Genomic DNA, 115,343 nt, shown 5'->3' on the forward strand with positions numbered 1-115,343 from the left:
ACCAATAAAGGATGTCCTTGTACCGCTTGAAATAAACGACGCTTAACGCCGGAGAAGCAACTGGGTCTATCGCCTTGAAGATTGTCGTATTCCTCGCAAATAGGCTTGCCTTGTTTATCAAGTTTGCTGCGGGTGTCATCCCAATTATGCGCGCGGCCAATTAGCGCCAGTTCATCAATAAAATGGGTGAGCCTGGTTTCCAAGGTATAACCATCGCTAGCGGCAGTCTCATGGTCAATGGCTGCCAAATACAAGACCGCGATTAAGGGTTGGTATTCCTCAAAAGTTGACCATTTTTCCTGAGGATTTTGCTCGTCCACATAAACATAGCTTGCCCGCTCATGCATCCAGGGATTGGGTTTTAATAAATAACGCCAAGCACTGTGTGCCTTATGCGCATAATAAGCTTTGAGTGCAGCACTGTAATAAGGCTCGGCCAGTTTCAGGTCTTGGAAAGCAGACCATTGCATGGGGAGAACCAGCGCCTTACTTTGGCCGGCTGTCTCGCCAGGAACCAAGACTGTCGCCGGATGGGCTTCATAACGAGACACTAATTCCTCGCGTAAGTCCTGCATACAATTTATAATGCCTGCGGCAGTAAGTAAGGGTTGATAACGGGTTAAGATGCCCTGTAAGCGTTGCTGCTCGCCTTGGCTTAGCGCCGTCATTGATGATTCGCGGTCGCGCGCCAATTGTCCTAAGTCCAACGCACCTTGTTGCTCGTCACGATAATAGTTGTGGGCTTCGGCTTCTTGGCGTACGGCAGGGATGGCCAATAACAACTCGGCTGCCATCTGATTACCCACACTTAAGGCCAGCCGCAATAATTCATTAGGGACACCACCGCGAATTGCGCGATGCGCCCGGACTTTAACCCCGGGAAGCTCTAGTAATAATAACAGTGCATCGCGTAAGGCAGGGTCATTACGGCGAATTAATTGCCGTGCGTAGTAAAACAATAAATCCCCTTCCTCGTCACTGCCTACATCAAAAACCGCATTGGGGTGGGCTTGTTCAAAGGCCTGCTTGCGGGTACGTAAATTCAAAATCTGTTGTTCTAGATAAGGAATAACAATAGCCCCATATTCTCGTTGGTGCGCCTCAGCATAGGCAAATACCGAAGTAAAACCTAATAAGTGCTGGAGTACATCAACCTGATTGTTGTTTACGGCCAATCTAAAAGCTCGAAACTCATAAGCAGCAACCATTTCTTGTACTTTATCAAGTGACACTTTTGATGCCAAATAACGAAGTACTTCGAGATGACCATTTTCTGCTGCCCATCTAAAAGCCGCAAAATTACCAGCAGCAATGATCGCTTGCACTTTATCTGGAGCCTTTGATTCCAAATAACGAAGTACTTCTAGATGACCATTTTCTGCTGCCCACATAAAAGCCCAATAATCATCAGCAGCAATCATCGCTTGTAATTTCTCGGGCGACGCTTTTGATGCCAAATCAGTGAGCATGCCAAGACATCCATAGCCAGCCGCCAAACCAAAGAAAGCTCTTACCTGCTGCTCAATGACTTCTGCATAACCTGGCAGGTCTATCACATACGCTAAATTATCCTGGCGGTTAAGCATGATGCTCACCTCAAGATGCGCCTTGGGCGATAAGCCTATCTGCTTGGCAAGTGCCACCAATTGTTCTTTGCTCAGATGAGGATGACTGTACACCCCAGCAAGCCATAAACATTTTCGTTTTCTCTGTTCTTGAGGCATGACAAAATCACGTAAACAAGCAAATAATTGCGCGTTTGTCTGGGTTTGCATCAGTGGAATGAAATCATCCAACAGCTCATTCCTAAAGACGCTCTCATCATTCATTAGCGATTTAGGAATTAATCGAGCTTGAGGATGGGCTAGACGTTGTGCCTCAGTCTGAATACGCATAGATGAAGTCTTACAAAGTTACATTGGTGCAAATTATGATCAGCAATTAATTCTGGAACAATAGGGTCAGGATTAAGACACGAATTAAATAAGGCTTATTCGTTCAGCTAGTTAATTGATTTAAAATGAATTATTTCGGAGATAATGATAAAAAAACACAAATACGGCCGTATTTACGACAGGCGCTACGCCTGCTGGCAGTCAAAAGTAGCCTGGGTGAAGGCTACAATTTTGCAGGTGAAAGATAGGGAAAAATTTATAAACTGTGCGAAAAAAGTGATAATCCCTCGGGTTTTCCCCTAATGAATTCTTAAAGCCAACTGATTTAACGCATTTACATACGCTAAAAAGCCCCTTAAATCATTATCTGACACCTGGGAAAATGTCATTTTTTTATCAATTTCAGATAATAAATCCTGTAATTGATGACTTAATGTCAATCCATATGGCTCATCGTGCTGGCTAAACGCAACCCACACTTCGTGCTCATAAAAAGGCAAATCACATCCTAATGCTCGAGCTGTTTCCGCAACTTTTTCACGATTAATAGCACCCAAAATATGACTCATAGTTGCCTGTATCATGACCAAAGAATCAAAACGTTTTTGTAATTCAGCTAAAATATTTTGCTTTTTAGCACTTAAGGGTTCATCAACAAGTGATTCAAGCAATCCTCGAGAAGCCCAAAACAAGTTTGCCAAATCATGTAGTTTTTTTTGATTTCCTGATGTTAAGAGTATTTGCTTTAAATTTTGTCCCATATAAAGGTACAGTTTATTGAGATAACGATTCAACATAGTCCAAACGTCAGAACGCCAGATAAGATTTGCCACAATAAAACTGGCGACAATGCCAATAACAATTCCACCCAAACGTTGCAATGGAGGCCCCAAATAAACAGGAGGCCCTCCTTCTTGAGCAAGAGAAATAATTAAAGCAATGTTTGCCTGTAAGCCAATATAAGCGTATTTAGGCAGCTTGAACATAAAATAAGAAAAACCCCAAACCGAAAAAAAGAATATTAAAATAAAATCATAAAGTGTCATCTCAATAAGAAATAAGGAGAATAAAGCAATGCCCCCACCCAAAATACAGCCAAGTAAGCGATGAATGCTGACATTTTTCATTTCAAAAAGATTTTTACGAATAGAAATCACAAGACTGCTGATAATTCCATTTAAACCACCAGGCCAATTACTTGCCATCCAAAAACCCAAAGCCAAAATAACCGAAAATCCAGCTTTAATACTGCGCTTAATGACATCTATATCGGTACGGATTCGATCCTGAGTTTTTAAGACTTGAAATTTTTTGGTCAAGCCATGAGGAATGCGGCTTAATAACGAATGCATCAAAAGAAGACTTTGATTCACCTGATGCAGGAAATGAAGAAAAGCATAGACAAAATTACTTTTAACAGCAGGTTCTTGTGCTTCTATGTCAATGTTCGTTTTTGGATTCAAATAAGAGAAAACGCCCTCTCCCCCTTTTTGTATCTGCTGCACATGCTGTTCCATTTCAGCTATTGCCGCCTCTGTTTTTAATTCCAGTAGCGCATCTTGATGAGAAAAAGTCATCTGCAAATGCACCAGATCCTCTTGCATCGCATTCAGCACGGGTTGTATCGATAATGATTGGACAATCGACAAATCGCCATGCTGGGGAGATATTAGAATCAAATATTGTGACTGTCGTGACAAATCATAAAAAATATCCAACAATGCCCGAACTTGATCAGTTCGCGCTTTGGTAACCCCCAATTCATGGTTCATTGCACCGACAAGTTCGACTGCTTTACGTAGTTTCTTTTTTATCTTTAAATTGTTTTGTGCTAACACATCAAAATCAAACTGACCATCACGCAACATATTAAGCAATTGGCCTAACTCAACTGAGAAATCAGTAAAAATATCATGCAGTTGTATGGCAATATTGTCTTTTAAATGATTTGGAAAAATAAGATACGCACTAATTGCCGATACCAAAACGCCAATCCCAATCTCCACCGGCCTCCAAATCGCTACGAAAAAAGCGTTTTGTGGATTCATAGCAACTTGAGAAATAATAAGAAAGGCACAAAGTGCACCTAATAAATAAGCATAGCCATTGGCACTGAAACTATAATAATAGGAACCAATGCACACGATTAAAAAGCACGAAAGAAAATAGAGTAAAAAACTGTTGGCCACTAGTCCTGCAGCATAAAAGCCCAAAAACGCTCCAGCGACAGTACCAATAATACGCAACATGGCTTTATCAATAATATTGCCGGTATATAAATTGGACACAACAACAACGCTCATTCCAGACCAAAAAGGTGTTTCTAAATGAAATTTAAATGAAATCAACACCGCAGCTAATGCAGCAACTGCAGTTCTTATGGCGGCTCTGTTTTCAACAGTTTGAGGCCAGAAAAACACAAATCACCTGTAGGTAATGGTCGTCGCATTGGCTCCAATGCGCATGGGGTATTCATCCGTTAAATCATCAATATAAATTCGCACCGGAAAACGTTGTGCAATGCGAATCCAATCTTCAGTTGCTTCTAAATAAAGTAAGGTCGAAGGAACAACATCACCACGCTGTACTCGATTAATTCCCCAGCCAATGCTGTCTACATGCCCATGAAAGACTTTTCCTGGATACATATCAATCATAATTTCTGCCTTGTCTCCAGGTTGAATCAGTCGGATTGCTGTTTCTCGATAACGTGTAACGACCCACCATTGCTTGGTTTCTATAAATGCAAATAATCCTTCGCCGGTTTTAATGTATTGACCTACCCGCGTATTAAAATTAGTGATATAACCATCCTCAGGTGCTACAAGAGTAGTATGATTTAGAAGATAATTTGCCTCGCCCAGCTCCGCCTGTGCTGCTAAAATCTGACTGTCATCCAAATTGGTTTGTGCAATTTTAAGTTGCTCTTCCGCCTCTTTAATTGCTGCCGTTTGTTCTTTCATTTTATCGGTCAAATTAACTAAAGTGATTTTGGCCATATCACCTTTCAATAGTAACTTTGAATAGCGGTTGTAGTGATCTTGGCTTAAACTCAATTGGACTTGGCTTTCTTTTAATCGTTGTTCGGCTTTAATCACATTTGCTTTTTCATTTTCATAATTCAATTTGGCAATATTTAACTTAGCCTTAGCGCGTTGTACGGCATAAGTATATGGAAGAGAATCAATTTCAAGAAGTTTATCGCCTTTTTTAACCTTCTGGTTTTCTCTAACATAAATTTGCGTCACAGGGCCAGAAACTAAAGAGATCATATTGACCATATGTGCTGAGACATAGGCATCATTCGAACGCGTGTCATAAAAAGCAAAATAACGATATGCAGCATACCCTGCCAATAACAGCACAATCACCGCAATTTGCGGCCAATACTTGTATTCAAAAATCTTTTGTAGTCGCACCAAAAAGGGCCTCTCTATTTATCCTAACCATTACAATACAACTAGGTTCTAGATAGCTCAAGAGAATATTGGGATCTGTGGCCAACTCCTTTTCAATCCCAAATGATTTCATTTACGTAAACGTATGCCGGCCAACCTAAACTGTAGCCTGGATGAAACGAAGTGGAACCCGGAATCGGAGCCGGATGGTACTTAGTAAAAATAAAATGTTGCGTTGATGCATTATCCATAACAATCCAAATTTCTTTCTCTATCAATGGAAATCATTGAGCAATAGCTATATGTAGCAAATTCTAAATTTGAGTTTTATAATTCGCCGCACATAGACAGTGCTTTAGATGATTTAGGATTTAGGATTTAGGATTTAGGATTTAGGATTTAGGATTTAGGATTTAGGATTTAGGATTTAGGATTTAGTGAATCTTAATGCGAGCAATGAAATAAATTTTTTTAAGGAGTTACGATGCGCTATATTTCTTTTCTTTTGCTTTTTAGTATTCATCTAATTACCAATACTCTTTCAGCGGCTACTCTTGAACTGGATATGACCAATATTCTCCCGCAGCAAAATTTAATTAAGACTGTGCGAATCGAAGCCCAGAGCCTACAGGCAGAAATAGCACTAAACAATGGACAAGTCCTTGATCCTTTAGTGACGCAACAATGGCCATCATTTTCTGATATTGCTCTAATTTTAGTACAAGGGCCAGAGGTACAGTTCAAAGTGATTACTCAAAACGGTAGTGAATGGACGCGCTCTTTAGGTGCTTTTGATTTACAAATTACCAATGTTGTTCATGCTAACCGAAGAGAAATAGCCGTAGATTTGCATGGCAGGCCGCTTCATAAAATATTTAAACAAGTAAATGGTAAAACTGTATCCAATTTTGGTTATTATCTTTTCAAAACATTGATGTTACTCGCAGATGGAAACATCCATTTTTATTTATCAACTTCTATGGACTTAGAGAATAATGCTCATCCGGCAATGAAAACAACATTTGAACTAGATAGTCAAAGCCTAACCTTTGAATTGCAGGAAAAACAAGATGCCGTAAAGGAAGGGTTCTGGAAAATTAATGGTAATGGATTTGGGAAAGGATCTTTGGCAGATCTGGTCATATCGGCACTACGTACCATGAGCGAGGAATACCGAAATTTGGAAGAAAAGACAGAATATGATCAACTGCTGCAACAAGCTTTATATGGCGTTGACTTATTTTTGGATTTTACCGCACCGCTTTCTAAATGGACAGGTATAAGCGTAACGTTGCAAGGTTCTTTTGATTATTTGTTTAAAGACGCTATTTTTTTCACCCACATTAATAACTACTTCCAACTTGATGCTTACGATGGCAGTTGGAGTACCTCATTAGGCAGTAAAAGTTATTTTTCTAATGGTGTAGCTGATTCTCCAGTATGGAGCCAGGAATTCAACCTCAAAAATCCAGCCCATGACCTGCAAAAAGCAGCTGAGTGGATTCAACTTAATTGGGCTAACCAGCTTGCGGACTTAATGAATATGCCTTCCATAAAATATTATGCAAATTATTTTCCTAAGTATTTTATACAAGGATTAACACTTGCTATGTCAAGTTTAGGCGAAATTCAAGAAGATGGGACTATTTCGTTTAAATTCAGTGGTAATGCTGATGGATCTTTTGTCGTAGGTGGCTTAAATAGTTCAGAAATAGCATCTTTAATTATTGCTAAAATCAAGGAAAAAATGGGGTGGTTCCAATAGCCAAGTAACAGGCGCCTTGTTCCAAGTCATCTCTAACGCCTAAGATTGTTTGATTTTTTTTCACGTAGATTCCTAGCACGACCGGTGTCCATGGCGGTGGATCGTAATCCCCGACCATGCGGCACCTGCCCTAATATGAATAAGCCGCAAAATCAAAACCGAAACCCGAATCACTTAACAAAGGAAAAAACATCCACCGTTATCCAACTTAAGTGTTCTTCTAAACGTAGAATAGAAAACTAACTATCAATGAAATGACATTAGCCACAGACCTAAATAGAGATACGATCCTCAGTGACTTTAAAATTTACCTTATAGTGAAGGCAAATACCGCCAACTACTCACGCCAAGAGAAACTGAATGTTCCTTTGCAAGACACGGCATAACCTTGCCTCTACGGATAAATCGTATTTGTAGTATCGATCCCGGAACCCCATCTTCAATGAGCATAATAGTAAGTCGCAGGTGGTGTGTCGCCGATTTTTGCCCCCTATACCACACACTTAAACAAGGAAACTCACCTAAGTCTTCAAGGTAATATTTGTACAAGACATTATCACTATCCAAAGAGCAGCCCTTGTTGCGAAGAAGCTGATGCATCACCTGATTTGCAGCGTCGGTGTGCACCACACAATCCTGATTAAATGTTGTGTGCTGATGCAGCAATTGCAATGCGACATCTTCTAATTGATAAAAACTCTGATGTGCTACTTCTTGTTTATTAATTGCCTTGTAATACAGTAAAGTATGCTGCATTGCAGTCATTATAAGTAAACCAATCACCCCCATAATTAGCATGGTCACGAGTAAAACAAATCCTTTATCTTTTTTACTCATGAACCACGTACCGCTACTCTGAGTTTATGTATTTTGTTTTCATCCAAGCCCAAAATGATTTCAAGCAACTGTTTTTCTTTGACACGTCGATTGCGGGTATGCATAAAATGAATTAAAGAGGTTACTTCTTCTGTCTGCACTAAATGATAATGCAGTGTCGCCTCATCATTTGCATTGTTTTTAATGAACCATTTTTCCTCAAGATACTCACCTATATATGCCGAACTATCGTAGGAAAAAACCAATGGTTTGTTCAAAGTAATAAGCGAATTCTCAGCATGATGTTCTATATCAAATAACTCTTGTACCTCCGCATGCTCACAATCAGCGACAAGTACAGGCCGCCTTTTATGAAAGCTCACTGGATTTTGCACCAATATCCTTGTTGCACCTTCAACTTTGACTATTTTTGTAAAGTGCTCATTCATACGATTTACTTGGATAAATTGATTGGGCTGATTACTAATTTGCAGCGCATGAATCTTATTTTGCCGATTTCTGCGATCAATAACTTGCAAGCGCTCAATGCCCAAACAAGGAGTAAAACCTGCACGTCGAATGCTATCACTCAGCAAATCACTTACCCATTGCACATCAAAACGCGCTGTCAAAATTTTTTCAATTTCAAGATATTGGCGTTTGCAGCCTAAATAAAGCTGGCATAAAGTCGTTACAATCACACTCGTTAGAAAAAGACTTATCAAAACCTCAGTTAGGCTGATTCCTGCTTGTGTTTTCATTTGAAACGGCTTATGGAACTGTGTTTACGGGTAAGCGTTCCTAGTTGTTTGAACCAGGCAAGTTGAATCCGTAAGTATTGATTTTTATGGTGTATTTCCAAATGATAAGGTGTAGGAGCTGATGGTAATTTTGGCACTTTAGCCACCAACGTTTCTTCTATTTCATCAAGAAATTGGGAGGCTTGCATTCTTAAGACCAACTGATTAACCAGTTGTTTATTCTGCCATTGCTGCTGCAACAAAGTTAAAGCCAAAGTACTTACGAGAAATAAAGATACCAATACTTCAGTAAGGGAAAATCCCTTTTGCCAATTCATATTCCATGTCCTGTGGTTGGTTTGCCATCCACAGGTTAGCGCCGTAAAAATAAAAATGCAAGAACCTGCATTGGTCCAATACTACAAAATAGATTAAATTTAATTCATTGTGAATCATATAAAACCCGTTGGATTGTTATTAAACTTTTATGTGTTTAAAATGCGCCGGGAACAACGTACAATCCGCAAAAATATTTAAGAACATAAGAGGGAGAGAAGTGATGTATGCTTATTTCGCTAAAGGTATGACCGTAGGTCATGTATTGACGCGCATGGTATTAAGAGAAATTACAAGTATCCCTGGCATAATTCTTGACCTTATTTTAGCCATGTTCTGGATTCCCGATTATACCTCATATTGGAAAGAGAACAGTGCATACATAGACTATGCTGATGGCACACGTCATTATGGAGTCATGCGTGGAATATTTGGCTGGATAGGAGAGGCTTTAGGATTTGCAATTGGCGCTCCTATTGGCGCTCTTATTGGTACTGCTTTATTTATTCCTGACTTATTGCTTCAAGGACTTATTGCTCTTAAAAAGAAGATATATAGCTCGATTGATGATTTCGCTGTTTTTATTGGTAAAACAACTTTTTTCGAATCACTTGGTGCCTATGATGTACCAACAACTTATTTTCAAAAAGCCTGGAATATAGGAACTGCGACTGTAGGTATAGCATTTGCTGCCATTCCTTTTGTCATTGCCAAAACACTTGATTTTTTCTTGCCTTTTTTAAACTTGTCTCAACCTGTAGCTGTCTTTTGCTCTGCAATTGGTGGTCTTGCTGGCTGGGGTCTTGGACTTCTTCTCTCTCCACCTGCCCATTTTATAAGCAAATGCACCGAGTTACTCGAGCGATTTCGTGCTGCAGTACTTCAGGGTGTTGCACTCGTTTATGCAAAATCGGGACAAGCTCCTGTAACCCCCGATCGCCACAACCGTGAATGTTGTATCCCTGCACAAGCAATCCACTCCGATGAATTTTATCAACAAGTGAACTATTACAAACGCACATCATGGGCACAACTTCTTTTGGGTCCATTAAAGGGCGATGCATCATCTACCAAAGAAGAACCTAAGAATCAACTCGTCGATCCGATTACACATGAGCCTTTAGGAATTAAGGGAGTTCCTACCTTGATGGATACACATGGCCATACCTTTAATGATGATAATAAAACTGAAACACGAGGCATTCGATTTTGGATACGACAAAAACATGAGTGCCCTCTTGATCGTCAACCTTTAAATGAATCCGATTTGATCCCAAATCGCGCCTTTGATGACTTAATTGCCCAAAATCCCCCTTCTTACCAATAATCTCAATGCCGGGGCTCTTCAATCCCCGGTCATACTACTACACTATAAGTGTCCTAAAATCATTTCTTTGTTGCAACAAGCTCGTGACAGAAGACTAAAGCTTGGATAATATGAGAAAAATTTTAAATAGGGAGCATTTTATGGCAGTTAACTTTCAACAATTACCGCATCCAGGCATACGCTCTTTAGTCCCCTATAAACCAGGTAAATCCATAGAAGAATTAGCACGTGAAAAAGGGATTAATGACAGCGACATCATTAAAATGGCCAGTAATGAAAACCCTCTGGGCTGCAGTCCCTTGGCACTGGAGGCATTTCGAAAAATGTCACCCCATGTCTTAGCAATGTACCCCTCACCACTCAATCATCCTTTAATGCCTAAATTGGCAAATAAACTTAAAATCAATACCAATCAGCTTTTTTTAAGTAATGGTTCGGATTATATCTATACTATTCTACTCAACTGTTTCGCACTGCATCATGACAAACACATTATCACCCATGACCATGCATTTAGCACTTATGCGATCCAAGCACACACGTTGAACATTCCCGTGCATTCCGTTGCGGTGAATTCAGATTGGCAAGTTAATATAGATAACCTGATCCAAGCATGCAACTCAAAAACAGGGATCATTTTTCTTGCAAATCCCAATAATCCCACTGGCATCTTAATCAGTCAAAAAGAAATAAAACGTTTGTTAGAACATATTCCTGAAAGTACGCTCTTGGTCCTTGATGAAGCTTATTACGAGTACGCCGCCTCCCAATTAAGTTGCAACAGCATCGAATGGTTAGCACAACACCCTAATTTAGTGATTACGCGCACCTTTTCCAAAATATATGGATTAGCGGGAGTGCGTTTGGGTTATGCGATGGCCAACCCTTCAATCATTGAGCTGATGCAACGGATACAGTTGCCATTTACGGTCAACCAGGTTGCATTGACCACCGCTCATGCGGCCCTTGATGATGAGCAGTTTCTTCAATTAAGCTTGCAAACCAATACGGAAGGCATGCTGCAAATGAAGCAAGGGTTTGAGCAACTCAATATCAATTACTTACCCTCTGCATGTAATTTCTTGACCTTTGACTGCAAGGAAGACAGTATGTTGCTCTATAACTATCTTTTAGATAGGGGTATCATAGTGAGACCTCTGCATCCCTATAAAATGAACAATTACCTACGCGTAACTGTTGGAACTAAAGAGCAGAATAATCGATTTCTTGATACGTTGAGTAATTACTACAAGTAAGGAAATAAAATGACCAGTGATTTAAGCAGCAAACATTGTGAATCATGTGAAGGTATCGGAGCCGCATTAAACGCAGAACAAATTAAAAATTTAATGCCTCAATTAAATAAACATTGGGAAGTCAGTGCTGATCACCGCATCATCAAACGCAGTTTATCTTTTAAAGATTTTTATGAAACAATGGCGTTTGTCAATGCACTGGCCTGGATAGCAAATACTGAAAACCATCACCCTGATTTAGAGGTTGGCTATAATTATTGTCGTGTCAGTTTCATGACTCATGCACTCAACGGTTTGAGTCAGAATGATTTCATTTGCGCCGCCAAAATGGATAAACTGTTACTTGGTTAAAAGACCCTATTTAAAATGTAGCCTGACTGCTTGCAGCATTAAAACTCCCAGTTGCAAGTTACCAGGGGCTGTTTAACAGCCCCTAGTACCGCATCAAAACCTGCTCATCACCCAAAAGATTGGTCAAAAGTCCAAGTAATTCATCACTAGGAATAACCTGCCATTGTGGTGACAAACTTAGCAGTGCCCGTGCATGGTCATTGCTGTATAACAATTGAACGGAGCAACGCCCAACGTGCGCTTTTAACAATGCCTGAATTGAGGCTAAAATTCCCCGATTTCCAGCATGCAAACGTAATTCAAGACATCGAGCAAATCTGGTGCGAGCTGTTGGCACATCATAAAGATTATTTGCAGTCATTTTTACACCGCCATTATAATCATCATGTGCTACCTCACCTTCAATAACGAGCATATCGCCAGTGGCTAAGGTAGAACCAGAGGCCTCAAAAAGTTCACCGAACACAACAACATCCAATCGAGACGTGGAATCATCCATACCCAGAATCACAAGTTTCTTACCACGTTTGGTTATAATCTTGCGAATTCCAACTATTTGTGCACAAATCAGTGCTTTTTTATGCATGGATGGGTTTAATTGGCTGATTGAAACGATAAAATCACCAAACTCACGTCGATATTGATCTGCTGGATGTCCTGTTAGATAAAAGCCTAGAACCTCTCGCTCACCCTCTAGGCGTTGTGCCTCAGACCAAGGTTTACATGGAACATATTCTTGCTCCTTGTTCCCATCATCCAATAAGGAAAACAAATCAAATTGACCACTGGACTGATTTTGGTGCTCCTTTTCTGCTACTTTTAATGCTTTTTCCAAAGAAGCAGTCAATATTGCCCGTTCTACACCCCAATCATCAAAAGCACCACTTTTAATCAGTGCTTCTAAAACGCGTCGATTCACCTTACGCAGATCAAGACGTTGGCAAAAACCAAATAAATCCACATAGCTTCCTCCAATGCCTCGAGCCTCGGTAATGCAATCAATCGCAGACTCCCCTACTCCTTTTATGGCTCCCAGACCATAAATAATGGTGGTCTCATCAGTGACTGTAAACGGATACATAGAATGATTGATGGAGGGTGGTAAAACCTTCAATTTCATATGCGCACATTCATCAATAAAAGTAACTACTTTATCGGTATTATCCATATCCGAAGACATAACCGCGGCCATAAATGCTGCTGGATAATGTGCTTTAAGCCATGCCGTTTGATAGGCAACGAGTGCATAAGCTGCCGAATGCGATTTATTAAATCCATAACCTGCAAATTTTTCCATCAAATCAAAAATATGGGTTGCGACCTTTTCATCGACTCCGCGAGCGGTTGCTCCTTCGGTAAAAATCTCCCGTTGTTTCGCCATTTCTTCAGGCTTTTTCTTTCCCATAGCGCGTCGTAATAAATCCGCAGCGCCCAAAGTATAATTCGCTAATACCTGCGCAATCTGCATGACTTGCTCTTGATACAAGATAACGCCGTATGTTGGCTTTAAAATAGGCTCCAAATCAGGATGCGGGTAATCAACCGCCGCACGTCCATGCTTGCGATCGATAAAGTCGTCCACCATCCCAGATTGCAAAGGACCTGGTCTGAATAAGGCCACTAAAGCGATGATGTCTTCAAAGCAATCCGGTTGCAGGCGGTTAATCAACTCTTTCATTCCGCGGGATTCCAGCTGGAATACCGCAGTTGTTTTACAAGCCTTTAATAAATCAAATGTTGCCACATCGTCTGTAGGTATTTGGCTGATATCAACCAGAGGCAATCCTTCCAGAGCTCGTTTTTTATTTACGGTAGCCAATGCCCAATCAATGATTGTCAGCGTTCTTAAACCCAAGAAGTCAAATTTGACTAAGCCTGCTGCTTCAACATCATCTTTATCAAACTGGCTCACAATCTGAGTGGAGCCCTCTTCACAATAAATTGCAGTGAAATCAGTGAGCTGGGATGGGGCAATGACAACCCCTCCGGCATGTTTTCCTGCATTTCGAGTTATCCCCTCGAGTTTTAATGCCAAATCAATGAGCTCTTTCACTTCCTCTTCTTCGGAATAACGACGTTTGAGCTCCTCTTCCTGCTCCATAGCTTTGTTTAAGGTGATGCCTATCTCAAAAGGAATTAATTTTGCTAATTTATCAACGAAGCCATAAGGATGCCCTAACACACGCCCCACATCTCGTACGACTGCTTTTGCAGCCATAGTACCAAAGGTAATAATCTGTGAAACACTTTGTCTGCCGTATTTCTCTGCTACATAATCAATGACCCGATCGCGACCTTCCATACAAAAATCGATATCAAAGTCAGGCATTGATACCCGTTCTGGATTCAAAAAACGCTCAAAAAGTAACTCATACTCTAAGGGATCTAAATCGGTAATTTTTAATGCATAAGCGACCAATGAGCCAGCACCCGAGCCCCGACCAGGTCCAACAGGAACGCCATTTTTTTTAGCCCATTGAATAAAGTCCGCGACAATGAGGAAGTATCCAGCAAATCCCATGTTATTGATAACATCCAGCTCAATTTGCAAGCGCTTGTCATATTCTTCTCGAGATGCCTGCAATTCTTCCGGGGATTTGTTTTTAAATATTTGCAGCAAGCGCTCTTCCAAACCGACTTGTGATAAATGGGATAAATATCCTTCAACTGTAGATCCCTCTGGAATGGGGAAATTGGGCAGGTAATTATTACCTAGATCCAGTTTCACGGTGCATCGCTTACTGATTTCGAGTGTATTTTCTATTGCAGAAGGCAAATCAGAAAATAAGGCAACCATTTCATCTGCTGAGCGTAAATACTGTTGTGCACTGTACTTTTGTACTCTTCGAGGATCCGCTAACGTATAGCCCTCATGGATACACACACGCGCTTCATGTGCCTCAAAATCATCTTGATCCAGAAAACGCACATCATTGGTTGCAACTAAAGGTAATTGCAGTTCATCAGCTAAAGCAATCAGTTTTTCATTATAGCGTGTTTCATCCGGTCGACCTGTACGTTGAATTTCCAAATAGAAACGATTGGGAAAAAGGCTCTGCCAATATAAAGCACGACTTTTGGCTAAAGCATCATCATTGGCCAATAAAGCTTGGCCGATGTCACCAAATCGTCCTCCAGATAAAGCGATAAGTCCTGATGAATATTCTTCAATCCATTGATTTTGTACTCTTGGTTGCCCTTGATATTGTCCTTCTTGATACGCTTTGGAAACAAGACAAGTTAAATTTTTATAGCCTTCCGAATTAAGGCATAAAAGAACTAGAGAAGATACGCGTTCGGGTTGTTCTGGATCATGACAAGGTAAGTCACTGCCAATAATTGGTTTAATTCCGGCATCAACAGCACTTTTGTAATGCTTCACCGCTGCAAATAAATTGCAATGATCGGTTACTGCAACAGCACACATTCCACGAGATGGTAAAATCTTCATTAATGGTTTAACCCGTACCAAACCATCAACTAAAGAATATTCTGTGTGAACACGTAAATGAACAAAACGTTGTTGCATAAGGGACTGAACTCATTAAGCTTAATTGATGAACTTTAACCTAAATCAGGAGTTTTGCCTACGGCTAAATAAGCGCTTCCACGTAAAACAACGCACCATTTTCGTAAACGTATGTGCACCACTGCGTAGGCAGGGATCCATTTACAATGTACAACCTAGGCAAATGTAAGCTGGGCTGTTAAGCCCAGCATGTCACAATCCCAAACATTTCTTCGAGAGCAAAAATTAACTCAACAAAACGCTGGGCTTAACAGCCCAGCCTTGCTCACAGGCATAAGTTTATGTAGATACTCAATTAAACTTGAGATTGATGCGGATCAAAAGCATCCCTAACCGCATCTGCAAATAAATTGATTGCTAATACCAACAAAAACATAAAAACAAATGCAGCCAGCATCGGCCACCAGATTACGGGGTTACGCGCCAACTCAAGTCGTGCACTATTAATCATATTTCCCCAACTAATGGTCATGGGTGAAACACCTACTCCCACATATGAAAGCAATGCCTCAGCCATAACCAAAAAACTAAAATCGAGAACTAGAGTGATCACCACAATATGCATCACATTAGGTAATAAATGCTTGCGAATGATAGTAAACCAGTTCGAGCCCAAAGCACGCGCCGCCAGAACATAGTCAACTTCTCGTAATTTTAGGGTTTCAGCACGTAAAAGCCGGCATAAATTAGTCCAACTGGTTACTCCTAGAATAAAACAAAGTGCTAATAAACGGGCGTCCGCACTTTGAGCCAAAGTTGTAAACTGTTCAGGATGATTGGAGATATAAACTTGTAAAGATAGAACAGAAGCAGTAATCAATAAAACTCCTGGAATGGAACTTAAGGTCGTGTATGCATACTGAATCAGATCATCTGCCAAACCACCAAAATATCCTGCAGCAACGCCTAGAAATAAAGCCAAAGGTAACATAAATAAAGTAGTTAAAAGACCAATAACCAAGCCTGTGCGTATACTTTTAATCGTAAAATAAAAAATATCTTGTCCAATTTGTCCAGTACCCAACACATGAAATGTTCTTGAAAGCTCATACCCAAGCACAATAAAAAATGTAAGCAGACTCAAAGTAATTAAAGTACTTAAGCTAGTAGGACTTAAGGAAAACAACGGTTTTATCCGCTGGCAATAACGAATGAATACGCAACACGCCGCTACAAAAAATGCGACTAATATACAATATTTTAAAGCATCCCAAATGACACTGTGGATAACCTCTTTTCTGTCTGCCTTAGATTTTATTCGTTTGCTTGGGTACACAAGTAATGGGTGAATTTGTTTGACTACACCATTAACTAAGATTGTTTCGCTGATAAACTGTCTTAAAGCCAAAGGAGCCGAATAGGTTTTTTCAGTAATTTCATCTATAGGGGCCAAAATCCTATCCAATACAGTGGTCGGTGTTTCAGCCTCATTATTTGCTGATGCTAAATGAATGGAGTCCAGCACGCCAATAGTAATAAAAAACAACAGAATAATACCCGCACTTACTGCGATGGGCCGGTGCAATATTAGGTTAAAAGATCGCCTTATATGTTGTTTGCGCGAACTGAATAAAATAACCAGCACACTTAATGCTAATAACGTAAGGAAGCATTTATCAGTCCATAGAAATTCAAAAGTCATTTTATTCTAACGTAGCCTTATTTTTTTAAGATAATTTCACGCGCGGATCGACCAACATATAAGATAAATCTGTTAGTACTAAACCGACAATGTAAAGAATTGAACCCAAAAATACCATGGCCCTTACAATCGCAAAATCTTGTTGCTGAATTGCATCAATTGTATAACTCCCTAAGCCCGGTACACCAAAAAAAGATTCTAGGATTAAGCTTCCCATAAACAAAGAAGGAATAATGACTACAACTCCAGTTAAGATAGGGAGCATCGCATTTTTTAATACGTGTTGGAACATCACCCTTTGTTCAGATAATCCCTTTGCTCTCGCTGTTTTAACATAATCTTTATGCATTTCTTCTAAAAATAAAGTCCGATACCAACGTGCGCCTGAACCCAGTCCACTCAGTACGGCTACGGTAATGGGTAAAATAACAAATTTCACCGCTTCAAAACCACCGTCATAACCAGAGATAGGGACAAGGCGCAATACTTTCCCGAAAAGATATTGCCCACCAATAATATAAAACAAACTGGAAATCGACATTAAAATAATACAGATCACCACGCCAGATAAATCAAGATAAGTTGCACGAAAAAATGCCATTGCCATCGCAACAATAATGTTAGTAATTACATCTAAAAGCAGAACAGGTAATGCGATAGAAAGGCTAGGCCACATCCTGTACGTAATATCCTCACTTATATCTCGTCCTGCATCAGAGACACCAAAGTCAAAAGTAAACAGTTTCATCGACTTTTGAAAAAATAAAGTCGATTCTATTTTCTGCAGCCCATTTTTTTCTGCATTAAAAAACAGGGGAAAATTATAGCCATGGGCAACCTTCCAATCATCAATAACCTGTTGTTCAACGTGTTTTTGTCCTAGGTGCATACGAGCAATATCATCTGGCGTATTCACCATAAAAAACAAAATAAAAGTAAGAAAATTTATTCCAAAAAGAATAGGAATCGAGTAGATAACTCGTCGCAGCAAATACTTTATCATGATATATAAGTCCTTTCTGCCGGTTTTTTTTCTTTCTTGTAATATGCAATTATCAAAGGAAAAATCAGCATTAGAATAAGCAAAAGCAATAACCCTAAAGGCCAAAAAATCGGTTGATTCCAAGCCTGTCTCAATGTGTTTCGTTTAGGTACATTGATCGCAGTGTATTTTAGTGTTGCAAAAGACATTGTGTTCGGTTTAACGCGTGAAACCCAGCTTTGCGATAAAAGAAACTCTTCAGGATGTATACCCCATATCCAGGGCGCGTCATACTGAACAATACGCGTCATAGTATCAATAATCTGCTGTCTTTGGGCATCATTTCCTCTATTTTTCATTAAATTAAAGAGGCGATCAAATTCAGGGTTTTGGTAATTAGCCGTGTTTTCACCACCAAATTTTACTTTGCCATTGCCGCCATATAATTGGAATAGAAAGTTTTCAGGATCTGGATAATCCGCTACCCACCCCCAACTAAATATTTGGGTATCTCCTGTACGCATTTTTTCTTGAAAACGGTTATACAAAGTGGCCCGTACATTCAAATCTATCCCTATTTGCGCAAATTGTTTGCGCATCCAATCAAATAAGGCTTTGTCCTCAGGCCCACCTGTTGTTGTCACATCATAATGCAAAATTAAATGATTTCCTGTAGCCGGATCAACACCATTAGGATATCCGGCTTCAGACATAAGCTTTTGAGCATCCTTAATTGGCCGTCGTTCTGCTTCACCATCTATCCATTGATACACATAGGGATTGATTCCTTCTTTGCCCTCTTTAAAACCAAAAATACCCGGCGGAATCGGCCCTTGTGCAGCCATGCCACGCCCATTATAGAAAATAGCTATGTTTTCATCATAATTTACCGCGATTGAAATAGCCTGTCGTAACTTGCGCGCACGCTCACTAGAGCCTCCAACAACATTATCGAGCATATTAAAGCCCATGTAGTAAGTACTGGGTTGAAACGTTTGAGTCAGGTATATCTGCTTTTTTTTCATTTCCGATGTGAGTTCTGCCGTGCCATGTTTATTGATGTGAATGGCTTGATCAAAACTGTCATTACCAATTGCAGAGTTATCATAATAGCCTTGCAAAAATTTATTCCAACGAGGAATTGACTCTTTTTCCAAGGTATAAATTGCTTTTTCGATTAAAGGTAAACGTTTTCCTGCATTATCCAAATATCCTAACTCTCTGTCCTTATCTGAACCAATACTAGGATAATAATCTTCACGAAAATTAGGGCTTTTTTGCAACACCATCCTGCGATTTGGATTGTTTTTAACTAACATAAATGGTCCTGTTCCTACAGGATACCAACCCAAAGTAATATTCTTATCTGCCATGCCTGGTTGAGAATAAAAGAGATCGGCTTCCCAAGGAACAGGTGCAAAAAAACTCATGGCCAGCCAAAATAAAAATTGGGCATATTCACCTTTTAAAGTAATCTCAAAAGAATAATCATCCAATTTTTTAATCCCTTGCAAGGGATATTTGCGTAAATCAACATATTGTGTGCCACCAGGAAGTGTTTTGCCATATTCTTTAAAGCCAACAATATAGTCACTCATTAACCCATAAATGGATGAGCTAACTCTAGGATTAGCCAAACGTTTTATTTGATAAATATAATCATCCACAATTAATTCGCGCGTACCCGTATATTTGAAATCAGATAATTGATTAATGCCTTCATCCTCTAAATAGTCTGAGGACAATTGATGATAAAGGTATGATCCGTTTTTATCTTTGGCAAATGCTGGATGAGGCTGATAATAAATTCCCTTTTTAATTGTTAGGGTATAAACAGTAAAAGCCGCATCCTTACTCTTTTCTGGCAATGGATTTCCTTGAGCATCAAGGTATCGCAATTGTGGCATTTGTGCAGCAGTCAACGGAGTTAATTGGTATGGCCTTTGTAAGTAATCGTACGTCAACAAAGGCTCATAAATTTGAGCAATGAAAAGGTACTCATTTAAGGAGTAAGAAAGTGCGGGATCCAAGGTTTTGGGCTGCTCAGAAAATGATGAATAATAAATATTTTCATTTGCCTGACTTTTAGGATATGGGTTATTTAAAACCCAAGGCCATGCATATGCAAAACTAACACTCTTAAAAAGAAGCACAATCAGAGCGATACGTTGTATACGATTCAAAAAAATATCCTTATCCAAAGTCATCATAGGGAGGTAAAGAAAAATGCCGACCTCATCCGCCCTAACGGGCACCTTCTCCCCTCAGGGAGAAGGGAAACTACACGAACCCCAATTGCCCCCTCCGGTCATCAGGAGAGGGGTTGGGCTGAGGGCAACTTAACTGCTAGCTCGCTAGCAATTTTATAAACTGTTCTTCATCCAAAACAGTAACACCTAAATCATTTGCTTTATCCAGTTTAGATCCTGCCTCAGCTCCAGCAATTACATAATCTGTTTTTGCGGAGACACTGCCACTGACTTTAGCTCCTGCAGTCAATAATTTTGCTTTGGCTTCTTCACGTCCCATAGTATTTAAAGTTCCAGTTAAAACAACTGTTTTTGCAAATAAAGGATGCTCTTTATTTACTTTCTTTTTCTCAACTTTGGGCCAATGAATTCCGAGAGCTAATAAACGCTCAATAACTTGGCGATTATGATCTTGGGCAAAAAAATGAACAACATTAAAAGCACCTACAGGTCCCATATCTTGCAAATTCATCAACTCGTCTTCTGTGGCCATGGAAATCGCCTCAATATCACCAAAATGTTCTGCCAGCATACGAGCGCTGGACTCGCCAATTTCAGGAATTCCAAGAGCATAAAGAAAACGACTAAATGTTGTATTTTTGCTTTGTTCCAATGCATCCAATAAATTTTTTGCTGATTTTTCTCCCATACGAGGAAGATTTGCCAAAGTAGAAACATCCAGCGTATAAAGATCAGGTAAATGACGAATAAATCCTTCATCGACCAATTGTTCGATAAGCACGGATCCCAAGCCCTCAATATACATGGCCTTGCGTGAAGCAAAATGCCACATCATTCTTTTGAGTTGCGCTTTGCAAAATAAACCACCCACACAACGAGCAACCGCCGCCCCTTCTTCACGCACTACATCAGAACCACAAACCGGGCATTTTTCAGGTAAGTGGATCTCCTTGGTATTTGCAGGTCGTTGCTCCAAAACTACTGAAACGACCTCAGGAATCACATCACCAGCACGACGAATAATCACTTTATCGCCTATACGGATGTCTTTCCTGGTGATTTCATCCATATTATGTAAAGTAGCATTACTTACAGTAACTCCTGCAACGCTAACCGGTGCCAAACGTGCTACTGGAGTTAAAGCACCTGTTCTTCCTACCTGAAAATCAACTGCTAAAAGCTCTGTCATCTCTTCAGTGGCAGGAAATTTATGGGCACAGGCAAAACGCGGTGCTCTTGAAATAAAACCAAGTTGCTGCTGCAAAGGAATACTGTCAACCTTATAAACAACACCATCAACCTCGAAAGGAAGTTGATCGCGTTTGGCTAACATATCATAGTAATAATCCAAACAGCCTTGCATTCCCTCTTCTCGCTTAATGTCAGAAGACACTCTAAAACCAAACTTTTTGAGAAGTTGCAATTGCTCCCAATGTGTGTCGGGTAAAGCGTACCCTTCACAAGCGCCTATGCTATAGCAATAAATTGCCAAAGGCCTATTCGCAGTCACGGAGGGATTCAATTGCCGTAAACTTCCTGCTGCAGCATTACGTGGGTTCGCAAAAATTTTTTCACCCGCTTCCTTGGCTTTTTTATTGTACGCTTCAAAACCCTCTTTGGGCATGTAGACTTCACCACGAACTTCAATAAAACGAGGTGGTTTCTCTACTCTTAAAACTAAAGGGATTGCAGCGATTGTTTTAATATTGGCAGTAATATTTTCACCCGTAGTCCCATCACCGCGAGTTGCGGCAGAAACCAGGGTGCCATTCTCATAGGTGAGATTAACAGCAAGCCCATCCAGTTTAGGTTCACATGTAAAAACCAAGTTCTGGACCGGCTCATCCAGTTTATCTGTTACGCGTTTAATAAATGCTTTTAATTCATCTTCAGTAAACACGTTCGATAAAGACAACATCGATTGCCGATGTGTTGCTGGCATAAACGCATCTGCAGGGGTACCGCCAATGCGTTGAGTTGGCGAATCTGCAGTTAATAATTCAGGATACTTCGTTTCTAAATCCTGTAATGCTCGAAAACAACGATCGTATTCAGCATCAGGAACTATTGGTTCATCCAGAACATAATAGTGATAATCATACTGCCTTATTTTTTCTTTTAGCTCAGCAAGTGTTCCTTTTATTTCATCAATACTCATTCATCTCATCCGTATAATCTCAAACCACAGGAGTCATTGCTTTTGAATGCATTGTAGCCTGGGTGCAGGCAAAGCCGTAACCCGGGTTTCGCTGCGCTGCACCCAGGCTACAATACTCAATAAACTTATAACCAATCAGAGGGTAAGCAATTATCCTAAAACATTAGTTTATCATTAAAAAATATGCTATAGATACATGTCGATTTAACATGAATTGGGGCGTGATAAAAATGGATTTTAAACGTATCTTAATAACAGTGTTTTTGTTTCTATTCTCCACATTGATTTACTCTCTTCCTCAACCAAATGAACATAGCAATTTGGGCATCGCATTCGTTCATGGAACAAATGACCATCGTGAGGATGCGGATGGTGGTTATTGGAAAACTGATTTTATGGAAAGTATTGCCCAAGCACTCCCTAATCCTAGAAATTACTATGTAGTTCATTGTGATTACAGTAAGTATATGTGGGAAGAAGATGCTGCAGGATGTACAGTGAATCAATTATTAGCATTCATAGAGCATAAAAAAATTGACTCTTTAATTCTTTACACGCACTCCAATGGCGGCAATGTAATGCGTTGGATCCTGTCAAATCCAACTTATGACAGCCGATACCTGCGATTAAAAAGCAAAATCAAGCACATAGTCGCCCTAGCTCCTTCAAGTGGAGGAACGCCACTTGCGGACATACTTCTCAATGGAGGTATTTTTGAAGCCAGTCTGAGCTGGATATTAGGTTATACGGGTGATGCCATTAAGCAACAACGCGTTGGTGACATGAACATCTATAATGAAGAGCTTTTATTTGGTACTAAAAATCGACCTTCCCTGCCCGTAGCGTTTAATACCGTTGTGGGGACCGATGTAACCGCCTCACCTTTTTCTTCAGCCAGCTATTGTAATGGTTATTTACTCAATAGTGGCTTAAAAATTTCCAAAGTCTATTTAGACTCTTGTGCCGATGGCTTTTTAAATTGCAGTTCCCAAGCAGTTGCTGGTACTGTTTGGTTTTACGATAAGGAAAAAACAGAAGATGAAACGATACTAAGTCACAATCAAAGTCGCCATTCATGTTTTGGGTTAGATAAAATACTAATTTCTGCCTTAGCTTTAGAAGGAGCTTCAAAATGAGAACTACACTAACCTTATTGTCTTTGTTTTGTTGCTCACAAATCAATGCATTTACGCTCCCCCAAAACCAAATCAAGTCTTATGATTGTGATGTTTGCAGTACTTTGCCTCATGAAAGTTTGCAAGATAGCTGGAAGATTTCCGAAAACCTTTTAATTAAAACTGAAAAAAATGTGCAAAAAAGTTATAGTTACAGTCAAAAAATAACGGCAGCTCAATTACAACAAGGCATAAACTTACCCATTCATTCGCCAGAAGCTGTGCTACGCATCATCCCGCTACAAAAAGACAAAGCTATTCCTGCATTAGAAATAAAAAGTACTGCCAGTAAATTCATGAGTCTCAAAGATGCCTCTTCTTTGTATAGTCAGGATGAAGCAATCGATGAGTCACTCAGACTGGGTGCACATCAAACCATGCTACAAATCAAACCTGAGTTAGGCTCTGGTAATTTCGTAATCCAAAGCAAACACATAAATCCATCAAGTGATGCTGATCAATATCTAATTCATGTTTTTGAAAAATACTCCTTAATCTATTTGCAGGTCGAACCCTCTGAATTGCAATATCAATATGGCGATCAATTTAATGCACTCATTCTCCTAAAAGATAATATTACGTCCTATCCAGTGGATGATATTCACGCCTCATTGATAGGTCCTGATAACCAAATAGTTCCTCTCGAAATCAAACAAGTAAAACGTAATCAATTCCAAGCCAGTACCCAGTTATCTTCTGACGATAATACTCATGGCGGCAATTGGTATATTGATGTAGAGGTATCGAGTGAACTGGATGAAAACACACCTACACATCGTAGCGCACGTGCCGCTTTTTCCTATTCGGTGCCTTCTGCCAGCTTAATGAGCATTAAGAAAGTCTCTTCTAAGCCTTTGACCTTAGCTGCCACTGTGAATGTGGCTACTGCAAGTCGGTATGCCTTACAATGCATTTTATACAAGAAAAACGCTAAAGGTGAGGATATTCCGGTTGAAACATCACAAAGTGCGCAATGGCTTGATCCAGGAAAGCAAACAATTCAATTTAGTTTTGACAATTCGGCACATTTAGCAGAGGATCAGCTCTCAATTGGTTACCTACATCTTACTGATTACGGGCAACTAAAAACGGTTTATCAATATGATCAGCCAATTAGACTCAGTCAACTTTTGGACTAATGAATGCAATTTTTATCTTCAATCTCTTTGCTTGAGGGCATCGCTTGTGCCTTAGCCCTCCAATTTTCATTCTTCATTTGGTTTTTGCTAAAACAAAATCAACAAAAAAAACTAAGTAAGCAACTACACGAAAAGACTCTTGAGGCATTTACCACGCAATTGCATCAAGTACACGTGAATGTAAATGAGAAAATCAGCCAAGGACAATTGATAACACAACAAATGATTCATGACACGGTCCAAAAACAAATGACTGATGTTCGAGAACAAATCAACCATAGCTTTAAACAACACGCCAGCGCGCTCACCTCTCATCTACAATTGCTTACTGAAGAGATTCGTAATCATCTCCATGGACTAACGCAACAAGTCAATCATAAATTAGCGGAAGGCTTTGAAAAAACGTCCACTACATTTATTGACGTTGTAAAACGCCTCACGATCATTGATGAGGCACAAAAGAAAATTACTGAATTATCGAATCATGTGGTCAGTCTACAAGATGTGTTGGTTGATAAAAAGGCGCGCGGCGCATTTGGTGAAGTGCAGCTCGAAACCTTAATCAGCAATATGATTCCCCCCAATCATTTTCAAATGCAATATACATTAAGCAATCAAAAACGCGCTGATTGCATTTTATTCCTGCCTGAGCCTACAGGTGATGTGGTTATTGACGCCAAGTTTCCTCTAGAAACCTATCAACGGCTTATCAATATTGATGCAGGTTCAGTCGAAAAGAAATCTCTGCAACAGCAATTTCGTCAAGACATTCAAAAACATATTAAAGATATTGCCGAAAAATACATCATCCCTGGCGAAACTACTGATGGTGCCATGATGTTTATTCCTGCAGAATCCATTTTTGCTGAAATTCATGCCAATTATCCAGATTTAATTTCTCTTTCTCAAAGATTAAAAGTATGGATTGTCTCACCCAGTACATTAATGGCAGTCCTAACTACTGCTAAAGCAGTACTTAAAGATGATGCCACCCGTAAACAAGTGCACATCATTCAAAAACACTTACAATCTCTGGCAGATGACTTCCAACGCTTTGAAAAAAGAATGGACAAACTATCTAAACACATTGATCAGGCGCATCAAGATGTCAATGAAGTAAATACCTCTGCTAAAAAAATTACCTCTCGTTTTCAAAAAATCGAATCCGTGGATATCGAGTTAGAGCAGTTAGAGCTCATAGAGACCGATACATCATTGAATGAAAACTAAGATATTGTCTTGAAGTTGTGTAGCCTGGGTATTGATTTAAAGAAAATAGCGAAAGATTATGATGTCCCCATTTAATAAAAATACTTATACTAATCAAACATTCACGCAATTAACCATTGAAAAAGAACGAATCGAACGCATTGATTTTGAAAATTGTCAATTTAAACAATGTAAATTCATTGATGTTATATTCCATCATACAAAATTCACTGATTGCGATTTTGAATCCTGTGATTTGGCTCTGACAAAATTTCCGAGTTGTAAATTCTCAGAAGTCTCTTTTAAAAATTCAAAGCTCATTGGGATAAACTGGACGGAATTGAGTTGGCCCTTGGTCAAGCTAACAAGCCCCCTCTATTTTTATAGCAGTAATCTGAGCCACTCCAGTTTTTACGGATTAGAACTCTCTAACTTAATTATTGAAGAATGCAAGGCTCATGATATTGATTTTCGAGAAGCAAATTTAAGTCATGCGAGCTTTATAGACTCCGATTTACTAAATAGCTTGTTTCTCCATACCAATTTAAGTGCTGCAGATTTTACAAACGCCATCAACTACACCATTGATCCGAATGAAAATAGAATCAAGCATGCACGTTTTTCTTTCCCAGACGTCATCGCCTTGTTACATCATTTTGATATCAAAATTCAAGGCTTGCCTGGTAGTGATTCGTAATGCCATCCCTGTATGTGTTATGACTAAAATAACTCAAAGTGAGGGATCTGCACTCTGTAGTATGGTGTTACAATGAGAAATCCTCGTCGGACCCGGGATGAAAGCACTAAAAATAAATAATCCGCAATTTTAAGATGAACCAAGACAACACATCAGGTATAATAGCCAATTTTTAAACCCGAATGTCTAAGCTATGCCCATAAATACCTTACTCTATCAATCGACGCAGGCCAAACAAATATGGGGACAACTCCATGGAAGCAGCTTAGCACTAGCACTTGCTGAATATTGCCAACAGACTTCTGGAATTAAATTATTGATTGCGAAAGACAATCTCAGTGCAAATCAGTTGCAAGCAGAATTGAATTTCTTTCTCAATCCAAATTCCCCTCAAGAATTATTGTTTTTTCCCGATTGGGAAACACTCCCTTATGACCAATTCTCCCCCCACCAGGATATTATTTCCGAACGATTATATACATTAAGTCGCATCCAACAAGTAACAGATGCCATTGTCATCACTTCAGCAAGTACTTTAATGCATAGGCTTTGTCCACCTGAATTTTTGAATCAATATGCTTTAATGCTAAAAGAAGGACAAAAACTGGATTTAACTGCTTTTCGTAACCAGCTACAGCAATCCGGTTATCATTGTGTGAATAAGGTACTTGAGCACGGCGAATTTGCTTTACGCGGCTCCATTATTGATGTGTATCCTATGGGGTCTGGTTTGCCATTTCGTATTGAGCTTTTCGACGATGAAATCGAAAGTCTCCGCGAATTTGATACAGAAACCCAACGTACTATAGAAAAAATAAAAGAAATCAATGTATTGCCTGCACGAGAGTTCCCTTTAAATGAACAAAGCCAGCTCCTGTTTCGACGTGCTTTTAGGGAACTATTTCCAGGGAATCCAAGTCAATGCCCTATTTATGAGGCAATCAGTGAAGGCCAGTTTCCTTCTGGAATCGAATATTATCTGCCTTTGTTTTTTGAAAAAACGGTCACTTTTTTCGATTATCTGCCAGAAAATGCCAAGATTTGCCTGATTGAAGACATCCAAAATAATGCAGAACAATTCTGGCAAGAGTTGAACGAGCGTTATGAGCAAAGACGATATGATGTCAGTAGGCCAATTTTATCACCTCCAGCATGTTTTATTAATCCGACGGAATTATTAACTCAAGCCAATACGTACGAACAACTTCGCTTGTTCCAAAATACTTCAGATAAAAAAGGGGCTGTGGTTAATTTTGACATTATTTCGGGCCCACAATTACCCATAGATAGGAAAACACAAGAGCCTCTAAGCCAGCTGCGTGAATATTGTGCTGATTCTTCACGCCGCTATTTACTGGTAGTCGAAAGTGCTGGACGGCGTGAAGTGTTGCTTGATTTGCTTAAGCCAAGCGGCATTAGCGCTAAAGTCCAAACCTCATGGCATGATTTTATTAATGATACTGCGCCAATCAACATCAGTACTGGGAGTCTCATTTACGGATGTGAGCTAAAACAGAGTAATCTCGTTATTATTGTTGAATCACAATTATTTGGAGAACAAAGTACCCCCCAAAGACGGAGTGCACAAAAAACTGTTGACCCCGACTTAATTATCCGTGATATGGCCGAACTACGTGTTGGTGCTCCAGTAGTACATCTCCAATTTGGTGTAGGGCGTTATCAGGGATTACAGCATATTGAATCCAATGGGATTGCCAGTGAATTTTTAGTTCTTACCTATGCAGGCGAAGACAAGATTTATGTACCGGTAACTTCACTGCACATGATTAGTCGCTACACTGGCGTTGATAGTGATCATGCACCCTTACATAAACTGGGTTCGGATCAATGGCAAAAAGAAAAGAAAAAAGCCGCTGAAAAAATCCATGATATTGCTATCGAATTACTTGATCTTTATGCCAAAAGAGAAGCACAGCCTGGGCAGCAATATCAAGTAGATCACAATGAATATGTAAAATTTGCTAGTGCTTTTCCATTTACAGAAACACCAGATCAATTAAACGCTATCGAACAAATCATAAAAGATATGGAATCGCCAAGACCTATGGATCGTTTAATTTGTGGGGATGTAGGTTTTGGTAAAACCGAAGTAGCCATGCGCGCTGCTTTTGTTGCGGTACAAAACAATAAGCAAGTCTGCATTCTAGTCCCAACCACTCTGCTGGCAGGGCAACATTTTGAATCATTCCGAGATCGATTTGCCGACTTCCCCATCAATATTGAGTTGCTCTCACGTTTTCGTTCAGCCAAAGAAACTGAAACAGTTCTTGCATCCTTAAAATCAGGAGCCGTTGATATAGTCATAGGAACACATAAACTATTTCAAAGTAAGATTGCTTTTAAAAATCTTGGATTACTTATTATTGATGAAGAACATCGGTTTGGGGTGAAACAAAAAGAACACATCAAAGCCTTACGTACCTATGTCGATATTCTATCCATGACTGCGACCCCAATTCCTAGAACATTAAACATGGCAATGGCTGGAATCAGAGATATCTCGCTCATGACCACACCACCTGCCAAACGTCTCGCAATTAAAACATTCTGGCAAGAGAAAAAAGATTCCACCGTACGCGAAGCCATCCTTAGGGAAATCCTTCGAGGTGGCCAAGTCTTTTTCCTGTATAATAATGTGGAAACGATCGAGCACATGTGTCAGGAATTGCAAGCTCTAGTTCCGGAGGCAAAAATCCGTACGGCTCATGGGCAAATGCGTGAACGTGAGCTAGAACGAGTCATGTCTGATTTTTATCATCATCGCTTTAATGTCTTAGTCTGCACCACGATCATTGAAACCGGTATCGACATTCCCACCGCCAATACAATTATTATTGACCGTGCAGATAAATTTGGTTTAGCACAACTGCATCAGTTACGTGGACGTGTAGGTCGTTCTCATCATCAAGCCTATGCGTATTTATTGACGCCTAATGAAAAATTACTCACCTCCGATGCCACCAAGCGTTTAGAGGCTATTGTCTCCTTGGAGGATCTGGGCGCAGGCTTCACTCTAGCAACCCACGATCTAGAAATTCGTGGAGCAGGTGAGCTTTTAGGAGAGGACCAAAGTGGGAACATGCAGGCGATTGGCTTTAACTTGTTTATGGAAATGCTCGATAGAGCGGTTCATGATTTAAAAGCTGGAAAAATTCCTGAGTTATCTGCCCCCATGCATCAAGGTCCCGAGATTGATTTACGAATCAGTGCAATTATTCCTGATGAATATATTCCAGATATCCATAACCGACTCATTATGTACAAACGCATTGCCAATGCAAAAACTAAAGAGCAATTGCATGACTTACAAGTTGAGTTAATTGATCGATTTGGTTTGTTACCACACCAAGTCAAACATTTATTATTGATTACTGAATTAAAATTGAAGGCTGAAACAATGGGAATTCAAAAGATCAGTGCTGGTGCACAGCAAGGCAAGCTGGAATTTAGTGAAAAACCCAATATTGATCCGGCCATTTTAATTAATTTGATTCAAGTACACGCCAAAAGGTATCAAATGGAAGGACCGCAACGCTTGCGTTTTACTCTTGACAGTACCTCCTCAGAAGAGCGTATTTTTGAAATAAGTGCCCTGCTTAATAAATTAAATGGATAAAATGATCTGGAACAGGGTAACCCAGGATAGGTGTAGGATTATTGAATGATAAAGTATGATTTTTAAATACAGTCGAATAAGCCCAGAAATTGGCTTTGCTATTTCGGGAATACTTTGTGCCTTTATTTCGTTCTATCTGAATCAAAACACAGGTATAGACCTATCACATACCAGTTTTATTGTCATTTTAGGCGCCGCGTTCATTATGTGGACTTTTCGTCTTGTGCCTGAGTATCTCCCAGCTGCATTGATTATTCTTAGTGCACTTTTATTCAATATAGCGCCACAGAATGTCATCCTCTCCGGTTTTACCTCTCGGAGTTTTTTTATTGCGGTAAGTGTTTTTGGTGTTGGCGCGATCATGAGTAAATCAAGGCTATTTTATCGTTTGGCCTTAATTTTATTAATTCATCTGCCATCAAAATCTTCTTTATTGCAAAAATTCCTGTTTTTTATAGGTGCCTTAATTACACCGATTATGAGTGTACAAAGCTCGCGTATCGCTTTAATTGCGCCTTTATTAGATGATATTCTTGAGAGCAGTACCATTCATCCACGCAGTGATACAGCCAATGCATTAGCCAATGCAGCCTTTAATGGGTGTATTTTACTTTCAACTATTTTTCTTACGGGAAAATCGAGTAACTTTATTCTCTTTAGTCTCTTATCCGAACAAAATCAATGGCAAGGCAATTGGCTACATTGGCTTTGGGCGGCATCTTTTCCAGGCTTATTACTAATTGCTTTGTTTTTTATATTGCATTCAATCACGTTTAAATCACCTAATACCTTAAAAATAAATCATTCTAAATTAAAAAAAGAGCTGTGCTCACTGGGGCAACTCTCTTTTGCGGAGTATATTGCGATTATAAGCCTACTGCTTTTTGCAATCGGAACTATTATTTCTACCTGGAAAGATATTTCTACATTTTGGACCTGTATTACGATTTTCACATTGCTGTTATGGACTAATGTGCTGGATAAAAAGGAATTACTCAAAAAAATTAACTGGAGTTTTTTATTTTATTTCGGTGCCATAATAGGCGTAATGCATGCATTGCAAAACATTGGATTTGAACCTTGGCTACTAGCCCATCTTCAATGGCTTAGTCATTTAGCCCATGCAAACCCCTTTTATTTTATTGTTATCATTTATGTTATCAGCTGGCTTGGGGGCTTGCTTTTAGGAACAATGATTGCGCCTGCGCTCCTTTTCACCGTGATTATACCTCTAGCCAATCAGGGTACAGTAAGCAACTGGGTTGTTGCTTTCGTTATTTTAATGGCAACTGAAGCCTGGATTTTTCCTTATCAGTCGAGCTATTTTTTGTGTTTTGAAGAGTTACTCAAAACAAACAATAACTTCCATCTTAATCCACTACTAAGATTAAATGCCTGGTTTTCCCTATTAAAACTAGGCATTGTGATCGCGTCGATCCCTTTTTGGTATTTTTTTGGAATTTAATATAAAGACAACATAGATGTAGCCTGGTTGCGTACAACCAGGCTACGATATATTTAACTAGTTCCGCCAACGGTTAACGCATCTATTTTCAAAGTAGGTTGACCTACACCAACTGGAACTGATTGCCCTTCTTTACCACAAACACCTATTCCTCGATCCAACCCTAGATCATTGCCAATCATGCTGATTTTTTTCATCACATCAGGCCCATTGCCAATGAGTGTTGCTCCTTTGACTGGCGCAGTAACCTTCCCATTCTCAATAAGATAAGCTTCGCTGGCAGAGAAAACGAATTGGCCCGAAGTGATATCAACCTGTCCTCCTCCAAAATTAACAGCATACAAGCCGCGTTGCACAGAACGAATAATTTCTTCTGGATCATGTTGGCCCGCTAACATATAGGTGTTCGTCATCCTAGGCATTGGTACATGTGCATACGATTCACGTCGGCAATTACCGGTAGATTGCATTCCCATCAATTTAGCATTCAACTTATCTTGCATGTAATTCACCAAAACACCATTGTCAATCAATGTAGTGCACTGGGATGGAGTTCCTTCGTCATCAATGGTGATAGAACCACGTCTGTCTTTTAAAGTACCATCATCAACTACCGTAACACCTGGTGCTGCGACTTGCTGGCCGATACGTCCTGAGAATGCAGATAACCCTTTGCGATTAAAATCACCCTCCAAACCATGTCCTACTGCTTCATGCAATAAAACTCCTGGCCAACCTGGCCCTAAAACTACAGGCATTGTTCCTGCAGGTGCAGGTTGTGCTTCTAAATTAATCAATGCTTCGCGCACCGCTTCACGCGCGTAACTTAACGCATTCTCTTTTTCAAGGAAGTAGGAATAAGCCACACGGCCACCTCCTCCAGAGCGAGCAGATTCCCGTTTACCATATTTGTCTTCTACAATAACACTCACATTGATACTGACTAAAGGCCTAACATCTGCAATCATTTGTCCCTGCATCCCAGCAACCATCACCACTTCATAACAACCACTTAATGAGGCATTAACTTGGATTACGCGAGGATCAATGCGGCGTGCTTCTTGATCAATTGCCTCTAATAAAGCTATTTTTTCTTGCTTGCTCATGCCCTCAATAGGATTTAGTCCTTGATAGCGATTTATCGCAGCACTTTGAACCTGGATGGATTGCACTGGTTTGGAGCCCGTTAGTGCAATAGAACGAGCCGCATCAGCTGCTCGCAACATTGAAGGCAATAAAATGTCATCACAATAAGCAAAACCTGTTTTATCGCCACTGACCGCTCGAATACCTACACCTCTATCCAAAGAAAAGCTACCACTTTTCACTACGGAATCTTCTAAATACCAAGATTCATAGCTGCAACTTTGGAAATAAAGATCCGCATCGTCAATATGGTGACTCATCATGGTTTTAAATAATTTTTCTATACCCGTTTCATCTAGTGCCGCAGGAGCTAGTAAGATTTTTTTTGCGGTGGTAAGCGCTTCTGTCATTTAATAAGTACCTTTCAATAAATAAAAATAAATTATGTTAGTAGAATAGGATATCAACCATTCAGTTTTCTACTACCGTGCACTTGTACTCTATTTTATAAGTTTAATACATGATGTTCTAAACAGGGGAAATTTCGACGTAGCTCCTGCTGACTTTGTAAATCAATGTCTGTTGTTACTACACCAGGTCCTGTTTCTTTCTGTGTCAGCACTTTTCCCCAAGGATCAACGATCATGCTATGACCAAAAGTAGTACGTCCATTTTCATGTCGACCACCTTGATTTGCTGCCAAAACATAGCAAAGATTTTCAATCGCTCGTGCTCGCAACAATACTTCCCAATGTGCAAGACCGGTTACCGCTGTAAATGCAGAAGGAACCGTAAACAACTGCGCCCCCTCCAACATAAGTAGTTGATAAAGCTCAGGAAAACGTAAATCATAACAAACGGTAAGCCCTATTTTTCCAACTGGGGTATCTACCAAAGCCAAATCATGCCCCCGCTCAATAGACATCGACTCTTGATATGACTCTTGTGATGAGACATGCACATCAAATAAATGGATTTTGTCGTAACGTGCAGCACACTTGCCGTGAGCATCATAAACCAAGCAACTGGCACGTACCTTTGAACCAGAGCTTTTCAGAGGAATAGTTCCAGCAATGACCCACAAACCTAAGTTTTTTGCCAATTGACTGATTTTTTCTTGTATTGGCCCAACACCATAAACTTCACCAATCTGCAATTTATCTGTTTCATGAAGTCCCATGAACGCGAAATTCTCAGGTAAAAGTACGAGATCCGCCTGCTCGTCACGGGCTTGTTTCATGAGATGTTCGACATGTTGTAAGTTCTCAGCAACATGTGCTGAGGAAACCATTTGTACTAGTGCTGCCCGTGCCATAATAAATCCTAAAATTTAGACTTAAAAAACGTCGAAACTTCAATCTGTTGTAGCCTGGGTGCGGTGCAACGAAACCCGGGATTAAAAAACTCAGACATGTCTCAACCACTGCGCAGCACCTAGGCTATATCTTCTTTCATAATACTACTATAGTACTATAGAACCTCAAAACAAAAATACTTTGTTTTAAAACTTGAAATATAGGAAACTGACCCATAGATATGCTAGACTAAATATAAACATAGAGGAGCTCTAAACAATGAACCGAAATGATGTCACCATACTTACGCGACGTAATGAGTCAGTACTTTCGAGTAATAAGGTACTGCGAAATACTTATTTATTACTAGGTCTGACATTCCTGTTCAGCGGATTCATGGCTGTCTTATCACTTACAAGCGGCGCACGTCCAATGAACCCCCTTCTTATGATAGTTGGCGTTTATGGTTTAATGTTTTTGACCCAAGCTTTAAGAAACAGCGTCTGGGGATTAGTCAGTGTTTTTGCCTTTACCGGATTCCTGGGATATACCTTAGGTCCAGTACTTAATTTCTACATTAGTCACTTTTCTAATGGCCCACAATTAATTGCAACTGCATTAGGCGGTACTGGTATTATTTTCTTTGCATTATCTGCTTATGCCTTAACAACGAAAAAAGATTTTAGCTTCTTAGGCGGATTTCTTTTTGTTGGTATTATGGTCGTCTTATTGGCAATGATTGCAGGAATTTTCATTCACATACCTGCATTACAATTAGCGATTTCAGCTGCTTTCATACTTATTTCTTCAGGATTAATTCTCATGCAAACCAGTGCGATTATTCATGAAGGTGAAACCAATTACATTTCAGCCACAGTTGGTCTTTTTGTATCGATTTATAACTTGTTTGTCAGTTTGCTTAACATATTAAGCGCATTTTCTGGCCGCGACTAGTTACCCGTCTCCTCTACCTGAATCCCGGTTGATTTATGCCGGGATTTTTTTTGTCAGTGTTCACACTGTGGAACTTGGACTCAAATCTGACTTTCCAACAAGAATCAAATTTAGAATGCTGGACTTAACAGCCCAGCCTACAGTTACTTTCCACTTAGATTCTATATATAAATGTCCCTTCTCCCCATGGGAAGAAGGTGCCAGTCACTGCAGATGAGGGATGCCCTCCTCTACAAGTGAGAGAAGAAGTTCATTTTAGTATGATTACATAATTGTCGCTGGGTGCAGCCTAGCGGAACCCGGGAATGACATCTTCTTTAAACCTGGGTTCCACTAGGCTGCACCCAGGCTACTCATTTTGTTGCCAAGTGGCTTTTGCTCTAAACAGTTCAGGCAAATCCTTTATTATTTTCAGTCTACCACCATCAGATATTGCCATAAAGTCTGGCTTCCTGCATGAGTTGACGCATGTGTCGCACTGCCTCTTTCATACCACAGAATAAAGCCCGAGCAATAATCGCATGGCCAATGTTAAGTTCGTGTAATTCTTTTATAGCTGCTATAGGTTGCACATTATGATAATGAAGGCCATGACCTGCATTAACAATCAAATTTAAGCTGGCTGCATATTCTGCAGCATGTTTTATCCGTTCTAACTCACGCTGTTGCTGCTCAACATCGGTCGCATCCGCATAGCAACCTGTATGCAATTCAATTACTGGTGCACCAACATCTGCCGCTGCAGTAATTTGATCACGCTCTGGATCAATAAATAAAGAGACTTCACTGCCTATAGTCTGCAAACGTCGTACGGCATGCTCTACCGATTTTCGGTGTGTCAGTACGTCCAAGCCACCTTCCGTGGTTATCTCTTCACGTTTTTCTGGAACCAAACAAGCATGCTCAGGCGCTATTTCTTCTGCAAAATCCAGCATTGCATCAGTTACTGCCAATTCAAGGTTCATTCGCGTTTGTAATACTTGTTTCATCAAACGTACATCACGAGCCTGGATATGTCGCAAATCCTCTCTCATATGTAACGTAATACCATCTGCACCAGCTTCTTCTGCATCCATCGCAGCTTGTACCGGATCAGGATACCGAGTACCACGTGCCTGGCGTACAGTAGCTATATGATCAATATTGACACCCAATAAGATTGGCTTATTCATTCTACACCCTACAAATAAAATAAAGAGTATAAGGTCCATCTTGGACCAGAGCAAGAACCCTATTTGTTTAGATCACGTCATCCTGAGCTGATACATCCCCACGAATGTGTTGTCGTTCCTGCGCAGGAATAACAATTTAATCTAAAATTAAGCATTAGGATGATAATAAATTCAAATAAGCAGGCGTAGGCTGGGCTGTTAAGCCCAGCCTACGCCTGGTTCTTTCGTACTCCCCATAATTCTATTATGAAGCCCAATTAACACGTATCTTTCTAAAAAAATACTTCAGCACAATTGCTGGGCTTAACAGCCCAGCCTACGGTTATTGAGCTTTTTTGGGCAACGAATTACCTAACACCGCACTTTAATCACACCCATTTATTTTACTTCTGAAAAATACAAGGCCCGGGTCTTAATCTCGCGTCCCCCGAGAAGATGATCGATTGCTTGACGCATAATTATTTTTGCTGATTTGAGATAAGGAGCCTCATTTAAATTATCCTGTGCTAAAGCAAGAATATGCGTACCTGGAATTCCTCTACTGTTTACAACGAAGCCTTCACCTGCAACAAATTGATAGCATAAGTCGTCAACAATCACATGAGCTGTTCTTGCTTCTTGTGTTAGCGAAAAGGAATAACCACATGCATGCAGCAACGTCCATTCAAAACGTCTTAATAGCGCTTCAATAACAAATCGCTCTTTTGCAAAGGTAAGGCCATTTAAAGTAAATAAATACGCGTCAAATAATGTTGAATCAGAATAATTGGGGCTTAGTGCATGATAAAGGATTTCATTGATGTATAAACCCGCAAAAAGCGAGCTGCCTGTCAGGTGCAGTGTTGGAGAAATACTTTCAACAGTTTGAGCATAATATCGCTCATGACGTTCAGCAAGACTAAGCCATAAAGGAGTAAACGGTTGTAAAAGGGCTTGCTTTTTAGGTGTGCGCCCCCCTTTACAAAGGCACTGAATCAATCCTGACTCACGCGTAAAAAAACTCACATGAGCACTCGTATCTCCAGACCATTTCTTATGTAAAACCCAAGCCTCTATTGTCTTAGTGGTCATAGCCTAATTGTTTTAATATACGCTCGTCATCCGACCAGCCTGATTTGACCTTGCACCAGCACTGTAAGAATACTTTTTTACCTAATAATTTTTCCATGTCCATCCGTGCACTTGTTGCCATTTCCTTTAATTTTTGTCCCTTATCACCAATGATCATACGTTTATGATTGTCTTTATCCACAAGAATCAATGCATGAATACGCACTAGCGCGCCTTCATCTTTAAATGATTCAATGTCTACAGTAACAGCATAAGGTAATTCTTGCCCACAAAAGCGGAAAATTTTTTCACGCAATAATTCAGCACATAAGAATTTAATCGAACGGTCAGTCAGCTGATCGTCAGGAAACAAATGAGGTCCCTCAGGCAAATAATTCTGTAACTTATCCTGCAATTCATCGACTTGAACCCCTGTTTTCGCAGATATGGGAATAATTGCCGCAAACTCATGTTTTTGACTCATTTGTTCTATCCACGGTAACAACTGAGTTTTATCATCAATTTTATCTACTTTATTTACCACTAAAACACAAGGTACCTTAGCCTGCTTTACCAAACTTAAAACGTATTCATCTTCTTCTTGCCAATGAGTTCCATCAACTAGAAAAGCAATCACATCCACATCACGCAATACACTAATCGCCGTTTTGTTCATCATGCGATTCATTGCTTTTTTACTTCCTTGATGAATTCCAGGTGTATCTACATAAACAAATTGATAATCACCTTCCGTACGAATTCCCAAGATACTATGTCGTGTTGTTTGTGGCTTTCTTGAAGTAATGCTCACTTTTTGTTGCAAAATACAATTGAGAAGTGTTGATTTACCTACATTAGGTCTACCAACTAAAGCGATATAACCGCAATAACTAGTCATTAAAATGGATTCCTGTTTATTTTTAAAACATTTTATCAGTGACAGTATAAAATTTCTAGGTTTGTCACCGCTTCTACTTGATATTTCATTAAAAAACCAAGTATCCTGTGCAGTATGTGAACAGCGGATAGTTCCAATGCCTGATTTTGTAACGACGAATGGCCACACACAAATTATTGTTCCTTTAACTATCACTCCCTTTAGTCACCAAGCCCTACCTACGGTGACAGGAAGCCCATTCAGTGATGAAGCAGGAACAGTACTCTATGGACATTATGATATGGAATACCTCCTCCCAAGAGGCGATAGGCTGCGTTTAATAGCCAACCATGATAAAAAAACCGTGCAACTTATGTTGTTCACTCATCAGGCAGATCTCATACAACTTCTTCCAGGTGAGCGACCTTCCTCATTGGTATCTAACATTATAAGTAAAGTTCATCGTTATCGAATACGCTCAGCAAGTTACAACCAACCACTCACCTCAGCACAAGAACAAAAATTGCAACTCGCAAATGAATGCATTGATTCATTAAAAGGGTTATTGAAAAGAGAGCGCAAATTAGCCAGTCAGGATCATGAGGGGCACGAAGAACTAAGAAAACAAGTGATTGACATCATAGGGCATTGTTCTAATCAAAATCGCATAATAGCAACTGCCCCTCTCATCTCTGAGGGTACTTTTGGAGACATTCTTTATGAGTCTCATAAAACAGCACAGCATTATTCTTTTAACCGTGTTTATTCCATATCACGGCAAGACCAAATGGATTTTAGTCGTATCGTAAAAAACCATGAGGCTGGGCACCCTTGCCTTATTTGGGATAGTGAACTCCATATAGGACATAACAGCAAGGATTTGGACGATGCCTTAAGAGTTATTTGTGGCTATTATAAGCTACCCCTTGCGGCAAATTTAAGTGATGTTCCTGCAAATAGACTGGCACAACTGGCTGCTTTTTTTAGTAAGTTATGGCGAGATGGCCACGATTGGATCAATTATTTGGCCATGAATGCCAAACCTGAACATAAAACCGAAGTACTAAAACGTTTAGATGGGCTTACGATAACCAAAATAACCCCATACTACAAACTGCAAGGAGTTCCACAAAAGGGTTATCCTGATTTAAAAAGCTTAATCACCCAACTGACAAACAGCCCTAGCGAACCAATATCAGCAGGTAATACAAGAAAAGCGAAAAAAGCGCTCAACCAACTACCCTATGGCAGCTGGGCAATTATTGCTCACAAGCAACTCCTCCTGATAAGACAAGAAAGCAAAATCATACAATTACGTTATTTTATGCATGAAGAACTTTTCTACCCCTTGCCAGAAGGACAAGACTTATACACTTTAGGGCAAGTCAGTAAACGTCATCTTTATTTACCCGAGCGTGTTAGCCTTAAACTGAATGCGTTTATTTCGCGAATTCCTCGATTTTTCTATAAGTTCTATAAAAGCATGTATCGTTTTATTCATCACTTACATGACGATTTTTTCAATTATATTCATGACACACACCTCCCGCCAAAAGACTCCTCTGAATTAAACAAACAACAAACGCAACGCGCTAAAGCAAGAAACTCATTGATTTTAGCTTTAGAAAATAAAGGGCTTTTAGCTACTGGCCAAACCATAGAAGAATTCATTAAAGAGCAAATTAGTAACAGCCCTTACATCATTGCACGTCCCAATCATCCACCAAGCCCACATGCTTATGACAATCCCTTTCATCGAGCGTTAGAAGTAATACGCCATATCGCCAGTTTTTTCATCGACGTCAGTGAAAAAAATCCCTTGATTGGTAGTTTAGCGATGGCTGCATATGCTTACGGCGGTGGCGCAGTACTTGCTCCTGAGTTTCTTAAATCGATTTTAACCAAATTGCACTTGCATGGTTTAATCTCAGGCATTGAGCCGACACAAAAACTAGCTCATTGGATGAGTCATGGCACAATTTCTGAAGCGATCTCGGCATCTATAACCTACTGGCAAGGCGTTGTAGCAGGCGGTAATCTGGATAAGTTTTTTGTTGAAGCGGTGAATGTACTTAAAGAAGATCCAGCGGAAATTGCTATTATTGCTTCATTGGCACTTGGCCTAGGCTATAGTTTAACCAAAATAATTCCTTCACTAGGACATGAAATGGGGGAGTTTCCTTATACCAATTATGCTGCTTTAGGTGGAAAAGGCGGCGCTGCCGTTTATGATACAATCATGCATCCTGGTGATGATTGGCTTTTAGGCACCTGTAAATGGTTATGTAAAAGCTTTATCAACCTAGGAAAACTATGCATCGCCCCCTTTTTTGAAGGTTATTATTATGGATTTCATGATGGTTTTCTCAAAGGTTGGAGAAAAAGTGGCGTTCTTTTTACAAGCCTCAGCAAGCAAGTTCTTGCAGCCAGCGCGGATTTTATTTTAGCGCTGCTGACTGTGCCACTACTCGAGGTAAGTGCTCTTTTTATACATGTACCATTTCGTGGAATTACGAATCTACTCACTAAAACCCTTGCAATTCTTGGTAACATCAATGATATAGGCAAATTATTACTGTCTTTTTCTACACGGCCACCATCAGACAATTTAATAGCCAGTTTCAGATTTTCACCGCTCTATGGTTTTACCTGGCCATTTGGGCATTTTTCTGATAATGCATTTTTCAATATCTGTATTAATAGTGTACGTGCACTATGTTTACCACTCTTACAATTAACAAAAAATTGCATTATTTTACCTATCATTGATTTCATTTCATTTTCTACACGCGTAGGACTTACTCTTTTAAATCCTATAACACGCATTCTTGCCTATGCTTTAGGTAGTATCACATGTGCTCTCGGTGCGGTATGGGATCAGTCTTTTGGTCTTCTGTTTGCAGCCAGTGCAAAAGGACTCGCTATAGCCTGCAACTGGGTTGATAACCAAGCCTGTACGGTGAAACAAACTTTGTTATCCTTTATAGAAAGTCAACGCGGTCATTTATATTATTGGGCATTTGCACCTGAAGACCTAAAGTCACATACTACAGTAAACGATGCAGAATATTACTCAAGTGATCCCAGACGTTATGAGTTGATCCCACACTCAAGCAGTCATTGTTTGTTGCAAACACTGCTCGACAACAGCGGCGAATCACACGTATCAGATGGTAGTCATAATCCTATGCCTCATCATCCTCCTATGTTTTCAGTAAAAAATTCGAAAAATAACCTCAAAGCTTCCCAAAAAGAGGTAATTAACTATAGTATGTAGGGTACGTATTTTTAAAGCAGTCCACTTTGGTGTTTTATTGAACAGTATTATATAATTATAATATGCTGTAAGAGGATATAGACATATGACCATAGCGAAACGTTCCCTCGCAGAAATGCTTAAACAGGAAAAGCTTTCACCAGAAGAAATGAACGCTCTAGACCAAAAACTAGGTGATGCGATAAAATCAAAATTCGGTGATGATCCTACTTTTGATCCTAACTCTTCAATAAATTTAAGCCATTTCGGCCTACAGGGGCCCGATAGTCTACGACGTTTCTTGTTAACACCTGCTGGCGAAACAACAACTGAGCGACTTGTTACTGAAAAAGAGAGAGAAAGAGAAATTGAAGCAGAGCGGCTACTGCAGTACCAAGAAGAAATCAGGATGGAAGCGCAAAGAAGAGCCTTTTTACATTGGCTCCTGACAGAAGAAGAAGCCGAATCCCAAAAAGCTCAGTACGAGCTGATTGCAATGCAGCAAGAAAAAACGCTAAAAGATGAGCAAAAAGCGCAGCAAAAAGCAGCTACGCCTCAATCGAGTAAGGCACTTGAAGCGCGAATCGAAGATTATAATAAACAAATAGATAAACTGATGGACGAACTTGAAGCTCTTGATAAGCGTACAGACAGGTTAAAACAAGATCGCAAATTAATTAATAATAAATACAATGCGATGCAGAATAGTTTAGCCGATGCGCCTAAATTCGTACAAAAAACGGATAAAGAAATTCAAGCTGAGATTGTAAAACTCCAGAGAGAAGCTGATAAAATCGCTGATTCCATGATGACTCCAGGCTTATCAGACGAGGAAGTTTATAAAAAAGGCGATCAACTCAATGCAATAACCGCAAAAATTGCAAACTTAAATGATATACTTGCTAGCAAAAAAGTAGATGGCAAACAATTTGTTGATGCTAATGGAAAACCATCTTCCTATGAAAAGGCTGCTTTTGTTATTCCTAAAAATCAAAAAATTGTCAAAGATCCAGATGGGAATTATTATCTTATAAAAAATGGGAAAGATCTTAAAGATTTGAGTGACACCGAAAAGAATGACGCGCGAGAAGCATTCAAACTGGAGAAAAAAGACATCCAAGTCGTAAAAGACGTCATAAAAGACACCCAGCAGGCAGCATTACACTCCAACACGGCAAGTATGGCACAAGTTAAAACTGATAAATTAATGGTACAAAACCAAATCAACGCAATGGCCTCAGCCCGTGCAAGTCTAACGAAAGCTTTAACACAACAGTTGGCTCATGATGGGTTGCCTATGCACCCACCAAAATCCAGCTTCACCGCTGGTACTCAACCAAGCTTGATTTCACTGCCACCAACACCATCACCAACACAATCACCGAAAGTCACCTCGACCCCGGTACCCACACCACAACAAGTTTATCAATCTGCATTTGTCCAAACCCTAGGTAAAGCAAAACAGCATGGTTCTCAAATGACTTGGGGTAAGTTATTTACATTTGTCGATAAAATTGAAAATGAAGATGAAAAAAAAGAAGCAGAGAAGTTCTTAAACAAAGAACTAGAAAACATCAAAATGAAAGACAAGCCAACTACTCTGGAGAAAATAAAGGCAATGTTAAAAAGTACCCCAGTACCTGAGGTCACAATGAATGCCTTTCTAGCACATATGGAAAAATTTGAAAATGCTTATAAGCCGTCTGTCACTGCAGAAAAGAGTCCCTTGGCACAACAACAACGACAAGAGCCGGTTTCTCCCTCCGCTACCAATACATAAGTATCTTCGCTTCAGAGAAAATGTAACCTGAGAACATCCACTCGGATGCTCGGGTTACACTTGAATTTCTTTAAACTAATTAATATCCTTAATTTCTTCAGCCAACAATCATTAATATACTTGCCAATACCATCTAACTCTTCTAACATTAAGCTTTATGCTTTTACCCTTTTGCAACAAAATTTACTAAAAAATATACATCACTGTTAGGACTCACTATGATCTTAGATAAGTTACTGGGCAATCAATCTGTAATTATATCACTGGATGTAGACAATTTTTTGTTTGAACGATTACAACAAATTCAAGAAGCTGGGTTTGACTTAGTAGAAATTAACTCAACCGATCAAAATCTATTAGCACAAACAATTGCCCACTATCCTTCTCTTAAAATTGGTGCCGGTGGTGTAATTGACACGCAACAACTTGAAAATTGTTATCAGGCAGGAGTACATTTCGCGACCAGCCCTGGCCATCTACCTGAAATAGCTCAAACAGCAAATGTTTATTCATTCAATTATTTACCAGGAGTGGCTACCATTTCAGAAGCCATGGCTGTGATGAGCCTCGGTTACACACATGTTCGCCCCTTCCCTGCGGACTTAGCCTTTTGTACTCTTTTGAATAAATGCCTGCCGCACCTCAAATTATTCCCTGCTGAAATTGAATGGGAAGAAGCAGAACACTTTCTAAATTTACCTGCAGTAGCCGCTGTGAGTATCCATAATCCAGATACAAAACAGCTCAGTTCCCTTACAACAAGCATTTTGGCATAGCCCTAATTTTTAAAAATGGGTCACGAGGATAATCTTGGTGACCATTTCTACGCTAAAAATCCATGTAATGTTTCCTTAATGTTACACAGCCTATAATAAAGATAATCGCAGTATTATTATAGGGGGTCTTTATGCTTACAGAGGCTATATTACAAGAAGCGATTACCACCCTTTCCAGCTTTAATGGAAAAACTAAAAAAGATCCTAACTTTAATCAATACAAAAAAGGCATAGAAGACCAACTCATTGGGTTTATTATACATTGCAAGAAACTGCCGCTTAGCCAGCAGTTAGAGTATATTGCTAAAGAAATGCATGACATCCCAGGCAACAAAGAGAATATGTCTGCGAAAATTGAAGATTCTAGTGGTAAAAATCGTACCTGGACTTTAATGTTTGCTTTAGCAGCATTGGCAATAGAACGCAAACACGATCTAGCCCCAGGTCATCCAGAAATCGCCCCTATCGATAAACTACTATCCGGATTAAGCAATGGATGGGTTAATAAGTTTGCTTCTATACGATTGGGATTAAAACTTAATAATGATGCAATTAATAACCTCCTAGAAGGAATGAAGGGTTGGATTCAAAAATATGACATCAAACAAGATAAAGAATCCACGCATGAAGTTTTATTAGCACTTTATGCTGCAGCATGCGCACTTGAGCAAAAGTTAGCAAGCTCCAGTATGGTGCCAGAACGATTTCCACCGCTAATGTTAGATATAAAAAACTTGATTGCTAACAAGTTTAATGAATTAAAACAACAATTGAATCAGGAAAGCAGACTCGATAAAGCTCCAACCCCAGTAAGTGGAGCGTTGATGCCACTTCTCCCTAAAAATGAGGTTTTATATCGACAGTTCAAAGAACAATTAGTGCTTTTAAAAATTCAACAAGAGCAAATCCAACAAAAAATACATGACTTTTCACAAGAAAAATTGGACCGACTCAATGAATTACAACTGTTGGTGAACGCTCATGAAATAAACGAAAAGAATAAAATGAGCCAGTTTTGGAAAAAGTATGATACCTCAGAAAAATTCAATCAACTTATGGCGGATCTTAATGTACCTCAACAAGAAAGACCTAGTTGGCAACAATACTTTAATTACCAGCATGGCTCGTATCTACAACAAGCTGCAGCAACATTTTGGACCGGGAATTGGGGGCCCTCTACAAAATGGGGTGGAATTGCAAGTGATACGATTTCTTTGACAGTACTCATCGGCAAAAGTGATGCTGTTATCAAACCGCTACAAGACATTTCCACTCAAATTAAAAAACAAAAATCAACAGATGATAAAAAATCATACCGACTCATTGCAGAGATAGAAAAGGAATTAAAAAACTTAGCGGATTTAAAAAAGGTCACGCTGGATTCGCTAGGAGAGCACCTTCACAGCATTATGGAGCACAAAAAAACAAATACCTTAGAGAAAATAAATAGTGATATCGAAGAATTTAAAAGGAATTTAGAAAAACAAAAAGTCATGGTCAAATCTCTAAAAGAAATTCATGAAAAAATTGAAACATTGAAAAACAATGTAGATTGTCCTGAAGTTGAAAAAGCCTTTGCACTATTTCTAAATGAAGCGATTAATACCATTAGCTACACAAAAGCCCCTTTCCCATCTGACTTACCCACAGCAGAAAAATTTATTGCCTTAGACAAATCACTAACTAGAGCCACCGATAACGTACAAGGACTCCAATTGAGTCTAAATCATATGGTTGAAGCATCTACTGAGCAAGCAAAAAGTATGCAAAAAGAGAGTGTCATTCAATTAGTGACTCAATTTGTCGAATCGAAAGAAAATACATTGGGTCATACATTATTATCGATTTTTTCATCTTCTTACAGGACACTGTTTGATGCGCTAAAAAGTACTCTAGAAGAGAAGTCACCTGAAATAAAATTTAATAAGATGAAAGCGGTATTAGGTATAACTGATAAGCCTTCACAAAAAAAAGAAATTGCAGGTCAATTTAAAAAATTAAAAGAAAAAGCAGAAGAAACTCTGAGTGACAAAATACCCGTTTATGGAAATAATTCATAAGAAAAAATGAATTTTCATCAAGAGTAATCTAGTCTAATAGACGATATGTATGAGCATGTACGCAGTTTCGTAAACGCCTCAGGATTACTAAGTAGTGAACAATTACGAGTCCTGTTTATTCACCAATAAATCCAAAAGGAAAAATCCAGCCCCGATACAAATCGCGCTGTCCGCTACGTTAAAAGTAGCAAAATGATGGTGTTTATAGTAGACATCTATGAAATCAATCACGTAGCCATGAAAGGCTCTATCGAACAAATTACCAATCGCTCCTCCTAAAATCAAGCTAATTCCCGCCAAAAGCAATTTGGCCTGACTCGCAGTGCGATACAACCAGATAGCAAGAATAATACTTACAATGAGACTAAAACCAGAGAAGAACCATCGGTGCCAATCCCCGGCACCGCTTAAAAAACTAAATGCTGCACCGGAGTTATAAGCCAGGGTCAGATTAAACATAGGAAAAACAGGCAATGGTTTATACGGAATTAAAAGAACGCTCACTAAGTATTTGCTTGCCTGATCACAAACAATTACTGCAAGACTGAGCATAAACCACGGCCATTTTTTCATATAAATTGCCTCATTTCCTCTTGACCACTAATATTACCAACACATCGTAAACACAACTCAGGATGCAGTCCATCTTGGCCAACATCAGGTCGTCTGTGCCAACAACGAGCACACTTTTCGTGTGAACTTGCAGAAACTGCAATAGAAACACCATATGCAGTAGCCGACAATCCAGTTGGGGCTGAACTCATAGGATGAACTATCGCATCGGATGTGATTAATAAAAAGCGTAGCTCTTCGCCCAAACGCGTTAGCTTAGGTAGTACTTTATCGTCTGCATACAAAGTCACCTCAGCAGCTAAAGCAGAACCAATCTCTCCTTTTTGACGTGTTTCTTCCAAAGCCTTATTGACTTCGTCACGAATTAAATGCAACTCATCCCAATCCGCCATATTTACATCATCTATCTTTGGCCAAGCATCATACCAAAGCTCAGTAAACACTGAATCTTGATTGTAACCAGGTATATAGCGTCCTATTTCTTCTGCAGTAAAAGACAATATAGGTGCGAGCCAAAGAGTGAACGATCGAATTATATGATACATCGCAGTTTGGCAAGAGCGTCTGGCCTTACTTTCTTTAGCACTGGTGTATTGTCTGTCCTTAATCAAATCAAGATAAAAACTTCCCATATCAACTGCACAGAAATTATGGATTTTTTGGTAAATAATATGGAATTGATAGCTCTCATAGGCTTCTATAATTTCTTCTTGCAAGAGCTGGCTACGCTTTAATGCCCATTTATCTAATTCCAAAAGATCTTTTTCGTGTACGCAATCAACTACCGGATCAAAATCAAATAAGTTTGCCAATAAAAAGCGAGCTGTATTACGAATTCTTCGATAAGCATCTGCATTTCGTTTGATAATCTCGTCCGAAATACTCACTTCATGTCGATAATCCGTAGAAGCCACCCATAAACGCAAAATATCAGCGCCATACTGATTGACCAGTTGATCTAATGCCACATAGTTTCCTTTGGATTTTGAAAGTTTTTTACCCTCAGCATCCACAGTATAACCATGGGTCAACACGGTTTTATAAGGAGCAACACCATACATAGCCACTGAAGTAGTGAGTGACGAGTTAAACCAGCCACGATGCTGGTCGGAACCCTCAAAGTAAATATCTGCGGGGAAAGCTAACGTATCATTTTGTTGTAAAACACAAAAATGGGTGACACCAGAATCAAACCACACATCCATAGTGTCATTAATTTTGTCATAAAACGCCGCATCATCCCCAAGTAACTCACTTGCGTCCAGTTCGAACCATGCATCAATACCCGATTTCTCAATCAGTAAAGCAATTTGCTCAATGAGCTCTAGTGTCTTAGGATGTAATTCACGTGTCGTGTTATGGACAAATAAAGGCATGGGAGTACCCCAAGCTCTTTGCCTTGATATACACCAGTCAGGTCTATTTTCAACCATATTACTGATACGGGCCTTCCCCCAATCAGGAACCCATGTAACTTTATCAATTTCGCTAACAATATGTTCTCTTAGCTGGCTTTTATCCATAGAGATAAACCATTGAGGCGTAGCTAAGAAAATCATTGGTGATTTATGCCGCCAACAATGAGGATAACTGTGTCTGATATTCTCTTTAGCCAAAAGCACACCTTTCTCAGCTAAAACGCCCAAAATCGTGTCATTCGACTTTAATACAGAAAGCCCAGCAAATAATTCTACATCATCAGCAAAACAACCATTTCCTTTAACTGGATTAATTAGCGGTAAATTATAAGTTTGTCCTACTAAATAATCATCTGGGCCATGAGCAGGTGCAGTATGTACACTTCCAGTACCTGATTCGGTAGTGACATGCTCCCCTAAGATCACAGGTACAACTCGATTGTAAAAAGGATGTTTTAACTTCAAATGTTCAAAAACCTTTCCTTTTGCTGCCCCACGAATTGTGTAGTGACTCATCCCATAGCGAGCCATCGCAGACTCCACCAAGTCAGTGGCAAGTATTAAATAAGAATCACCGGTATCAACCAAAGAATAATCAACTGCTGGATGCAAGCATACTGCTTCATTGGCAGGTAAGGTCCATGGTGTAGTCGTCCAAATAGGCAGGCTAAGCGGTTTTGTTTCTGCATTTATAGGAAATAAACCAATAAACTCTTCAGGTTTTACTGCAAAAAAAGCAACATCTATTGATGGTGAGGTTTTCTCATCGTAGTCAACCTCTGCCTCAGCTAAAGCTGAACCACAATCAATACACCAATGTACGGGTTTAAAACCTTGTTGCAAATGACCATTTTTGATCATTAGACCGAGTGCACGCACAATATTGGCTTCATAACGAAAATCCATAGTGACATAGGGATTATACCAATCGCCAAACACACCGAGTCTTTGAAACTCATCGCGCTGGATATCGATTTGGCCAGCAGCATACTCGCGACATTTGGCACGAAATACTTTCGCAGTTACTTTATCACCAACACGGCCTATCTTTTTCTCTACATTGAGTTCAATAGGTAATCCATGACAATCCCAACCAGGGACAAAGGGGGCGTCATATCCGCTGAATGATTTAGATTTAACAATAATATCTTTAAGAATTTTATTTAACGCATGTCCGCAATGCAAATGGCCATTCGCATAAGGAGGACCATCATGCAAAATGAAGCGCTTACTTCCAGCACGCGCACTACGAATTTTTTCATATACCTTTTTAGCCTGCCAATTGGCCAAAACCTCCGGCTCTCGAGTAGCCAAACTTGCCTTCATCGGAAATGAGGTATTGGGAAGATTTAATGTATCTTTATATTCTGCCATAAGGTTCACTCTGCAAATCGTTAAACTTGGGTGATTACTCACCTCGGATCAGGGAATAATCACATTTAATGCATCTTGAATGAAAAAGATTTTAAACAGCACGCCCCGGCCAATCCAAAATATTTTTCATTCAATCTGCATTCAAATCCACACCCAGATTTTGATATTGAGGTAGTTCATTATAATTCCTAAGGAATTCCTTTGCTGCTGCAATATCATCATAAATCTGCGCAATTAAAGCATCCACTGAAGTAAATTTAACTTCATCGCGCAATTTGTGCAAGAAAAACACCTGCAATAATTCGCCATAAATTGACCGTTCAAAATCAAATAGATGCACTTCTAAAACATTCTTACTTCCATCCACTGTAGGGCGACGACCAACATTAGCGACACCATACACTATTTGGGATACGATTCGAACTTGCACTACAAACACGCCCTGTATAGGAAGTGCGGTACGATGAAGAGCGAGATTTGCCGTTGGAATCCCCCACTGACGTCCTCGACCATCCCCATGTAATACACGTCCACAAATACTATAAAGTCTGCCTAAGTATTTTGCGGCAGTATTCAGATCACCATGCTGCAAGGCCATTCTAATTCGTGTTGAGCTAATTCGATCTTCATTCATACAAAAATTTGAATAAATACTCACATCACAGGCATGTTCTGCGCTCAACTCCATCAACAAACGTACATCCCCTTCCCTGTTTTTACCAAAACGAAAATCCTCACCGACCAAAAGATAGTTCACATTTAATATAGAAAATAAATAAGTGCGGACAAAATCAGCTGCTGATGTTTGTGCTAATGCATTATCAAACTTAATACAGTATACATAATCAATCTGACACGTACGTAGAACATCTAATTTTTCTCTTAAACTTGAGAGTCTGGCAGGTGCTTTCTCCTGTTGAAAATACTCTCTGGGCTGAGGCTCAAATAAAATAAGGACTAATGGCAACTTTAAGTGATTTGCTTTATTTCTTAAAGTCTTAAGAAGATTTTGATGGCCTAAATGTACTCCATCAAAATTACCAATAGTAGCTACCACGCCTTTATCAAAAGCAGAAACGTGTTGAATGCCGCGCAACAATTTCATATGTAGTTCAATCGTGTCACGTGAAATCTGATAGTATACTTGTTTTCTATGCTATTGAGAAATATTAAGAGAGATTCAAACCTGATATTCGAGTAGCGAAACCAAGGAATAAAGAAGTACAACCCGGGTTACGCTACGCTACACCCAGGTTACATTCTTTTTATTTTATAATTATTCTTTACGCATGCTTCTCTGGCGGAATAGAACGGACAATTAAAACATCACATTGAGCGCCATGTAAAATGGAGTTTGCAGTTGATCCTAGCAATAATGAAAGACCATGTTTTCCATGACTTCCTGTAACAATTAAATCGATTTGTCGCTCTTGAGCGACTCTTAAAATTTCATTTTTAGTGGAGCCAAATTCAATGAATCGATGTTTTGCGTCTACCCCTAATTTTTTACCCAAATCATTGAGCTCTTTTTCAGCTTGCTCACGAATGGATAATTCAACCTCAGCAAACCCAGCAAAACCAGGATAAGCATAAGCAGGAATGGGTTCTACGACATGAACTAATATCAAGTCAGCACCATTCTCATCAGCAATTTTTTTTGCCTTATGCGCTGCTATAATACCAACCTCGTCAAAGTCAGTAGCAAACAATACCCTCTTATACATCATTTTCTCCTTAAAATTCTGATGCCTATTTATAGACTAGCAGATTTAAAATTAATTGCATTAACAAATAGATATTGTTTCGTATCGCTTGCAAACTTAAAATCTACTAACTTAATAAATCAATACAACATTGGCTATAAATCAATCCAGATTTTTAGCTCTTAACTTAATGCGCTCCTCAGCCTTAGCAATTGCCTTACGAATTGCTTGAGCCTCATCGGATTGCTCTGGCGCTAATTTTAATAACCGTTGCCAATAATCTATAGCATCTTCATATGCATGACTAACAAAAGCATTCATTGCAAGCATCGCGAGTGCATCGGGTTGGTTGGGATTATTTTTTAATAATCGATTAAATATCTCGGTAATCTGTGTCGTAAATTGCTGATTATTCATTACCCACAAACTGTGCGCGTAATTGACTGCATATTGTTCATCACCTGGCTTAAAATGATAGGCCTTTGCAAAAGCAATCACGGCGTTTTGTTTGTCATTTTGGCTACTGTACAAACGCCCTAAGAGGTACCAGCCTTTAGCGCTTTTGGGGCTGTCATCCAATTTTGCCTTTAATTTATCGATTAACTCTTGAGGGCTTTTAACGGATTCCAACATTTTTTTAGCTTGTTCTTGTGTTTGCAGGTGGTGGATATACTCCTGCCATCCGCCAAAACCACCCCAATAAAAATATCCGGTAAATGCCATCAAAAAAACAACGGGAACCACGAACAAGCTAGTAATAAAACGACGTTTGAATGGGTACACCATAAAAATACAGGCTAGTCCAGCAAGCCCTGATAATAATCCCAACAACCACCACTCACTCATAAGGAACTCACTTCATTTAAAAATAATCTACTGTGGCACACAAGAGTTTTCCTTTCAGGATTTATTCACTAAGTTTCTTTTTACGAACGGCAAAACAAGTCCGCCAGAAAATAACAAAACCGAATAATAAAAATAAAATGGGTCCAAACCACAATAAAAAAGTTACTGCCTTAACAGGTGGATTAAACAGGATAAAATCCCCATATCGTGCAGTCAGATAATCACTGATTTCCGTATCGCTCTTCCCATCTTTTACCATTTGATAAACCTGGGCACGCAAGTCTTTTGCTAATTCAGCATTAGAGTCTGCCAAATCTTGATTTTGACAAACCAGGCAACGTAAGTCTTTGAGAAGGTGTTGAAACTGAGCTTCTTTTTGCACTGAATCCAAAGGATAAGTACTGTTCGCCCATACAGATGAACATAGAAACATCAAAAAACCTAAAAGTATGAAATATACTCTAACCACTAAGTCTGCTCCAAACGCTTTATTAAGGGTGAAATCTCTTTTAACCAAACGTCCTGAGTCATAATGCCAACATGTCGATAACGAATGATTCCATGCTTATCAATCACAAACGTTTCTGGTGCTCCATAAACACCCAAATCGATAGCAACTTTCCCATCCTGATCTTGAATCACGAGCTTATAAGGATTTCCCCACTGCTCTAACCATCGGAGTGCATTGACAGGCTTGTCTTTATAATTTAACCCATAAATTGGGACTCCTTCACGTGCCAGTTGCAACATCAAAACCTGTTCGTCAACACAAGCGGCACACCAACTAGCCCAAACATTTAACAAAATAACTTGGTCCCGTAATTGGTTGGAACTAAAAACTGAATTCGGATTGTGCAATTGGGGTAAACTAAATTGTGGTAACGTCTTACCTAATTGTACCGAAGGTAACTCATGCGGGTTTAAAGACAAACCCCGCCAAAGGAAAACACAAAGCAGCAAAAAAAGGGTAATAGGAACAATCTTCCATCCTATTTTTCTCATGCCTTCAACTCCTGGGCACCAACTACGATTGCCCTTTTTTGATAATATCGTCTATCTGTTAGCGCAAAAAGACCACCTGCTAAAATCATAAATCCACCAGTCCAAATCCAGCGAATTAATGGTTTATAGTATAATCTTACTGACCAGGAATCATCAGTTAATGGCTCACCCAAAGCAACATAAATATCTCTAAAAGGTGTTACATCAATTGCTGATTCAGTCATAGCCATTTGACCTATCGTATACAGCCTTTTTTCAGGATAAATCAGCTTCGTTTTTCCTTTATGACTTATTTTAAACTGTGCTTTGGTTCCTTTATAGTTCGGTCCAGATAGGGGCTCCTGATACATAAACTCTATCGAATAATCATGCAAAGTTACTGTTTTTCCGGGTTCCATTTGCACATCATCCTGCACACCATAAGCAGTAGAAACGGCAATACCAATTACCGTAGTTGCTACCCCCAGATGTGCCAGAATCATTCCCCAATAAGCTTGCCCTACTTGAGATAAACCACGATCATAAATACGCTTGTAAGCTGCTTTAGTGGTACTTAAAATCACCCAGAACGCAAGGATTAGCCCCATAAAGGCTGATCCATTAAATTCTCTCGTAGTGACAATGAATAAAAGCAGCGGAATTAACACGCTAAGCAAAGCGACCTTCCACAGTTTTTTTAAAACACTACGCCACTGATCACTATTCCATTTTAGATGAACGCCAACTCCCATCAATAACAATAATGGAATCATTAAGGGAACAAATACAGAATTAAAATAAGGAGCTCCTACTGACAACTTACCTAGTCCCAAACCTTCAATAAGTAATGGGTATACCGTTCCCATTAATACAGTGAGCATAATTACCACTAAAAAAACGTTGTTTAATAATAAAGCACTTTCTCTAGAGACAGGGCTAGGATTGCCACCTGAGTGTAAAGTCTGCGCTCTAAAAAGAAATAATAATAAAGAACCGCCAATCACCAACAATAAGAATCCTAAAATATATAAACCGCGCTGAGGATCTACAGCAAATGCATGAACTGAAGTTAAAACACCGGATCGTACAAGAAAAGTACCAATTAAACTTAAAGAAAATGCAGCAATGGCAAGCAACATAGTCCAAGCTTTAAATTGTTGGCGCTGCTCAGTTACGGCTAAAGAGTGCAATAACGCAGTTCCTACCAACCAAGGCATAAAAGAAGCATTTTCTACCGGATCCCAAAACCACCATCCTCCCCAGCCTAACTCACGATAAGCCCACCAGCTTCCTAAAGTTATCCCTGCAGTTAAACAACACCAAGCAGCTAATGTCCAAGGTCTAGTCCACTTGGACCAACTGGCTTCTACCTTACCGGCCCAAAGCGCTGCAATAGCGAAAGCAAAAGCAACGGAGAAACCTACATAGCCCATATACAACATAGGTGGATGGAATAAAAAGCCAGGATCTTGCAATAAAGGATTCAAATCACGTCCTTGGGTATCCAAAACGTGAAATTGGCGCAAAAAAGGATTAGATGTAGTCAGCAAAAACAGGATAAATCCAATGCTTAACCAACCGAGAACCACTAAAACTCGTGTACGCATTTCTCTATCTAAACCAGAACTACAAAAAGCCACAAGCAAAGTCCAAAAACTAAGGATGGCAACCCATAACAACATGGAGCCTTCATGGCCACCCCAAACCGCGCAGAGCTTGTAAAACCAGGGTAAGGAAATACTGGAGTTTTTCAGCACATAAATTACCGAAAAATCATTCTTTAAAAAACAAAGCGTCAGAAAAAGATAGGACAAAGCAATAAAGAAAAACTGACAAACCACATAAGTACTGGCAGCACTCATCCAATGCACACGTTTTAATTGCAAGCCCGCTAGTGGAATTAATGCAAGCATAATGGAGGAAAGTAAAGCCAAAACCAGAGAAAAAAGTCCTAATTCTGCAATCATGAACGTACCTTTTGGGCTAAAGCGGCTTTCACTTCCGGCGGCATATAATTCGCATCATGCTTCGCCAATACTTGTGAGGCGCGAAAATGTTGACCATCTATCAGTTGCCCTTCAGCAACCACACCTTGTTCATCCCTAAATAAATCGGGAAGAATACCAGTATAAGTCACGCTAATTGTTTGATTATAATCAGTTATCTTAAATTCTACATTCAAGCCTTTTTTCGAACGAAGAATGGAGCCCTTCTCTACCATACCCCCTATTCGAATAGTATGCTGTTGTGGCGCTTCGCCTGTTACAGCCTGACTCGGAGTATAAAATAAACTGATATTTTGTCGAAGCGCATATAAAACCAGTGCTGCAGCTATAGATACAATAGACATGGTGAATACTAAAAATGTTATCTTACGTTTGCGGGCTGGAGTCATTTTCTATCGCTTAAACCATTGTTGTAATTTTTGGCGTGTCTGTTTCCCTTTCCATTTCATACCTAACATATTCATGACCAAAACAACACAAACCAAACCATAAGCTGGCCAAACATAGATAGAGTATCCTCCCATTGCTAACCATTCTAAGAATTGATTCATTTAAGTTCCCCTTCAAATTGAATCTTAACCCATGATTGTCTCTTTTCTCTAAGCAATAATTCTTGGCGCGCTTTCTCTAAAATAATCCACAAACTGTATAAGAAAAATCCAGTTAGAGTGAGCAACAAAGGATACAACATGCTGCCATCAATCTTCGGCTTGGCAAAGACTGATAAAGTAGACCCTTGATGCAAGGTATTCCACCAATATACCGAATAATGAATAATGGGTAAGTCAATAATTCCAACTAAGGTTAAGATGGCAATAATTTTATCTCCATCTTCTTTGTTTTTTACAGCATAGTGTGTTGCCAAAATTGCGGCATACAGCAATAAAAGAATTAATTCAGAAGTCAGGCGAGCATCCCAAACCCACCATGCGCCCCACATAGGTTTACCCCAAATACTTCCGGTGACTAAAGCAAGAAAGGCCATACTAAGGCCAATTTGAGCAATAATACTGATTAAAAGACCGGCTATTTTAATACGCCAAACTAAAAGCAATACTGCTAAAAAACCCATCCAGGCATAAAGCATCATAGACAAAAATGCACTGGGAACATGCACATAGATAATACGAAATGCGTCACCTTGTTGATAATCGGGAGGAGTAAATGCCAACCCCCAAATAATACCAACAACTAATGCCACTAAAGCACCTACAGACAAACTGGGTATAAGGCGTCCAGCGAAATTATAAAAAAACTTAGGCGATGCCAGTTGATATAATAATTTCCACATAGGAATAATTGAAATCAAAAAAAGCGGATTTTAACACGCATCCACTCATTCGCAAAATTTGTTATAAAATAAAGTAGCCGGGGTGCAGCGTAGCGTAATCCGGCTACAATAAACTCATCTCTAATTTATTCAACATGGCTGATGCGTATTATACCGGCGATTGCGTAAGGTAAAAATCCCATAGCAACGACTGACATGGCAGATAATAAAGACAAATAAGCACTAATTGGTAAACCTTGCATGGCAATATGTACCGTTCCGCTGCCAAAAATAAGTATAGGGAGAGTTAGCGGTAACAAAATTAAAGCCATCAAAAGACCTTTTTGGTTGATTCCCACACTAAATGCTGCAGCCAGAGCACAAAGAAATAATAAAGAAGGCGTGCCACAAATAATGGTCAATGCAAGTACACCAGTTTCCCAAGCATTTAATGAAAAAAGCAAGGAAACCAATGGGCATAAAACGAGCAAAGGCAGTAAGTTAAATAACCAATGGGCGATTACTTTCGCCGCAACAAGTAAAGGTAAAGACTGCCCTGAAACGATCCATTGCTCAATGACACCATGCTCATAATCTTGTTGAAATAAACGTTCTGCTGAAAGCAACAAAGACAACATGATCCCCATCCACACTAAACCAGGAGCAATAGTCCTAAGCAATACGACTTCCGGCTTAATAGTCAGTGGGAACATAAAAAGAAAAATTAAGAAAAACAAGCATGCGTTTACTAGAAAACGGATCTGGCGCATCTGAATGAGTAACTCACGCCTAAATTGTTTGGTAAATAGTAAAAAAGAAGAACTCACAAACAATACTCCTCATAATCAGAGGAACTTAGTGGTAATTGCTGGTGAGATGTCAATAACACCCCCCCTCCCTGTTGTCGATGAGTCGCTATTTTATCCATAACCTGCGTGATAGCGTGTTTATCTAAAGCAACTAAAGGTTCATCAAGAAGCCATAATTTGGCGTCAGAGAACCATAAACGTAGTAACCCAGCTTGTCTCCGTTGCCCAGAAGATAATAAACCACAAGAAACATCAAGATGATGTTCCAGTTTAAATATTGAAGCAAGCTCTTCTATTTTATCAAATCGGTCGTTTATATTTACAGTTGCGGGCGCATAATGAAGATCAAAATAACAATTCTCTCTTAGCGTTAAATTAGGATTAATCCCTGCTTTGTGTCCAACAAAACACATTTGACGCTGATAAGCTGGGCGATCTTTAGTTATATTTTGTCCCAAAAATTGAACTTCCCCTTGATGTGGATAAAATAAACCGGCAATTAACTTCAATAAAGTTGTCTTACCTGCTCCATTTCTACCCCGCAAATGCAGCAATCCCCCTGCTGGCACATGAAAAGCTACTTTATTGAGTAAAGGCTGATCCTGATAATCAAAATGAAGGTTAATCACATCAAGCATAGGACAATAATACACTGTAGGTTGAGTTTCTGGGCATTTAAGTACCTGGATGAAGCATAGCATAACCGGGCCACACTTTTATAAGAAATGGTACCCTAACTAAAAAACAAAACAAGTGATTTGATTTATCCTCAAACTCTTGGCAGACGATTTAAATACTTAATCAGCTCTTGCGAAGTCTCTTATTGATCGCCATAATTTATTTTTATTTTTTAAAAGGTTTGTTTTGTAATGGAATTTTTAAGTCAATATGGTATGTTTCTTTTAAAAGCAATAACTGTTGTTATTGCTTTCCTCATAGTATTTGCTGGTTTTTTCTCTATAAGTCGCAAACCAAAGCCCAAACTGGAAATCACTTCTTTAAACAAACATTATGATCATATCATATCCATAATGAACAAAGAAGTTCTTGGCAAAAAACCACCCAAAAAGAAAAAAAATAAAAAAACTAAAGAGGATCATCCCACACTTTATGTGATCGACTTTCAAGGCGACATCAAAGCATCCCAGGTGGAACAGCTTAGAGAAGAAGTAACGGCTATTCTTTGCACCGCTAAACCTGGAGATGAAGTGTTAGTTCGCTTGGACAGTCCTGGCGGAGTAGTCAACAGTTATGGGCTGGCTGCATCGCAGCTCCAACGCATTCGTGATAAAAATATTCCTTTAACTGTGAGCATTGATAAAATGGCTGCCAGTGGAGGTTATTTAATGGCCTGCGTCGCCAATAAAATCATTGCTGCTCCTTTTGCAATTATTGGCTCTATTGGTGTAGTAGCACAAATACCTAATTTTCATCGCTGGCTTAAAAAACACGATGTTGATGTAGAATTATTGACCGCTGGGGAGTTCAAACGAACCTTGACCCTGTTCGGCGAAAATACTGAAAAAGGCAGAGAGAAAGCTCAAGATGATATAGAGAAAATACACGCTGCATTTAGAAATTATGTGGCAAGTAATCGGGAGCAATTAGATATTGAAGAAGTGTCTACAGGAGAACATTGGTTAGCTAAAGATGCTTTTGATCTAAAGCTTGTAGATAAGCTATGCACAAGTGACGACTATCTCATAGAAAAAATTGCTGCCTATAAAGCATTCAAACTCACTATTCCTCCCAAAGCATCGCTGACTAATAAATTACTTAAGCCAGCAATGAGATTGATGCACCCATGGGGCTAAAAGAGCCAACCAATCTAAATTGGCAGTTAATTCAGCATAATGAATAGTAAAAAATCTTTAAGATTCAAAATGCTGGATTAACTGCCGAATTCGAGATAATGGTATATAATTAATTTAGATTACAATATGGAGTGAGCGATGAGCGACTTTAAATCAAAACTACCTGATCTCAAAGAGTTAGCTTCAATGACAGGCAAGTTATATACTGACATCAAAAAGAGTGTAGGTGAAATCGTCCAAAACTATAAAGAAAATAGAGCACAAGAAGCAGAAGAAGCAAAAAAAACAGAGCAAACTCATGAAGAGCCTGTTAAAGAAGCCAAGCCCAAAAAAACTGTTGAAGAAAATATATCGACTGCAGAACCTAGTGCCGATGAAAAATCAAAAAATGATGAGACCAAACAATAGCTGTTGATAGTGTTTAAATAACTGTGCCATCTCCTTTAATTGTTATAATTTAACACGTCAATGAGGAGTGCTTTGAATAAGCACAGTGATCTTACACTCCAATTAATCAAGCCCTGTCCAATCATGGCGTCACTCTAAGGGGAAAGTGTGGCCCCTATATCTTTTAAATTGACGCCTTTGTTCAAATGATTACAAGCTAATTGCCAGGCCTTGATGTCCTCTCAGACATCAAGGCAAGTGTTTTAAAGACGTTTTCTTGTGTGTCTTTTAGATTACATGTTGTTTCACCTGCCTTGTAAATTTCAATTTTATCCAAATTGCGAAGAAATGCGATCACCGCCATATTTTCTTGTTCTCTGGCCTGAAAAAACCATTGCGATTGAACGTCTTTACTAAATATTACAATCTCATTCTGATGCCTTATAAGGACATTTCTATCTGTTCATCTTTTCAGGAATTTTTCATGTCCCTGATTTCTATTAACCACTACCATATCCACGCTGACCTCGATAAGTGAGGCCCCCCTGCAAAAGTTTTTTGAATTCTGTTCGTCACTCCTCGTCCATCGTCATCAGCCTGAAATAAGTGCAACACCCAATAATGATCCGCATCATCTGGAATGCTCTTGTAAACATCATTACCAAGCAACAAAGCCATACGATACCGAATACCAGCTTGATGTACTATGTCGGTTTTGTCTTGTTCTAATCGCCCCTTAAGTCCTTGAATGCCGTCCGGCGAGATATCCTCAATTTTTGCTGATGTGCTTAATGGCAAAATATGTTTTATCACTAGGTCATTGTCTTCATGCATCCGTTCAGCGCCCAATTGCTTCGCTGCCACCTCAATCAGCTGATGGAAAATTTTCTGGGTCAACGATGGATTGGGGGTATTTATAAATTGATATTTTTTATTTGGCTCTTCAGCGCCTGTATCTGAAATCTCCCCCGGTGTCATCAGAAGATGCTCTCGAACTGAATGAAGAATGCCAGCAATTGCATCGGCTGTTGGCTCAGTCTGAGCGGCGACAGAAGCTAATTGAGCAGCCAGAGAAGTCTGAAATTCATTGCAATTTAATGGGGTAAAAGATTAATGATATCAAGCAAACCACTCTGAATATTGCCCATTTTAGAATATGCCATAACACACGCCCCATTATTTTATAATAATAATTATAATATATTTATTGTAGGGGCGTGGTTTGAATTCAGACCCGTTCAGGGCGCGTAAGTCCATATTTGCGCATTTTTTCAACCAAGGTAGTACGTCGCATATTCAGATAGCTTGCGGCATGAGCAACCACCCAATCGGCTTCATTTAATGCTTGACTAATCAGAGCCAGCTCAGTTTTCACTAAGTGTTCTTTTAAATCAATACCTTCTGTACTGGAAATCTGTTCTTGACTCATCGCATCTAACAAAGCTTCTCGCTCAGAGCTTGACGTATCAGATTCAGTATATGGTGGTTTATATTCACCTCGAATTTTTTGCGGTAAATCGTCTTTGCTCAAAATTCCTTTAGGGTACAAAATAGTTAAGCGCTCTACTAAGTTAGCCAATTCTCTGATATTACCTGGCCAATTGTACTCACTCAATGCAACCATAGCATCTGGCATTAAACGCACACTAGGTCTGTTTTCACTTTCAATACGTGAAATCAGCTCGTTAAATAATAAGGAAATATCCTCTGCACGCTCTCTTAAAGGAGGCATTTCTATGGGGAATACATTAAGTCTATAAAATAAGTCTTCTCTGAATTTCCCCTCTTTAATCGCTTCCTCTAAGTTTCTATGAGTCGCTGCAATAATTCTAACATTCACTTCGATACTTTTATTGGAGCCCACCCGTTCAAAGCAGCGCTCTTGCAATACTCGCAATAATTTTACTTGCATAGGTAACGGCATATCACCTATCTCATCAAGGAATAAAGTACCTCCATTTGCTAATTCAAATCGACCTTGTCGAGAAGTAATCGCTCCAGTAAACGCGCCTTTTTCGTGGCCAAATAATTCACTTTCGAGCAGCTCTCCAGGAATAGCTCCGCAGTTAATGGGAATGAACGGCTTGCTGGCTCTTGATGACAGAGCATGGATATTACGAGCAACCACTTCTTTACCTGTTCCGGACTCTCCTAAAACTAAAACACTGGCCTCTGTATCCGATACTTGTTCTATAAGCCTGCGTACATTACGAATGCCCGCACTACTCCCCACAAGACTACGTAATAAAGGATTTTTTTGATTACTAATAATAATAGAATTGACCGCCTCTTTCGCAATTTGACATTGGTGTAAAGACTCCATAATTTGTGCATAAGTAAATGGGAACGGCTGACAGGCAACCACATTACGCAAGAGGCATTGAGTATTATTTAATTTTTGTCCCACAACGATAACCGGCACTTTGACAAATTGGTTAACCAACAAATCCAGTTCATTTATAGTTTCTTGAATAGACTCACTTGCACCAAGAAGAATCACATCAGGATTTATATCAGCAATTTGCCACTCACCATACTTACTGACTTCAGTTGATTCACCAATAAAATCAAGTATCGTGTGCAGCTTGTCACTACGATGTTCATTATTATCGATGATAAAAACCTTGTCATTCATACTCATAAACTTATCCTTAAGTTTTATAAACTTGCACCATCATTCTTTCACTCATAAAGCAAGGAAAGATTTTCTTAATTAACTATCGGTAACACACAATCAATTTAAAAGCATTGCACTGATTACCAAAACACAATTCCTGACTACCAATTGTTCTCGTAGCACCAACTTGAGTTTCTTTCACAAAATGTTTGGCTTGTAGAAAACCCATGCGGCTGCAAAAAGAATTAGCTGCTCGTGAACCACAACCTTGTTTTTGGTCATAACACCAATCCACACGATAATCATTAAAACGAGGAACAGCAAACCGTTTTTCCCGATAATGATAAGGTTTTGGCGGGGTATGTGATAAGCTCGTGGCGCACGCAATAGTCATAAAGCCATTGCAACGCCAACCTTTACAACTCGCGCCAGTTGATAAGTAATGTGTTAACCCTATGTTATAGGCGATTTCATTATCACTGGAGTATTCATAGCCAAGCATTTGACAATAACGATCTGCGACAACTTTACCGCATTCCTTACCATCCATGGAGCAATAATCCAGACGCTCTCCAAGAAAAGTAGGATGCCAAAAATTTCGAAAAGCCTTATTGTGCTTTCCATTTGTATTTGAATGGCTCGAAAAAGAGCAAAATAAAAAAACTAAAAACATAAAGTATCGGAAATTGATCATTAAAACAATCCTTTAGCGATTATCAAATCATGTTAGCTTATGATGCCTACTGGTACAAGAGCTGCATGAGGGTAAATCACTATTGATTTATTAAATGTAGCACATTTCATTTCACTCATTTTCAATAATGATTTTTTTTGATAAAAATAGTTAATCTGATAAAATAATGGCCATGAAAGTATTCTTGATATTTTTTTCAATGCTTCTTGTAATATTCCCCTATACAATAAGCAACAAGACCGATGTCCTCAGCCCCGTGACCACTACAGCTGTTGGATCTAAAAATCCGTGTCCACAAAAAAGCCCCCTTACCCGCTTTATTCGCTGTAATTTTAGTCAGACCTATGTAATACCAACAACATACATCTTATCAAAAACTTATTCACTTGTGGGCTTATTTTCTTTTTTCCTTTTTCTTCTCTCTCTATGTACTGGATTCGCAGCTCGTATCTATAAACCACCTCGATCATTTTCCAATAATTAACCTTTGTTCTCAAACCCTTCATCCCGATGATTGTTGCATCATTGGTCCGTTATTTTATTGGAGAATTTCATGAAAAATGTGTTTAAAATTATTTTATTAGCTGTGGCAGTTTTCTCTTTTCCTATCTCTTCATTGGCGTCAGTGAGTAATGAAAGTCTTATAGAAAAAAATTATTTTCAATTCACTATTCCCAAATACCAAACGAGTAGACAATCAGGACAAACAGTTAACATTTATGTGCGTTATGCCTATAAGAAAAATCTATCAATTAACCAGTATCCTGATTACAGGGTGCTGCGCACAGCTGTTTTAAAATATATGGAACCTTCTGAAGAGTTTCCTGCGGAAGTATTTTGGGAAATTCTTGCACCTGCAATGGGCAGAGATTTAATGAAAGATTTTCCATTAGACGGAGTAAGTATTCAACTGGAAGTTCTGGATAACCAAAATCCTGACAGTTTTGAGCCAGGCGATCATGGACCTACGTATACTGTGGGTGATATAGAACCTTTACACGTCATACATTAGCTTCCTGTTGCTGTAGCCTGGGGACGCGTAGCATAACCCAGGCTACAATTTTTTAGTTTCGCTAAATAGGATTATCACTATCAATAAATAAGTGCGCTAACTCAAATTGAGAGGCTAGATGATTACCTAAAGCCTGAATGCCATAACGTTCTGTTGCATGATGTCCACAAGAATAGTAGTGAATACCTAATTCTTTTGCCTGATAATATGTTCGTTCAGAAACCTCTCCACTGATATAAGCATCGACACCTAAACGGTATGCATCCTCAATAAAATCCTGCGCTCCCCCACTACACCATGCAATATGCGTAATTGGCTTTTTACTACCGGCAATAAACAAAGGATCACGCTGTAATTTTTTTGCCAAATACTCAGTAAATTGCGCTGGCTGCATGGCTTGAGTTAACTTTCCCGACCAGAGTATGCTGTCAGTACTTCCTGCCCGGTGCATATGTACCATGTCGACTTCAAATAATTTAGCTAAGCAAGCATTATTTCCCAGATCAGGATGGCAATCCAAAGGAAGATGGTATGCAAATAAATTTAACTCATTACATAACAGCTTATAAATCCGCTGGCGTTTCATTCCTACAATCGTTGACGCTTCGCCACGCCAAAAATAACCATGATGAACCAACAATGCATCTGCATTCCAGGCAATTGCCTGAGAAATTGCGTCTTCAGAAGCGGTTACAGCAGTGCAAATTCGTTTAATCTGTTCTTTTCCTTCAACCTGCATTCCGTTAGGCGCGTAATCATTGTATCGTTCACACGCCAACAATTGATGCAGGTATAATGACAGTTCTTCTTTAGTAATCACCGGTCAGAAACTCGTTTGATGTCCGCGCCTAATAAAGATAATTTTTCTTCTATACGCTCATAACCTCTATCCACGTGATAAATACGCTCAACTGAAGTTTCCCCTTCTGCAACTAATCCAGCTAAGATCAAGCTGGCTGAAGCACGTAAGTCAGTTGCCATTACTGGTGCACCGGTTAATTTTTCTACACCATTAATGATCGCTGTGTTTCCATTGAGTTGGATCTGAGCCCCCATACGTTGTAGCTCCTGTACATGCATAAAACGATTTTCAAATATCGTTTCAACTATAGTCGAGGAACCAACTGCTACGGAATTCATAGCCATGAATTGAGCCTGCATATCTGTTGCAAACGCAGGATAAGGTGCAGTAGAAATATTTACTGCCTGAGGACGTTGATTGTGCATATTAAGACTAACCCAATCTTCTCCTATTGTTAACTCAGCGCCAGCCTCTTCAAACTTACACAGTTGCGATAATAAAGTATCGGGACGTACTCGTTTCACAGTAACATGTCCTCGAGTTAGAGCACCCGCTGCTAAATAAGTACCGGCTTCAATTCGGTCGGACATTACAGAATAAGTACCACCAGAAAGCGACTCAACACCTTCAACCTCAATTATTGACGTTCCAGCCCCAGAAATTTTTGCGCCCATTTGAATTAAAAAATTAGCCAAATCAACTACTTCAGGTTCACGAGCCGCATTTTTAATAACTGTTGTACCCTCAGCAAGGGTTGCTGCCATGAGTACGTTTTCAGTACCAGTCACTGTAACTGTATCAAACATTAAACGCTTACCTTGCAAACGGCCACGTCTGCAACGCGCATTGATATAACCATTTTTTACTGTGATATCAGCCCCCATGGTTTTCAATGCCTTTAAATGCAAATCAACAGGTCTTGTCCCAATAGCACATCCCCCTGGTAAAGATACATCCGCCTTACCAAATCGAGCAAGCAAAGGGCCCAATACTAAAATTGAAGCACGCATTGTTTTAACTAAATCATAGGGAGCAACAAACTCATTCACTTGACTGGCATCAACCTGGACATTCATTTTTTCATCAACGATTAAATGAGCACCTAATTGACCTAACAATTCCATCATAGTCGTTATGTCTTTGAGATGAGGGACGTTGGAAATGGTCACATGATCTCGTGCAAGTAAACTTGCCGCCATAATAGGTAAGGCTGCGTTTTTTGCGCCGGAAATAACTACCTCCCCATTCAGTGCTTTACCACCATTAATTAATAATTTATCCATGTTGCGTTCCCCATTCTTCTTTGGTCCACGTCTTCATGCTCACAGCGTGTAGTTTGCCAGAGGTAATTAATTCGCTCAGCTGTGCATAGACCCACTGCTGTCTGGCTACCTTGGATTTATTTAAAAAGACGTCACTTACAACAGTTATCTGATATTGATAACCATCCCCCTCCACTTTGATGTAAGAAACATCATCGATGGCTTTAAATTTTTGTTCTATTTCTTCATTACTTATCATTAAAATTAGCTCACAAATTGAAATAAATACAACTTTTGGTAACAAATTTATCTAGGCAGAGCACAGGCCTCTCCACGTTCTGTCATCCAAATAAAAAAACAAAAACCCGGGCTACGGTTCACACCTTCACCCAGGCTAAATTTCATCACTCTAAAAAGTAACCGTTCTCCAAAAAATTTGGATCGTTCTCACTGAGTAATCAAAAAATTATACGGCCTCCAAAATCCCCCTCACACCACAAAACTCTGCTAAGGATTGGGTATCAGCTGGAACTCCAATAATTTCAAAAATCTTGTTATTTTTTTTACATAATTTCCTGGCCTCGATAAGTAATGCTAGACCAGCACTATCACAGTGCCTCACATCACTAAGATCCAAACCAAACTTGCCACTTTTATCTTCCATCAAAGCTTGATAGAGTTTTGCTCGAACTGCAACAACAGACTTAAATGAAAGATCACTACCAGGCTTAAAATAAACTGTACTCACAATTATGCAGCCCTTTTAAGTTGCTTTTTTTCCATTAACTTGATGACTTCATCAATACTGGAATTTTGTAATGCCGCCGCGAACTGTGAACGGAAACTTTGCAGCAAACTTACCCCTTCAACACTAATATCATAAATCTTCCACTGGCCATTTTTAGCAACAAGGCTATAAGACAATGGGATGTTTTGACCTTCAGCACGAATAATAATACTGTTAACCCGTAAAAAACGAGAGTCCAATGAGCCTCTTAAAGGTAGAAATTGTACGCTTTCATCGGAGTATTGTGCTAATGGACTAGAATAAGTACGAATAACCAATCGAGTAAACGCTTTTGAAAATTGCGCTCGCTGCGTATTTGTTGCCTTACTCCATGCTTGTCTTCCCAGTACTGAACGTGACATACCTGCAACGTCAACTATAGGGAGTAAGTTTGTTTCTACAGCCTTATAAATGATATTAGGATTATTTTTCAAACTGGATTTATTTTCTTTAAGAGTAGCGATGATGTTATTAGCAGTTTGCTCCAGCATAGGTATAGGAGAGTTTTGTGCATTCATTACAGGGGATAAAATCACACTGACAACTAATAAAATTGTTTTTATTATTCTCATGTCTTTGACCTTATTTTTTAATGTTAAATAGTAGTTGACCAATTAAATTTTCAAGAATAATTGCTTCTTGAGTTTTTCCAATCACATCGCCATTTTTCAAATAAGGATGGTCTTTGTCCTCTTCATCCTCGAAACCTGGAACAATACTAATGTAATTGGAACCAAGCAAACCCTCAGTCAAAATTCGTGCAGATGCATCATCGTAAGGTATTTTCTTATCACTTCGTAAACGCATAGTGACCTTGGCATTAAGCTCCCCGGGCTGCAACTCAATATGAGTTACCTCTCCAATTTTAACCCCTGCTACAGTAACAGGTGCGCGTACTTTTAGACCACCAATATCAGTAAAATCAGCCGTTACATCATAATTGTCATGAGACATAAAACTAGAAAGATTACTCACTTTCATTGTCATGACTAATAAAGCCAATATACCAAGCAACATAAATAGCCCAACACTAAAATCTACATAACGTTGCTTACTCATCTACCAATCTCCAATCATCATTGCGGTCAACAAAAAATCAAGCCCTAATACAGCAAGCGATGAATAAACTACTGTTTTAGTCGTCGCTTGACTAATACCTTCTGCAGTAGGAACACACTCAAAACCCTGGAATACAGAAATCCAGGTTACAACAAAAGCAAAAACTAAACTTTTAATGATACCACTGAGTACGTCAATTCGGAAATCCACTGCCGCCTGCATGTTGGACCAAAAACTTCCCGCATCTACGCCCAACCAGTGCACACCTATAAAATAACCACCAAAAATCGCTACAGCTGAAAAGATTAATGCCAAAAGTGGTAAGGTAATAAAACCTGCTATAAAACGAGGATAAATAACCCTGCCTAAAGGGTCAACACCCATCATATCCATGCTGGATAATTGTTCTGTTGCTTTCATTAAACCAATTTCAGCAGTTAAAGCAGACCCCGCACGTCCAGCAAACAATAAAGCACTGATTACTGGTCCAAGCTCTCTTGAGATACTTAAGGCCAATAATTGGCCTAGTTGGCTTGAAGCACCAAATTTCTGCAGCGTATTATAACCTTGTAAACCAACAACCATACCAATAAATAATGCGGACACTACAATAATTAAACACGACAAAACCCCAACAAAGTAGATTTGATAGCGCAGCAAAGGCCAAAGCCTTGAAATGCCAGGTCGTCTGAACAGCATCAAAAACAAGAATAGGCCAGAACTTCCTAAGTCTTGCAAAATCCGTGAACCACGATTACCGGCACGCGTGATGAACTCAAGCATCTAATAGCTCCTCTATGTACGATCTGGCAGGATAATGAAAAGGAACAACCCCATCAGCTTCACCATGCATAAATTGTTTAATTTGAGGTTCAGATGATTGAATTAGCTCTTCTGGAGTTCCTTGGCCTATGATTTTTCCACCAGAAATAAGGTAAATATAATCTGCTATAGAACAGGTTTCTTCAACATCATGCGAAACAATAATTGTTGTTGTATGCAACAATTCATTTAATCGTTTGATTAAACGGACTAAAACCCCCAGAGAAATCGGATCCTGCCCAGTAAATGGCTCATCGTACATCATAAGCTCTGGGTCCAAAGCGATAGTACGAGCCAAGGCTACCCGACGAGCCATTCCGCCTGACAATTGATCAGGCATCAGATTTGCAGCCCCCCGCAATCCCACAGCCTCCAATTTCATCAATACGATGTCACGTAACATGGACTCATTTAATAACGTGTGCTCTCGCAAAGGAAAGGCCACATTATCAAATACCGAAAGATGGGTAAATAAAGCTGAGCTTTGAAAAAGTAAACCCATATTACGTCGTGCATCATACAAAGCCTTGCGCGGCAATTGATGTATATTTTGGCCATTGACATGAATCAAACCGCTGTCTGGTTTTAATTGAGCACCAATTAGCTTTAATAAAGTTGTTTTTCCAGAACCACTAGGCCCCATAATTGCAGTAATTTTTCCTCGCTTAACCACCATATCAACATTATTGAAAATGCAACGACTCTCACGAGTGAAGATTAAATTTTTGATTTCGACCCAATTTTCAGGCATTCTCATTTTTCCGGTTATAGCCAAAAGTAGAAGTATACCCAAGATACTTCAAAATGCTAGGTTTTAGACGACTTGATTTTTCACTGAAGAGGATTTTTAAAGGCAAGTAAGCGCCAGATTTTATTGCGAATCTTTAAAAAGTTTACTGAGAGGAAAAAGAATAGGCAAAAATAGGATGTTAGTACATATTGAGGTGCTGAAACTGGATTGCAAAATTGAAGTATTTAATCCTATATATTCAAATGTTTTTTTGTTAGAATGAAAAATAAACAAAAAAACATCAATTATCCTATGAATTTTTGTACACTTGGACTCGCCGTTATTGAAACCGAAGCACAAGCTGTCTTTGAACTATCACAAAGAATTGATAGCCGATTTGAAAAAGCATGCGAACTATTGCTTGCCTGTAAGGGACGGATTGTAGTAACGGGCATGGGAAAATCCGGTCATATTGCGAACAAAATCGCGGCAACCTTATCCAGCACTGGCAGCCCTTCATTTTTCATGCACCCAGGCGAAGCAAGCCATGGGGATCTCGGCATGATAACCCGACAAGATACAGTGATCGCGATTTCTCACTCAGGCAACACATTAGAGCTAGTAACCCTGCTTCCTTTATTAAAACGATTAGAAGTGCCTCTCATTACCCTGACGGGAAACTCTGAGTCTACTTTAGCAAAAGCAGCGGATGTGAATTTGGATGTCAGTATTCATCAGGAAGCATGCCCACTTGGTCTTGCGCCAACAACCAGTACCACTGTAGCTTTAGTTATGGGCGATGCACTAGCGATTGCGCTTTTACAAGCCAGAGGGTTTAGTGAAGAAGACTTTGCATTATCACACCCCGGAGGCTCTCTAGGTAAACGACTTTTATTGCGCATTGATGAACTTTGCCACCATGGAGATCAATTGCCACTCGTTCATGAAAATGCGACTGTAAGTGAGGCCTTGATTGAGGTAACAGACAAAAAATTGGGTATGACCTGTGTCATTGACCATAAAGGTTATCTGACTGGAGTCTATACCGACGGAGATGTGCGACGAACTTTAACCCGCCAATATGACATTAATACCACACCAATTAAAGAAGTCATGACGCGTAATGCACGCACAATTCCTAAAGGAATGCTTGCCGCAGAAGCTTTGACAATTATGCAAAAACACACTATCACTGCATTAATTGTCGTTGATGAAGAGAAACGACCTACAGCCGTGCTTCATCTCCATGATTTATTAAAAGCAGGTGTTTTTTAAATGAATCAATTAATTGAACGAGCCAAAAACATTAAATGCTTAATCTGTGATATGGATGGAGTGCTAACTGATGGCCTTCTATATATTGATAATCACTTTAATGAACTAAAAACGTTCCACATTCAAGATGGAGTAGGCTTAAAATTGCTCATGACAGCAGGAATCGAAGTCGCTGTTATTACCGGTTCACGCAATGCAGTAGTCGATCATCGGATGCAGCAATTAGGCATTGTTCATTATTATAAAGATCAATTAGATAAGCAAGATACATACAAGCAACTAAAAAATAAATTAAATCTTCAAGATGAGCATTTTGCCTATATTGGCGACGATCTTCCTGATGCACCAATTATGCGACAAGTCGGTCTGAGTGTCGCAGTTGCCAATGCAGTACATCAAATTAAAGAAATTGCCATGTGGCAGACAACTCTACCGGGCGGTCGTGGAGCTGTACGTGAGTTATGCGACCTTATTCTGAATGCACAAAATAAAATGGATTTTGCTATAGCAGGTTATCTAAAATAATGAATGCAGCAAAACAACTCATGTGGCTTTTTTTTACCTTGGTTATCCTAGCATGTTCGGGATGGTATTATGGCCATTCAACAACCATGATTCGCCTAGATAGGGAAACTTTAGCAAATTCAGTAGACATGACTATTTTTAATGTCACCGTACGTCAGTTTAATCAACAAGGAACTCTGGCCAACATCCTCTCGGCCCCAACCATGCAACATATTCAAAAAGGTAATGTTTATTTATTTGAAAATCCGCATATTATAGTAAGCCAGGAAGAACAAGCACCTTGGGATATTAGCTCAAAAAAAGCGAAATCATTTGAAGGTGGTCAACGAATCACTTTTACAGGCAATGTCATAGTGCGTCAACAAACAGGAAATAAATCTCAAGAAAGTACTTTAAAAACAGAAGAAGTAACCTATTTTCCTAAAGAAAAGAAAGCCAGCTCTGATATGCTCGTGACCTATGAGCAGCCAGGAAACATCATTCAATCGACTGGAATGAATGCATACCTTGATGAAAAAAGAGTAGAATTACTCCACCAAGCAAGAGGAAGTTATGTTCCAGCAAATGGTTAACTACAGTTTGATCTTTCTTTTCATGCTCACCTCTTCTGTTGTGTATGCTCTGGCAGAGGATAAAGAAAAAGTCATGCATGTCATGGCCAATTCGGCTAATCTAAGTCAACAAGAACATAAAGGAACTTATACTGGTAATGTTGAATTAGTACAAGGAACAACCAATTTGCAGGCCGAAAAAGCAGTGACTCTAGGCAATGAAAAAAATCAACTCGTTCTTGCTATAGCTAATGGAGTAACTGGGAAACAGGCGCACTATTGGACCATAACAGACCCTAACAAACCACCAGTACATGCTTATGCAGACACTATTCGTTATTATCCATTACGTCATTTAATTGAGTTAATAGGAAATGCTCGCGTAGAGCAAGGAGAAAACTCTTTTTCTGCTGCAAAAATAAGTTATGATACTGAAAAACAACATGTTCTGTCTCAAGGTAATGAAAGTCAAAGAATCACTATTATTTATTATCCAGAAAAGAAATCATCATGAGCATCCTTGAAGCGCGAAATCTAAAAAAATCATTTAAATCGCGAACGGTAGTTAATGGCATCAGCATCCACATAAAAAAAGGTGAATGCGTCGGCCTGCTAGGCCCTAATGGTGCTGGGAAAACAACTTGCTTTTATATGATAGTAGGTTTGCAATCTTGCGATGAAGGACAAATTCTCTTAGCTGACCAAGACATAACAGCAAGTGCGATGCATCAAAGAGCACGTTTAGGTATCAGCTATCTCCCCCAAGAGGCTTCTGTTTTCCGTAAACTTACTGTTGCAGAGAACATCATGGCCATTTTGGAGCTTAGATCAGATTTAAATGATCAGGCTCGTGAAGAAAAACTGGATTTACTGCTCCAAGAATTTCATATTACACATCTGGAAAAAAGCCTAGGTATGGCATTATCTGGTGGAGAGCGACGCCGTGTTGAAATTGCGAGAGCCTTAGCTATAGAACCATCCTTCATTCTTCTTGATGAACCCTTTGCCGGAGTCGACCCTATTTCGGTTCTTGATATAAAAAAAATCATTCAACATTTGTGTAATAAAGGTATTGGCATTTTAATCACTGATCATAATGTGAGAGAAACCTTGGATATATGTGAACGAGCTTATATAGTCAGTCAAGGAAAAATCTTGTGCGAAGGAACCCCCGAGATTATACTGGCCAATCAACAAGTCAGGGCAGTTTATTTAGGCGAAGAATTTACTTTGTAATAAAACTGCAGTGCGGGTAATTTATAGCCTAGATATTTTTTAGCCTGGGTGTCCGTAACCCGGGAAGCTTGTGGCACATAAATGGGTTTCGCTACGCTACACCCGAGCTACACTAATTGATTAACCTTTTGATTTAATATGCTACTCATTATCGACAATTATGACTCATTTACCTACAATCTGGTACAATATTTCCAATGCCTTAATCAGGAAGTATTGGTTTATACTCACGATCAAATTAGCATAAGCCAAATAAAAAACCTTGCTCCGGCACATTTAGTTATCTCCCCAGGTCCCAAAGCCCCCAATGATGCGGGCATTTCTATGGAGGCAATTCAGACATTTTATCGAACTATTCCTATATTAGGTATTTGCCTTGGGCACCAAAGTATTGCTCAGGTTTTTGGTGGCCGCATAATACCCGCCCCAGAAATAATGCATGGAAAAACATCTGCTATAGTACATAACCAACAAGGAATTTTTAAAAATATTCCGAACCACTTTAAGGCAACCCGCTATCATTCCTTAGCAGTAGAAAATGACAGCCTTCCAGAATGTTTGACTATCGATGCATGGGCAAATAATACAATTATGGCAATTTCACATCGTCAATACCCTGTTTTTGGTCTACAATTCCATCCAGAAGCAATATTAAGCCAATATGGGCTGCAATTATTAGAGAATTTCTTACAATATGAAACCCAGTCTGCTGTTTGAACACTTGATCGCAAAAAAGAATTTAAGCCCAGAACAAATGCATACCGTCATTCATGCATGTATGTCAGGTGAATACAATGACGCGCAAATCGCAACATTTTTAGCACTCATGCGCATGAAAGGCGAAACAACAGATGAATTAATTGCTGCAGCTGAAATCATGCAACAATTAGCCCATAATATCGAACTAGGCTCCAATCTAATTGATATAGTTGGCACAGGCGGTGACGGAAAAAATACGTTTAATGTATCTACGGCATGTAGCTTTGTAGTAGCAGCAGCAGGATTCTCGGTAGCAAAACATGGCAATCGCTCTGTCTCGAGTCGTAGTGGTAGCGCAGACCTATTGGAGCAGGCGGGTTTTGTTTTGAACCTAACTGATCAACAAATAAAAACGTGTATTCAACAATGTGGTTTGGCATTTTTATTTGCCCCCCACTACCACCCTGCCATGCAATATGCGCGCACAGCACGTCAACAATTAGGTATTAGAACATTGTTCAATTTGCTTGGCCCTCTTATAAATCCTGCTCGTGTAAAGAAACAGGTTGTGGGTGTATTTTCAACAACTTGGCAAAAACCTTTAGCATCAGTTCTTGCTCACTTGGGGAGTGAAAGAGCCTTAGTAGTAAGCTCCCAAGATGGCTTAGATGAAATCAGTATCGCAGCGCCTACAGAAGTCATTGAGTATCGTGAAGGAACTTTTAATCATTGGGTAATTCATCCTCAAAACTATGGCATCAAACACCATTCTTTAGATGAGGTTATGGTTGATTCGCCACGCCAAAGTTTAGAATTAATCCAAGAAGTATTTTCTGGAAAGCAAGGAGCCGCGCGTGATATGGTTTTGTTGAATGCTGCTGCTGCAATTTACTGTGCTCATGAAAATACTTCTTTTGAAGAGGCATTGGAGCAAGCTAAAATCGCAATAGATAGCGGTAAAGCCAGCCAATGTTTTACTCAACTTAGCCAATTAACTCAAACTTTAAATAAAGAAATCGCATCATGAATAGTGTGTTACATCGTATTGCCGAACGCAAACAAGAAGAAATTGCTCTTGCCAAAAAAGATAAACCCCTAAGTTTATTGGTACAACAGCCTATTATGGAGCAGCGTGATTTTGTTGCTGCGTTAGCCTCTGAGCAAACTCCAGCAATTATTGCAGAAATTAAACGTGCCTCCCCGAGCAAAGGGTTAATCAGAGAAGATTTTAATGTAAAAGAAATTGCAGCAATCTATGCGGAACATGGTGCACGTTGTCTTTCTGTACTTACTGATATTGATTTTTTTCAAGGCCATCCAGATTATTTAGTGCAAGCAAAAAATCATTGTGCATTACCAATACTGCGCAAAGACTTCATTATTGATCCCTATCAAGTTTATGAAAGCCAGGCATTAGGCGCAGACTGTATCTTACTGATTGTTGCCCTCCTTGATGATGTCCAATTAACTGATTTTTGCCAATTAGCGCATGAACTGAAAATGGCTGTACTTGTAGAAAGCCATAACGAAGAAGAATTGGAGCGTGCACTACGTTTACCTACACCATTAATAGGTATTAATAATCGTAGTCTTCATACGTTTAAGACAGACATTCAACTCAGTATCCAGTTAAAACAATACATTCCTCAAGACAGAATAATCATTACTGAAAGTGGTATAAATACACGTGCAGATATAAATTTGATGCAAGCTCATGGAATTAATACATTTCTTATTGGAGAAAGTTTAATGAGGGCAAAAGATATAGGGAATGCCCTAGATCAGCTGATAAATGGGAATTAACGTGATTCGAGTATCTTGTTGCCTGGCTACTCCCAATTCGGCTCAGAGGGTTGTGAAGGCTCAGGCTCAGGAGCACCAGGGTCATCTGGCTCATAAGGTTCTGGCTCTGATGGATACTCATCAGGCTTATCAGGAAACTCATAAGGTTCAGGTATTTCGTCACCGTTTTTCAAAATAGCACCCTTATGTTTGTAGTATTTATAAAACATTATAGCAAAAGGAAAAAAAATGAATGTCGCTGTAATTACCGGGGCTGCAAATGGAATTGGCTTAGCATTATGCCAAGTCAATTTACAACGGGGTAATACTGTAGTGATGGTGGATAAAGACAGTATAAAACTCAAGCAGGAAGCCAAACGATTATTGGCCCTATTTCCAGAAAAAATTCTGGAAATTTCTTGCGACGTGACGCAACCCAATGAAGTGACGCAGCTGGTAAAACAGATTGTGGATCAGTTGGGACGTGTTGATTGGATTTATAATAATGCAGGTATTATCGGTCAATTAGCCCCTATCTGGGACTTATCACACGAGCAGCTCCAAAAAGTTATGGATGTGAATCTATATGGAATGATTCATATCATTCAAGCATTTACTCCTGTCTTATTTCGCCAAACATTCCACTCACATATTATCAATATAGCGAGTTTATATGCTTTGTGCACAGGTTCACAAACTGCTGCTTATGCGATGTCAAAACATGCAGTACTTGCTTTATCTGAATCCTTGCATTTTGATCTGATACGTCAAGAAAAACCTGTCGATGTTTCAGTAGTGTTTCCATCCTTTACTGATACAGCCCTTTTATCACATAACTCCAGTACTAACTCTTCTTTTCATGAGGCATTAAAGTCACTTTTATCGCATTCACGATCCGCCATCGATATTGCCGAACATATAGTTCATGAAGTAGGGCAAAAAAAGTTCTATATTTTTCCAGATAAGGAAGTAAAGGGATATTGTGAAGAGCGAACCCAGGCAATGATATTGCAAGAAAAGCCGCATGTTACCAATATTGAAAAATTAATGTGTGCACTCATGAAGCGTCAAGAATCAAGGGGGTAAGTGCATGCTGGGCTGCTAAGCCCAGCATGTAATAATGCCAATGTATGAGATCATGGACATTTTGCAGAATAGGAGTTAGCTCAGCAAACGCTGGGCTTAACAGCCCAGCCTACACTTGCTACACTTGCTTATTCATCAACGAATAACCTAACACATACAATCCCGAATATAGCGAGGGATGACGACAGAATAACCCGGGTTTCGCTTCGCTGCACCCAGGCTACAATTACTCAATCATGCTTCTAACATATCCAACAACTCTCGACGGAATTTATGATAATCCACCTCTACGGCGTGTCGTATATGTGATTTAAATCGATAATGGGGTTTATCCATTTCTTGAAGTACTTTGTCGTGCAATTTATCAGGTCGTTTTAAAGTGCCCATAATAATACGTGCGACTATTTTTGACTGATAATCCGCAAGCGGCCAAATACATCCTTGAGGTTGACACAAACCGATAAAATATAAATTATCATAGTCTGGATGCATCATTTTTCGATAAAGTGGGATTTTGGTCGAGTTACTAAAATCAGCAATTTCTTTATCAATAAATGGGAAGCTGATTTTATAGCCTGTAGCGAAAATTACAGTATCAAACTCTTCAGAATCGCCATGAGTAAAATAAACTCGACTTCCTTCGAAATGAGAAATTCCCGGGCGAGGAAAAATTTCTCCATGCCGAATAAAATAAAGCAACTCTGAATTAATAGTCGGATGGATTTCTAAAGGTCCGCAATCAGGTTTCATTAATTTGTATTTGGCATATCGTCCTTGCAGAATTCGAATAAAAAAACTTAAAACTTTCTGTCTTAACCAAGAAGGCATCCATCTGATTTTAGCCACAGCATCATCAGTTGGTTTACCAAAAACAAATTTAGGGAAAATATTATAACCTCTGCGCATACTGATACAGGTTTTTGGAGAAATGCGTGCTATCTCTACAGCGATATCACAAGCAGAATTTCCACCGCCAACTACCAAAACACGCTGGTCCTTAAAAATGGAGGCTTTTTTGTATTGATGAGAATGAAGCAATTGCCCAGAAAATTGACCTGGGTATTCTGGCATAAAAGGATCCCAATGATGGCCATTAGCAACTAACAAATAATCGAAATACTCTTCGTGAGTACCTTGATCATTTTCAAAAATAACTTGCCATTGGCCTTGGTCCGTCTGTTTTACCTTTGACACATTGGTATTAAAACGTATGTATTTAGTCAAATCAAAATGATTTGCATAGCTTTTGAAATAGTCTAAAACTAAAGCATGTGACGGATAGTCGGGGAAATGCGCCGGCATAGGAAAATCTTCAAACTCAGACCAACGCTTAGAGCTGATAATGTGTGTGGTCTCATAAATACTGGCATGATTATTTTCTTCACTATATACCCAATTACCACCGATTTGATTGTTTTTTTCAAATACGGTGATATCAGTTACTCCCTGTTCTTGCAAATTTTTAATTGCAGCAAGCCCACTGGGCCCTGCTCCAATCACACAGACACGAGGACAGTCGTTTTTACCCTTTTGCTTTATTTGCATTACTCGACACCTTTTTCACTTCATCCATAATCATTGCTTGTACTACAGGATCTTTATCAATAGTGAAATGATTCACTTGAATGCCTTTTATCGTAGTCACATTGATATTGTCAATACGCGTTTGTTCTGGATTGACAGCTCTGAGCTTCAAACCACTAAACATGGGTACAAAGCCAGGTTTATAAAAATTCATCGCATGCTTTACATTAGGCGGTACAATTGTTTGAGATACAGCATCAACAGTAACCAATAAGTCCACAGAAATACCTAATTTATCCAGATTGCGAGCTACTTTAATTTGCTCGTTAGCTCCCAAAGAATGCCCTACTAGAATAATTGGTCTATGCTGCTTATGTTTTTGATAATAAGCAACAATGGAACGTGTCACATCACCTGCGTTATACCACATATCGCTAGGAGCTGGTATATTACATTCTTCAACAACAGTACCACTAAGTGTGCGCATACCCGTACTAAACAGTCCTAGCCCACCTAACATAGTATGTACTTCGCCATGATAGGGTTGCGACTTACTCACCTTCACTGTTTTTGCTGTTTTCACTGATTTCTGAGACGTAGATTTAGGAAACACAGACTGAGCAGTCTTGGGGATTGGCCTTTTCTCAGAGGCTCTACCACCCGATAAATCAACACAGCCAGTCATGCTTATTGCGATGAGTAAAAACAAAAATGAGCTGAAGACACCTAATTTTCTATTTTCAAAAAAGTTCATTTTATTTTATTCTTATTTTTTAGATGAAAGATCATAGCCTATTCTTAGAAGGTTTGCCAAGATGGCGCATGCATGAAGTTCAGTCTTTCATGCTGTAAGTGTGCGATGAATTTTGGTAATCTGCATCATAGATAGAACCTCCTTTTTGTGTTTAATATTTAATCTACATCCAAGGATTGTTCTCTAACTTTTTGTTATTTTATGGGAACATCTTAATTTATCATGGAAAAACACAGAATAATTCTCACTGTCACGCAACTTAATCGACAAGTAAAAAGCTATCTTGAAAACGAACTGGGGATAGTTTCGGTTGAGGGAGAGCTCTCTAATTTGAGTAAACCCGCATCCGGACATTTTTACTTTACTCTAAAAGACAGCAATGCCCAAATCCGTTGCGTTTACTTTAAAAACCGTAATATCAATGGACATGCAAGCAAATTAACTGATGGACAACATATAGTTGCCAGTGGGCGATTAAGTCTTTATGAAGCACGCGGCGATTATCAATTGATCGTGGAACAAATTACTGAGGCAGGTTTGGGGGCACTCTACCAACGTTTTGAAGAGTTAAAAAATAAACTTGCAGCAGAGGGTTTATTTGATGCAGCAAAAAAAAGCGCCATTCCAGTCATGCCTCGAGTCATCGGAATAATCACGTCAACGACTGGAGCCGCAATCCGCGATATATTATCTACTCTTGCTCGACGATTCCCCATTGCAAATGTTTTGATTTATCCTAGCGAAGTTCAAGGTGCTGGTGCAGCACAGCAGCTAATTAAAGCAGTACAACAGGCCAATAAGGAAAAGCGATGTGATGTGCTTCTTCTTGCCCGTGGTGGAGGAAGTATTGAAGATCTCTGGGCATTTAATGATGAGCAGTTAGCTCGTCATATTGCTATGAGCTCAATCCCTATCGTATCTGGAGTGGGCCATGAAACAGATTTTACAATTGCTGACTTTGTAGCCGATTATCGAGCAGAAACTCCTACAGCAGCTGCGACAGCAGTAACTCCTGATTGTAATGAGTTACTTAAATTATTAAATCACTGCATCTCACGGATGTATGAAGCAATGCATCGATTGATGCAAAAAGAACAAATCAAATTACACCATTTAATTGACAAAATATCCTCACCACAAAAAGCCATTGCCAGTTACTGGCAAACGTCCGACTATCTGGAGCGACAATTAATTGCTCATATGGTTTCTATTATCAAACAAAAAACGCATCAATTGCATCTGTGCATCAATCATCTGAATGCCCACAATCCCAAAACACAAATTAGGCAAACTCAGATACTTTTACAAAAAATCACCGCAGAATTAATTCAGCACATGCACAATAAAATGAATCAGCTGAAATACCAATTAAGAACGCAATTATCTACCTTGCATGCGGTCAGCCCCTTGGCTACACTGGATAGAGGATATGCAATTGCAACGAAAAAAAATAAGGTGTTGTTTTCCAGCCAACAAGTCACTATTGGTGACTCTATCGAGGTGCTTTTGGCACAAGGAAATTTAACTTGCGAAATCACTCAAATAAACGAGTAAAAAATGCTTGAAGAATTAAACAACAGTTTTAGCTTCATTATTAGCCAGACTAAAAATAACATTCCTATATTGGGAATCGTTTTGCTAATACCCTGGTTTTTCTTTTTGGTAAGTATAGTTTACAGAAAAATATTATTACTGGGTATTATCCCAAGACATATCCGTGGTTTGCCTGGCATTATATTTGCCCCACTCTTGCATGCAAATTTCAATCACATTTTTTTTAATTCAATCCCCTTAGTGGTTTTAAGTAATTTCATTTTGATTAATGGGCTTGGTTATTTCATAGTTGTTACGGTAATGATTACTATTTTAAGTGGAATTGCTATTTGGTGCTTTGCTAAACCAGGATTACATGTAGGAGCTAGTGGCCTCATTACTGGTTATTGGGGATTTTTAGTGAGTAATATCTACCAAACGGGTACATTAACTACCATAATTTTAGGTATCATCAGCGTCTATTATTTTGCTGGTATTTTCTTTGGAATTTTCCCTAAAGAAAAAGGTGTATCGTGGGAATCCCATCTGTTTGGCCTTCTAGCTGGTTTAGCCGTTAGTTATTTATTTAGGCTTTACCCCAATTACTTGCTAATCGTTTTATCTAATTATTTTTAAATCATTAAAGCTAAATAAAGGTAGGCTGGGCTGCTAAGCCCAGAATGTAACAACACCAATATATTTCTTTCTTCGGAGCAATGGATAAGCAGCAAACGCGGGGCTGACAGCCCTGCCTACCTAACACATACGGGACTGACGGATACAGCCTTGGGACATAGAAAATCAGTACCAGCTTGGTCAAGACAGTAGAAATGTAAATAGGCTCTATGCTATTCTAAACGTAGAAAAAGAAAAATAACTCGAGAAATCAAGATGCAATCACTTAAAGCTTTTTTTTACGCAAGTATATTAAGTATTCTGATCTCACCCACATATGCTGGTGGTACAACTCAATTTTATGTACAAGGCTGTTGCAGTAACATGGGTGGAATTAGTTATTGTGATTCTTCAGCAGGACGGCTTGTGTGTAAAAATGGTTTTTACTCAGCATGTTATTGCACACCACACGCAGTAATGGATTTGCAACTATTTCGAGGTTGCTGCTTATGGAAAGGTGGCCCTGTTACTACCTACAGCATAACAGGATTCGTTGTATGTAATGATGGTTCTATATCTGAAGAATGCTCTTTGAATCCAGAACAGAAAATTGCAGCGTGGTAAGTTTCCGATCTATACTTCGTGGCTTCTACTATTCCGTGCAGTATAACCATCAGGACCCGCCATGCTCGCTCAGATACAATCTACTGTCAGCTTATTAAAGAAACAAAAGCCCTTGATCCTTTGCCTAACCAATTACGTCACTATGGATTTTATGGCGAATAGCCTATTGGCTATAGGTGCGGCACCACTTATGTCTGAGTCTCGAGAAGAAATTGAAGAATTAGTCCATCTTAGCCAAGCCATATATGTCAACATAGGTACTCTAAATGATCCATTTATGGAAAGAGCCCTATTCGCAGCTCAGATTGCAAACTCTATAGGTAAACCATTAATTCTTGATCCTGTTGGCGCCGGCGCAAGCACACTCCGTACTTCCTCAGCAATGAAATTACTTCCTTATGCCCAAATTATCAGAGGAAATGCAAGTGAAATCATTTCATTAGCAGGTTCAAATGGAATGACAAAAGGTGTTGAAAGCGCTGATTCAGTAACTACTGCCATCCAAAGTGCACACTTGTTGGCACAATCACAGACAACGATTGTAGTGAGCGGGCCTAAAGATTTTATAACGAATGGCGTGCAGAATAAAATACTGCCCTTTGGCTCGAGTTTTATGCCACTTATCACAGGAATGGGTTGTACCATGACTGCTGTTCTTAGTGCATTTATTGCATGTCATTCTGATTATTTTCAAGCAGCGCTGCAAGCAACTGCTTATTTTGGTTTATGCGGGCAATTAGCTCATGAGCAAGCAAAAGCCCCCGCCTCTTTCAAACAAGTATTTATCGACAATCTGTTTCATCCTGACTGGTCTTTGATGTCACAAACCATTGAGAGGGTATCACAAGATGCAGTATAAAGCTTTATCCATAGCAGGATTTGATGGTTCTGGTGGTGCGGGAATTCAGGCGGATCTAAAAACCTTTTCCGCTTTAGGGTGTTATGGAATGACTGTTCTTACAGCCTTACCTGTACAAAACACATCTGGCGTTAAGCACTGCTACAATATACCTTTACAAGCTATAGACGATCAGCTTAATGTCCTGTTTGATGACATCAAACCCGACGGCATAAAACTTGGTATGCTCTTTAATAGCGAGATAATTGAGCTGGTTTCTTCATTTCTTAAAAGAAAAGCAATTGATATTCCCATTGTTATTGATCCTGTAACTGTCGCTAAAAGTGGTGATCCTTTACTATTACCAGAAGCTGTAAGTTCGTTAATTACTCAGCTGATGCCACTTGCTACACTAATTACTCCGAATCTCCCTGAAGCTGCTGCGTTTACCGGGATAAATGCGACGAACGAAGAAGAAATGTTGGATGTTGGTAATAAACTACTTGAATTTGGTTCCAAATATGTCTTGCTCAAAGGGGGACATCTACAATCTCCAGAATCGAATGATTTATTAATGGGAACAAATGGAGACATTCATTGGTTTACAAACCCAAGAATTAACTCTAAAAACACCCATGGAACTGGGTGCACTCTTTCGGCAGCAATAACAGCCTGTCTTGCTCAAAATATTGATTTAATTACCTCGTGTCGCATTGCAAAAAATTATTTATTCCATGCCATACATGCCGCAAAAGAACAAAGTGTTGGCCTGGGAAATGGGCCAGTACATCATTTTTATCATCTTTGGCCAGTTCAGCTCGACAATATTTAAAGATATAGCTTTGATGTTTTGAAGCCTTGGTGAGGCGAAACCTGGGGAGTCACTAATAGGAAAACTCGGGTTACAGTTTGCGCCTTCACCCAAGCTACAAAGTAGTTGAACTAAAGGACTTAAGAACCCGCATTAAGTTCGTATTGAATCTTAACTAATTCTTTAAGTGTGGCATGCGCTCTTTTTTCAATTAGCTCACCAAAACATAAAGCACTGAAGAAGATTAATAAATAGCCTATTGTTGAATAGCAAAATACCGTATCTGAGAAACATAGCATACAAAAAGAAACCAGCAGTCCTAAAAGGAATGGTTTCATTTCTTTAAGTTGGAATGTGGTAACCAATAAAGCCCCTAAAAAAGCAATAAAAAGTACCAAACCAATCAAGCCCTGCTCTGCAAGAATCAGCCAATATTGGCCATGGGGATCATTCAGTTTATGCCCCCAAGAAGGAACTGGTTGATCTTTAGAGAAACTGTATTGGAACCCTCCTGTTCCTACACCAACCACAGGATTTTTTTCAAATAAAGATTGAGCATAATGATGAAACTGTATTCTGAAACCCAAAGAAGTATTGGTTTGATTATTTTGCAATAGCTTAATATCATTTATCATCATGTGAGCATGTGTTTGCATGACAGGGCTTAAAGCATAGATCAGACTAATCATACCCAGAAAAGTCATAATGCCTATAAACGCTTTTTTAGGTGGAAATTTTTGAATAATCAATAGTGACATTAAAATTCCATAAGCAACATAGCCTGTTCTTCCCGTATTGATAAAAAATATTTGATAACTTCCTAATAACATCATAAATATATAAACAATTCGCAATCCGCTGTTTATATTAGCTTGAAACACTAAGATTCCAGCAAAATAAACCCCTAAAGCGATCATAAAACCAGTAACAATATGATTATAAAAAACTTCTCCAGGATCCGGGGTATTTATCATCAGAAGATTTTTTGCTTTAAGTATTGAAAGGAAACAAGTAAGTAACGCCACGAAAATATAGCTATTTAAACTCCAAAATCTTGTTTGTGGTTTAATAAAACCTACAGCAAGAATGGGTAAGAAAATTAACTTGTAATATTTATCAATCACATTGTATCGCATTGATAAAGGTGCTTCTGACCAAAAACAAGAAATGAGAATATAAATAAATAAAATAAGCGCAGCACGGGCCCATAATGTATTCAAAGCATAACTTAAATAGGCTCTATAATAAGGAGCGAACAGTAATAAGAGTAAGGTTGGTATGATTAAAATTGATTTGATGCTGGAACTTATAGGGATAAAAAAAATCAACAGAACAAGAAAAATAGGAACTAATAAATTAGTTTTTTCTTTTAACAAGTCCAAGCTCAAATTAATTCCTCAGCACTTTTTGCCAAAGAAGGCAATTGATCTAAGTTACTGTCTTGATAAAGCTGTTTAATGCCACGATAAAACGTTCCTTGTGCATTAAACACCGCAAATAAAAAGCCCAATCGTCCATCTAAAAATCCACGCTGCAAAATATAACATCGCAAAAACATCCACGAAGTACTTGCCATAGTCTTAATGAAACTTGGCTTTCTTTTTTTCATGAGATATGTTTTTGCACTATAAGATGAATATTTATTCATTTTATAAAGCACATGACTCACATCTTTAAACGAATGGTGCATAATGCTATTTTTGATTTTACCAATACGGATCCCTTCTGGAAGCACGATTTTTTCATGCACAATATCATTACTAAAATGTGCATTTGCACGTTTAAAAAGACGAATATGGCGCTTGGGACTAGAAGAATACCTTAGGGGCTGATTATAAAAATACATTTGAATTGCAACCCTAAAAGCGTCCGCTGAATCAGATGCCATCGCATCAAGAATTTCCTGTTGCAATTGTTCACTTACTGATTCATCAGCATCAAGATTCAATACCCAATCACCCTGAGCTTTTGATAAAGCTCTTTGTTTTTGCACACCATAACCAGGCCAGTCAGTAGAAAACACGTTTTCGGTATATTCTTTGGCAATGGGAACTGTTTTATCGGTGCTTCCCGAATCCAGAACAATTATCTCATCTGCAAATTGAACGGATTCGAGACACCGTCTAATATTCCTCTCTTCATTTTTGGTTATTATTATTACAGTCAACGTCATTTAAAAAACGCCCTCTCTATGATCATGACTATCAAAATGTAATTTACCATCTTTAACTTTCAAGGTTACATGGCCACCATGCATTAACTTACCAAATAAAAGTTCGTCAGCAAGAGGCTTTTTAACATTTTCTTGAATCAGCCTGGCCATTGGACGAGCGCCCATTACTTTGTCATAACCATGCTCAATAAGCCATTCACGAGCCATTTTATCCACATTAAAAGTAACGCCTTTATGACTTAATTGTTCATCCAACTCCATAATGAACTTATCAACGACTAAACCTATAGTTACTGCATCTAATGGAGCAAAATTAATGATTGCGTCGAGTCTGTTTCTAAACTCAGGGCTAAATTGCTTTTTAATTACCTCAAGGCCATCATTGCTGTTGTCTTGTTGTGAAAAACCGATAGAGTTTCGTACTAACTCACCTGCACCGGCATTAGAGGTCATTACCAAAATGATATGTCTAAAGTCTGCTTGACGACCATTAGTATCAGTTAAAGTACCATGATCCATAATTTGCAATAACAAATTAAATACATCTGGATGTGCTTTTTCTATTTCATCAAGCAATAACACCGCATGAGGATTTTTAGTCACAGCCTCTGTCAACAAACCACCTTGATCATAACCAACATATCCTGGAGGAGCACCAATTAAGCGTGAAACAGTATGTTTTTCCATATATTCAGACATATCGAAACGAAGTAATTCTATGCCTAAAACATTAGCTAATTGTCGAGTGACTTCTGTTTTTCCCACACCTGTTGGCCCTGCGAATAGGAAACAACCAACTGGTTTTTGCGGATCTCTCAGGCCAGAGCGTCCTAATTTAATTGCAGAAGCTAATGCCGTAATTGCTTGATCTTGTCCGTAAACTAAAAGTTTCAAATCACGTTCTAAATTACGCAAGGTATCTTTATCACGAGCAGATACTTTCTTAATGGGGATGCGTGCAATTTTTGCAACAACACTCTCAATTTCAGTGACACTAATTATTTTCTTACGCTTGCTTGCTGTTAATAAATTTTGATATGCGCCTGCTTCATCAACAACATCGATTGCTTTATCAGGCAAAAATCGATCATTAATGTATTTAGCAGACAGTTCAGCAGCCGCTTTCAATGCAGGAATCGTAAATTTGACGCCATGATGCTCTTCCAATCGCCCTTTTAACCCTTTCAATATTTCAAAAGTTTCATCTATTGTAGGCTCAGGAATATCTATCTTTTGGAAACGTCTTGCTAAGGCTCTGTCTTTTTCAAAAATACCACGGTATTCCTGATAAGTTGTAGAACCAATGCATTTTAGCTCGCCATTTGCCAGTAAAGGTTTAATTAAATTTGATGCATCCATAACACCACCTGATGCTGCACCAGCACCAATAATAGTATGAATTTCATCAATAAACAGAACAGCGCCTTCTTGTTGTCCTAATTGCTTTAATACAGCTTTTAATCGTTTTTCAAAATCACCACGATACTTAGTACCAGCAAGTAACGCGCCAAGATCGAGTGAGTAAACAATGCAGTCACGGATTGCATCAGGTATTTCACCGTCTACTATACGTCGAGCAAGTCCCTCAGCAATTGCGGTTTTGCCAACACCTGCTTCACCAACAAGCAATGGATTATTCTTCCTGCGACGGCACAATACTTGAATTGTACGTTGGATTTCTTCGTGGCGTCCGATTAAAGGATCTATTTTACCTTGTTTTGCACGTCTGTTGAGGTTTGTGCAATAACTTTCTAAAGGTGACTCATTACCTTCTGATGAACTCATATCATCTTCCATAGAGTTCATGTTCTCATGCATGTCATTGTTTTGATACTTAGAAACACCATGAGAAATATAATTAATCACATCAAGTCGAGTGATATTCTCACGTCGTAAGAAATAAACTGCCTGGCTTTCTTGTTCGCTAAAAATTGCTGCTAAAACGTTAGCCCCCGTTACCTCTGTTTTCCCCGCAGATTGAACATGGAACACAGCGCGTTGCAGTACTCGTTGAAAACCTAAAGTTGGCTGAGTTTCTCTATCTAACTCATCCTCAGGAATTCTAGGCGTAGTTTCATCAATGAACTCTACTAAATCACGGCGTAGTGCTTCAATATTTGCATCACATGCTTGCAATACACTTCCAGCCGCTGGGTTATCAAGCAATGACAACAACAAATGCTCAACGGTCATAAATTCATGACGTTTCTCTTTTGCTTCCTTGAAAGCTAAATTCAAGGTGAATTCAAGTTCTTTATTTAACATTGTCGTTGCTCCTCTTCAGCCCACAGCAAATTACTCGGGTTCCATGCTGGATAGCAATGGGTGCTGATTCATTCTGGCGTATTCATTTACCAGCGCTACTTTTGTTTCTGCTATATCTCGCGTAAATACCCCACATACGCCTTTTCCTTGGATATGAACCTGTAACATCACCTGAATCGCAATTTCTTCGTTAAGATGAAAAAAATGCTTCAGTACATCAACTACAAAATCCATAGGTGTATAATCATCATTGAGCAACACCACCTTGTACTTTCTAGGCACCCTAATTTCTGTGCCCAACTCCGGCTCAGCAACTTCATGCCTTACAATTTCCTCTAGATTTTGCCCAGTCATAATATACAACCTCTATATTATTTTTATAGACTCACTATGCACTTTTGGCCAGTAAAATCAGTTATTTTTAATGAAAAAATTAGCCTTTGAAATAATCAAAAACATATTGGTTAGATAGCATTCATTACGGTATAAACTGAAAAAAGGTATAAATTTGTAGCCTTAGCAATGTAAGATGCCCTAAGAGACAGCCTTCGCACTCTCAAATGACTTCTACATTTCACTTCGGCTACATCATACCCATACAATTTACATCTGCTTAATTATTTCATCTCCAAAACCAGAGCTACTAACCAAAGTAGCGCCAGTCATACCACGCTCAAAATCATAAGTTACAGTTTTGGCGGCTATAGCACCTTGCATGCCTTTGATAATTAAATCTGCGGCTTCATTCCATCCCATATGACGTAACATCATTTCAGCAGAAAGAATAATCGAACCTGGGTTTACCTTATTCTTACCAGCATATTTTGGTGCTGTTCCATGAGTTGCTTCAAATACAGCAACTTCATCACTGATGTTCGCACCTGGTGCAATACCAATGCCACCTACTTGAGCTGCCAAAGCATCAGAAATATAATCACCATTTAAATTAAGTGTAGCAATAACACTGTAATCTTCTGGTCTTAAAAGGATTTGCTGGAGAAACGCATCGGCAATGACATCATTAATGATGATTTGCTTACCTGTTTTAGGATTTTTGATTTCCATCCAAGGACCACCTTCATATTCCTTGGCGCCAAAAACATCACGCGCAACTTGATAGCCCCAATCTTTAAATGCACCTTCGGTAAATTTCATAATATTACCTTTATGCACTAAAGTAACCGTATGACGATCATTATCAATTGCATATTGGATTGCTGCTCGTACTAAACGTGTAGTTCCTTCTTTAGAAACTGGTTTAATTCCTATGCCGCAGTGCTCAGGAAAACGGATTTTTTTAACGCCCATATCCTTCATTAAGAACTCAATTACTTTCTTTGCTTCAGGAGTATCTGCTTGCCATTCAATACCAGCATAAATGTCTTCCGAGTTTTCTCTAAAAATAACCATGTCTGTTTTTTCTGGTTCTTTAAGTGGGCTTGGAACGCCAGTGAAGTAACGAATTGGTCGTAAACACGTGTAGAGATCCATTTCTTGGCGAATTGCCACATTAAGTGAACGAATCCCACCACCAACTGGAGTCGTTAAGGGGCCTTTAATTGAAACAACATATTTTTTCATCGCATCTAAAGTCTCTTTAGGCAACCATTGATCGGCACCATAAACTTTAGTTGCCTTTTCACCGGCATAAACTTCCATCCAAGCAATCTTTCTCTTATCGCCGTATGCTTTAGCAACTGCGGCATCAACAACTCGAATCATAGGTGGTGTTACATCTACACCAATACCATCCCCTTCAATAAAAGGAATAATGGGATTATTAGGTACACGAAGTGACAGATCTGGAGCAACAGTAATAGCTTCACCGTGTGAAGGCACTTTGATTTTATCGTATGTCATTGACAACTCCGTAAAATTAGAGAAAAGGCAATGATAGCATGTGATAACTTGGAATCCCAAGTATCATTTTTATTTAATTACTTCACTTGGATGCTTACTAAGCAACCGAATTAAATACCTAGCATTTTATTCGGTTTTGCTTATGCATGTTGCAGCATTTTAATTTGCTCAAAGAGTTGATCATATCCTGCCTCAACATTGATATAATCATTTTTTGCCAAATAAATAGACAATGACCCATCATCTGTTGCAGAAGATTTTTGCAAAACACCATTATATCCTTTGCTTTTTAAACGAAGAAAATCATTGATTTTGGTGACTAGATAAAAATTACGGAAATAATTTTCAGGAATCATATGAATCGCCTGTGCATCATTTTCTAATGAATTTCCTGGAAGATAATCTTTAAGTGAATAACTTGAATTATTATGCACGGCAACTACTTTGCCTTTAGGCAGTAATTGTTTGATTTTACTTGCCAATTTATTTACTTCTCGATGCGCTTGCGGATTATATTGGCCAAACTGAGATAAGGTTTTTTTAATTCCATTATCTGTAAAAATACGATTTGGATCAAATTCATAACGTTGGTTATTTAAACGGAATACTATGTTACGTCCTCCAGAATGGACTAAAGTAATAAGGCTCCCTCCTTCCTTTTGAATCACCGCCTGAGCAGCCTTTAGAGCTGTTTGTTCATTATGGTGCACATGAATATAAGTTTTTCCCCTACCTACTACATGCTTAATTTCTACTTTTTCATCACCAACCATAACAACATGATTCATCCCATAGGCAAATTGACAGAAAAAAAGTGAAACCAGCATTGTGTATTTCATAAACAACAGCCATCCAAGTGTAATTTTACAGTGCCGGCTATTGTACAATAATTAACCTATAAAAACAATGAGTTGACTAAAGGAATTGCTCACAATAGCGAAAACACCTACTATAAGCGCTCTTAACGCTTTTTATAAAATCTCTAATGTCTGAAATTATTCTGTTCAATAAACCATATGGTATCGTCAGTCAATTTTCTGGAGATGAGCATGAGCACACATTAGCTGCATTTATTAATAAGCCTAATTTTTATGCAGCAGGACGATTAGATAAAAATAGTGAAGGATTGTTATTATTAACGAATGATGGAGCATTACAACATCGATTAACTCATCCAAAATTTGAGAAAAGAAAATATTATTGGGTGCAAGTCGAAGGAATACCCTCTGAAGCCGATTTAGAGCCGCTTAAAAAAGGTTTGGTTCTTAAAGATATTCGCTTTTTGCCCGCAGAAGTTAGACTGATTAATGAGCCGCAATTATGGCCTCGAAATCCTCCAATCCGTTTCAGACAAAATATCCCTACTTGCTGGTTAGAAGTTATTTTAAAAGAGGGTAAGAATCATCAGGTTCGCAAAATGACTGCGGCAATTGGTTTTCCCACATTAAGATTAGTACGACATCAAATTGGTGATTGGAAATTAGAAAATTTACAACCTGGTGAATATAGAACAATACAGCACGATTTCAAATATCGTGTATAACCTGGACAAGGCCCTACCTACATCAAACTACATTTTTCAACGATAAACCAATCGCTTCAATAAAGTGTCTTCTCCTAGTAGGCGAATCCATGGCCAGAGGAACATACCCACTAAAGCACTTGTTACAGGTGTGAATAAACTATAATTAAAGCCGAGTAGCGCGGTGATTAAAGAAATAATCGATTGATATAAAAGACAAAAAAATCCAATCAAGCAAATTTGCTGCATCATAGAAAAAAATTGGAATCGTCTCGATTTGTTGGAAGCAAGCCAGGTTACCGAAAGTAAAGCAAATGAATGTTCTCCAATTACTGTTGCAAGTAACACATCCAATAATAACCCCACAAACAACAATGTGGTCAGTCTAAAATTACCCGGCAAAAAATATTCTATATACAGTACAAGCAATAAAACCCAAGGAGGTCGAAAAGCAGAGATTAACTCAGGCATAGGTAAAATAGACAAAAGCAGAGCCACAGTAAATCCCAAGCACAAACGTACGCGAAGATTTCTCATCACATCGTCTCCTTAGCATTTAAACGCTCATTAATTTGTGCATTCAATTGCTCTTGCTCGGCATCAGGCCAGATCAGCAATACAAGTCGATTACGATTAAGAAGTGCAACCGGTTTCACTTTCACTTTGACAAAATCTTCGCCAGGAATGCTATTTACCTCTTCGACAGATCCCACAGGGTAACCTTCTGGATAATGCCTATCTAAACCTGAGGTGACCAATACATCACCAGGATGAATTGAGGAAGTTTTGGGTAAATTAATTAAGGATAATTTCTCTATATCATTTGTGCCAACAAGAATTGCCCGCTCTCCGGTGCGATTGTTGCGCACAGGCACTGCACTCTTAGAGTCAGAAATAAGTAAGACTGTACTGGTTATAGGACCAACATCAACAATTTGCCCCATAACACCTTTGGCATCCAGAACAGGCTGGCCTACATAAGCACCATCACGTTTTCCTTTGTTTAAAACAACTACTTGACGCGAATTGCTGGTATCAACAGCAAGGATTTGGGCCGCCATTGCACGCATTTCTGCCTGTGATGAAGTAAGGAGCAACTCTTTTAGTTGTGAGTTTTCCTTTTGAATCACAATTAACTTTTGTAATTCTGCTTCCAACATGGCTTGCTGGTAACGCAATTGCATATTTTCTGCGATTAATGATTTTTTCGCGCTGACAAGTGACTGCACCCAGCCAATTACTCGCACAGGATAATCTACCGCATATTGCAAAGGGGCAACAATAAAGGAAAAGCCACTACGCACATTATCTAGATAACGATAGTGATAATCAGAGAACATTAAAAAAACAGAAAAAACAAGAGCGAGTACAAATCCTATAGAACTGTACCCGCTCCTGCTAAATAATCTGTTGTATGTTTTATTCTGTTGAGAGGAAATCACCGCCACGCAAGTCCATGGTTTCTAAAGCTTTACCACCACCACGTGCTACACAGGTTAGCGGATCTTCAGCAATTAATACAGGTAAACCAGTTTCTTCCATCAGCAGAGTATCGATGTTTTTCAACAAAGCCCCGCCTCCAGTGAGAACCATACCACGCTCAGCAATATCGGCTGCCAGTTCAGGTGGAGCTAATTCTAACGCCGCTCTCACAGCACCAACAATGCCGGATAAAGGCTCTTGCAGTGCTTCCAATATTTCAGCACTGGTCAGGATGAAGCTACGAGGAACACCTTCAGCAAGGTTTCTTCCACGAACTTCTATTTCAAATAAATCACGGCTTGGAAACGCTGAGCCAATTTCATGCTTAATGCGTTCTGCTGTAGTCTCACCAATTAACGTACCGTAGTTGCGGCGTACATAAGATACAATAGCATCATCAAATTTGTCGCCACCAATACGCACCGATTGATGATAGACAATACCACTTAAAGAAATAATAGCAACTTCCGTGGTGCCGCCACCTATATCCACAACCATAGAGCCACTGGCTTCTTCTACAGGCATTCCAGAGCCTAAAGCAGCTGCCATAGGTTCTTCAATTAGAAATACTTCGCGAGCTCCAGCACCCATTGCAGACTCACGAATTGCACGACGTTCTACTTGTGTAGAGCCGCAAGGAACACAAACCAGAACACGCGGGCTTGGTCTTAAAAATTTATTTTCATGAACTTTATGTATGAAATGCTGTAACATTTTCTCAGTAACAAAAAAGTCAGCAATCACACCGTCTTTCATTGGTCTAATGGCATTAATATTGCCTGGAGTCCTTCCCAGCATTCGCTTCGCTTCGAGGCCAACCGCTGCAACTCGTTTTTGTCCTGATTCATTACGCAAAGCAACTACGGAGGGTTCGTTTAAGACAATCCCTTTATCTCTTACATAAATCAATGTATTAGCTGTTCCCAAGTCAATTGATAAGTCGTTGGAAAACACGCCCCTTAATTTTCTGAACATAACCGCAATATCCTGTTCTTTTTTTTGTGCGTTACTTTATCCTAAATTTGGATAAAAATCGACAGTTCTTGCCAACAATTTAAAATTTAAAGAGTGAATTTTTTGTACATCAACGATAATTTTGGATTTTTGAACTATGACAAGAGTCAAGAATGGATTGCTTTTAATACTCTTTACCTATTCAGTAATTAAAATAGTCCTTTGATTATCAATTTATTTTTCCACATTAATCTTAAATTGGCCGGCCTCCTATTTATTTGGGACCACCATTGCAACGTTTAGGCGAAGTTGTTAGGAGTAGAAGTGCTGATTTTTTATCGGCAACCCAGTTTACGACTTTACCTTCACCCAGACTACTTTTTGAATACAGCAACATATAGTCTTTTTCTATCTCCCTAACAGTATCAGAGAGCAGGTGTTTTGGTGTCTGTTGTAAATACGGCCGTATTTGCGTGTTTCCTTGTCATCCCCAATGGAAAAATCTTCTTAAAATCAATGAACTAGATCAAACCTCCCTTACAACTTTAGTCTAAAACTCATTTTGTGATCAAATTGATCACATTATATACTTCTAGCTACAAGAATTTACTTAAGGTTTTAATATATGCCCAGCAGTTTAAAAGCAAATGAATTATCACAATGGACCCATGGCAATCCGGATCTAATAGCTAAACTTCTTTTTAATCTTTTTTCTTTTTTACAATTAGAAACAAACGAAGGAAAAGATCTTCACTTGGCTTATGCAAAAGTCGCAGAAAATATAAGTAAATTTATAAGCTTACTAGGAGCTCAAAGACTACATATTCCTCAACATGGTAGAGCAGCAGTTGATAATTCCGCCTTGTTAGGTGCTTATTTACGTTTAGGTATAACACTTGATGGCAAGCCTATCGTTGAATTAAGTGGTGAACAAATTGAGGCAGTACATGCTTTTGTTAACCCATTAATCCCTAAAGGTTTTACCCCAAAGCAATTTTTTGAAGGCCTCAAAGGCACTCCATCCCAAAAACATGCAGCAATATTAAAACTTTTAATGTTTAAAGACATTCTTCCTGAACATCAAAAAGGGATGTTCAAAGATAAGTATGTAGAAAAAGTAAATGAACTCATTGAATCCGTACTTAAATTGGTTGACTTCATGCGAACTCCTTTTAACATCTTAGTCCTAGAGGAGAAAGCATCTGTTGGTGCAGCGAAAAAATTGAAACAAAAGGATCCAGGAACCTCAGGGATAGACTTACAATGGACTTCAATGTACAAAGCCATTGGGCAAAGCCTGAAGAATGTTATCACTTTAAAAAAGGGCAAAGCAGAAGAAGCAGAGAAGTTTCTTGAGGAAATAAAGCCAGCATTGAATCAATGTCAACAATGCTTTGCAGTGGCTATTGCTCGTTATGAAGCACAAAAAGAATTTGCCGTAGAAAGCCAAAAACGTGAAGAACGGTTCAGTGAAACCTTTAAAACTCTTGGTTTCCCAGAGGGAGATCCAGAGCAAATCAGCCATTATGTAAATCAATTTAGACAAAGTCTTCTAGTCAAAGAACCGGAACGGGCTGAAGCAATAAAAGCCATGGCACTCACTCAACTTATCTCAGTTTATGCTGCTCAATGGCAAGCAGTTTTAGATAAAACAAAAAAAGAATTAGCTACTTCTAGAGCAGAATTAGAAAAGACAAGTGACACTTTACGAGAAAAAGTGACTACTTTAGATACATCCGAGCAACGCCTAAAAAACATTCAGCAACAAAATGAAACTCTTACGCGTGAATTAAGTGCAGCGAATGAAAAGCTTGAGCAACAACGTATAGAACTCGTGCGATTACAAAAAGTTGAGTCTACTTCCAAAGAAACAATCGAGAAGTTAGAGAGAGAAATAGGAAGAACTGAGATTCAGGTTCAAGAAAAAAGTGCCACTTTAGAAAAGTTGAATGAACAATTAAAGGTTGTTCAAAAAGAAAATGAAGGGTTAAGAGAAAAACTAAGCTCTGCACAAGAACAAGAGCAAACTATTACTTCTCTTAAACAGCAATTAGAAGCCTTAAGCAAAGAAAATAGCTTATTGCGCCAACAGCCAGAAATAGGAAAACACTCCACGGAGTCATCAAGTGAAGTTCCATCCGAAGTGACTCAGCTTCGAACTCGATTAGAGACATTGCAGCAAGAAAATGCACAACTCGAAGAAGAGTTACGTAAAGCAAAACAACCGTTGCCTAAGGAAGTTATTGTTGAACAACCCAAGCCATCTAATTTTAATGGTATAAAATCGGATCTATTGATCGCTCTTGGAAGATTGCGCTTAAATAAAGCAGATACGTTCAAAATAAAAGAAAGAATAATTAAGAGCCAAGATCAAGATTTATCAGCGGTAAGCACTGAAATTATACACTTGCAAAAGATTAATGAGTTTATAGAAACAATCAATAATGGAATTTTGGCACGAGCTGGCTTTTTCTCATCCGATCCACATAAGAAAACTAAAGCAATTGAAACAGCTTTTCAGCAGTTGTCTATTGAAGACAAAAATAAATTATCCACCTTATCTGAAGGTGAAATCAGTGATGAATTAAGCAAAGAAAATGGTAACGAAAGTGATATAGGAAAATTCCTTAAAGCAATTCATCATAAAAGAGGATTTATCCCGGTTCGCGGAGCAACAAGTTTTACCTTCTTTAAGAGTGGAATTAACCGTTTGAAAGATGAATTAGATCAAATTAAGGCACCAACACACGTCTGCTAAATAATTTGATTTATTGTAAGCATTCATGTAATAGCGTCAACTTAAGCACACCAAACGTTCATAATGTACTTGTAGCCTGCGTGAAACGAAGTGAATCCGGGCTTCGAACCTTCACCCAGATTACCCCTAAGTTGACGCTATTATGTAAGCAATTACGACTATTATCTGTCACTGCTGTACTAATTAACACTTACGACAGTGGCATAAAAAAATTGTTTTTTCAGTATGTTTTTTATTCTATTTTATTAATAACAAACACTTGATTTAATTTATCTCGATTCGCAGTCACAAATCGCTGCCCTAAGCCCTTCACATCGGCAAGCTCTTCCAAAGACTTAAAGCCATGATGGCTTTTTCGATAAGCAATAATTGCTTCAGCCCGTTTTTTGCCTATACCCTTTACTGAACCAGTAATCATAGATAAATCCGCAGTATTGAGATCAATTTTATGAATTACGACAGGAGGTTTTTTCTTAACAGATGATTCTTTGGGAATAACTGCATGAGCAGAAAGAGTAACTACAGATAATGACAATACAGCAGCAATAAATTTTGCTTTCATAATTTTCTCCTAATTGTTGGACTAAATGGCTCGATCCAGAGCCGGCAAAAGTATCCCAAGATTTTGGCTTGCTGTCGAGAGTTTTTTTTATTTTTTGCTTTAGGTTCAATGAGTAACGAAAATTTACCCTCATCCGCCCTACGGGCACCTTCTCCCCTGAGGGGAGAAGGGAAATTGATTTAGCAATGAAGAAAGATTAACAACTATATTAGCTGTTCAGCAGGGCTCGTATGATTAACTCGCATGATAAAGTACGTAAGCAACACATGCAGTTAATTTTTTTACCATATCTAAGTGCAGGAATTCATTAGGTCCGTGTGCATTAGACTGAGGCCCTAAAACGCCAGTAATCATAAATTGAGCCTCGGGAAATTTCTTTCCTAACATTCCCATAAAAGGAATGGTACCACCTTCCCCAAAGTAAGCAGCTGGCTTGTCATAGTAAGTCATTGAAGCTTCATCTGCTGCTTTTTCCAGCCAAGAAGCAAGCTCAGGTGCATTCCATCCTTGTGAGCCATCCCCTAATTTAAAACTCACTTTGGCATGATAGGGAGGATTTTTAGTTAATGTATCAGAGATCACCGTGGCAGCAACTTTCGGATCGACTAAAGGCGGCAGGCGCATAGACAACTTTAATGCCGTTTGTGGACGCAAAACATTCCCCGCATCCGCTATAGCAGGAAATCCATTAGCGCCAGTAACTGTTAATGCAGGCTTCCAGGTTCGATTCAAAATTAACTGTTTTCTATCTTTTGTTACTGGCTCGACACCAGCATATAATGGAAACTCAGCATAAACTGAATCGCCCAAAACCTGGGCACACTTCTCTGCTTGCTGCGTTCGTTCTGCAGGAATGTCACAATATAATTCGTGTAATTTGATTTCTCCTGAAACTTCATCTTCGAGACGACTAATGAGTTGACGAGCCACCCGAAAACTGTCTGCAACGATACCGCTTGCAGCCCCAGAATGAACACCTTCACGAATTAACTCAACCGACAGTTCACCAACCAAGTTGCCACGCAATGAAGTCGTCATCCATAATTGCTCGTAATTACCAGCTCCAGAATCAAGACAAATGACTAACTTGGGTTTACCAATGCGCTCATTGAGCAATTCAATATAATAAGGTAGATCGTAACTTCCACTTTCTTCACAGGCTTCAATAATTAAGATACAACGTGGAATAGATAAACCTTGTTTCTGCAAAGCGCTAATCGCAGTTAACGAAGCATATGCAGAATAACCATCATCTGCAGCACCTCGTCCATATAAGCGTCCATTTTTTAATACCGGTTTCCATGGATGTAAATCGTCACTCCATCCTGACATTTCAGGTTGCTTATCAAGGTGACCATACAACAAAACTGTTTCATCAATTTGTCCAGGAACTTCGATAAAAATTAAAGGGGTACGACCTTCTAACCGCATCACTTCTAACATCATTCCTTTAGGCGCATGGGCCTTACACCAATTAGCAATATGGGTAACCGCCTGCTCCATTAACCCATGTTCTTGCCATTTTGGATCAAAATGAGGTGATTTATTAGGAATTTTTATGTAATCACATAAGCTAGGGATAATTTCCTTTTCCCATTGGTGACATACAAAATCATACAGTGCTTGCGGATTGAACATGAACTTGCTCCTCAATAATAGCTACAATTTGCTCCGTAGCCGACTTAATATTTAGTGCATTGATTTTATTAATAATATCCCTTTTATTCTTCTCCAGTTCATGTAAGCTTTGCAGCAAAGTATCTGTATTTAAAGATTTGTCTTCAATTACGAGACTAATGTCCAATCCTTGGAAATATCGAGCATTTTGGATTTGATCTCCCCGACTCACTTCAGCCGATAAAGGAATTAAAATATGGGGCTTGCCTAAAGCCAAAATTTCATAAAGAGAATTCGCACCTGCGCGTGAAATAACAATTGAGGCTGCAGCAAACAAATCAGCTAACTCCTCATTTGCATATTCAAATTGTTTGTACCCTTCTCGAGCCATTAAAGAAGGCTCTAATTTCCCTTTTCCACATATATGGATAATTTGATATTCTTGAGTTAATTGCTCTAAAGAATCACGAATGCTTCGATTGATGGAGCCGGCCCCCAAACTGCCGCCGATAACTAAGAGACATGGTTTGTCCGCATTAAATCCACATAACTGAAGGCCACGGTCACCATTACCCGCAAACAACTGCTCACGGATAGGCGTTCCGGTTATTTCAATTTTATCCTGTTTTTTAAAATGTTTTTTGCCCGCCTCAAAAGTCAGACAAATTTTATGAACAAAGGGAAAACAAAGCCGATTAGCAAGTCCAGGACTCATATCCGACTCATGAGCAACAACAGGAATCCGATTTAACCAAGCGCCGACTACAACCGGAAATGCAACAAATCCTCCCTTGGAAAAAATCACATCCGGCTTTAACTTATTAAGTAAGAAAAAAGATTGCACGATACCCAATATGATCTTAAACGGATCCAATAAGTTTTTTACACTGAGGTATCGACGTAATTTACCACTACTTATGCTATAAAATGGGATTTTGAGTGGTTCTATCATCTGTTTTTCAATACCACTAGCAGAACCTATATAGGCAATTTCCCAACCTTTACGACTCAATTCACGTATCAACGCCATATTAGGCGCTACATGCCCTGCTGTACCGCCTCCTGTAAAAACAATCATTGGCATCATAAAATCTTCCTAATAAGTAAACTCAAGTCTATGGCTTGAATTGATTTGGTAATTGCACCAACGGAAATAAAATCAACACCTAATCGACCTATTGCAGCAATGTTTTCCAGAGTAACGCCCCCAGACACTTCTAAAGTACAATGTTTTGGCTGATTCATTCTAACTGCTTTTTCAAGCATTTTCTCGCTAAAATTATCCAGCATAATTCGATCTGGATGAGCACAAATTGCTTCACGCAACTCATCTAGAGTTTCGACTTCTACTTCAACTAAAATTTCTTTATGGTTCTGTCTTGCCAATGCAACCGCTTTGGCTACTGAACCGCAGGCAGCAATATGATTTTCTTTAATTAAAACAGCATCATACAGTCCCATGCGATGATTAAAACCACCGCCACACGTCACCGCATATTTTTGCGCCATTCTTAAGCCCGGAATGGTTTTACGCGTATCCAGCAATCGAGTCGGTGTACCACGAAGCTTTTGTGTATATCGATACGTTTGCGTTGCTGTAGCTGAAAGAGTCTGTAAAAAATTCAATGCAGTACGTTCACCTGTTAAAATACTTTTTCCTGGCCCATATAAAGTACATAGCGTAGATGGTTGTGTTAACCACTCACCTTCAGCAACACGCCACTCCAGCTTGATTTGCTCATCAAGCTGATTGAATACCTCATTAACCCAAGCTTGGCCACAAACGACCATCGGTTCTCGAGAAATAATTTCTGCCTCAACCTGAAGCTGAGGAGGTAATAAACTCGCAGTAACATCTCCAGCACCTACATCCTCACGTAATGCACGCGTTACATCGGACTCAACCTCTAAAAAAGCTTTATTCATGTGCTAGTTTCCTATCCTTCGCTGTATAACGTGCTTTTAATAACACAGGAGCTATAAACGTAGTAATCATAACCATCAAAACTATTGCAGAGAATAAATCATCGGAAATGACACCTAGAGTTCGACCAATAGAAGCGAAAACTAAACCTACTTCACCGCGTGGTAACATCCCAATACCAATAAGCAATCGATCATTTGAAGTGCGCGCCCCATAACCACAGAGTAATTTGCCAACTACAGCAGCAACGATTAAGCCACTTGCCAAAATAATCACATTCCAGTGATAAAAACTTTCTAATTTAACCTGGATACCAATCACGATAAAAAACATAGGAGCCAATATCGTTTCCAAAGGAGATAATAGATGGTAAATACTACGATTTTCTTGCTTGCTTAAAGGCTTACCATCAAAATAGTCATCATGAAGAATAATTCCAGCTGTAAAAGCACCAATAATTGTTGCAAGTTGTAGCACAGAAGCTAACCAAGAGAGCATCATAATAAAAAGGAAAGAAATAAATAACTTTGACTCCCAGGGTTCAAGAAAACGAAAAAAATGGATAGCCTTACGTAAAACGATTGGACCTAAAAATAAAGTACCCGCAAAAAACAGTACTGCGCTCACAATAATGCGCAATACAACCATCATATCTACGACCCCACTAATTACTAAAGAGCTGACCACGGCCAATATAATCAGGCCCATCACATCATCCAACATCGCTGCACCCAAAATAATTTTTGCTTCTCGGGTACGTAATTTTTTCATTTCAGTCAGTACCCGGGCTGTAATTCCTATACTGGTCGCACTCAGAGTAGCTGCAATAAATAAATCAGATTGATAGGTACCATTAGGTATTAATAGATAGGCGACACCAAAACCCAGAAGCATGGGCGCAATCACCCCAAGCAACGCGACAAAAAATGAATCACGGCCTGTATGCTTTATTTCTTCTATGGAGCTTTCCAAACCCACCATAAAAAGGAGAAAAATAACTCCATAACGCGAAAAAATATCCACGATATAGGCGATTTTCAAATAATCAGCTCCATGAGGTCCGCTTAACGCATTGACTACTTGTTGCGCATAATTTGAGTTAGGTATAATCGATGTAACTGCTTGATTTAACGAAACCCCTTCAAGTATTGCTTTGACTATATCAAAAATTGAAGAGCCTTCTCGTAATAAAACAGCTAATGGAAATCCGTAATAATAGAATAAATTGCCAATAAGGATCCCTATCACCAATTCACCAAGAACACTAGGCTGATGTAAACGTCTTGCTGTATATCGTCCAATAATTGCAAAGAAAAAAATAGTAGTCACACCAAGTAATACAAACGCAACCGGATCCACATGCCCAGGATCAGCAGAGGCAAAAGCCATCGCAGGACATATTCCGGCAAGAAAAAACCACCTTTTTAAACGCTGCATTACGATTCCATACCTCGCTATAATACGCCACTTGATAACCTATTTAGGCAAAAGAGCACTTAAGCAATTTGCTACGATGTAGCCTGGTTGCTTGCAACCCGATTTCCTTAGAGCATACCTCAATAGATCCTGGTTGCAAGCAACCAGGATACCTTTCTGGATACCGCGTATGAGGCGCGGCAAGTAAAGAGATCTATAGAAGCTTATTGCTTTGCCAAAAATAAACACGTTTCCAAAACAGAATCAGGGTTGAGTGAAACACTCTCTATTCCCTCGTTCATCAACCACAGTGCAAAATCCTGATGGTCTGAGGGGCCCTGGCCACAAATACCTATATATTTATTAGCCTTTTTACACTCAGAAATTGCCATGTGCAACAAAGCTTTTACTGCATCATTGCGCTCATCAAATTGCGCGGCAATCAATCCAGAGTCTCTGTCTAAACCTAATGTTAATTGCGTTAAGTCATTAGAACCAATAGAAAAGCCATCAAAGTGTTCTAAGAATTTTTCTGCTAATAATGCATTGGAAGGGAGTTCGCACATCATGATCACACGCAATCCATTCTTACCTCGCTCAAGTCCATGTTGTTTTAAAACCTGAATCACATTACCCGCCTCAGAAACTGTCCTTACGAAGGGGATCATCACTTCGACATTAGTTAATCCCATTTCTTCTCGAACTCGTCGGACCGCTTTACACTCCAAAGCAAAACACTCAGCAAATGATTCAGAAACATAGCGTGATGCGCCTCTAAAACCCAACATTGGATTTTCTTCATGTGGTTCATATAAATTACCACCAATAAGATTGGCATACTCATTTGATTTGAAATCTGATAATCGTACAATTACAGGTTTGGGATAAAATGCAGCAGCGATTGTTGCAATCCCCTCTTTTAATCGTTCAATATAATATTCAACAGGAGAAGCATAAGCCGCTGTTTTCTCAGTAATAAATTGTTTTAACTCTTTATCTTTTAAACGGTCAAAATCCAGTAATGCACGCGGATGAATACCAATTGTATTCGAAATTAAAAACTCTAAGCGCGCCAGGCCTACTCCTGAGTTAGGAATCGATTGGAATGTAAACGCTCTTTCAGGATTACCCACATTTAACATGACTTTCATCGGTAACTCAGGCATGGTTTCTACATCAAGACGTATCAGTTCATAAGGTAATATACCTGCGTAAACATAACCATTATCCCCTTCAGCACAGCTCACTGTCACTTCATCACCATCATGTATGGTTTTCGTAGCATCCCCACATCCGACTACAGCAGGAATACCCAATTCCCGCGCAATAATCGCAGCATGGCACGTTCTACCACCACGGTTGGTCACAATAGCAGAAGCACGTTTCATTACGGGCTCCCAATCAGGATCCGTCATATCTGAAATCAACACATCGCCCGGTTGCACGCGGTCCATTTCGCTGACGTCTTTAATAATTCGTGCTTTACCTTGGCCTATACGTTGTCCTATACTGCGTCCCTCAGCCAATACCTCTCCTTTTTTCTGTAAGGTATAACGCTCCAATATTTGTTTGTTATCACGGCTTTTTACTGTTTCCGGACGTGCTTGTAAAATATATAGTTGCCCATTCAAACCATCCTTTGCCCACTCTATATCCATAGGCCTGCCATAATGCTCTTCAATAATCAAAGCTTGACGTGCCAAACTTTCCACTTCATTTTGGGTTAAAGAAAATAACAATCGTTCTTTGGCATCAACATCGACCGTTTTAACTCGTTGTTTCTTGCTGGGATCATCACAATAAATCATCTTTAACGCTTTACTTCCCAGATTACGGCGGATAACAGCCGGTCTGCCTGCTTTTACTCCTGGCTTATGTACGTAATATTCATCAGGATTGACTGCTCCCTGAACAACCATTTCACCTAACCCATAGGATGAAGTAATAAATACTACCTGATCAAAACCCGATTCGGTATCCATGGTAAACATCACACCACTTACAGCCAGATCACTACGAATCATCTGTTGAATACCTGCAGATAAAGCGACTTCGTGGTGTTCAAACTGATGATGAGTACGATAAGTAATTGCTCGATCGTTGTATAAGGATGCAAAAACATGCTTTATTGAGAGCAGAACTTCATCAATTCCCTTTACATTTAAAAATGTTTCTTGCTGACCAGCAAAGGAAGCATCAGGCAAGTCTTCTGCTGTTGCTGATGAACGAACCGCCACACTAAAATTATCATGGCCTATAGATTTTGCCAGTTGCTCGTATGCCACACGCACTGAGCGCTCAAAATCAGGAGTAAATGGTGTATTGATAATCATTTCCCTGATTTCTTTTCCTATGACAGCCAATTGCTGCACATTATCTGCATCTAAGGTTGCTAATTTTGCATAGATTTTTTTATCTAAATTATCCTGAGCCAAAAACTCTTTGAATGAGTCTGCAGTTGTTGCAAAACCGCCTGGGACAGCAACCCCTGCTGAGGATAAATGACTGATCATCTCTCCAAGAGAAGCATTTTTCCCGCCAACCTGCTCTAGGTCGTGCATGCCAAGATGTGCTAAATCGATAATATGTGTTTTGACAGTCATAACTACCCCAAGCCATGTAAAATGATCATTATCTTACTGAAAATGTGCGGCTATGGGAATGAGAAACTTTATTGTGAGACAATATTCATACTCATACCCACAGATTCAGTAGATAATTTCCTTAATCCAAGGTATGAGTACCCTATACAAAAGTCAAACTATACGTTACATGCAGCTAAGGCTTGTGAAAAATCTTTATGGAAATTCTTGTCACCCAGAAGCGTCACAATACCCCCTTTGCGTAGTTTTTCCTCTACTCGTGAATTAGCCCCACTGACAATCACCCGCACTTTTCGTTCTTGTAAATCCTCAATAACCTCTTCCAGAGTTTGCAAACCAGTAACATCCATAAAGGGTACCCAACGCATTCTAATGATTAAGGTCTTGGGATCAGTATGGGTTACTGCTAAGGCATGTTGAAATGCTTCAGTAGCAGCAAAGAAAAAAGGCCCTTCTACAGCATAAACCAATACGCCCTCAGGCAAAGCATCCATATTTTGCCCTGCCAATTCATGAGCTAGCTCTTCCTGAGTCATTTGTTGTACTTCAACACTGGAAGCCATCCGTCGAATGAAATGCAACACAGCAAGAATGACGCCTATATTTACTGCAACGACTAAATCAACAAACACTGTAAGAAAAAAAGTTACCAGCAAAATCACAACGTCCGCTTTGGGAGCGCGTTGTACTAATTTAATAAAATGTTTTACCTCGCTCATATTCCAAGCGACAACAAATAAAATTGCCGCCAATACGGTTAGCGGAATATTTACTGCCAAAGGAGCTAAGAAAAGAATAATTAAAACCAAAGTGAGTGCATGAATTATCCCTGCCAAAGGACTATTACCACCATTACGAATGTTTGTTGCGGTACGTGCAATAGCTCCTGTTGCTGCAAATCCACCAAACAAAGGTGCAAAAATATTAGCGAGTCCTTGCCCAATAAGCTCTTGGTTGGAATTATGTTTTGTCCCTGCCATCCCGTCAGCAACTACTGCGGATAAAAGAGATTCTATCGCACCCAGCATAGCAATAGTGAATGCCGGCCCTATCAATTCAATCACTCTATCGACAGTCAGCTCGGGTAGTTTAAATTCTGGCAAGCCTTGTGGGATCCCTCCAAATGAGGAACCTATGGTTGCTACCCCAGAAAAATGAAAGATGGCCTGTAATATGGATATGACTAATAAAGCGACAAGTGGACCAGGAACACGCTTTAGCCCAGGAACTCTATTGGAAAAAATGACTAAGAATAACGAGAAAAATCCCAAAAGAGTTGTAGATAAATTAAGTTGTGGAAAAGAGTTTAATAAATACCATAACTTTTCATGGAAATGGCCACTGCCTCCAGAGGGAAAACCAAAAAAGTAGTGCCATTGTCCTACCCAAATCACTACACCGATTCCTGCAGTAAACCCAATAATCACAGGTGCCGGGATAAATTTAATGATACCGCCTAAACGAGCAAGTCCAAAAAATAATAACATGAACCCCGCAATCAGCGTGGAAATTTGCAGTCCGGACACTCCATATTTTGCAGTAATCCCTGAAAGTACCACGATAAAAGCACCTGTAGGGCCTGCAATTTGTAACCGGCTCCCGCCCATAACCGAAACAATTATCCCAGCAATAATTGCTGTATAAATTCCCTGCTCCGGCCTAACACCCGAGGCAATAGCAAATGCCATTGCCAAAGGCAAAGCAACAACGCCTACAATTATTCCTGATATAATATTTTGTAACCAATATTTCTTGTGAAACAGACCTACTTGATAAGATTCAATAACGGTTTTCATAAAATGTTGTAACTCATTTGCAAAAATGAAACTATTATACACAAACATATTAAAAAAATATCAATTTTCTGATAAAATTCCTCACTTTAATTCACATCTGCTCGCGCATCTAATATTATATGTGCTTTACCATTAGGGCTAGCTACTCATGACTCTTACTGCTTTAAATGCGATCTCTCCAATCGATGGACGTTACATTAATAAAACACGGGCTTTGAGTCCCTACTTTAGTGAATTCGCTTTAATTTATTATCGCCTCACTGTAGAAGTTCGTTGGCTTGAATCTTTGGCTGCGAATAATTCTATTCCTGAAGTCCCTCCGTTAGATCAGAAAGCTAAAGATTTTCTCAATGATCTTATGGCCAATTTTGATGAAGCTGAAGCAATCAAGATTAAAGAATTTGAAAAGCAAACCAATCATGATGTTAAAGCAATAGAATATTATCTAAAAGATAAGCTCCAGCAGAATAACAGTTTGAAAGCAATTATTCCTTTCATACACTTTGCTTGTACCTCAGAAGACATCAACAATTTAGCTTATGCCTTAATGGTAAAACAAGCCATTGCGCAAGTCATTCAACCCACGCTTGCTGAAATCATGGGCGGCATTACACTTCTAGGAAAACAACATGGCGATGTATCTATGTTATCTAGAACACATGGACAACCCGCAACACCGACAACGATGGGGAAAGAGCTAATCAATTTTGTGGCTCGTCTCAAAAGACCGCAACAACAATTATGTGAAGTCTTGATTCCTGGTAAATTCAACGGTGCTGTTGGTAACTATAATGCACATGTTGTGGCTTACCCTGAAGTAGACTGGCGTAAACATTGCGCTAACTTCGTTACCTCTCTAGGTTTGTCTTTTAATGCGTATACCACACAAATTGAGCCGCATGATGGTTTGGCTGAAGTATCACAAATTATGATGCGTATTAATAATATCTTACTGGACTATACCCAAGACATCTGGAGCTATATTTCTCTTGGCTACTTCAAACAAAAAACAATAGAAGGTGAAGTCGGTTCTTCTACTATGCCGCATAAGGTAAATCCTATTGATTTTGAAAATGCAGAAGGAAACCTGGGGATGGCTAATGCCCTCTTTATTCATTTTGCCAATAAACTCACTCAATCAAGACTGCAGCGCGATTTATCCGACTCTACAGTTTTACGTAATATAGGTATGGGATTTTCGTACAGCTTAATCGCGTATCTCTCTTTGGCTAAAGGTAATGATAAATTACAAATCAATAAGCGCGCTTTGCAAGAAGATTTAAAGTCAAACTGGGAAGTACTCGCTGAAGCAGTACAAACTATGATGCGCCGCTATAATGTGCCTGATGCTTATGAACAATTAAAATCGTTAACGCGCGGACATGGAATTGATGAGCAAAGTCTCAAAGTATTCATTAAGGGACTTTCCATACCCGAAGAAGCGAAAGAGCAACTGCTTAAACTGAAACCAGAGAACTATACGGGGCTAGCAACTCAATTAGTAAAGGCCTTTTTATGAGTGATACCCACTCACAACAAGGACGAACCTTCGAGTTTGATGTGCTTGTTATTGGTACAGGACTGGCAGGATTGCAATATTGTTTGCAGCTCCTTAGTCTGCAACCACGTTTAAACATTGCATTAATTAGCAAGGCAGAAGCCATTGAATGCAATAGTCGTTATGCTCAAGGTGGCATTGCTGCTGCTTTTTCAGCAGAAGACTCCCTGGAATCCCATATTTCAGATACCCTAATTGCCGGTGATGGATTGTGTTATGCACCGGCTGTTGAATTTATTATTCGTCAAGGCCCAGATACAATAAAGCAATTGGGCGAATACAACGTTCATTTCAAGCAAGACAACAAAGGTAGTTTTCATTTAGCACAAGAAGGTGGACATTCTCATCGACGTATTTTTAATTGTGGTGATCAAACAGGCTTATCTATAACTCAAACAATGAATCAACTTGCAGTACAAAAAGAGCAGATTCATTTTTTTGAACATCATGTCGCTGTGAATCTGATTACTCATTACCACCCCCATCGCACGGATATTCAAGGAGAAGTTTTAGGGGCTTATGTTTTAGATTGTGCGGCAAATCAAATTCATACGTTTTTGGCCAATTGTGTGGTACTGGCCACTGGAGGCGCAGGTAAAACATACAGATATACAACCAACCCCATGGTTGCCACTGGAGATGGTGTGGCTATGGCGTATCGTGCTGGAGCACGTATTGGCAATATGGAATTCTATCAATTTCACCCTACCCTATTACATCATCATTCTTTAAATAATTTCCTCATCTCAGAAGCAGTGCGTGGTGAAGGAGGCTTTCTTAAAAATGCTGAAACAGGGGAGCGGTTCATGAAACACTACGCCCCTGAGCAAATGGAGTTGGCAACACGTGATGTCGTTGCACGCGCCATTTTTAGTGAAATTGAACGCAGCCAAATGGGATATGTTTACCTTGATATAACCCATCAATCCAAAGAGTTTTTGAAAAAACGTTTTCCTCAGATATATACGACGCTACTGTCCATTGGTATCGATATGAGTCAGGACATGATCCCTGTTGTACCTGCGGCACATTATCAGTGTGGTGGTATACTTACCGATATTGATGGCCGCACCGATTTAAAACGCCTCTATGCCATAGGGGAAGTGGCTTTTACTGGTTTGCACGGTGCGAATCGCCTTGCAAGTAATTCGTTACTTGAAGCCTTAGTCATGGGTTCTAATGCCGCACGATGTACTTTAAAAGACATTTCTGCTCCCTGGAAATACACAGAACATATTCCAAACTGGAGTGCCCCAAGTGAAGTTAATGCCAGGCGAGCCAGTCAAATCAATGCGCAGTGGCGTGGCTTAAGAGGAGAAATGACTTCTTATGCAGGTATAGTTCGTACTGAGGCAGGACTTGAAGATCTACTACAATTAATAATGAAGCGAAAAAAAATAATTGAAGAGTATTATTGGAAGCATTGTATCACCCGAGATTTTATTGAGCTAAGAAACATTATTCTCAATGCTGAATTAATTGTCAGAGCTGCTCTAGCAAGACGGGAATCACGTGGTGGTCACTTCCGAGAAGATTACCCAAATAAAAAAGCTGAGGCACAAGAAAGTATTGCTAAACTTGGATTACAGGATACTTCGCCAGAATAATACCAAATGTAACCAAGGTGCAGCGAAACCCCGGTTACGCTGCACCGGGCTACATTAGAAAAGCGACACATTAAAATGATTTTGAGGCAAAAGATGTTTAAAAACCCCACCCTTTATACACCTGAAACTACATTAATGCCCATCAGCAATGATATGAGCATTTGCCAAAGTGACTACCCTATCGACTGGTATCAAGAAGAATTTATCCCCTATGCTCAAGAATACCAGGCATTGCCTGATCGTAAGCTCACCACTGTTTTAGCTTGGATGACACCTTATCTCAAAAAAGCACAGGATCATTTTGGAGAACGGCTATTACTCTTGGCACATTATTACATGGGTGGCGATATTGTCCGTTTAGTTGAGCAATTTGGTGGACTTATTGGTGATTCCTACCAATTGGCTTTGATGGCCGCTGAGCATCCTGAAAAATCCGTTATTATCGAATCGGCGGTGCATTTCATGGCCGAGTCAATCAGTATTTTAGCGAACAAAAACCAGCAAGTTTATATTACTAATCCTAAATCTGGTTGCACGATGGAGATGCTTGCGAAAGACTTTATGGTGGAACCTGCTTTTCTCGATTTAAATGAACGTTATGGCGCTGAGAATATTTTACCTGTGTGCTATATGAATACTTCAGGCCGAGTCAAGGCACTTACTGGTGCCCAAGGTGGCGCTGTATGTACTAGTTCAAATGTAAAAAAAATATTTCAATGGGCCCTGAAGCAAAATAAAAAAATTCTATTTATTCCCGATCAACATATGGGAGAAAACGTAGCTTATTGGTTAGGCATAAAAAATCTTGCTTATTGGCCAGGTGGAACTGCAGGAGCTCAATATTCACTTGCAAATCAAGATGCAAAAACGCTAAAACAATTTGATGACTCACAGCTCATTCTATTTGCAAGCCAATGTGCTGTACACACGCATTATCAACCCGAAATGTGTGATTATTGGCATAATCAAGGATATGCTACTATCGTACATCCTGAGTGCCGCAATTCAGTAATCCAAGTGGCACAACATTCGGGGTCTACAGCCTTTATCTGGGATTATGTGGTTCATGATCGAGCTAAAACCAAACGTTATGCTATTGGCACTGAAAATCATATGGTAGAAAATCTAAAGCAACATTGTAAAAATTTAAATATCGCAGTAGTTAATTTGGCTGAAGCCCCTAAAAAAGAAAATGAAAAAGGTATAGGTTGTGGTTGTGCTACCATGTCCCGCAATGATCCCCCTCATCTTGTAGCTCTTGTCGATTTACTAAGACAAGGAAAAACCATGTCGTATAATGAAGTTAAAGCAGGAGATGTGGTCAATGAATTCACTGGAAGCAGACATAGATTAGCGGCACATGATCAGCAATGGGTTATTGATAATGCCAAAAAATCCCTGCAAATGATGATAGATATTACGGAAAACCGTATCTAGGCCCCAATTCATATGTAAAATAAAGGCATGGATGCTTGAAATCTGCATTTAGTGGTAACAAGATTGTTGTAAGATCTCTTGAGCCATGTTGAAATTTTTGTACTCTCTAATACACTCTTAAAATAGAATAGGCTCAGAACAAATATTAGAAGTGAAAACAAATCCTAATAAAAAAGTATAATCAAGAATATTATCTATAATTACAGGACGTTAGCAAAAAATTGTTGATATTAATAAGGATGTTATCTCATGAAAAAAATTATAGCTTGTGGGGTGTTATTTAATCTAGTCTGTGTGCCAGTACATGCAGCACAAACCCCAAGCGTTATTTCTGAAAAAACATCCACGGATACCAAATCCTACATTACAACAAAAAAGTCGCAATCAATCGAAATCAATTGTGATTATAGAATTTCTGCAGAAACCAAAAAAATTGATAAAACCTTAATTGTAAGCTGGGCAGAATACGCCGTGCTCCATTCTTTTGATTTTAATTTCCTGTCTTTTGATTCTCAATTGAAGAATTTAAAAGCATGTTATACGCAAAATGGATGGGCTAGCTTCATGAATGCATTACAAGATTCAGGAAATATTAATTCAATTAAAACACAAAATCTAAAGGTGAGCAGCGCATTAGATGGAGAAATTCAATTTATTGATACCCAGGAAAACCAATGGAAAATGAACGTACCCATTAAAGTTTTTTATAAAAACGATAAAGAAGAGGTAACCCATTTTCTCAATGTGTACATAACTATCAGCTGGAGAAACGCATTTAAACTCGGGATAGTCCAGATGATCACAACGCCACGTTTGCCTGCATTATCTCAAAAAGCAATCACCGTAAGAGAGGCGTTAAACAGTGTTGCTTTGAGCGTGACTCATCAAATCAATAATGTGGATAACCTACAAAAACTGGCTGCTTCTTTTGTGGCCTCATTATTCGTTACGAATTCAAAATCATCCGTCGCAGAGAAGGATGATGCCCCAAACCAGGCCGAGCTGTGCTTCAAACTAGATCATGATAATAGCAACCCCCTCCAATATCTTATTGAAGGACAAAAATATCAAAGCTTAGATGCACAAAACTTAACTTCTGATGATAATAAAAATCCCATAGCGGTTGTGGAAGGAGAAAAACCGCTTAATGCAGATGAATTTGAATGGGCCAAAAATCAGTTTCTGACGATTCAATCGGAGATCTTGGATACTAAATTGCCTCAATTAGCATCCTATTTGAAAGAACAAGAAACCATTGGATTGAATTCTGTATTACACTATTTAGATACCGCAAAAGAGCAGGCCGAAAATCAATTTCTTGATATTAAATCAGATGTTTTGGGTACTAAACTACCTAAAGTGCTCTCCTATCTTAAGGAAAAAGGAAGCATCGGATTTAATTTAGCATTACACAATTTAGATAAAATAAAAATCATTAAAAATCAAAATCCAGACAGCGATATGGAACCACAACTTAGCGAAAATAAAAACAATCAGTGGAATGTTACCTTGCCAATGCAAGTAGTAGTCTATCAAAATGATAAGAATCAAATGACCCAACAAGTTGATGTTAATTTAACGATAGGCAGGAAAATGGATGGGGAGCTCGCAATTTTACAAATGAAAGCCGTCCCGAATGCGACTCCTCCATCCTCCAAACGTGAACTTTCTCAATCAACTCAAGTTCCAAAAATTATTTTTAATGCGCCCTCCGTGCCACCAAAGCCCAAGATAATTAATTGTGATTACAAAGTTCCTGACGCCACGACGAAGATTGATGAAAATTTGGTTACAAAATGGGCAGAGCAAGCCGCAGCCCAATCTTTCAATTTTAGTTCTGCAACGATAGAGACTGAATTACAAAAATTGGAGCCCTGTTATACAGCTCAAGGCTGGGAGCACTTTAAGAATGCTTTAGATAAATCGGGCAACTTAGCAGCAATTAAATCACAAAACTTGATTATGAGTAGTAAAGTGCTCGGCCAAGCAAAACTCACTGGAATGACAAATAATCAATGGAGCTTCGAGTTACCGTTACAAGTTATTTATCAAAACGATCAAGTAAAAGCGACACAGCTGCTGAATGTTTATTTAACTATGGAGCGTAAATCTAGCGGTGAATTTGGAATTACGCGAATTATTGCGAAACTGAATGATCAAGCGCGCACAAATACAGCAGTGACTAATGAGAATATCGATCCAGCGCAAAAAGTACAACAAAGCAATACAGTCCCTAATCAGCCACTAGTGACACAGTCTACTGAACACGCATTACAAAATACGTAACAGTCGGCTGTAAAACAACAAACAGGACAAGCTTATCAGTTGTGAAGAATACACGTCGCTTCTTTCTCAAGATGTACAGGGCTTCCACAAATCCAATGCATAATACAGAGTTGTCGTCTGAGTTGAAACCCAAAAAACGTAGCCTGGGTGCCGCATAGCGGAACCCAGGAAATTTATTCAGACAACCCTGGGTTCCGCTATGCTGCACCCAGGCTACAATTACCACGTAGTTGGGTTATGAAATATAATGGTTTAATGACAAGCACAGCTAGGTGATTGCGAACCATCTTTACAGGTTAGAAAACCAGTGGATTTATTGCATTGGTTTACCCCACCATGTTTCGAACAGCACCCTTTACTACTTGTACCATTGGTTGTAGTACTTTTAGGTGTTGTACTTGTTGTAGGTTTAGTAGTTGTTGACTTTCCACTCCACCAGTGACTTTTAGGTTTCGTTGTAGTCGTAGTCGTTTTGTTTGTTGTGGTTGGTGTTGTAGTGGTAGTTGTTTTGCTAGCTTTTGGTTTGGTCGTTGTTGTCGTTGCAGCTTTTGACTTCGTACACTTACACGTTGGAGAGGCCGTACCATCCTTACACATTTGAAATCCGGTAGTTTTATTACAAGAAGCAACCCCGCCGTGGCCTGAACAACATGCCGCATACGCGCCAGCTAAAGGACTGCTCAATAAAAAAAGAACAGCAATAAGCTGGTTTGTCCATCTAGAAGCCCAATTCATATTTTTCATTTGAAACTCCGTTTTCGTCTATGACATTAATAATATAGACCATATTTATTAAAACTACATAAACGCTAGCACCCGAAATATGGACATGAAAAAATAACGCCCAGGCCATAAATGACGCGCATAATTTAATTTGCTTTAAATTTAATTACTGTCTTTTTCTTTAAACCCAAAAAGTCCCTTAATTTTGGCAAAAAAACTTTCAGCCTCTGCTTCAAGCTCTTTTAAGTCACCTAATTTTTGCACGAGACCCATTTCCTCCTCACTGAGCTCCACACCAATTTTACTTAATGCTTGCTGAGGATTATCTTTTAACTCACTAAAAAAATTAGGATCGTTTTTTATAGCTTCTACCACAGCCATAACTTTAGGGCTTTGGTTCGTAAGTGTACTCAAATCCATGATCAGGACTCCTTTTTTGATGATTAAAAAAATATATAGTTAATTTTAGTACAAAATCAACCAAACCAATTTATAGGACCTCATCAAATCAGGCGTTGTAAAACAGACATTGCTCTAATCCTTGAGTACAAACAAAACCATTCAATGTTTCAATCCAATGGTAATCAAGACGTGATGGGATTTTAGTAAGAACCTGCCACCAAATGGAATATTCCCCTACTGAGTTCTTATAAGTACAAATCACCCCTTGTCCATAACCAGCAACTAAAATATTTGCACGTACAAAACGGGTATTTTTCTCTCCTTGAGGAGGATTAGGGGAATAAGGATTTACCATCCATGGTGCGGGTGGTACACCCCATTTTAAAGAGGTTGTTTCAGGATCAGGACAACTCGTTGCATAACTATGTGCTGCAAATTGTGCAAGAAAAAAACTAAGAATAACAAAATGATATTTCCTCATAAAACCCGCTTAATAATTAGTTATTTTTAAATAATAATATACTAAAACCCATTGTGAGAATTTATTTCTTTGTTATAATGGCCGCTCAAATGCCTGGGTGGCGGAATTGGTAGACGCGCCGGATTCAAAATCCGGTGGTGGTGACACCGTGTGGGTTCGAGTCCCACCCTAGGTACCATTGAGATTTTTTTAACATTTCTTAATGGTTCTTAATAGAATGCAATTCATTGATTTTTAATAAATAATATTGACTTTTACTTCTCAAATCGTTCTCAACTATTCGTTTTTTTTCATATATATCCGCACGCACTTTGGGTAAATTTTTGGGTAAGTCTTTTATTCCCCTCTAAACCAAAGAACGCTGCTTAGTTGAGGTTATTATCAATGCTCTCAGATGCACGTATTAAATCTTTAAAAATTGAAGATGGCAAACGCCACGCTGATCGTGATGGTTTGGTATTAGAGGTACGTCCTAGTGGCAAAAAAGTATTTTTATTTCGTTTTCAGTGGAATAAAAAACCCCAAACGATCACTATAGGCTGCTACCCAAGCATTAGCCTAAGCAAGGCCAGAGAACTTGCTAAAAGTTACCGTGATATGGTTAACCAAAGAATTGATCCACGGCAAAGGTATACTAATCTCTCCCCCAAAATTATTTTTAAAGAAGTTGCTGAACACTGGTACAAAAAAAACATACATCGTTGGAAAGAAGTAACAAGCAATCGCCATTATAAAAGCTTAGTACGAGATATTTATCCTTTTATAGGTGAAAAACCAATTGATGGTATTACAAAATTAGAATTATTAGCAATAATTCATCCCCACGAATTAAAAGGGCACCATGAGGTAGCACATCGATTACATAACAGGCTAAAAGATATATTTGAGTTTGCAGTAGGTGCTTCTTTAACTGAAAATTACCCTTTTATCGGATTGAAAAAAGTATTAGCGCCAAAGCCCAGAGTTACTAATCAACCATCAGTCTCACCCAATGAAGCTCATAAAATGATGAGGAGTATTAAAAAAACGAACTCTTCAAAAATTATTAAAATATATATGGAATTA

The 115,343-nt window shown here is 39.1% G+C and carries 101 protein-coding genes and 1 tRNA gene (1 of these 102 running past the window's edge); 40 read left to right on the top strand and 62 right to left on the bottom strand.

All coding sequences use genetic code 11. The annotated features are described in order from the left end of the window. The 3 genes from Lste_RS09790 to Lste_RS09800 all read right to left on the bottom strand — a co-directional run. A partial coding sequence (locus Lste_RS09790; protein WP_193393397.1) for an ankyrin repeat domain-containing protein occupies positions 1–1,895 on the bottom strand: 1,895 nt, incomplete at its 3' end. 299 nt (positions 1,896–2,194) lie between these two features. Beyond that, a complete protein-coding gene (locus tag Lste_RS09795) occupies positions 2,195–4,315 on the bottom strand; it encodes an FUSC family protein (protein WP_058510839.1) in 2,121 nt (706 codons plus the stop codon). Positions 4,316–4,318: 3 nt separating this feature from the next. Then, the gene (locus tag Lste_RS09800; RefSeq protein ID WP_237760496.1) at positions 4,319–5,314 is read right to left on the bottom strand and encodes an HlyD family secretion protein; all 996 of its coding nucleotides are present in this window, start codon (positions 5,312–5,314) and stop codon (positions 4,319–4,321) included. A 463-nt stretch (positions 5,315–5,777) separates the two neighbouring features. Here Lste_RS09800 and Lste_RS09805 point away from each other — a divergent pair, with 463 nt between their 5' ends. Then, a complete protein-coding gene (locus Lste_RS09805) occupies positions 5,778–7,058 on the top strand; it encodes a hypothetical protein (protein ID WP_058510840.1) in 1,281 nt (426 codons plus the stop codon). Positions 7,059–7,370: 312 nt separating this feature from the next. Here Lste_RS09805 and Lste_RS09810 read toward each other — a convergent pair whose 3' ends face one another. The 3 genes from Lste_RS09810 to Lste_RS09820 are packed head-to-tail and all read right to left on the bottom strand — an operon-like array spanning position 7,371 to position 8,952. Further along, complete coding sequence (locus Lste_RS09810; RefSeq protein ID WP_058510841.1) at positions 7,371–7,895, bottom strand: hypothetical protein; 525 nt, start codon at positions 7,893–7,895, stop codon at positions 7,371–7,373. Continuing rightward, the gene (locus Lste_RS09815; RefSeq protein WP_058510842.1) at positions 7,892–8,635 is read right to left on the bottom strand and encodes a PilW family protein; all 744 of its coding nucleotides are present in this window, start codon (positions 8,633–8,635) and stop codon (positions 7,892–7,894) included. The genes Lste_RS09810 and Lste_RS09815 overlap by 4 nt, the downstream gene beginning before the upstream one ends. Beyond that, on the bottom strand, positions 8,632–8,952 hold the full coding sequence (locus Lste_RS09820) for a type IV pilus modification PilV family protein (RefSeq protein WP_058510843.1): 321 nt from the start codon (positions 8,950–8,952) through the stop codon (positions 8,632–8,634). The genes Lste_RS09815 and Lste_RS09820 overlap by 4 nt, the downstream gene beginning before the upstream one ends. A gap of 221 nt (positions 8,953–9,173) precedes the next feature. Here Lste_RS09820 and Lste_RS09825 point away from each other — a divergent pair, with 221 nt between their 5' ends. The 3 genes from Lste_RS09825 to Lste_RS09835 all read left to right on the top strand — a co-directional run bounded on the left by Lste_RS09825 (position 9,174) and on the right by Lste_RS09835 (position 11,884). Further along, positions 9,174–10,277: an RING finger protein gene (locus Lste_RS09825; RefSeq protein WP_058510844.1), complete on the top strand. Its 1,104-nt coding sequence runs from the start codon at positions 9,174–9,176 to the stop codon at positions 10,275–10,277. 140 nt (positions 10,278–10,417) lie between these two features. Beyond that, complete coding sequence (hisC, locus tag Lste_RS09830) at positions 10,418–11,533, top strand: histidinol-phosphate transaminase (protein ID WP_058510845.1); 1,116 nt, start codon at positions 10,418–10,420, stop codon at positions 11,531–11,533. Between the two features lie 9 nt (positions 11,534–11,542). Next, positions 11,543–11,884, top strand: a complete 342-nt coding sequence (locus Lste_RS09835) for a 4a-hydroxytetrahydrobiopterin dehydratase (RefSeq protein ID WP_058510846.1) — start codon at positions 11,543–11,545, stop codon at positions 11,882–11,884. An 82-nt stretch (positions 11,885–11,966) separates the two neighbouring features. Here the strand turns inward: Lste_RS09835 and dnaE are convergent, their stop codons facing one another. The 5 genes from dnaE to ligA all read right to left on the bottom strand — a co-directional run bounded on the left by dnaE (position 11,967) and on the right by ligA (position 22,405). Next, positions 11,967–15,413 (bottom strand): DNA polymerase III subunit alpha, encoded by a 3,447-nt coding sequence (gene dnaE / locus Lste_RS09840; RefSeq protein WP_058510847.1) that lies wholly within the window; start codon positions 15,411–15,413, stop codon positions 11,967–11,969. Positions 15,414–15,708: 295 nt separating this feature from the next. After that, positions 15,709–17,055: an ABC transporter permease gene (locus Lste_RS09845; RefSeq protein WP_058510848.1), complete on the bottom strand. Its 1,347-nt coding sequence runs from the start codon at positions 17,053–17,055 to the stop codon at positions 15,709–15,711. A gap of 25 nt (positions 17,056–17,080) precedes the next feature. Then, positions 17,081–18,058, bottom strand: a complete 978-nt coding sequence (locus tag Lste_RS09850; RefSeq protein ID WP_058510849.1) for an ABC transporter permease — start codon at positions 18,056–18,058, stop codon at positions 17,081–17,083. After that, positions 18,055–20,220, bottom strand: a complete 2,166-nt coding sequence (locus Lste_RS09855; protein ID WP_058511708.1) for an ABC transporter substrate-binding protein — start codon at positions 20,218–20,220, stop codon at positions 18,055–18,057. The genes Lste_RS09850 and Lste_RS09855 overlap by 4 nt, the downstream gene beginning before the upstream one ends. Positions 20,221–20,383: 163 nt before the next feature. Beyond that, the gene (ligA, locus tag Lste_RS09860; protein WP_058510850.1) at positions 20,384–22,405 is read right to left on the bottom strand and encodes an NAD-dependent DNA ligase LigA; all 2,022 of its coding nucleotides are present in this window, start codon (positions 22,403–22,405) and stop codon (positions 20,384–20,386) included. 230 nt (positions 22,406–22,635) lie between these two features. On the opposite strand from ligA, the gene Lste_RS09865 reads away from it, so the two are divergent. The 6 genes from Lste_RS09865 (at position 22,636) to Lste_RS09890 (ending at position 31,727) form a co-directional block, all read left to right on the top strand. After that, positions 22,636–23,541, top strand: coding sequence for a hypothetical protein (locus Lste_RS09865; protein ID WP_058510851.1), 906 nt, complete (start codon positions 22,636–22,638; stop codon positions 23,539–23,541). Then, a complete protein-coding gene (locus Lste_RS09870; RefSeq protein WP_058510852.1) occupies positions 23,538–24,719 on the top strand; it encodes a DUF4785 domain-containing protein in 1,182 nt (393 codons plus the stop codon). Before Lste_RS09865 ends, Lste_RS09870 begins: the two co-directional genes overlap by 4 nt. A 3-nt stretch (positions 24,720–24,722) precedes the next feature. Next, on the top strand, positions 24,723–25,949 hold the full coding sequence (locus Lste_RS09875) for a DNA recombination protein RmuC (RefSeq protein WP_058510853.1): 1,227 nt from the start codon (positions 24,723–24,725) through the stop codon (positions 25,947–25,949). Between the two features lie 58 nt (positions 25,950–26,007). Further along, positions 26,008–26,625: a pentapeptide repeat-containing protein gene (locus Lste_RS09880; protein ID WP_237760462.1), complete on the top strand. Its 618-nt coding sequence runs from the start codon at positions 26,008–26,010 to the stop codon at positions 26,623–26,625. 193 nt (positions 26,626–26,818) lie between these two features. Further along, on the top strand, positions 26,819–30,262 hold the full coding sequence (mfd, locus tag Lste_RS09885; protein WP_058510855.1) for a transcription-repair coupling factor: 3,444 nt from the start codon (positions 26,819–26,821) through the stop codon (positions 30,260–30,262). Between the two features lie 55 nt (positions 30,263–30,317). Then, complete coding sequence (locus Lste_RS09890) at positions 30,318–31,727, top strand: SLC13 family permease (RefSeq protein ID WP_058510856.1); 1,410 nt, start codon at positions 30,318–30,320, stop codon at positions 31,725–31,727. Between the two features lie 53 nt (positions 31,728–31,780). On the opposite strand, the gene tldD is transcribed toward Lste_RS09890, so the two are convergent. Continuing rightward, positions 31,781–33,223 carry a metalloprotease TldD gene (gene tldD / locus Lste_RS09895; RefSeq protein WP_058510857.1) on the bottom strand — a complete coding sequence of 481 codons (1,443 nt, stop codon included), beginning with the start codon at positions 33,221–33,223 and terminating at the stop codon, positions 31,781–31,783. A 95-nt stretch (positions 33,224–33,318) separates the two neighbouring features. Then, entirely contained in the window at positions 33,319–34,128 is an 810-nt protein-coding gene (locus Lste_RS09900; protein WP_058510858.1) for a carbon-nitrogen hydrolase family protein, read from the bottom strand. 259 nt (positions 34,129–34,387) lie between these two features. Here Lste_RS09900 and Lste_RS09905 point away from each other — a divergent pair, with 259 nt between their 5' ends. Beyond that, on the top strand, positions 34,388–35,062 hold the full coding sequence (locus tag Lste_RS09905) for a Bax inhibitor-1/YccA family protein (protein ID WP_058510859.1): 675 nt from the start codon (positions 34,388–34,390) through the stop codon (positions 35,060–35,062). Between the two features lie 425 nt (positions 35,063–35,487). Here the strand turns inward: Lste_RS09905 and pdxJ are convergent, their stop codons facing one another. The 3 genes from pdxJ to era form a co-directional block, all read right to left on the bottom strand. Next, positions 35,488–36,234 (bottom strand): pyridoxine 5'-phosphate synthase, encoded by a 747-nt coding sequence (gene pdxJ / locus Lste_RS09910; protein WP_058510860.1) that lies wholly within the window; start codon positions 36,232–36,234, stop codon positions 35,488–35,490. A 378-nt stretch (positions 36,235–36,612) separates the two neighbouring features. Next, positions 36,613–37,305, bottom strand: coding sequence for a DNA repair protein RecO (gene recO / locus Lste_RS09915; protein ID WP_058510861.1), 693 nt, complete (start codon positions 37,303–37,305; stop codon positions 36,613–36,615). After that, on the bottom strand, positions 37,295–38,182 hold the full coding sequence (era, locus tag Lste_RS09920) for a GTPase Era (RefSeq protein WP_058510862.1): 888 nt from the start codon (positions 38,180–38,182) through the stop codon (positions 37,295–37,297). Before era ends, recO begins: the two co-directional genes overlap by 11 nt. A gap of 136 nt (positions 38,183–38,318) precedes the next feature. Here era and Lste_RS09925 point away from each other — a divergent pair, with 136 nt between their 5' ends. From Lste_RS09925 to Lste_RS09940, 4 genes are all read left to right on the top strand, one after another. Further along, the gene (locus tag Lste_RS09925; protein WP_058511709.1) at positions 38,319–41,438 is read left to right on the top strand and encodes a hypothetical protein; all 3,120 of its coding nucleotides are present in this window, start codon (positions 38,319–38,321) and stop codon (positions 41,436–41,438) included. Between the two features lie 85 nt (positions 41,439–41,523). Beyond that, the gene (locus Lste_RS09930) at positions 41,524–43,197 is read left to right on the top strand and encodes a hypothetical protein (protein WP_058510863.1); all 1,674 of its coding nucleotides are present in this window, start codon (positions 41,524–41,526) and stop codon (positions 43,195–43,197) included. A 218-nt stretch (positions 43,198–43,415) separates the two neighbouring features. After that, positions 43,416–43,973, top strand: coding sequence for a bifunctional 4-hydroxy-2-oxoglutarate aldolase/2-dehydro-3-deoxy-phosphogluconate aldolase (locus Lste_RS09935; RefSeq protein WP_058510864.1), 558 nt, complete (start codon positions 43,416–43,418; stop codon positions 43,971–43,973). 131 nt (positions 43,974–44,104) lie between these two features. After that, positions 44,105–46,033: a hypothetical protein gene (locus Lste_RS09940; protein WP_058510865.1), complete on the top strand. Its 1,929-nt coding sequence runs from the start codon at positions 44,105–44,107 to the stop codon at positions 46,031–46,033. A 102-nt stretch (positions 46,034–46,135) separates the two neighbouring features. Here Lste_RS09940 and lspA read toward each other — a convergent pair whose 3' ends face one another. The 13 genes from lspA to ccmA all read right to left on the bottom strand — a co-directional run bounded on the left by lspA (position 46,136) and on the right by ccmA (position 57,651). Further along, positions 46,136–46,606, bottom strand: a complete 471-nt coding sequence (gene lspA, locus Lste_RS09945) for a signal peptidase II (protein WP_058510866.1) — start codon at positions 46,604–46,606, stop codon at positions 46,136–46,138. Continuing rightward, entirely contained in the window at positions 46,603–49,398 is a 2,796-nt protein-coding gene (gene ileS, locus Lste_RS09950) for an isoleucine--tRNA ligase (protein ID WP_058510867.1), read from the bottom strand. Before ileS ends, lspA begins: the two co-directional genes overlap by 4 nt. A gap of 130 nt (positions 49,399–49,528) precedes the next feature. Beyond that, complete coding sequence (gene ribF / locus Lste_RS09955) at positions 49,529–50,503, bottom strand: bifunctional riboflavin kinase/FAD synthetase (RefSeq protein ID WP_058510868.1); 975 nt, start codon at positions 50,501–50,503, stop codon at positions 49,529–49,531. 178 nt (positions 50,504–50,681) lie between these two features. Continuing rightward, a complete protein-coding gene (locus Lste_RS09960) occupies positions 50,682–51,122 on the bottom strand; it encodes a universal stress protein (protein WP_058510869.1) in 441 nt (146 codons plus the stop codon). A gap of 141 nt (positions 51,123–51,263) precedes the next feature. After that, positions 51,264–51,947, bottom strand: coding sequence for a tetratricopeptide repeat protein (locus tag Lste_RS09965; RefSeq protein ID WP_058510870.1), 684 nt, complete (start codon positions 51,945–51,947; stop codon positions 51,264–51,266). Positions 51,948–52,008: 61 nt separating this feature from the next. After that, positions 52,009–52,380: a cytochrome c-type biogenesis protein gene (locus Lste_RS09970; RefSeq protein WP_058511710.1), complete on the bottom strand. Its 372-nt coding sequence runs from the start codon at positions 52,378–52,380 to the stop codon at positions 52,009–52,011. A gap of 35 nt (positions 52,381–52,415) precedes the next feature. Further along, on the bottom strand, positions 52,416–52,949 hold the full coding sequence (locus Lste_RS09975; protein ID WP_058510871.1) for a DsbE family thiol:disulfide interchange protein: 534 nt from the start codon (positions 52,947–52,949) through the stop codon (positions 52,416–52,418). Then, entirely contained in the window at positions 52,946–54,895 is a 1,950-nt protein-coding gene (locus Lste_RS09980; RefSeq protein WP_058510872.1) for a heme lyase CcmF/NrfE family subunit, read from the bottom strand. Before Lste_RS09980 ends, Lste_RS09975 begins: the two co-directional genes overlap by 4 nt. After that, on the bottom strand, positions 54,892–55,323 hold the full coding sequence (ccmE, locus tag Lste_RS09985; protein ID WP_058510873.1) for a cytochrome c maturation protein CcmE: 432 nt from the start codon (positions 55,321–55,323) through the stop codon (positions 54,892–54,894). Before ccmE ends, Lste_RS09980 begins: the two co-directional genes overlap by 4 nt. A 3-nt stretch (positions 55,324–55,326) precedes the next feature. Beyond that, on the bottom strand, positions 55,327–55,485 hold the full coding sequence (gene ccmD, locus Lste_RS09990) for a heme exporter protein CcmD (RefSeq protein ID WP_058510874.1): 159 nt from the start codon (positions 55,483–55,485) through the stop codon (positions 55,327–55,329). Beyond that, entirely contained in the window at positions 55,482–56,225 is a 744-nt protein-coding gene (gene ccmC, locus Lste_RS09995; RefSeq protein ID WP_058510875.1) for a heme ABC transporter permease CcmC, read from the bottom strand. Before ccmC ends, ccmD begins: the two co-directional genes overlap by 4 nt. 125 nt (positions 56,226–56,350) lie before the next feature. Next, positions 56,351–57,031 carry a heme exporter protein CcmB gene (gene ccmB / locus Lste_RS10000; protein WP_058510876.1) on the bottom strand — a complete coding sequence of 227 codons (681 nt, stop codon included), beginning with the start codon at positions 57,029–57,031 and terminating at the stop codon, positions 56,351–56,353. Next, entirely contained in the window at positions 57,028–57,651 is a 624-nt protein-coding gene (gene ccmA / locus Lste_RS10005; protein WP_058511711.1) for a heme ABC exporter ATP-binding protein CcmA, read from the bottom strand. Before ccmA ends, ccmB begins: the two co-directional genes overlap by 4 nt. Before the next feature lie 231 nt (positions 57,652–57,882). On the opposite strand from ccmA, the gene sohB reads away from it, so the two are divergent. Continuing rightward, positions 57,883–58,827 carry a protease SohB gene (gene sohB / locus Lste_RS10010; RefSeq protein WP_058510877.1) on the top strand — a complete coding sequence of 315 codons (945 nt, stop codon included), beginning with the start codon at positions 57,883–57,885 and terminating at the stop codon, positions 58,825–58,827. A 138-nt stretch (positions 58,828–58,965) separates the two neighbouring features. Then, on the top strand, positions 58,966–59,235 hold the full coding sequence (locus Lste_RS10015) for a hypothetical protein (RefSeq protein WP_058510878.1): 270 nt from the start codon (positions 58,966–58,968) through the stop codon (positions 59,233–59,235). Between the two features lie 486 nt (positions 59,236–59,721). Here the strand turns inward: Lste_RS10015 and Lste_RS10020 are convergent, their stop codons facing one another. The 3 genes from Lste_RS10020 to Lste_RS10030 form a co-directional block, all read right to left on the bottom strand. Next, positions 59,722–60,192, bottom strand: coding sequence for a hypothetical protein (locus Lste_RS10020; RefSeq protein WP_058510879.1), 471 nt, complete (start codon positions 60,190–60,192; stop codon positions 59,722–59,724). Between the two features lie 250 nt (positions 60,193–60,442). Beyond that, positions 60,443–61,855, bottom strand: a complete 1,413-nt coding sequence (locus tag Lste_RS10025; protein WP_058510880.1) for a sigma-54 dependent transcriptional regulator — start codon at positions 61,853–61,855, stop codon at positions 60,443–60,445. Positions 61,856–61,931: 76 nt separating this feature from the next. Next, positions 61,932–62,525, bottom strand: coding sequence for a hypothetical protein (locus Lste_RS10030; protein ID WP_058510881.1), 594 nt, complete (start codon positions 62,523–62,525; stop codon positions 61,932–61,934). 553 nt (positions 62,526–63,078) lie between these two features. Here Lste_RS10030 and Lste_RS10035 point away from each other — a divergent pair. Next, positions 63,079–63,537 (top strand): hypothetical protein, encoded by a 459-nt coding sequence (locus Lste_RS10035; RefSeq protein ID WP_058510882.1) that lies wholly within the window; start codon positions 63,079–63,081, stop codon positions 63,535–63,537. A gap of 61 nt (positions 63,538–63,598) precedes the next feature. Here the strand turns inward: Lste_RS10035 and Lste_RS10040 are convergent, their stop codons facing one another. The 8 genes from Lste_RS10040 to Lste_RS10075 form a co-directional block, all read right to left on the bottom strand. Further along, the gene (locus tag Lste_RS10040) at positions 63,599–64,357 is read right to left on the bottom strand and encodes a Nif3-like dinuclear metal center hexameric protein (protein ID WP_058510883.1); all 759 of its coding nucleotides are present in this window, start codon (positions 64,355–64,357) and stop codon (positions 63,599–63,601) included. Beyond that, positions 64,354–65,622, bottom strand: a complete 1,269-nt coding sequence (gene murA, locus Lste_RS10045) for a UDP-N-acetylglucosamine 1-carboxyvinyltransferase (RefSeq protein ID WP_058510884.1) — start codon at positions 65,620–65,622, stop codon at positions 64,354–64,356. Before murA ends, Lste_RS10040 begins: the two co-directional genes overlap by 4 nt. Beyond that, positions 65,615–65,860 carry a BolA family protein gene (locus Lste_RS10050; protein WP_058510885.1) on the bottom strand — a complete coding sequence of 82 codons (246 nt, stop codon included), beginning with the start codon at positions 65,858–65,860 and terminating at the stop codon, positions 65,615–65,617. The genes murA and Lste_RS10050 overlap by 8 nt, the downstream gene beginning before the upstream one ends. Before the next feature lie 207 nt (positions 65,861–66,067). After that, positions 66,068–66,349 carry an STAS domain-containing protein gene (locus tag Lste_RS10055; protein ID WP_058510886.1) on the bottom strand — a complete coding sequence of 94 codons (282 nt, stop codon included), beginning with the start codon at positions 66,347–66,349 and terminating at the stop codon, positions 66,068–66,070. Positions 66,350–66,351: 2 nt separating this feature from the next. Then, positions 66,352–66,960, bottom strand: coding sequence for an MlaC/ttg2D family ABC transporter substrate-binding protein (locus Lste_RS10060; protein ID WP_058510887.1), 609 nt, complete (start codon positions 66,958–66,960; stop codon positions 66,352–66,354). 10 nt (positions 66,961–66,970) lie between these two features. Then, on the bottom strand, positions 66,971–67,447 hold the full coding sequence (gene mlaD, locus Lste_RS10065; RefSeq protein ID WP_058510888.1) for an outer membrane lipid asymmetry maintenance protein MlaD: 477 nt from the start codon (positions 67,445–67,447) through the stop codon (positions 66,971–66,973). Then, entirely contained in the window at positions 67,448–68,230 is a 783-nt protein-coding gene (mlaE, locus tag Lste_RS10070) for a lipid asymmetry maintenance ABC transporter permease subunit MlaE (RefSeq protein WP_058510889.1), read from the bottom strand. Next, complete coding sequence (locus Lste_RS10075; protein WP_058510890.1) at positions 68,223–69,020, bottom strand: ATP-binding cassette domain-containing protein; 798 nt, start codon at positions 69,018–69,020, stop codon at positions 68,223–68,225. Before Lste_RS10075 ends, mlaE begins: the two co-directional genes overlap by 8 nt. Positions 69,021–69,311: 291 nt before the next feature. On the opposite strand from Lste_RS10075, the gene Lste_RS10080 reads away from it, so the two are divergent. The 8 genes from Lste_RS10080 (at position 69,312) to trpC (ending at position 75,088) form a co-directional block, all read left to right on the top strand. Then, on the top strand, positions 69,312–70,274 hold the full coding sequence (locus Lste_RS10080; RefSeq protein WP_058511712.1) for a KpsF/GutQ family sugar-phosphate isomerase: 963 nt from the start codon (positions 69,312–69,314) through the stop codon (positions 70,272–70,274). Beyond that, entirely contained in the window at positions 70,275–70,799 is a 525-nt protein-coding gene (gene kdsC, locus Lste_RS10085; protein WP_058510891.1) for a 3-deoxy-manno-octulosonate-8-phosphatase KdsC, read from the top strand. Next, positions 70,799–71,371, top strand: coding sequence for an LPS export ABC transporter periplasmic protein LptC (lptC, locus tag Lste_RS10090; RefSeq protein WP_058510892.1), 573 nt, complete (start codon positions 70,799–70,801; stop codon positions 71,369–71,371). The genes kdsC and lptC overlap by 1 nt, the downstream gene beginning before the upstream one ends. Then, on the top strand, positions 71,352–71,864 hold the full coding sequence (gene lptA, locus Lste_RS10095) for a lipopolysaccharide transport periplasmic protein LptA (protein ID WP_058510893.1): 513 nt from the start codon (positions 71,352–71,354) through the stop codon (positions 71,862–71,864). The genes lptC and lptA overlap by 20 nt, the downstream gene beginning before the upstream one ends. Beyond that, a complete protein-coding gene (gene lptB, locus Lste_RS10100; protein ID WP_058510894.1) occupies positions 71,861–72,586 on the top strand; it encodes an LPS export ABC transporter ATP-binding protein in 726 nt (241 codons plus the stop codon). The genes lptA and lptB overlap by 4 nt, the downstream gene beginning before the upstream one ends. A 138-nt stretch (positions 72,587–72,724) precedes the next feature. Further along, the gene (locus Lste_RS10105) at positions 72,725–73,303 is read left to right on the top strand and encodes an anthranilate synthase component II (RefSeq protein WP_058510895.1); all 579 of its coding nucleotides are present in this window, start codon (positions 72,725–72,727) and stop codon (positions 73,301–73,303) included. Next, positions 73,281–74,312, top strand: coding sequence for an anthranilate phosphoribosyltransferase (gene trpD / locus Lste_RS10110; RefSeq protein WP_058510896.1), 1,032 nt, complete (start codon positions 73,281–73,283; stop codon positions 74,310–74,312). Before Lste_RS10105 ends, trpD begins: the two co-directional genes overlap by 23 nt. Then, positions 74,309–75,088, top strand: a complete 780-nt coding sequence (trpC, locus tag Lste_RS10115) for an indole-3-glycerol phosphate synthase TrpC (protein ID WP_058510897.1) — start codon at positions 74,309–74,311, stop codon at positions 75,086–75,088. Before trpD ends, trpC begins: the two co-directional genes overlap by 4 nt. A 26-nt stretch (positions 75,089–75,114) precedes the next feature. On the opposite strand, the gene Lste_RS19400 is transcribed toward trpC, so the two are convergent. After that, a complete protein-coding gene (locus tag Lste_RS19400; RefSeq protein ID WP_193393398.1) occupies positions 75,115–75,261 on the bottom strand; it encodes a hypothetical protein in 147 nt (48 codons plus the stop codon). A gap of 55 nt (positions 75,262–75,316) precedes the next feature. Here Lste_RS19400 and Lste_RS10120 point away from each other — a divergent pair, with 55 nt between their 5' ends. Then, on the top strand, positions 75,317–76,153 hold the full coding sequence (locus Lste_RS10120; RefSeq protein WP_058510898.1) for an SDR family NAD(P)-dependent oxidoreductase: 837 nt from the start codon (positions 75,317–75,319) through the stop codon (positions 76,151–76,153). A gap of 234 nt (positions 76,154–76,387) precedes the next feature. Here the strand turns inward: Lste_RS10120 and Lste_RS10125 are convergent, their stop codons facing one another. Beyond that, positions 76,388–77,698, bottom strand: a complete 1,311-nt coding sequence (locus Lste_RS10125; RefSeq protein ID WP_058510899.1) for a flavin-containing monooxygenase — start codon at positions 77,696–77,698, stop codon at positions 76,388–76,390. Next, positions 77,676–78,431 carry a thioesterase domain-containing protein gene (locus Lste_RS10130; protein ID WP_058510900.1) on the bottom strand — a complete coding sequence of 252 codons (756 nt, stop codon included), beginning with the start codon at positions 78,429–78,431 and terminating at the stop codon, positions 77,676–77,678. Before Lste_RS10130 ends, Lste_RS10125 begins: the two co-directional genes overlap by 23 nt. A gap of 222 nt (positions 78,432–78,653) precedes the next feature. Here Lste_RS10130 and xseA point away from each other — a divergent pair, with 222 nt between their 5' ends. The 5 genes from xseA to thiD all read left to right on the top strand — a co-directional run bounded on the left by xseA (position 78,654) and on the right by thiD (position 82,873). Next, positions 78,654–79,985, top strand: a complete 1,332-nt coding sequence (gene xseA / locus Lste_RS10135; RefSeq protein ID WP_058510901.1) for an exodeoxyribonuclease VII large subunit — start codon at positions 78,654–78,656, stop codon at positions 79,983–79,985. Between the two features lie 3 nt (positions 79,986–79,988). Continuing rightward, entirely contained in the window at positions 79,989–80,600 is a 612-nt protein-coding gene (locus Lste_RS10140; protein ID WP_058510902.1) for a rhomboid family intramembrane serine protease, read from the top strand. A gap of 255 nt (positions 80,601–80,855) precedes the next feature. Then, on the top strand, positions 80,856–81,203 hold the full coding sequence (locus Lste_RS10145) for a hypothetical protein (protein ID WP_058510903.1): 348 nt from the start codon (positions 80,856–80,858) through the stop codon (positions 81,201–81,203). A 61-nt stretch (positions 81,204–81,264) separates the two neighbouring features. Further along, positions 81,265–82,062, top strand: coding sequence for a hydroxyethylthiazole kinase (gene thiM, locus Lste_RS10150; RefSeq protein ID WP_058510904.1), 798 nt, complete (start codon positions 81,265–81,267; stop codon positions 82,060–82,062). Next, positions 82,052–82,873, top strand: a complete 822-nt coding sequence (thiD, locus tag Lste_RS10155) for a bifunctional hydroxymethylpyrimidine kinase/phosphomethylpyrimidine kinase (protein ID WP_058510905.1) — start codon at positions 82,052–82,054, stop codon at positions 82,871–82,873. The genes thiM and thiD overlap by 11 nt, the downstream gene beginning before the upstream one ends. A gap of 119 nt (positions 82,874–82,992) precedes the next feature. On the opposite strand, the gene Lste_RS10160 is transcribed toward thiD, so the two are convergent. The 6 genes from Lste_RS10160 to Lste_RS10185 form a co-directional block, all read right to left on the bottom strand. Next, positions 82,993–84,240: an O-antigen ligase family protein gene (locus Lste_RS10160; protein ID WP_058510906.1), complete on the bottom strand. Its 1,248-nt coding sequence runs from the start codon at positions 84,238–84,240 to the stop codon at positions 82,993–82,995. Next, a complete protein-coding gene (locus Lste_RS10165) occupies positions 84,237–85,025 on the bottom strand; it encodes a glycosyltransferase family 2 protein (protein ID WP_058510907.1) in 789 nt (262 codons plus the stop codon). Before Lste_RS10165 ends, Lste_RS10160 begins: the two co-directional genes overlap by 4 nt. After that, positions 85,026–87,290 (bottom strand): ATP-dependent Clp protease ATP-binding subunit ClpA, encoded by a 2,265-nt coding sequence (clpA, locus tag Lste_RS10170; RefSeq protein ID WP_058510908.1) that lies wholly within the window; start codon positions 87,288–87,290, stop codon positions 85,026–85,028. A 30-nt stretch (positions 87,291–87,320) separates the two neighbouring features. Next, a complete protein-coding gene (gene clpS, locus Lste_RS10175) occupies positions 87,321–87,644 on the bottom strand; it encodes an ATP-dependent Clp protease adapter ClpS (RefSeq protein WP_058510909.1) in 324 nt (107 codons plus the stop codon). A gap of 249 nt (positions 87,645–87,893) precedes the next feature. After that, positions 87,894–89,150, bottom strand: coding sequence for an NADP-dependent isocitrate dehydrogenase (gene icd / locus Lste_RS10180; protein ID WP_058510910.1), 1,257 nt, complete (start codon positions 89,148–89,150; stop codon positions 87,894–87,896). A gap of 140 nt (positions 89,151–89,290) precedes the next feature. Continuing rightward, complete coding sequence (locus tag Lste_RS10185; RefSeq protein ID WP_193393399.1) at positions 89,291–89,989, bottom strand: protein tyrosine phosphatase; 699 nt, start codon at positions 89,987–89,989, stop codon at positions 89,291–89,293. A 146-nt stretch (positions 89,990–90,135) separates the two neighbouring features. Between Lste_RS10185 and Lste_RS10190 the strand changes: the two genes are divergently transcribed. Further along, complete coding sequence (locus Lste_RS10190) at positions 90,136–90,693, top strand: pseudouridine synthase (RefSeq protein WP_058510911.1); 558 nt, start codon at positions 90,136–90,138, stop codon at positions 90,691–90,693. Between the two features lie 36 nt (positions 90,694–90,729). Here Lste_RS10190 and mreD read toward each other — a convergent pair whose 3' ends face one another. The 3 genes from mreD to Lste_RS10205 are packed head-to-tail and all read right to left on the bottom strand — an operon-like array spanning position 90,730 to position 93,129. Further along, positions 90,730–91,209 carry a rod shape-determining protein MreD gene (gene mreD / locus Lste_RS10195; RefSeq protein WP_058510912.1) on the bottom strand — a complete coding sequence of 160 codons (480 nt, stop codon included), beginning with the start codon at positions 91,207–91,209 and terminating at the stop codon, positions 90,730–90,732. Then, complete coding sequence (gene mreC, locus Lste_RS10200; protein ID WP_058510913.1) at positions 91,209–92,114, bottom strand: rod shape-determining protein MreC; 906 nt, start codon at positions 92,112–92,114, stop codon at positions 91,209–91,211. The genes mreD and mreC overlap by 1 nt, the downstream gene beginning before the upstream one ends. Continuing rightward, positions 92,092–93,129 (bottom strand): rod shape-determining protein, encoded by a 1,038-nt coding sequence (locus Lste_RS10205; protein WP_003636696.1) that lies wholly within the window; start codon positions 93,127–93,129, stop codon positions 92,092–92,094. Before Lste_RS10205 ends, mreC begins: the two co-directional genes overlap by 23 nt. A gap of 604 nt (positions 93,130–93,733) precedes the next feature. Here Lste_RS10205 and Lste_RS10210 point away from each other — a divergent pair. Beyond that, entirely contained in the window at positions 93,734–95,866 is a 2,133-nt protein-coding gene (locus Lste_RS10210; RefSeq protein ID WP_058510914.1) for a coiled-coil domain-containing protein, read from the top strand. A gap of 232 nt (positions 95,867–96,098) precedes the next feature. Here Lste_RS10210 and Lste_RS10215 read toward each other — a convergent pair whose 3' ends face one another. The 7 genes from Lste_RS10215 to Lste_RS10245 all read right to left on the bottom strand — a co-directional run bounded on the left by Lste_RS10215 (position 96,099) and on the right by Lste_RS10245 (position 105,784). After that, on the bottom strand, positions 96,099–96,428 hold the full coding sequence (locus Lste_RS10215) for a ComEA family DNA-binding protein (RefSeq protein ID WP_058510915.1): 330 nt from the start codon (positions 96,426–96,428) through the stop codon (positions 96,099–96,101). Positions 96,429–96,662: 234 nt separating this feature from the next. Then, positions 96,663–98,066, bottom strand: a complete 1,404-nt coding sequence (locus tag Lste_RS10220; RefSeq protein WP_058510916.1) for a M20 family metallopeptidase — start codon at positions 98,064–98,066, stop codon at positions 96,663–96,665. Continuing rightward, positions 98,041–99,132 (bottom strand): undecaprenyldiphospho-muramoylpentapeptide beta-N-acetylglucosaminyltransferase, encoded by a 1,092-nt coding sequence (locus tag Lste_RS10225; protein ID WP_058510917.1) that lies wholly within the window; start codon positions 99,130–99,132, stop codon positions 98,041–98,043. The genes Lste_RS10220 and Lste_RS10225 overlap by 26 nt, the downstream gene beginning before the upstream one ends. Continuing rightward, on the bottom strand, positions 99,129–99,971 hold the full coding sequence (nadC, locus tag Lste_RS10230) for a carboxylating nicotinate-nucleotide diphosphorylase (RefSeq protein WP_058510918.1): 843 nt from the start codon (positions 99,969–99,971) through the stop codon (positions 99,129–99,131). The genes Lste_RS10225 and nadC overlap by 4 nt, the downstream gene beginning before the upstream one ends. Then, on the bottom strand, positions 99,964–101,406 hold the full coding sequence (locus Lste_RS10235; protein ID WP_058510919.1) for a cation:proton antiporter: 1,443 nt from the start codon (positions 101,404–101,406) through the stop codon (positions 99,964–99,966). Before Lste_RS10235 ends, nadC begins: the two co-directional genes overlap by 8 nt. Positions 101,407–101,609: 203 nt before the next feature. Further along, entirely contained in the window at positions 101,610–103,988 is a 2,379-nt protein-coding gene (gene ppsA, locus Lste_RS10240; RefSeq protein WP_058510920.1) for a phosphoenolpyruvate synthase, read from the bottom strand. Positions 103,989–104,146: 158 nt separating this feature from the next. Next, positions 104,147–105,784 (bottom strand): SulP family inorganic anion transporter, encoded by a 1,638-nt coding sequence (locus tag Lste_RS10245; RefSeq protein ID WP_058511714.1) that lies wholly within the window; start codon positions 105,782–105,784, stop codon positions 104,147–104,149. Between the two features lie 148 nt (positions 105,785–105,932). Between Lste_RS10245 and purB the strand changes: the two genes are divergently transcribed. The 4 genes from purB (at position 105,933) to Lste_RS10265 (ending at position 112,672) form a co-directional block, all read left to right on the top strand. Continuing rightward, on the top strand, positions 105,933–107,303 hold the full coding sequence (gene purB / locus Lste_RS10250; protein ID WP_058510921.1) for an adenylosuccinate lyase: 1,371 nt from the start codon (positions 105,933–105,935) through the stop codon (positions 107,301–107,303). Continuing rightward, positions 107,300–108,949, top strand: a complete 1,650-nt coding sequence (gene nadB / locus Lste_RS10255) for an L-aspartate oxidase (protein ID WP_058510922.1) — start codon at positions 107,300–107,302, stop codon at positions 108,947–108,949. Before purB ends, nadB begins: the two co-directional genes overlap by 4 nt. Positions 108,950–109,042: 93 nt before the next feature. Beyond that, entirely contained in the window at positions 109,043–110,386 is a 1,344-nt protein-coding gene (gene nadA, locus Lste_RS10260) for a quinolinate synthase NadA (protein ID WP_058510923.1), read from the top strand. Between the two features lie 249 nt (positions 110,387–110,635). Further along, positions 110,636–112,672: a DotI/IcmL family type IV secretion protein gene (locus Lste_RS10265; protein WP_058510924.1), complete on the top strand. Its 2,037-nt coding sequence runs from the start codon at positions 110,636–110,638 to the stop codon at positions 112,670–112,672. 252 nt (positions 112,673–112,924) lie between these two features. Here the strand turns inward: Lste_RS10265 and Lste_RS10270 are convergent, their stop codons facing one another. The 3 genes from Lste_RS10270 to Lste_RS10280 all read right to left on the bottom strand — a co-directional run bounded on the left by Lste_RS10270 (position 112,925) and on the right by Lste_RS10280 (position 114,278). Then, positions 112,925–113,416, bottom strand: coding sequence for a hypothetical protein (locus Lste_RS10270; RefSeq protein ID WP_157070725.1), 492 nt, complete (start codon positions 113,414–113,416; stop codon positions 112,925–112,927). A 141-nt stretch (positions 113,417–113,557) separates the two neighbouring features. Continuing rightward, complete coding sequence (locus Lste_RS10275; RefSeq protein WP_058510926.1) at positions 113,558–113,815, bottom strand: hypothetical protein; 258 nt, start codon at positions 113,813–113,815, stop codon at positions 113,558–113,560. Between the two features lie 88 nt (positions 113,816–113,903). Then, a complete protein-coding gene (locus Lste_RS10280; RefSeq protein ID WP_058510927.1) occupies positions 113,904–114,278 on the bottom strand; it encodes a DUF3757 domain-containing protein in 375 nt (124 codons plus the stop codon). Positions 114,279–114,369: 91 nt separating this feature from the next. Between Lste_RS10280 and Lste_RS10285 the strand changes: the two genes are divergently transcribed. Both Lste_RS10285 and Lste_RS10290 read left to right on the top strand, forming a co-directional pair. Further along, positions 114,370–114,456: transfer RNA gene (locus tag Lste_RS10285), tRNA-Leu, on the top strand. A gap of 206 nt (positions 114,457–114,662) precedes the next feature. Continuing rightward, a protein-coding gene (locus Lste_RS10290; RefSeq protein WP_058510928.1) for a tyrosine-type recombinase/integrase crosses the window boundary here: on the top strand, positions 114,663–115,343 show its 5' portion. It continues 501 nt past the right edge of the window; the window shows 681 of its 1,182 coding nt (coding positions 1–681); its start codon is at positions 114,663–114,665; its stop codon lies off the right edge, out of view.

It is taken from the genome of Legionella steelei (assembly GCF_001468005.1).
Taxonomy (GTDB): Bacteria; Pseudomonadota; Gammaproteobacteria; order Legionellales; family Legionellaceae; genus Legionella; species Legionella steelei.

Bases quoted from the DNA above. Each gene is read 5' to 3' on its own strand.
- Lste_RS09805 (WP_058510840.1), top strand. From the start codon at position 5,778: ATGCGCTATATTTCTTTTCTTTTGCTTTTTAGTATTCATCTAATTACC.
- Lste_RS09810 (WP_058510841.1), bottom strand. From the start codon at position 7,895: ATGAGTAAAAAAGATAAAGGATTTGTTTTACTCGTGACCATGCTAATT.
- Lste_RS09815 (WP_058510842.1), bottom strand. From the start codon at position 8,635: ATGAAAACACAAGCAGGAATCAGCCTAACTGAGGTTTTGATAAGTCTT.
- Lste_RS09820 (WP_058510843.1), bottom strand. From the start codon at position 8,952: ATGAATTGGCAAAAGGGATTTTCCCTTACTGAAGTATTGGTATCTTTA.
- Lste_RS09825 (WP_058510844.1), top strand. From the start codon at position 9,174: ATGTATGCTTATTTCGCTAAAGGTATGACCGTAGGTCATGTATTGACG.
- hisC (WP_058510845.1), top strand. From the start codon at position 10,418: ATGGCAGTTAACTTTCAACAATTACCGCATCCAGGCATACGCTCTTTA.
- Lste_RS09835 (WP_058510846.1), top strand. From the start codon at position 11,543: ATGACCAGTGATTTAAGCAGCAAACATTGTGAATCATGTGAAGGTATC.
- dnaE (WP_058510847.1), bottom strand. From the start codon at position 15,413: ATGCAACAACGTTTTGTTCATTTACGTGTTCACACAGAATATTCTTTA.
- Lste_RS09845 (WP_058510848.1), bottom strand. From the start codon at position 17,055: ATGACTTTTGAATTTCTATGGACTGATAAATGCTTCCTTACGTTATTA.
- Lste_RS09850 (WP_058510849.1), bottom strand. From the start codon at position 18,058: ATGATAAAGTATTTGCTGCGACGAGTTATCTACTCGATTCCTATTCTT.
- ligA (WP_058510850.1), bottom strand. From the start codon at position 22,405: ATGAGTATTGATGAAATAAAAGGAACACTTGCTGAGCTAAAAGAAAAA.
- Lste_RS09865 (WP_058510851.1), top strand. From the start codon at position 22,636: ATGGATTTTAAACGTATCTTAATAACAGTGTTTTTGTTTCTATTCTCC.
- Lste_RS09870 (WP_058510852.1), top strand. From the start codon at position 23,538: ATGAGAACTACACTAACCTTATTGTCTTTGTTTTGTTGCTCACAAATC.
- Lste_RS09875 (WP_058510853.1), top strand. From the start codon at position 24,723: ATGCAATTTTTATCTTCAATCTCTTTGCTTGAGGGCATCGCTTGTGCC.
- Lste_RS09880 (WP_237760462.1), top strand. From the start codon at position 26,008: ATGATGTCCCCATTTAATAAAAATACTTATACTAATCAAACATTCACG.
- mfd (WP_058510855.1), top strand. From the start codon at position 26,819: ATGCCCATAAATACCTTACTCTATCAATCGACGCAGGCCAAACAAATA.
- Lste_RS09890 (WP_058510856.1), top strand. From the start codon at position 30,318: ATGATTTTTAAATACAGTCGAATAAGCCCAGAAATTGGCTTTGCTATT.
- tldD (WP_058510857.1), bottom strand. From the start codon at position 33,223: ATGACAGAAGCGCTTACCACCGCAAAAAAAATCTTACTAGCTCCTGCG.
- Lste_RS09900 (WP_058510858.1), bottom strand. From the start codon at position 34,128: ATGGCACGGGCAGCACTAGTACAAATGGTTTCCTCAGCACATGTTGCT.
- Lste_RS09905 (WP_058510859.1), top strand. From the start codon at position 34,388: ATGAACCGAAATGATGTCACCATACTTACGCGACGTAATGAGTCAGTA.
- pdxJ (WP_058510860.1), bottom strand. From the start codon at position 36,234: ATGAATAAGCCAATCTTATTGGGTGTCAATATTGATCATATAGCTACT.
- recO (WP_058510861.1), bottom strand. From the start codon at position 37,305: ATGACCACTAAGACAATAGAGGCTTGGGTTTTACATAAGAAATGGTCT.
- era (WP_058510862.1), bottom strand. From the start codon at position 38,182: ATGACTAGTTATTGCGGTTATATCGCTTTAGTTGGTAGACCTAATGTA.
- Lste_RS09925 (WP_058511709.1), top strand. From the start codon at position 38,319: ATGCCTGATTTTGTAACGACGAATGGCCACACACAAATTATTGTTCCT.
- Lste_RS09930 (WP_058510863.1), top strand. From the start codon at position 41,524: ATGACCATAGCGAAACGTTCCCTCGCAGAAATGCTTAAACAGGAAAAG.
- Lste_RS09935 (WP_058510864.1), top strand. From the start codon at position 43,416: ATGATCTTAGATAAGTTACTGGGCAATCAATCTGTAATTATATCACTG.
- Lste_RS09940 (WP_058510865.1), top strand. From the start codon at position 44,105: ATGCTTACAGAGGCTATATTACAAGAAGCGATTACCACCCTTTCCAGC.
- lspA (WP_058510866.1), bottom strand. From the start codon at position 46,606: ATGAAAAAATGGCCGTGGTTTATGCTCAGTCTTGCAGTAATTGTTTGT.
- ileS (WP_058510867.1), bottom strand. From the start codon at position 49,398: ATGGCAGAATATAAAGATACATTAAATCTTCCCAATACCTCATTTCCG.
- ribF (WP_058510868.1), bottom strand. From the start codon at position 50,503: ATGAAATTGTTGCGCGGCATTCAACACGTTTCTGCTTTTGATAAAGGC.
- Lste_RS09960 (WP_058510869.1), bottom strand. From the start codon at position 51,122: ATGTATAAGAGGGTATTGTTTGCTACTGACTTTGACGAGGTTGGTATT.
- Lste_RS09965 (WP_058510870.1), bottom strand. From the start codon at position 51,947: ATGAGTGAGTGGTGGTTGTTGGGATTATTATCAGGGCTTGCTGGACTA.
- Lste_RS09970 (WP_058511710.1), bottom strand. From the start codon at position 52,380: ATGTTTCTATGTTCATCTGTATGGGCGAACAGTACTTATCCTTTGGAT.
- Lste_RS09975 (WP_058510871.1), bottom strand. From the start codon at position 52,949: ATGAGAAAAATAGGATGGAAGATTGTTCCTATTACCCTTTTTTTGCTG.
- Lste_RS09980 (WP_058510872.1), bottom strand. From the start codon at position 54,895: ATGATTGCAGAATTAGGACTTTTTTCTCTGGTTTTGGCTTTACTTTCC.
- ccmE (WP_058510873.1), bottom strand. From the start codon at position 55,323: ATGACTCCAGCCCGCAAACGTAAGATAACATTTTTAGTATTCACCATG.
- ccmD (WP_058510874.1), bottom strand. From the start codon at position 55,485: ATGAATCAATTCTTAGAATGGTTAGCAATGGGAGGATACTCTATCTAT.
- ccmC (WP_058510875.1), bottom strand. From the start codon at position 56,225: ATGTGGAAATTATTATATCAACTGGCATCGCCTAAGTTTTTTTATAAT.
- ccmA (WP_058511711.1), bottom strand. From the start codon at position 57,651: ATGCTTGATGTGATTAACCTTCATTTTGATTATCAGGATCAGCCTTTA.
- sohB (WP_058510877.1), top strand. From the start codon at position 57,883: ATGGAATTTTTAAGTCAATATGGTATGTTTCTTTTAAAAGCAATAACT.
- Lste_RS10015 (WP_058510878.1), top strand. From the start codon at position 58,966: ATGAGCGACTTTAAATCAAAACTACCTGATCTCAAAGAGTTAGCTTCA.
- Lste_RS10020 (WP_058510879.1), bottom strand. From the start codon at position 60,192: ATGACACCGGGGGAGATTTCAGATACAGGCGCTGAAGAGCCAAATAAA.
- Lste_RS10025 (WP_058510880.1), bottom strand. From the start codon at position 61,855: ATGAGTATGAATGACAAGGTTTTTATCATCGATAATAATGAACATCGT.
- Lste_RS10030 (WP_058510881.1), bottom strand. From the start codon at position 62,525: ATGATCAATTTCCGATACTTTATGTTTTTAGTTTTTTTATTTTGCTCT.
- Lste_RS10035 (WP_058510882.1), top strand. From the start codon at position 63,079: ATGAAAAATGTGTTTAAAATTATTTTATTAGCTGTGGCAGTTTTCTCT.
- murA (WP_058510884.1), bottom strand. From the start codon at position 65,622: ATGGATAAATTATTAATTAATGGTGGTAAAGCACTGAATGGGGAGGTA.
- Lste_RS10050 (WP_058510885.1), bottom strand. From the start codon at position 65,860: ATGATAAGTAATGAAGAAATAGAACAAAAATTTAAAGCCATCGATGAT.
- Lste_RS10060 (WP_058510887.1), bottom strand. From the start codon at position 66,960: ATGAGAATAATAAAAACAATTTTATTAGTTGTCAGTGTGATTTTATCC.
- mlaD (WP_058510888.1), bottom strand. From the start codon at position 67,447: ATGAGTAAGCAACGTTATGTAGATTTTAGTGTTGGGCTATTTATGTTG.
- mlaE (WP_058510889.1), bottom strand. From the start codon at position 68,230: ATGCTTGAGTTCATCACGCGTGCCGGTAATCGTGGTTCACGGATTTTG.
- Lste_RS10075 (WP_058510890.1), bottom strand. From the start codon at position 69,020: ATGCCTGAAAATTGGGTCGAAATCAAAAATTTAATCTTCACTCGTGAG.
- Lste_RS10080 (WP_058511712.1), top strand. From the start codon at position 69,312: ATGAATTTTTGTACACTTGGACTCGCCGTTATTGAAACCGAAGCACAA.
- kdsC (WP_058510891.1), top strand. From the start codon at position 70,275: ATGAATCAATTAATTGAACGAGCCAAAAACATTAAATGCTTAATCTGT.
- lptC (WP_058510892.1), top strand. From the start codon at position 70,799: ATGAATGCAGCAAAACAACTCATGTGGCTTTTTTTTACCTTGGTTATC.
- lptA (WP_058510893.1), top strand. From the start codon at position 71,352: ATGTTCCAGCAAATGGTTAACTACAGTTTGATCTTTCTTTTCATGCTC.
- lptB (WP_058510894.1), top strand. From the start codon at position 71,861: ATGAGCATCCTTGAAGCGCGAAATCTAAAAAAATCATTTAAATCGCGA.
- Lste_RS10105 (WP_058510895.1), top strand. From the start codon at position 72,725: ATGCTACTCATTATCGACAATTATGACTCATTTACCTACAATCTGGTA.
- trpD (WP_058510896.1), top strand. From the start codon at position 73,281: ATGAAACCCAGTCTGCTGTTTGAACACTTGATCGCAAAAAAGAATTTA.
- trpC (WP_058510897.1), top strand. From the start codon at position 74,309: ATGAATAGTGTGTTACATCGTATTGCCGAACGCAAACAAGAAGAAATT.
- Lste_RS10120 (WP_058510898.1), top strand. From the start codon at position 75,317: ATGAATGTCGCTGTAATTACCGGGGCTGCAAATGGAATTGGCTTAGCA.
- Lste_RS10125 (WP_058510899.1), bottom strand. From the start codon at position 77,698: ATGCAAATAAAGCAAAAGGGTAAAAACGACTGTCCTCGTGTCTGTGTG.
- Lste_RS10130 (WP_058510900.1), bottom strand. From the start codon at position 78,431: ATGAACTTTTTTGAAAATAGAAAATTAGGTGTCTTCAGCTCATTTTTG.
- xseA (WP_058510901.1), top strand. From the start codon at position 78,654: ATGGAAAAACACAGAATAATTCTCACTGTCACGCAACTTAATCGACAA.
- Lste_RS10140 (WP_058510902.1), top strand. From the start codon at position 79,989: ATGCTTGAAGAATTAAACAACAGTTTTAGCTTCATTATTAGCCAGACT.
- Lste_RS10145 (WP_058510903.1), top strand. From the start codon at position 80,856: ATGCAATCACTTAAAGCTTTTTTTTACGCAAGTATATTAAGTATTCTG.
- thiM (WP_058510904.1), top strand. From the start codon at position 81,265: ATGCTCGCTCAGATACAATCTACTGTCAGCTTATTAAAGAAACAAAAG.
- thiD (WP_058510905.1), top strand. From the start codon at position 82,052: ATGCAGTATAAAGCTTTATCCATAGCAGGATTTGATGGTTCTGGTGGT.
- Lste_RS10165 (WP_058510907.1), bottom strand. From the start codon at position 85,025: ATGACGTTGACTGTAATAATAATAACCAAAAATGAAGAGAGGAATATT.
- clpA (WP_058510908.1), bottom strand. From the start codon at position 87,290: ATGTTAAATAAAGAACTTGAATTCACCTTGAATTTAGCTTTCAAGGAA.
- clpS (WP_058510909.1), bottom strand. From the start codon at position 87,644: ATGACTGGGCAAAATCTAGAGGAAATTGTAAGGCATGAAGTTGCTGAG.
- icd (WP_058510910.1), bottom strand. From the start codon at position 89,150: ATGACATACGATAAAATCAAAGTGCCTTCACACGGTGAAGCTATTACT.
- Lste_RS10185 (WP_193393399.1), bottom strand. From the start codon at position 89,989: ATGAAATACACAATGCTGGTTTCACTTTTTTTCTGTCAATTTGCCTAT.
- Lste_RS10190 (WP_058510911.1), top strand. From the start codon at position 90,136: ATGTCTGAAATTATTCTGTTCAATAAACCATATGGTATCGTCAGTCAA.
- mreD (WP_058510912.1), bottom strand. From the start codon at position 91,209: ATGAGAAATCTTCGCGTACGTTTGTGCTTGGGATTTACTGTGGCTCTG.
- Lste_RS10205 (WP_003636696.1), bottom strand. From the start codon at position 93,129: ATGTTCAGAAAATTAAGGGGCGTGTTTTCCAACGACTTATCAATTGAC.
- Lste_RS10210 (WP_058510914.1), top strand. From the start codon at position 93,734: ATGCCCAGCAGTTTAAAAGCAAATGAATTATCACAATGGACCCATGGC.
- Lste_RS10215 (WP_058510915.1), bottom strand. From the start codon at position 96,428: ATGAAAGCAAAATTTATTGCTGCTGTATTGTCATTATCTGTAGTTACT.
- Lste_RS10220 (WP_058510916.1), bottom strand. From the start codon at position 98,066: ATGTTCAATCCGCAAGCACTGTATGATTTTGTATGTCACCAATGGGAA.
- Lste_RS10225 (WP_058510917.1), bottom strand. From the start codon at position 99,132: ATGATGCCAATGATTGTTTTTACAGGAGGCGGTACAGCAGGGCATGTA.
- nadC (WP_058510918.1), bottom strand. From the start codon at position 99,971: ATGAATAAAGCTTTTTTAGAGGTTGAGTCCGATGTAACGCGTGCATTA.
- Lste_RS10235 (WP_058510919.1), bottom strand. From the start codon at position 101,406: ATGCAGCGTTTAAAAAGGTGGTTTTTTCTTGCCGGAATATGTCCTGCG.
- ppsA (WP_058510920.1), bottom strand. From the start codon at position 103,988: ATGACTGTCAAAACACATATTATCGATTTAGCACATCTTGGCATGCAC.
- Lste_RS10245 (WP_058511714.1), bottom strand. From the start codon at position 105,784: ATGAAAACCGTTATTGAATCTTATCAAGTAGGTCTGTTTCACAAGAAA.
- purB (WP_058510921.1), top strand. From the start codon at position 105,933: ATGACTCTTACTGCTTTAAATGCGATCTCTCCAATCGATGGACGTTAC.
- nadB (WP_058510922.1), top strand. From the start codon at position 107,300: ATGAGTGATACCCACTCACAACAAGGACGAACCTTCGAGTTTGATGTG.
- nadA (WP_058510923.1), top strand. From the start codon at position 109,043: ATGTTTAAAAACCCCACCCTTTATACACCTGAAACTACATTAATGCCC.
- Lste_RS10265 (WP_058510924.1), top strand. From the start codon at position 110,636: ATGAAAAAAATTATAGCTTGTGGGGTGTTATTTAATCTAGTCTGTGTG.
- Lste_RS10270 (WP_157070725.1), bottom strand. From the start codon at position 113,416: ATGAAAAATATGAATTGGGCTTCTAGATGGACAAACCAGCTTATTGCT.
- Lste_RS10275 (WP_058510926.1), bottom strand. From the start codon at position 113,815: ATGGATTTGAGTACACTTACGAACCAAAGCCCTAAAGTTATGGCTGTG.
- Lste_RS10280 (WP_058510927.1), bottom strand. From the start codon at position 114,278: ATGAGGAAATATCATTTTGTTATTCTTAGTTTTTTTCTTGCACAATTT.